The sequence below is a fragment of the Pseudomonas petrae genome, assembly GCF_021728295.1.
Lineage (GTDB): Bacteria > Pseudomonadota > Gammaproteobacteria > Pseudomonadales > Pseudomonadaceae > Aquipseudomonas > Aquipseudomonas petrae.
This window is the reverse complement of record NZ_JAKJXE010000005.1, coordinates 57,672-173,014: the sequence shown is the minus strand read 5'-3', so window position 1 is coordinate 173,014 and position 115,343 is coordinate 57,672. Positions and strand designations below refer to the sequence as shown.

Genomic DNA, 115,343 nt, shown 5'->3' with positions numbered 1-115,343 from the left:
AAAGTCCGGCAGACGATACAAGTGTTGGGCATCACTTGTGTAGTCCAACGGCAATTTTCGCAGGGCATTGCGCGTGCCTTCGCTCATCAGCCAGGCGGGAGCGACGAATCCGTGAAGCGGCCACTCGTTGCGCCGGAACACCTCCATGCCGGCTTCGAGTCGCTGCATCGCCTGCTGCTCGTTGAGGGTGTAGAACTCGCCTTCCCAGGTGTAAATCCGCCGCATGAAAAAATCCTGTGGCGTGCGCGGGGCAGGGCTGTCGTCGCAGTGGTAATAACCGTGCAGCGCCAGCTCATCGCCCCGTACGAGGCGGTCGTGCATCAACCGCTGGAAATCCGGGTTAGCGTCGATGGAGTCCTGCTTGTGAAAGTCCGGCACCACCAGCCAGGTAATGGGGACGTTTCCCAGCGCATCGACGGCTTCTACAAACGGACGATAATCCGGCCAGGTTTGTGGCGCTACGTCGTGAAGGACCAGCATGACGCTGCGTGACGGGTTCGCGAAGATATCAGCCATGGGCGTAGGCCGGCTGGTGGGCGCCGAGCACCGCCTGGTAATGGCCAAGCAAGCCGGCGACCACGGTGTCCCACGCGTAGTGCGCCTCGACATGACGCCGCGCATTTGCGCCTCGAAATGGCGCGTTCTCGGCAAATAGCTGACGCACCGTTGCTGCCATGGCCAGCGGGTGATTGGGTTTCCACAGCAGACCGCAGTGCTCGGGAATGATTTCGCGGAACGCGCCGGCATCCACTGCGACCACCGGAATCCCGCTGGCCATGGCTTCGATCACCACCAGCCCGAAGGTCTCCTGATCCCCTGCATGCACCAGCGCATCAGCGCTCGCCAGCAGACGCGCAACCTCGGCGGCGGGGCGGAATTTATCCACAACTGTGACGTTGACCGGCACGCCGGTCGGCATATGAGAGCCCACCAGCAAAAGGTGATAACCCGGGCCCAGCGCCTTCATGCAGTCGAGGAGAACGGTCAGGTTTTTCTCTTTCGAACCTCGGCCCGCGAAGATGAGCAGGTGTGTTTCTTCTGTCAGGCCCAGTTCGGCCTTGAGACCAGGATCCCGCCGAGAAGGATGGAACGTCTGCAGATCAACCCCCAACGGTTGCACATGAACATTCTTCACACCCAGGCGTATCAGCTTGTCCGCCATCGCGGCGCTCGGCGCCAGCACACGATCAAAGTTGCCGTAAAGCTTGCTCACGTAATTCTCGACGTTGGTGCCCAGCCAGGTGCCAATCCGGTTGCTCACCAGCAGCGGCAAATCGGAGTGATAGAAGCCGATCACCGGCACGTCCAGTTGACGTCGGGCATCCAGTGCCGCCCAGGCCGTCAGATAAGGGTCGCCGACCTCAATGAGGTCGGGCCGCAGACTTCGCAGGGCATCTCGCCAGGGACCAACGCGCAGCGGAAAACGATAGCCGTTGCCAAATGGCACGGGCGGCGCCGGTACCCGGTACACGCCGTCCTCATGACTGCTTTGCGGCCCGGGAATCAACAGGCTGTGTCGCACGCCCGGGTAAAGTGCGAGGCGACGGTGTTTGGCGTCCAGATACGTGCGCACGCCACCACTGGCAGGGGCGTAGAACATGGTCATGTCAGCGATATGCACAGGATGCCTCCGTCCATTGATCGGTCCTTCCGGTTGACCATCCACAGATACAGATGTTCGGTTGCAGATCGTCGCGCTCATGCCTATGGACGAGCGTTGCGCCGCTTGCGCTAGAGTAGGGAGGTGGCCTGAGGCTGATCAGTGGTGCCGGTCCATTCGGACTGTCGCCGCAGTCCCCCTCGGGAATATCAAATGCGACGCTTGGGTGAACGGATGCCTGACTCACAACAGATTCTTATTGGCGCTGACCTAAAGGGCCAGCCGATCGGGCAGGCGATGCGTCTGGCCAACCGTCACGGGCTGGTGGCCGGCGCGACCGGCACCGGGAAAACCGTCACGTTGCAGCGTCTGGCGGAGGCGTTCAGCGATGCTGGCGTGGCGGTGTTCGCGGCGGACATCAAGGGTGATCTCTGCGGGCTCGGCGCCCCGGGCGACCCTCAAGGCAAAATCGCCGAGCGGATCGCCCGCATGCCCTGGCTGCACCATAAACCTCAGGGCTATCCGGTGACATTGTGGGATGTGCACGGTGAAACGGGCCATCCGTTGCGCACCACCCTGTCGGAAATGGGGCCGCTGCTGCTGGGAAGTTTGCTGGAATTGACGGACAGCCAGCAGTCGGCGCTGTACGCGGCGTTCAAGGTGGCGGATCGGGAAGGGTTGTTGTTGCTGGATATCAAGGACCTGAAGGCGCTGCTCAATCATCTGCGCGACAACCCCGAAGTGCTCGGCGATGACAGCGCGTTGATGACCACGGGTTCGAGTCAGGCGCTGTTACGTCGGCTGGCGGTCCTTGAGCAGCAGGGCGCCGAGGCCTTGTTCGGCGAGCCGGCGCTGCAACTGGAGGATATTTTGCAACCTGCGAGCGACGGCCGCGGGCAAATTCATCTGCTCGATGCGAGCCGGCTGGTGCACGAGTCGCCGAAGGTCTATGCCACCTTCCTGCTGTGGCTGCTGGCAGAGCTGTTCGAGCAATTGCCTGAACGCGGCGATGCCGATAAACCCTTGCTGGCGCTGTTCTTCGACGAAGCCCATTTGCTCTTCACTGATACACCGAAAGCGCTGCAGGAGCGTCTTGAGCAAGTAGTACGGCTGATTCGCTCGAAAGGCGTCGGCGTGTATTTTGTCACCCAGTCGCCGGGGGATCTGCCGGACAGCATTCTGGCGCAGCTCGGGTTACGGATTCAGCATGGCCTGCGCGCGTTCACCAGCAAGGAGCAAAGATCGCTGAAGGCCGTTGCGGACGGTTTTCGCCCCAATCCCGATTTCGATGCGCTCTCGGTGCTGACCGAGTTGGGCATCGGTGAGGCGCTGGTGGGCACGCTGCAGGACAAGGGCACGCCTGAGATCGTCCAGCGCGTACTGGTCGCGCCCCCGCAATCGCGCATCGGGCCGTTGACCCAGGCTGAACGCACCGCGCTTATCGCCCGGTCGCCACTGGCCGGTCGCTACGACAAACCCGTGGATCGCGAATCGGCTTATGAAATGCTGCTGGCGCGTAAAGGCGCATCCGTGCACCCGGCGCAGAAACCTTCCGTTGAGGAGAAGTCAGAAGGCGGATTTGCCGACATGGCCGGTGGTTTTCTGGGCGGGCTGGCGGGGCAGGCGGTCAAGAGTGCGATGCGCCAGGCCGCCACCCAGATCGGTCGCGAACTGGTGCGCGGGTTGATGGGTTCGTTGCTGGGCGGTAGCAAGAAACGCCGGTAGGGGATTCAACCGATCTCTAATCCGCAGGAGCGCGCTTGCCCGCGAACGCATCCTGGCAGGTGACATCTCCATCACAGGCACACCGCAATCGCAGGCAAGCGCGCTCCTGCAGTGGACCGCGTCGGGCAATAAAAAGCCCATTCAATGAATGGGCTTTTTCAGATCAGGCGGTGCAGTCAGGTCAGGCCAGCGCTTTGGACGCCAACCAGAATAACCCTGCCGACAGCGCGACCGTGGCGGGCAGGGTGAGCACCCATGCCAGCAGAATGTTGCGCACGGTGCCGCCCTGCAGGCCACTCTTGTTAGCCACCATGGTCCCGGCCACGCCGGACGACAGGATGTGAGTCGTTGAAACCGGCAGGCTGAACACGTTGGCCAGCGCAATGGCGCTCGCGGTGGTGATCTGAGCGGACATGCCCTGAGCGTAGGTCATGCCTTGCTTCCCGATTTTCTCACCGATGGTCAGCACTACGCGTTTCCAGCCGACCATGGTGCCAATACCCAGCGCCAATGCAACGGCGAAGATGACCCAGAACGGCGCGTATTCAGTGGTCGCGGTCAGGTCCTTGCGCAGCTTCTCCAGATCCGATTTTTCACGGGCATCAAGGGCTGGCAGCTTGCCGACTTTGCGTGCCGTATCGTCCAGGCACAGCAAGTAGCGACGCACTTCGATGCGACGCTCCGGTGCGAGGCTGTGGTAGTCGTTGACGCCCTTGAGGTTGTTCAACAGAGCATCAATGGTCGGCTCGGTCTGCTCGGGGTTGCAGCTGAAACGCTCGGGCAAGTCGCCCGCCGCCGATTTGCCCAGTGCCAGGTACTCGCCCAGCGTCGCGTTGTTGCGCTGGTAAAACTGGCTCAAGTGCTGGGTCGCGTCGCGGGTGCGTTCGATCTGGTAGGTCGTGGTGCTCAGGTCGAGCACGAACTGCGCCGGGACGATACCGATCAGCACCAGCATGATCAGGCCGATGCCTTTCTGACCATCATTGGAGCCGTGCACAAAACTCACCGCCATTGCGGAAATCACCAGAACCAGGCGATTCCAGAAAGGAGGGTGTTTTTTGTCATCGAGCTTGCGGCGCTGCTCCGGGGTCTTGTGCATCTTGGACAGGGGACGCCAGGCTTTGAGCCCCAGCAGTACCAGACCTGCCACGATGAAACCGGCCAGTGGCGAGAACACCAGCGAAGCGCCGATATCGATCGCTTTCTGCCAGTTGACGCCTTCGCCCAACGGAATGTTATTGATCAGCGCGTTCGCCAGGCCTACACCCAGAATCGATCCGATCAACGTGTGGGAGCTGGACGCCGGGATGCCGAAATACCAGGTGCCGAGGTTCCAGGTGATGGCCGCAGCCAACAGCGAGAACACCATGGCCAGACCATGACCGGTGTTGACATTGATCAACAACTCGACCGGCAGCAGATGGACGATGGCATACGCCACGCCGACGCCACCCAGGAGCACCCCGAGAAAATTGAACACACCCGAGAAAAATACCGCCAGATGGGGCGGCATGGCCTTGGTGTAAATGACTGTCGCCACCGCATTGGCGGTGTCATGAAAGCCGTTGATGAACTCGAAGGTGAGGACAAACGCCAGGGCGAGCAACAAGCTCACAATCACCCAAGCATCCAGTCCGCTGAATAGATCGATCATGGAAGGTTTTCTGACCCGGTCTTAAGGGGGCGGGATTATGACAGAAAAAAAACTGCGCGATAGGCGCGCTGCACATTGGTAGCAGCCTGCAATGAAATTTCTGTCCCGCCTGCCCGTTGACTTCCTGTCGTCAGGAGAGTGCGAAGCACCCCTGAACCCTGGACGAGTCTGTAAAACCTGGCATTTAAAGCACTTAAAACGCTTGCCGTCGGCTGTTTGAGTCAGCGACAGGCAAGCGAGCGGCTCAAGGCTCTTCCTTGAGTTCTTCTTCCATCTTTTGCAGCTCTTGCTTGAAAGCCTGGTCGAGCAGGCTGGCCCGTTTCCGCCAAGGCTTGCGCTCCGGCTCGGGCTGGGCAGCGTATGTTGTCACTTCGCCGCCGTAAACTTCCTTGTAACGTTGTTCCTGGCGCTCTAATTCTGCGCGCAGTTCATCTTTGGTCACGTTAATACCTGATCGGGTCGAGTTTAATCCCGGTGATGACGCCGGGTCTGAAAGTGTCGGACCTGACGATCGCAATGTATCGGATCAGGAATAATCATCGGGCAGGAGCACTGCGCAGGATGATTCACACTTCAACCACGGGCGGCTACGTGCACCAGAATGACAAAACTGTCGTAGCAACATTCTTTATTGACTGCCTGCAAGATGGCGATGACCACGGTATTGGCCTGCCGTCGCTGAGCATTGCAATCGAGTCGAGCAATGCTTGCGTGAGTTTGGATCCATGCCAGATGGGGCGGGGGATTAAACCACGCGATAGCGTTATTGGGCTTCAATGACGGCCACTATCGCGAAGATGGGCAGGCGAGTCAACTGTCGACACTGTCGCAGTCGGACAACTGAGGATTTGTACCTTTTTTATGTACGAATGTTCCTAAGTTGCACAGTCCGATTTATGACGGAACTTGGCGAGTCAAATGTTTAACGCTACAGGCAGTTTTCTGACGACGTAAATTCACGGGTTATGAAGGCACGAACAGTCGATGTGTATTTATACGCTCACAAATAAATGCGGGGGGCAGAGACAAAAACGGCCTTGGGTTAGCAAGGCCGTGCCTGGGACTTCTCAGTGGGTACCTGACCAGTAGTGCCAAGAAGCCTCATATGGCATGTGAAAGGTATAAGCAACCGGGCGGCCGGTCAATTGCGATTATCGCCCACTCGTTCGATAATCGCCCAAAGCCGCCTTGCCGTACGTTCAAAAACAGGCGAGAGTGGCGTTCTACAAGGCTTTCGCGGCCACGACGAACGGTGCCAGCATGAACGATCAACTGCGTAATTCTTTCACGTCACTCGCGCCGCCGATTGTTGCGTCTCCTGCTAAAAGGATTCAGGCGCTCACCGGTGATCCTGACTTCATGACCTCTCTGGCGCGAGGCTTGGCCGTCATTCACGCGTTTCAAGAGCGCAAGCGGCACCTGACCATTGCGCAAATCAGCCACCGTACGGAAATTCCCAGGGCAGCGGTTCGTCGTTGCCTGCACACACTGATCAAGCTGGGTTACGCCACCACTGACGGCCGCACGTACTCACTGCTGCCGAAAGTGCTGACGCTCGGCCATGCCTATTTGTCGTCCACACCCTTGGCGGTCTCGTCGCAGCCATATCTGGACCGCATGAGTGATCGGCTGCACGAGGCCTGCAACATGGCCACGCTGGAAGGCGATGACATTCTTTATATAGCGCGCTCCGCCACGACTCAGCGATTGATCTCCGTGGATCTGGCAGTGGGTGGGCGTTTGCCGGCGTACTGCACGTCCATGGGGCGAATTCTCCTGGCGGCGCTGGACGATGTGTCGTTGCAGGAATACCTCGACCATGTCGATCTGCAACCCAAAACCAGCCGCACCTTGCGCACCCCCGAAGCCTTGCTCGAATGCTTGCAGCAAGTGCGGCAACAGGGCTGGTGCATTGTCGATCAGGAACTGGAGCAGGGTTTGCGTTCCATCGCTGTGCCGGTTTATGACGCATCGGGTCAGGTGCTTGCGGCGCTGAATGTCAGCACCAGCGCGGGTCGGGTGACGCGCAACGAGCTGGAGCAGAAATTTCTGCCAATCATGCTGGATGCCAGCCGTGACCTCAGCACGCAGCTGTTTACCTGATGGCTGAAGGGCCGGAAAACCACAGCCGGCTCATAATCACCACTCTCTGTTCGGTGATCGAACACTTAGTCGGTTATCGGATTGTTCCGTCCCGTCCCCAGGCATAACCTCATTTGCAACGCCGCCTCTATGGAGGCACGGCAATCGATTGTGAACCTGGAGCACCCCATGGCTGCAATTCTTTCCCTCCACGAGGCCGTGAAGCAGTTCGTCAACGATGGCGACACCGTTGCACTTGAAGGCTTTACTCACCTGATTCCTACAGCAGCTGGACACGAGCTCATTCGTCAGAAGAAGAAAGATCTGACGCTGGTGCGCATGACCCCTGACTTGATCTATGACCAGCTAATCGGCGCAGGCTGTGCGAAACGGCTGATTTTCTCGTGGGGCGGTAATCCCGGGGTTGGCTCGTTGCACCGCCTTCGCGATGCGGTCGAACGGCAGTGGCCGCAGCCCCTGGAGATTGAAGAACACAGCCACGCTGACCTTGCCAATGCCTATGTGGCGGGCGCGTCCGGCCTGCCGTTCGCGGTGCTGCGCGCTTACGCCGGTTCCGACCTGCCGAAGGTCAACCCGCTGATTAAATCGGTGACGTGCCCGTTCACCGGAGAAGTGCTGGCCGCGGTGCCGGCGGTGCGCCCCGACGTTACGGTCATTCATGCGCAGAAGGCTGACCGCAAAGGCAACGTGCTGCTGTGGGGCATTCTCGGGGTTCAGAAAGAGGCGGCGTTGGCGGCCAGGCGCTGCATCGTCACGGTCGAGGAAATTGTCGATGACCTCAAAGCACCGATGAACGCCTGCGTGCTGCCAACCTGGGCGCTCAGTGCAGTTTGCGTTGTGCCAGGCGGCGCTCATCCTTCCTACGCCCACGGCTATTACGAACGCGACAACCGTTTCTATCAGGCGTGGGACGCCATCGCCCGCGACCGTGAGGCGTTTACCGCCTGGATTGACGAATACATCCATGGCACCCGGGATTTCAGCGAGTTCAAGAACAAGCTGGCCCACGTTGCGGAGACTGACCAGTGAACTATTCCACGAGCGAAATGATGACAGTCGCTGCCGCACGTCGATTGAAAGATGGCGCCGTGTGCTTCGTCGGCATTGGCTTACCCTCCAAAGCGGCCAATCTGGCACGACTGACTTCATCGCCTGACGTAGTGCTGATTTACGAATCAGGGCCAATCGGCGCCAAGCCTGACGTGCTGCCGCTGTCCATCGGTGACGGTGAGCTGGCGGAAACCGCTGACACGGTGGTGTCCACCAGCGAGATCTTCCGCTACTGGTTGCAGGGCGGTCGGGTCGATGTCGGGTTCCTCGGCGCGGCTCAGGTCGACCGGTTTGGCAACATCAACACGACAGTGGTCGGCGATTATCACAACCCGAAAGTGCGCCTGCCGGGTGCGGGGGGCGCGCCGGAAATCGCAGGCTCCGCCAAAGAAGTGCTGATCATCCTCAAGCAGTCGCCGCGCACCTTCGTCAACAAGCTGGACTTCCTGACCTCGGTTGGCCACGGCGAAGGCGGCGACTCCCGAAAGCGTCTCGGCCTGCCAGGCGCCGGGCCGGTCGGCATCATCACTGACCTGTGCATCATGGAACCGGAAGCGGGCACCCACGAATTCGTCGTGACCACGCTGCACCCCGGCGTGACCCGCGAGCAGGTGATCGCCGCCACCGGTTGGGACGTACGTTTTGCCGACACCGTGGTGAGTTCCGACGCACCGAGCGATGACGAACTGACCGCGCTGCGTGATCTCGAAGCGCGGACCGCTGCGGCCCATGGTCAGGCGCCAGGAGAAGCATGATGCGTGACGTCTTTATCTGCGACGCGATACGCACCCCCATCGGCCGTTTTGGCGGCGCCCTGGCGACCGTTCGGGCGGATGATCTGGCAGCGTTGCCCATAAAAGCCCTGATGGAGCGCAACCCGTCAGTCAACTGGAATGAGCTGGACGAAGTGTTCCTCGGCTGTGCCAATCAGGCCGGTGAAGACAACCGCAACGTCGCCCGTATGGCCGCGCTGTTGGCGGGTTTACCTGCCAGTGTGCCGGGTGTGACCCTCAACCGCTTGTGTGCTTCTGGCCTGGACGCAGTGGGTTCTGCGTTCCGCGCCATTGCCTGTGGTGAGATGGAACTGGCCATCGCGGGCGGCGTCGAGTCCATGTCCCGCGCGCCGTTCGTGATGGGCAAGGCCGACACGGCATTCGGCCGCGGCCAGAAGCTGGAAGACACCACCCTGGGCTGGCGTTTCGTCAATCCGCAGATGAAAGACCGGTACGGCGTTGAGACCATGCCGCAGACCGGCGACAACGTCGCTGAGGATTTCGCCATTTCTCGGGAGGACCAGAACGCGTTTGCCCTGCGCAGCCAGCAGCGCACCGCGGCGGCTCAGGCCTCGGGCTTCTTCGCCGAGGAGATCGTGCCCGTGCGCGTCGCCCACAAAAAAGGCGAGACCGTCGTCGACACCGACGAGCACCCCCGTGCCGACACCAGCCTTGAGGCGCTCGGCAAGCTCAAGCCGGTCAACGGACCTGGCAAAACGGTCACGGCCGGCAACGCCGCGGGCCTGAACGACGGCGCGGCGGCGATGATTCTGGCGTCCGCCGAAGCAGTCAAGAAACACGGCCTGACCCCGCGTGCCCGCGTGTTGGGCATGGCCAGTGCCGGCGTGGAGCCGCGCGTCATGGGCATCGGCCCGGTCCCGGCGGTGCGCAAGCTGGTTGCACGGCTGGGGCTGGCGGTCAGTGATTTCGACGTCATCGAGCTGAACGAAGCGTTCGCCAGCCAGGGGCTGGCGGTCTTGCGTGAACTGGGCGTCGCTGACGACTCACCCAAGGTCAATCCCAACGGCGGGTCGATTTCCCTGGGGCATCCGCTGGGCATGAGCGGCGCGCGGCTGGTGCTGACCGCTTTGCATCAACTGGAGAAAACCGGAGGCAGCAAAGCGCTGGCAACAATGTGCGTCGGCGTGGGGCAGGGGCTGGCCCTTGCGATAGAGCGCTAAACGACATTCACGCAGAGCAGCCACCCGAGTCATCGATTGCCTCCACGAAAGGGGCAACTTGCTGACTCGGGTGGTTGTCCTTGTGATGTCGAAACGTTACTGCTTAAGTCTAAATGTTGCAGGTTATGTCTTAGACTGACTGACCTTACTAACACCTGGGGAGATAATAATGACAACGACTCACTACACCGGAGAAGAGCGGCGCAAGCGGATTTTCGCAATTGTGGGCGCCTCGTCGGGCAACCTCGTCGAATGGTTCGACTTCTACGTCTACGCCTTCTGCGCCATCTATTTCGCGCCTGCGTTCTTTCCTTCCGATGACCCGACTGTTCAGTTGCTCAACACTGCGGGCGTCTTCGCCGCGGGCTTTCTGATGCGGCCGATCGGCGGCTGGTTGTTCGGTCGCGTGGCCGACAAGCACGGCCGCAAGAACTCGATGATGATTTCCGTGCTGATGATGTGCGCGGGCTCGCTGGTCATCGCCTGCCTGCCCACGTATGCGTCCATCGGTGCCTGGGCGCCGCTTCTGCTGCTGATGGCGCGCCTGTTCCAGGGCCTGTCGGTGGGTGGCGAGTACGGCACCACCGCCACCTACATGAGCGAAGTCGCGTTGCGGGGGCAGCGCGGGTTTTTCGCTTCGTTTCAGTACGTGACGCTGATTGGCGGCCAGTTGCTGGCCGTGTTGACCGTGGTCATCCTGCAGCAATTTCTCAGTGCCGACGAGCTGAAAGCCTACGGCTGGCGGATTCCGTTTGTGGTCGGTGCGGTTGCTGCGGTGATCTCGCTGGTGCTGCGCCGGTCGCTGAAAGAGACCACCACGGCTGAAGTCCGTCAGAACAAAGATGCGGGCAGCATGTCTGCGCTGTTTCGCGATCACAAAGCGGCGTTCATCACCGTGCTGGGCTACACCGCCGGCGGCTCGCTGATTTTCTACACGTTCACCACTTACATGCAGAAATACCTGGTCAACACCGTGCACATGGATGCCAAGGTCGCGAGCTACATCATGACCGGCGCGCTGTTCCTGTACATGTGCATGCAGCCGGTGTTCGGCATGCTCGCGGACAAGATCGGCCGCCGCGCTTCGATGCTGTGGTTCGGCGGGCTGGGCACCCTGTGCACCGTGCCGCTGCTGCTGACGTTGAAAACCACCACCAGCCCGATCATGGCTTTCGTGCTGATCACCCTGGCCCTGGCCATCGTCAGTTTCTACACCTCCATCAGCGGCTTGGTGAAGGCCGAGATGTTTCCTGTTCAGGTTCGTGCGCTGGGCGTCGGCCTGGCCTATGCCGTGGCCAACGCGATCTTCGGCGGCTCGGCTGAATACGTGGCACTGGGCCTGAAGAACATGGGCATGGAAAACACTTTTTACTGGTACGTCACCGCGATGATGGCGATTGCTTTCCTGTTCAGCCTGCGGTTGCCGAAGAAGCCGGCTTACCTGCACGAAGATCACTGATCCCGGATCTTGAGGCGCGCGTCCTTGCAGGGCGCGTGCTGTCCATCTTCATCACACTTATTCCACGTGTTTAACGGAGCGACTGCCATGGCGTTCGTACAACTCGAAGACGGTGAGCTGCATTATCAAATCGATGGCCCGGCGGATGCACCGGTGCTGGTGCTGTCCAACTCGCTGGGCACCGACATGCAGATGTGGGACGCGCAGATTCCGGCGCTGAGCAAGTCATTCCGCGTCGTGCGTTACGACACGCGCGGCCACGGGAAGTCCCTCGTCACTCAAGGGCCTTACACCATCGAACAACTGGGACGAGACGTGCTGGCGCTGCTCGATGCATTGAAAATCCACCGTGCGCATTTCTGCGGATTGTCCATGGGCGGCCTGATCGGTCAGTGGCTGGGCATCCATGCCAACGACCGGCTGCACAAGCTGGTTCTGTGCAACACCGCCGCGAAGATCGGCGACACGGAAACGTGGGCGCCGCGCATCGCGCAAGTGGAAAAAGGCGGCGAACGGGCAATGAAAGAGATGGCCGCCGGCGCTATAGGTCGCTGGTTTACCCCCGGCTTTGCCAGCCAGCACCCCGACAAGGTTACGCCCACCACCGACGTGCTGGCGGCAACTTCTCCGCTGGGTTACGCCGCGTGCTGCGCTGCTGTCCGGGATGCCGATCTGCGCAAGGAAGTCAGTTCGATCACCGTACCCACGCTGATCATCTGCGGCAGCCATGACGCCGTCACCACGGTGGCGGACGGGCACTTTCTGCAGAACCACATTTACGGCAGCGAGCTTTCCGACTATTACGCCGCGCACCTGTCCAGCGTCGAGCTGGGCGACGTCTTTGCCTTGCGCGTGACGGAGTTTTTGTTGGCGTGATCGCTGCGCAATATTCGCGTACTGATTGAACCTGCCAATGCAACAAGCAAAAAAAAACCCACCAATCGGTGGGTTTTTTCATGGGCGCTGGATCAGAACAAGCGGGTAGACGGCACATCGCCCGCGGTCGGCTGACGCTCGCCGGTCGGGGTCTGTTCGTACCAGCCGCCGCCCAGTGCGCGGTACAGATTGACCTCGCTGTTTAGCTGCGACAGACGATCTGTGATCAACGACTGTTGCGCGCTGAACAACTGACGCTGGGCGTCGAGGAAGGTCAGATTGCTGTCGATCCCGATGCGATAGCGACGCTCGGCCAGACGGTAGTAGTCCTGGTTGGCGTTGACGAAATCGGTCTGCGCCTTGAGCTGATCGGTGTAGGTCTTGCGCGCGGCCAGACCGTCGGAGACTTCCTGGAACGCAGTCTGAATCGCCTTCTCGTAGTTGGCGACGCCGATGTCTTTCTGGATCTTCGAGTAGTCGAGGCTTGCGCGCAGACTGCCCGCGTTGAAGATCGGCAGATTGATCGTCGGCTCGAACAACCACGTCCCCGAACCGCCTTTGAACAGGCCGCTTAGATCGCCGCTCGCCGTACCGGCACTGGCCGTTAGGCTGATGCTCGGGAAGAACGCCGCACGTGCGGCGCCGATATTGGCGTTGGCGGCTTTCAGGTTGTACTCGGCCTGCAAGATGTCCGGACGACGCTGCAGCAGCTCGGACGGCAGGCCCGGCGGCATTTCGTTGAGCATGTCAGCACTCAACGGCTTCGACGCGGGCAGGTTGGCCGGCAGACTGGTGCCCAACAGCAGCACCAGATTGTTCTCGTCCTGGGCGACCAGCCGCTGATACTGAGCCAGCTTGACGCGGGCGCTCTCGACGGAGGTGCGCGACTGCGCCAGATCCAGCGCCGAGGCCACACCGACTTCGCTGCTGCGGGAGGTCAGACGCAAGCTTTCTTCAAAAGCGCCCAGAGTGTCCTGGGTCAGTTTCAACAGCTCTTTATCCGCTTCCCACGTCAGGTAGGCGTTGGCAACGTTGGCCACCAGACTGATCTGCGTGCTGCGACGGCCTTCTTCACCGGCGAAGTAGGTTTGCAGCGCCTGCTCACTCAGGCTGCGTACGCGGCCGAACAGGTCCAGCTCATAGGAACTGATGCCCAGACCCACCGAGTACTGGCTGGTGATATTGGCTTCGCCCGTCTGCGACAGGTCGCCGGGAACGCGCTGACGCGTGCCGCTACCCGAGGCTGCCACGGCCGGGAACAGGTCCGCACGTTGAATGCGGTACTGGGCGCGGTAGGCGTCGATGTTCAGCGCGGCAACGCGCAGGTCACGGTTGTTCTGCAGTGACGTCTGAATCAGTTGCTGCAGCGCCGGGTCATGGAAAAACTGACGCCAGCCTTGCTCGGCGGCAGCCTGGTTTGCCGCCTGGGCCGGCGAGTACGCCGGACCTTGCGGAAACTGAGCGGGCACCGGTGCGGCGGGCTGATTGTAATCGGGGATCAACGAGCAGCCGCCGAGAATGAACGCGGTGACCGCCAGCGAGATCAGGGACTTGCTCATTGGCCAGCCTCATCGTGTGGAGTGTGTTTCTGTTTGCCTTTGAACATCGAGGATATCGAAACGAAGAACAACGGTACCCAGAAGATCGCCAGAATAACCGCGGTGATCATACCGCCGATCACGCCTGTACCGATCGAATGCTGGCTACCGGCACCGGCGCCCGAGGAAATCGCCAGCGGGACCACACCGAGGATGAACGCCATGGACGTCATTACGATGGGCCGCAGACGCATCCGACAGGCTTCGATGGTTGCATCGACGATGCCCTTGCCCTGCTCATGCAGCTCCTTGGCGAACTCGACGATCAGAATGGCATTTTTCGCCGCCAGACCTACTGTCACCAGGAGACCTACCTGGAAGAACACGTCGTTGGACAGGCCGCGCAGGCTCGTCGCGATCAGCGCACCGATAACCCCAAGCGGGATGACCAGCAACACCGCGATCGGAATCGACCAGCTTTCATACAACGCCGCCAGACACAGGAACACGATCAAAATGGACAGTGCGTACAGCGCTGGCGCCTGAGAACCGGACAGACGCTCCTCATAGGACAGACCCGTCCAGGAAAGACCAACGCCGGCCGGCAACTTCTTCGCCAACTGCTCGACCTCGGCCATCGCCTCACCGGTGCTGTAACCCGGCGCCGGAGTACCCAGCACTTCCTCGGCCGGCACACCGTTGTAACGGGACAGCTTCGGCGAACCGAACGCCCACTCGCCGGTGGCGAACGAGGCAAACGGCACCATTTCGCCGGCAGTGTTGCGCACGTACCACTTCTTCAAGTCTTCCGGCTTCATCCGCGCACTGGCATCGCCCTGCACGTACACCTTCTTGACCCGACCGCGGTCGATGAAGTCGTTAACGTAGTTGCCACCCATCGCGATGGACAGCGTGGTGTTAATGTCCGACAGGCTCAGACCCAAGGCCTGCGCACGCTCGTCATCGATGACCAGTTGATACTGGGGCTCATCGTTCAGACCGTTCGGACGCACGCCCGCCAGGATCTTGCTCTGTGCCGCCATGCCCAGCAGTTGATTACGCGCTTCCATCAGCTTGGCGTGACCCACGCCGCCCTGATCCTGCAAGTACACATCGAAACCGGTGGCGTTACCCAGTTCCAGTACCGCAGGCGGTACGACCGCAAAGGTCATTGCGTCGCGGAAGCCGAAGAAGTGCTGCTGCGCCCGTTTGGCCAGCTCGAACACGCTGTTGGAGGCATCACGATCACCCCACGGTTTCAGCATGATGAACGCCAGACCGGAGCTCTGACCGCGACCGGCAAAGTTGAAGCCGTTAACGGTGAACACCGAGTTGACCGCGCCCGATTCTTCTTCAAGCAGGTACTTACGCATGTTGTCGATGACGGTTTGCGTACGTTCTGCCGATGAGCCCGGCGGTGTCTGCACCTGGGCGAAAATAACACCCTGGTCTTCTTCCGGCAGGAACGCGCTCGGAATGCGGGTGAACATCCAGATGGTGCCGCAGACGATCAGCGCGTAAACGATAAAGGCCGGAATCTTGTGCTTGAGCATGTTGCCGACGCCGCGCTCGTAGCTCACTACGCTGCGGTCGAAGGTACGGTTGAACCAGCCAAAGAATCCACGTTTCGGCTGCCCGTGCTTCTCGTGATCGATTGGCTTGAGCAGGGTAGAGCACAACGCCGGGGTGAAGATCAGCGCGACCAGTACCGAAAGCGCCATCGCCGAAACGATGGTGATCGAGAACTGCCGGTAGATCACACCCGTGGAGCCGCCGAAGAACGCCATTGGCAACAGAACCGCACACAGGACGAGTGCGATACCGACCAGTGCGCCCTGGATCTGCTCCATGGATTTGATCGTGGCGTCCCGCGGCGAAAGTTTTTCCTCCGCCATGACCCGCTCGACGTTTTCCACCACAACGATGGCATCGTCCACCAGCAAGCCGATGGCAAGGATCACCCCGAACATGGTCAGCGTGTTGATAGTGAAGCCGGCGGCGGCGAGGATCCCGAACGTCCCCAGCAATACCACCGGCACGGTCATCGTGGTGATGATGGTGGCGCGGAAGTTCTGCAGGAACAGGTACATCACCAGGAACACCAGGATGATCGCTTCACCCAGGGTGTGAACCACCCCGGTGATGGATTCCTCAACGACCGGCGTGGTGTCGTACGGGTAGACCACCTTCATGCCAGGCGGGAAGAACGGCTCCAGCTGGGAGATCGTGGCGCGGATCGCCTTGGCGGTGTCCAGCGCGTTGGCACCGGTCGCCAGCTTGATCGCCAAACCGGAAGCCGCCTTGCCGTTGAACTGCGCGTCGACGCTGTAGTTCTCGCCGCCCAGACCCACTTTGGCGACGTCTTTGAGGCGTACCTGAGAACCGTCCTGATTGACCTTCAACAGAATGTTGCCGAACTGCTCGGCCGTCTGCAGACGGGTTTTACCGATGATCGTGGCGTTCAGCTGCTGACCCTTGAGCGCAGGCAGACCGCCGATCTGGCCGGAAGACACCTGAACGTTCTGGGCGGTGATGGCCGTTTTGACGTCAACCGGGGTCAGCTGGAAGTTGTTCAGCTTGGCCGGGTCGAGCCAGATACGCATGGCGTACTGGGCACCGAAGACCTGGAAGTCACCCACACCGGAGGTACGGGAGATCGGGTCCTGCATGTTCGACACGATGTAGTTGGACAAGTCTTCCTTGCCCATGCTGCCGTCTTCGGACACCAGACCGACGACCATCAGGAAGTTCTTCACCGCCTTGGTCACGCGGATACCCTGTTGCTGCACTTCTTGCGGCAGCAGCGGGGTGGCGAGGTTGAGCTTGTTCTGCACCTGAACCTGCGCGATGTCCGGGTTGGTACCCTGGTTGAACGTCGCGGTGATGGTCATGCTGCCGTCGGAGTTACTTTCCGATGACACATAACGCAGGTTGTCGATGCCGTTGAGCTGCTGCTCGATCACCTGAACCACGGTGTCCTGCACGGTTTGCGCGTTGGCGCCCGGGTAGGTCACGGCGATCGCGATGGCCGGCGGCGCAATGGCCGGGTATTGGTTGATCGGTAGCTTGAGGATCGAAAGCGTCCCCACCAGCATGATCACGAGGGCAATTACCCACGCGAAAATCGGCCGGTCGATAAAAAATTTCGACATGAGTTACTCCCCTTTGCTGCCTGCGGCTTTATCAGTTGCCGGGGCAGGGGCCGGGTTAGCTGCATTGACGTTGGTGGCTTCGGCCACTTTCACTTGAGCGCCTGGCTTTACGTATTGCAGCCCTTCGGTAATCACGCGATCACCTGCGTTCAGGCCTTTCTCCACCAGCCAGTCGCTGCCGATGGTGCGATTGGCGACCAGGGTGCGGGATTCGACCTTGTTGTCGGCGTTCACCACCAGTGCGGTCGGTGTGCCTTTCAGGTCGCGGGTAATGCCCTGCTGTGGAACCAGGATCGCGTTCTCGGCCACGCCCGATTGCAGTCGTGCATGCACGAACATGCCTGGCAGCAGCGTGTGATCCGGGTTAGGGAACACGGCGCGCAGGGTCACGGAACCGGTGGTCTGATCGACCGACACTTCGGAGAACTCAAGCTTGCCTTCAGTCGGATAGAGACTGCCGTCTTCCAGCACGAGTTTGACCTTGGCGGCGTTGTCCCCGGCTTTCTGCAGCTTGCCGCTTTCCAGGTCGCGACGCAGCTTGAGCATTTCGGCCGAAGACTGAATCACGTCGACGTATATGGGGTCGAGTTGCTGAATGGTGGCCATGGCATCGGCCTGACCATTGCTGACCAGCGCACCTTCTGTCACGAGCGAGCGGCCAATGCGGCCGGAAATCGGCGCGTAGACCTTGGTGTAGCGCAGGTTGATTTCTGCTGTCTGTACCGCCGCCTTCGCTTCGCGAGCCGAACCCACTGCCGTGTCGTATTCCTGACGGCTGACGGCTTGCTCGTTGATCAGCTGCTTGTAGCGGCCGGCGAGGGAGTTGGAGGATTCGTAGGTCGCTTTGGCGCTGTCCAGGGTGGCCTGGTAAATCGCCGGATCGATCTGGTAGAGCTGCTGACCGGCTTTGACGTCTGCACCTTCAGTGAACAGGCGCTTGAGGATAATGCCGTTCACTTGCGGACGCACTTCGGCGATCCGGAACGCGGTGGTCCGGCCCGGAAGCTCAGACGTCAGGGTATAGGCCTGGGTTTTGAGAGTAACGACGCCGACCTGAGGAGGCGGTGGTGCTGGGGCCGCTTCTTCCTTCTTGCTGCATCCGGAGAGCAGCGATGCCAGGGCGACGGCAGTGACCAGTACGGTAACAGCTGGCTTGAATTGCATGAAGATCCTCGGGTCAGGAGCCTGAACTCATGGAAAGTGGAAAGGGGGCAGGAACGTATTCCTGCTAGATAAGTAGGATGCTAATGAATATACTTACATTCACGGTTGTTTGTAAACACCCGCGAGTGCGACACTCCAACGCACCGAGGGCATCGATTGTAGGTCCGGGACAAGGCATTACAAAGGCCGCCCGACGTGCTGTGCAGGCCACTCGAACAGAGCGCCTGGGGCATTTTCATTGAGGTTTTTACTGCCATGGTTCGACGCACGAAAGAAGAAGCTCAGGAAACGCGCAAGCAGATCCTCGAAGCTGCCGAGCAGGCTTTCTACGATCGAGGGGTTTCCCGTACGACGCTCGCAGACATTGCGGCCTTGGCCGGCGTGACCCGCGGCGCGATCTATTGGCATTTCAGCAACAAGGCCGACCTGGTCCAGGCCATGCTCGACAGCCTGCATGAGCCTCTTGAAGAAATGGCGAGGGCGAGCGAAAGCGAAGATGAAGTAGACCCGCTGGGATGGACGCGCAAGCTTCTCACTCATTTGTTTCAACAAGTTGCCAGCGACCCCAAAACCCGCCGCATCAATGAAATTCTGTTTCATAAATTCGAATTTACCGACGAAATGTGTGACATGCGGCAACAGCGGCAATTTGTCTGGCTCGACGCCAACGAGCGAATTGCACTGGCGCTCGGCAATGCTTCCCGGCAAGGCCAACTCCCCGCTGACCTGAATCCCCAACGCGCTGCGATCTGCCTGCACGCTTATGTGCACGGCATTCTTGGCCAGTGGCTGCTGGTGCCGGAAAGCTTCTCGCTGCAAGACGACGCGGAGCGACTGGTCGACGGCATTCTCGACATGCTCCGCTTCAGCCCGGCGTTACGCGACCCGGTGTCTCCCGCTTCCTCAATCCACTGATCTGCCAGCGCCGGGTAAAAGTGCGCTGTGTGGCGGTTGGCCTGTATCTATACCGCGCCTGACCTTCGCTGAACAGGCGGTTTACCTTCGCTTTACTCAGCAAGCCCGGTGATTCAGCGCTCATTCAGGCACTGGTAGCCATTGAAATGCCGAATGCTGCCCTATTGCAATCTTGCGTCTACGCTCCCCGCATAACCAATAAGAGTGGGGGCGAAGCGATGGCAGTCGTGTCAAAAAACGCATGCAGACAACTTCTGGTTGGTGCGCTCGTCGCCCTGTGCATCGGGCATGCCTGGGCAGCGGGCGACGAAGCGCAGGAAGCGGCAGCGGCCAAGGCGCTGCTGGAAAAAGCCGTGGCCCGTTACCGCGTCCAGGGAGACAAAGCGCTGGCCGAGTTCAGCCGTCAGGGCGAGTTTGTCGATGGCGAGCGTTATGTCTTCGTCACTGATACCAAGGGGATCATGCTTGCAAGTGGCGGCCCATCGGTCGCGTTGATCGGTCGTGACGTATCGTCGGTGCTCGATCCCGAGCTGCAGAAAAACTTCCGGCAGGTGCTGCAAACACCAGAAAGCGCCGGCGTTCAGCAGGCCGAATATCGCTGGCAGAACTGGCGCGATGGCGAAGTCGAGCGCAAGCGTGTGTATTTTCAGCGCATCGGCGATCGGGTTCTGGCCGTCGGCTACTACGTTCCCCGCGCTTCGCCGGAGCAGGCGAGGGCGTTGCTCGACACGGCGTCCAAGGCGCTGGAATAGGATAAAGACGGCACCCTTCGCGCGATCAATGACCTCAAGGGCGGATTTCTCCAAGACGATCTCTACGTCTTCGTGGTGGACGTGGACACCAAACGTTATGTGGCCCACGGCACCAACCTGCGGCTGGTGAATACCGACTTCAGCAAGGTGAAGGACCCGGAAGGCAAGCCGGTCGGCATTCCGATGCTCGACCTGGTCAAGAAACAGCCCGAAGGCGAGTACGAATACCGCTGGCGCAACCCGGTCACCAGCAAGATCGAACACAAGCACGCCTACGTGCGCAAGGTCGGTGAGTTCCTGGTGGCGGTAGGTTACTACAGCGGCTGACTGTCCCGAGAGGTGCTGGCAGACACCGTCACCGGTCCTTGTCGTCTCGTCCGCGCAGCAGGTGGTTGGGCATCGCCAGCGCGGCCGACAGTCCCAGCAGCGACACCGCCGCGCTGGCCATCAACAGGTGCTGAAAGGTCATCGACAGTTGCCCGCGCAGCAATTCAAGGGCGGGGCCGCTGGCGGCGTGCAGGCTGTCCATCAGTAGATTGCCCGAACCTTCGCCCGGAATTGAACTGCCTCCGACCTGGGCAATGCCGGACCCGGCGAGCATCGCCAACAGTAATGCCGACATTGTTGCCACCCCGACGGCGCCGCCCAGGGAGCGGAACAGGTTGGTCGTGCTGGTCGCCACGCCCATGTCTTTGACCTCCACCGAGTTTTGCGTGCCCACCAGCGAGGTTGGAAATTGCATGCCGCTGGCGATGCCGGTGAGGACCATGAACAGGCTCGTCAGAATGGCCGACTGCGGCGGCGTGAAGGCAATGCCGAGGATTGCCAGCGGCATCAAGGCTGCGCCGGTGAGGATGATTGGCTTGTAGCGCCCCGTTAGCGAAGTGCGTCGACCGCCGAAGTACGCGCCCAGGGGCATGCCGATGGCCAGCGGCATCAGATGCAACGCCGCGCTGTCGGCCCCTGCGCCGGTGACGGTCTGGAAGCGCAACGGCAGCAGCACGATCAGCGAGATAGCCTGAAAGCTGGTGAAGAAAATCGTGCACCAGCAGAGCACCGCGCTGCGATTGGCGAACAGGTGCATGGGCAGCAGAGGCTCGCGAGTGCGCCGTTCATACAGCACAAAAATCACCAGCGCGAGCAGCGCCACCGCCAGTTGCATGACCACCGACTCGTCGCGCCAGCTGTGACCCTGCCCGATTTCGGTAACGCCCAGCAGCAAGGCGGTCAGGCCGATGATCATCAACACCGTGCCCAGGTAGTCGATCACCGGTTTGCGTTGGGGGATCGGCAGGCCGACCAGCGTTTTGCGCGCCACCCACCATGCCGCCAGTCCCAGTGGCAGATTGATAATGAAAACCCAGCGCCACGACAGGTACTCGGTCATAAAGCCGCCGAGCACTGGCCCGGCCACGCTCGCCGCAGCGTACATCCCGCTGAAGTAACCCTGATAGCGACCGCGCTCCCGGGGCGGGACGATGTCGCCGATGATCGCCTGGCTCACGGAAACCATGCCGCCGGCGCCGATGCCTTGCAGTACACGCGCCAGCACCAGTTGTTCCATGCTCTGAGCAATGGCGCAGAACAGCGAGGCGAGGGTAAAGGTCGCCAGACCGAACAGCATCAAGCGGCGCCGGCCGTACAAATCCCCCAGCTTGCCGTAAATCGGCACCGCCACGGTGAGCGCGACCATGTAGGCGGAGATCACCCAGGCAAGCAGGTCGAAATCCTGGAATTGGGCGGAGATGGCCGGCATCGAGACCGCAACGATGGTCTGATCCAGCGCGCTGAGGAAGACGGCCATCATCAGCGCAAACAGAACGCTGCGGATGTCTGGACGGGGTTGGTTGAGGCTCGTCACAGGAGGGACTCGACTGGCAGATTGTCCCGCTGAGCAGGCAGGAATTTGTGCCAAGTCTAGTCCGTTAGCTTGCTAATCGATAGCAGGCTGTGGGGATTTTCGCAGTACGTTGACCCGCGTTACGTTGACCGGCATTTGCCGTCAACGAAGGGCGCTGAACGTCGCATCAGTGGGCACGCAATGCCCCATCGTGCAGACCACCGCCATGCGTGGCGTCTGCCGCATTTGTTCGATTCGGTAGGCACCTGCGGCATACAGGCTCAACACGGCAGCAACGGCGACGACATAAACACACTGTCTTTTTATTGTGGTTCTCATGACATTTGCCTCGATCCGGTAGGACATCTGTTTCAGAGCGGACATTGTCAGTGTAGGTCGCTATTGGCGGGTGGGCCGGGCGATGGGGATTGAATGTTTGTATCAGGCGGGCCATTGGTGAAGAGCCGGCATTGCGCCGCTCAGCCGATGCGCCGCTCAGCCGCCTGCAGCGACAGCCAGTCCAGCAAATCCTGCAGCGACGATGGCACGCCGGCGCCCTTGGGATGGACGAAGTAATACGCCGCGCCGGTCCGCACTTTCAGCTCGAAAGGCATGACCAGACGCCCCGCGCTCAGGTCCTCACCGATCAGCGACCAGTCGCCAATGGCAAGGCCCGACCCTTGTGATGCGACGGTCATCGCCAGGTCCATCGTGTCGAAGTGCTGGCCCTGCTCGACATTGCTCAGCTTCGCCCCGGCGGCCTTCAGCCACAGCGTCCAGTCCCGCTCGTCAAGGGTGGGGTGCAGCAGCATGTGCCGTTCCAGATCGGCGAGGCCGGAGAGGGGATTGCTCGCCAGCAGCGACGGTGAACACACGGGCGTCAGCTGTTCATCGAACAGGCGCTGCACGTGGGTAGCCTCACCCGGGTGTGCGCCGAACACGACGGCGGCGTCGAAATCCTCACGTCGAAAATCCACCACGTGCGCGCTTGTCGTGGTCAGTTGCACCGGCACATCAGGCCGTTCTTTCTGCCACTGCATCAGGCGCGGCAACAACCAGCGGCTGATGCAAGTCGGCGCCTTGATCTGCAGCGCCCTCGGTCTGGCATTCACCTGATCCACCGCTTCTTCGATCAGGCTGAACACCTGTTCGATGCGCGGCAGCAGCTCGCGGCCCTGGGCGGTCAGGCTCAACCCCCGGGCCTGACGATTGAACAGGCGATAGCCCAAATGAGCTTCGAGTCCGGAGATCTGCCGGCTGACCGCGCCCTGGGTAATGTGCAGCGCCTCGGCGGCCCGGGTGAAATTGCAGCACTTCGCCGTGATCAGGAACGTGTGCAGGGCGGGCAGGGGAGGAAGGCGTTTCATCGGCAGGTGAGCCATGCGCTGAGAACATGGCTAAGCATGACATTTTTTGCGTTGTGGTCGATACGGCCGCGCGGTTTCAATCTCCATCTATAAGCCGGGCCGAGCGTAAGGGTCGTCGGGCAAGACGTCACAAAGGGGCGGACACATGGCGACGTGCGGGGAAGTGCTGGTCAGGTTGCTGGAAGGTTACGGGGTCGAGCGGGTGTTCGGGATTCCGGGCGTGCACACGGTCGAGCTTTACCGAGGGCTTGCGGGGTCGTCGATCAAGCACATCACCCCGCGCCATGAACAGGGCGCAGGGTTTATGGCCGACGGTTATGCGCGCACGCGAGGCAAGCCCGGCGTGTGCTTCATCATCACCGGCCCTGGCATGACCAACATCACCACTGCGATGGGCCAGGCCTACGCGGACTCGATCCCGATGCTGGTGATTTCCAGCGTGCAGTCGCGCAGCCAATTGGGCGGCGGTCGCGGCAAGCTACATGAGCTGCCGTCGCAGAGTGCGCTGGTCGCGGGCGTCGCGGCGTTCTCCCACACGCTGATGTCAGCGGCTGAGTTGCCTTCGGTGCTGGCCCGGGCGTTTGCGGTGTTTCAAGCGGCGCGACCGCGCCCCGTGCATATCGAGATCCCGCTGGATGTGCTGGTGGAAAATGCCGACGCCCTGATGCACAGCCAACCGGTATCGGTAACGCGCGCGGGGCCGGCACCTGCTGCGATCCGGCAAATGGCGAATCTGCTCGCCACTGCGCAACGGCCGTTGATTCTCGCGGGAGGCGGCGCCATAGACGCCGGCCCGGCGTTGACGCGTCTGGCCGAAAGGCTCGGCGCGCCGGTCGCGCTGACCATCAACGCCAAAGGCATGCTGCCGGGCGCTCACCCGCTGCTGATAGGCTCGACGCAGTCCCTCGATGCCACGCGTGAGGTCATTGAAAGCGCCGACGTGGTGCTGGCCATCGGCACTGAACTGGCGGAGACCGATTACGACATCACCTTTCAGGGCCACTTCAAGGTTCCGGGCGCGTTGCTGCGCATCGACATCGACCCCGATCAGACCGTGCGCAACTTCGCGCCGACGGTTGCGCTGGTCTCCGACGCTCAATGCGCCGCCGAGGCCTTGGTGGATGCATTGGCAGGCGAAGTGCTGGCGCCGCGCAGCGAAAACTGGGGCGCTGCGCGGGTTGCGGCGCTGAAGACGAGTCTTGAGGCGGGGTGGGACGACGCCACCCGTGCGCAGACGCTGTTTTTACAGACGGTGCTCGACGTGCTGCCGGAGGCCGTGATCGTGGGCGACTCCACCCAGCCGGTCTACACCGGCAACCTGACCCTGGACCTCGACAAGCCCCGCCGCTGGTTCAACTCATCAACCGGTTACGGAACCCTCGGCTATGCATTGCCTGCTGCCGTGGGCGCATGGCTCGGCAGTCGCGACGCCGGAGAATCCAATCCAGTGGTGTGCCTGATTGGCGACGGCGGCCTGCAGTTCACCTTGTCCGAGCTGGCGAGTGCGGTGGAAGCGCGAACGCCCATCGTCGTGCTGCTGTGGAATAACCATGGTTACGAAGAGATCAAGAAGTACATGGTCAACCGCGCCATTGAGCCAATCGGCGTTGACATTTACACGCCTGATTTCATTGGTGTGGCCAAAGCACTCGGATGCGCCGCGCAGGCGGTCGGCAGCGTTGAGCAACTGAGGGCAGCCCTTGACTCAGCCAGTCAGCGCGACGGCCCGACGTTGATCGAGATCGACCAGAATCGCTGGATGAGCGCCTGCGTCTGACGTCCAGTTCTGGCTGACCGTGACGGAGGGTTTGCCATCACGGTCACCGCATTATCAAACCGTGCTACGCAGCCGCGCCAGGTCGCGCAACGGTGGCGCGCCGAACAAGCGGCTGTATTCGCGGCTGAATTGCGAAGCGCTTTCGTAGCCGACCCGGTAACCGGCGGCCGACGCTTCCAGGCCGTCCGCCAGCATCAACCGCCGGGCTTCCTGCAAGCGCAGTTGCTTCTGGTATTGCAGCGGGCTCATGGCCGTGACGGATTTGAAACGGTGGTGCAGCGTCGAGACGCTCAGGTTCACCTCCTTGGCGAGATCTTCAATGCGCAGCGGCTCCTGGAAATGGTCGTTAAGCCACTTGATCGCCTGGGTGACGCGATGGGTCTGGCAATTGGAGATGGCGATTTCATACAGCCGATGCCCTTCGCTCCCACGCAGGAGTCGATAAAGGATTTCCCGGTTGATCAGCGGCGCGAGCATGGGAATGTCTTTCGGCGTGTCCAGCAGGCGGATCAGGCGGATGACGGCGTCGAGCAGCTGTGAGTCGATCCGCTCGACGTACATGCCGCGCCCGCTGTGACGCGTCGGCACGCTCATCGGACCGGCTTCGGCGATCAATGCGTTGATTTCCACCGGATCGATTTCCAGGCGCAAGGCCAGGTGCGGCTCTTCCGGGGTCGCGTAAATCACCTTGCCGCTGATGGGCAGGGCCACCGACAGCACCAGGTAATTGAGCGGGTCGTAGGTGTACAGCTCGCCGCCCAGCGTCACGTCCTTGCGGCCCTGAGCCATGATGCACAGCGCCGGTTGCACCAGCCCCGGCACCGATTGCGACGGACGATCGTGGCGAACCATGAACAACGGCTTGATCACCGTCTGGAAACTGCCATCGACGGGGGCATGCCGGCGGATCAGTTCTGCCAGCTCGGCGCGCTGTTGCGTCATCTGCGCGCTCAGCTCGGCAACAGGTCGAGCATCCGGGGCGGACGGCGCAAGAGCGGATAGCGACATGAGAAATTCCTCTGAAGGGGTGTTGATGCAGCACAGCTTATTTTTGGGCAAGCGCAAGCGTTAGGCGAATCCTGCCGGATGCTTGCCTGATTCTGTTGCCGATGTGTTGCGTTGCCATGAACGGGCCCTGTTCGCTTGGGATCGTTGCTCGAAAGTCCATGGGCATCACGGGGCGTAGCGGCGAGGCCGGCCGTCACTATGAACCTGTCAACGCAGAATCAGGCAATAACGGGGCAGTAATTGGCTACCGCAAGGTGCGCGCCTGCCCCTAACCTTCACTTCCCGCCGCAGCCTGTTTCACGGATATCCGAACCCGGAGCGCGGCATGCACGCAAAAGACAAGCACGTAAAGAGAAGGAGCGCAGAGCATGCTAAATACTTCAGTCGTGAGCCATTGGGTCTCCGTCCGCGCCCGCCCCGGACACAGTGCGCAACTGGGTGCCCGCTTGAGCAGCCTGATCAGCCCGTCGGCCGGCGCGCCGGGTTGTCTGCACTTCGCCCTGCAGAAGTCCCTGACCGACGAAGATCTCTGGGTCATCACCGGCACTTGGGCCGATCCCTCCGCAATGAACGACTGGTTCGCCGCGCCTGAGCTCAACCTGTTTTCCGAACTGGTGACCGAGTTGCTGGTGGCGAGCCTGGACTTCCAGACCTTCGCCACGGTGACGATGGCTCAGGCACCGACGGCTCCTGTCGCTGTGGAGGCTCGCCTGGCGGGGTAACAGGGTTCGGTGCTTTTGTTCGGCGGCAGCCGATAAGGCCTGCGAAGAAAACCTTTCAAGTGTTCGAACGCCTGCGTTTAAAATCCTGCCTTCATTTTTCCAGGCAGGGCGTCGGACCATGGCACGCAAAGAATTCCAGCATCACGAAGCCGTTTCGGCTGCCGTCCCCGGTGACGACGGCTACAGCGCCGCGATCGCCGTCAAGGCACGGGTCATGGGCGGTGCGCCGACCTTTCACCGGGTGCTCGCCGAGCAGAAATTCGCTACCGCGCTCGCCGCTGACGACGCCGCCGTAAAAGAGCTGGAGCGGCTCGCTGACATCACGCAAGAGGGCGAACTGGTATTCGCCCAGGATTGATCAGACTTTTGGCCGGTACATCTTGAACAGCGACTCTGCGCTCAGCTGAAAATAGTCAGCCGGGCCACCGCCGCGCAGGATGGGTTCGCCGGCTGCGGTGTCATACACACCTTCCTTCAGCAGCCGCTTGGCGATATGCACCGCCACCACTTCCCCCAGAATCAGCCAGCTCGGCACGACTTCCTTGTCGGCGCGTTGCAGCTGGATGATCTGCGTCACTTTGCATTCAAACGAAACCGGCGTCTCCTTGACCCTCGGCACGGAAACGATGCGCGACGGTTCTGCCGTCAGGCCGGCCAGCTCGAACTCGCTCACGTCCGCCGGCACTGCCGCGCAACTCATGTTCATCTGCTCGGCCAGGCTGCGCGTGGCGAGGTTCCACACGAACTCGCCGGTCTGTTCAATGTTGTTCAGGCTGTCTTTGCGACCGATGCTGCAGAATCCGATGATTGGCGGCACATAGTTGAACGCGTTGAAGAAGCTGTAGGGCGCCAGGTTCAGCTTGCCCTCTGCGTCTTGGGACGAGATCCAGCCGATCGGGCGTGGTCCCACGATGGCGTTGAACGGGTCGTGGGGCAATCCATGACCCTTGGACGGTTCGTAGAAATGAATATCGTCTGACATGGTGTGTTCCTGAATGGGGGTGTGCCGGCGTGGCGGCCACGGTGTGCGTGTGCACGGGATGCAGGCCGACATAGTGCAAGGCATTGGATGAGGATTCCAGCGACCTCCGAACCCTGGGCAAAAAAAAGCCCGACAAGTGTCGGGCTACAAAGGGAGTTCAGGAGGTGGAACATGAAGCGGTAAACATGAATCGGTCGGTATGACGCGGGAAACGCTTAGCTGGCGCGGTTGGCACCGACGCGATCAGCGCCGTCAGCGGCCAGGCGGTTTGCACCGATGTGGTCAGCGCCGTCAGCAGCCTGGCGGTTATTACCTACGCGGTCAGCGCCGTCGGCGGCGAGACGATTGGCGCCGACGTGGTCAGAGCCGTCGGAAGCCTGACGATAAGAACCGGTGTGTGACGCGTTGGTGTGAGAAGAACCGCCTTCTGCTACAACAGTGCCTTTAAATGCAGAGTGCTGTTCGGAAACAGGCAGAGCGAATGCGCTCGATGCCAGGATGGACAGACTAAGGCCAAAAATAATATTCGAAGTTTTCATGAGTGTTGCTCCAGTAAGTTCAATAATTTTTTCAACTTGGGAATGGAGCCAATATTACGCGCGTGCAGATTAAGCTGAAGTTAACGCTGTTGCTATCGACCATCGCTAAAAATGATAGTCGGCTGGAATGCCCGGTTTTAAAGCGCTGCGGAGAGATTTGCGCTGGATTGGGGCAATTTTCACCAGCGAAGGCGAATTTGCCTGTTGACTCGGGTTTTGTTCTTTGCTAGCGGGCTGCGCGAAAGAAGGGGGTGTGGGGCATCATGGTTAACCGGATCGGGATGGGTACATGAGTCGGTCCTGACGGATATCCGCCGTGAGCTCAGTCAAACCAAGGGTTTCAGGTTTTGTAACGCAGAAAAATTAAGCCCGGCATAAAGCCGGGCTGAGAGAACGTCATGGGTGTATCAGCTCAGGTGATTTGCACCAACATGGTCCGAGCCATCAGCAGCAAGACGATTTGCGCCTACGTGGTCCGAGCCGTCAGCCGCTTGGCGATTGGCACCAACACGGTCAGCGCCGTCAGCAGCAAGGCGGTTGGCACCTACGTGGTCCGAGCCATCAGCGGCTTGGCGGTTAGCACCGACGCGGTCAGCACCATCAGCAGCAAGGCGGTTTGCGCCTACGTGGTCCGAGCCATCAGCGGCCTGACGGTTGGCACCTACACGGTCGGCACCATCAGCAGCAAGGCGGTTGGCACCCACGTGATCAGAACCGTCAGCAGCGACACGACCGATGTTAGTGTGGGACGAGCCATTTTCTGCAACGACCGCAGCATTAACTGCGTGGTGGGCATCAACAGCGGGAAGTGCAAAGGCGCTGCTTGCAAGAATGGAGAAAGCGAGGCCGAAGATCAGTTTGTTAGTTTTCATGTTAGTTGCTCCAGATCGATTTAATTTATGGGTAACTCGGTATGGAGTGAACTTTACTCGCCTCAGAATTATTAAGAAGTCAATCGCATTAGTAGCGATCATCGTTGAAATTGATACTGAGAAAAGCGATCGGTATTCATGCACTTAGCGGCGCTTGCGAATGAAAAAGGGCAGCTCATGTGCGTGAGCTGCCCTTGATTCTCTGCCTTGGAGCGCTGGTCGAAGCTGCTTGCCAGCCCCGTTTCAGGTCAGTCGGTCTCGATCCGCGAGTGCTTGCGGGTGTCTTTCATGAACACATACACCAGCAGCGACACCGCGATGCAGGCGGTGACGTACCAGTAGTAACCCGTCTCCATGCCAACGCTCTTGAACCACAGCGCGATGTATTCGGCCGTGCCGCCAAAGATTGACACCGTCAGTGCATACGGCAGACCGACGCCTAGCGCGCGGATCTCGGTCGGGAACAGCTCGGCTTTCACAACGGCGTTGATCGATGTGTAGCCGCTGACAATGATCAGCGCTGCCATGATCAGGAAGAAAGCGCCCCACCAGCTTTGGATGGTGTGCAAGGTGGTGAGGATCGGCACGGTACACAAGGTGCCCAGCACACCGAAGGCGATCAGGATCGGGCGGCGGCCAATCTTGTCAGACAGCGCGCCGATCACCGGTTGCAACAGCATGAACAGGAACAGCGTGGCGGCAGAAATTGTCGTCGAATCGGTGATGCTCATGCCCACCGTGTTCACCAGGTACTTCTGCATGTAAGTGGTGTAGGTATAGAAGGCCAGCGTGCCACCCATGGTCAGGCCGACGACGGTCATCAGCTCCTTCGGATGGCGCATCAGTGTGCGCATCAGGCTTTCTTTGGGTTTGTCCTTCTTGCGGGTGAACGACTCGGTTTCTTCCATCCCGCGACGCAGGAACAGGGCCACCACCGCACACAACGCACCAATGGCAAACGGAATGCGCCAGCCCCACGTTTGCAGCTGTTCAGTGGTCAGCGTTTGCTGCAGGACAATCAGCACCGCCAGCGCGATGAGCTGGCCAGAGATCAGCGTCACGTACTGGAAGCTTGAAAAGAAACCCCGGCGCTCCTTGGTCGCCATCTCGCTGAGATAGGTCGCCGAGGTGCCGTACTCGCCACCCACCGACAGGCCCTGCAGCAGGCGGGCGAACACCAGCATGATCGGCGCGCCGACGCCAATGGTTTCATAACCGGGGGTAAGGGCGATGATCAGCGAACCGAAACACATCAGCAGCACCGACGCCATCAGCGCGGCCTTGCGACCTTTGCGGTCTGCGTAGAGGCCCATGAGCCAGCCGCCGATGGGGCGCATCAAGAAGCCCACAGCAAAGATCGCGGCGGTGTTGAGCAATTGGGCAGTGGTGTCGCCCTTGGGGAAGAAGACTTTGGCGAAGTAGAGGGAGAAGGCGGCGTAGACGTACCAGTCGTACCACTCGACCATGTTGCCGACCGAACCGCTGAAAATGGATTTCAGGCGACTTCCGGTGGTTTTCTCGGCGGCTGGCGTGGCAGCCGTTCCGTGGGAGACAGAATTGGGAATGGCCATTGGATTTCCTGCAAGTCATTGTTGTTAGAAGGAACGCATCGAGGCGTTCTGACGACAGTAATAGCAGGAGCTGTGCCAAGGGCTGAAAGCCCCGAAATAGCAGGGTTGGCGTGGGGCGGGTGAGCGGGAATCCGCTTGTTGTCTGAAATCCCTGAGCGAAAATCCGCTCATTGCCAGAATTCCTTTCACGGCTAAAGCCGGTCCAGTGACACCCCGCGTGGTTTTCGTAGGACTGGCTTTAGCCGGGAAGGCGTCGGGTGTCACGCCGCAGAATCGAGGTTGTTCGAACTGGCCTCCTCCCGGCTGAAGCCGGTCCTACTGACGCACTGCGATCATTCTGTAGGACTGGCTTTAGCCGGGAATGCGTCGGGCGTCACGCCGCAGAGCAATTGACCTGCCGCAGATCGGAATGTAGGAGCGCGCTTGCCCGCGAAATCGTATGCACGACGTACCCGTATGCGTTGGATGGGCCGGCCTCTTCGCGGGCAAGCGCGCTCCTACACCGATCAGCAGCGGACAATGAGCTCTGGTTGCACACGCTGGCGTCTTCCCGGCTGAAGCCGGTCCTACTGACGCACTGCGATCATTCTGTAGGACTGGCTTTAGCCGGGAATGCGTCGGGCGTCACGCCGCAGAGCAATTGACCTGCCGCAGATCGGAATGTAGGAGCGCGCTTGCCCGCGAAATCGTATGCACGGAGTACCCGTATGCGTTGGATGGGCCGGCCTCTTCGCGGGCAAGCGCGCTCCTACACCGATCAGCGGCGGACAATGAGCTCTGGTTGCACACGCTGGCCTCTTCCCAGCTGAAGCCGGTCCTACTGACACACTGCGATCATTCTGTAGGACTGGCTTTAGCCAGGAATGCGTCGGGTGTCACGCCGCAGAGCAAATGACCTGCCGCAGATCGGAATGTAGGAGCGCGCTTGCCCGCGAAATCGTATGCACGACGTACCCGTATGCGTTGGATGGGCCGGCCTCTTCACGGGCAAGCGCGCTCCTACACCGATCAGCGGCGGACACTGAGCGCTCGTGGCACACACCGTCCTCTTCCCGGCTGAAGCCGGTCCTGCTCAGATCAGATCTGCGCATTACCTTCGATCAGGAAGTCCTCGCGCACCAACCCATGTCGCTGCATCTTTTCATTCAGCGTGCGGCGGGGCAGTTGCAGTTCGTGCATGACCGCTTTGATGTCGCCCCGGTGCCGTCTCAGCGCCGAGCGAATGCAATGCGCTTCGAACGTTTCTTGCTGCGCCACCAGCGACTGCCCCACCGGGATGCCTTCAGCAGCCGGACCGTCCAGCCCCAGTACCTGGCGCTCGGCCGCATTCGCCAGCTCGCGCACGTTCCCCGGCCAGTCGTGGCTGAGCAGCTGACTCAGTTGTTCACCGCTCAACACCGGCGCGCTACGGCCGAGGCGATCAGCCGCATTCCGCGAGAAATGGCTGAACAGCATCGGGATGTCTTCTCGCCGTTCACGCAGCGGTGGCAGGCGCAGTTCGGCGATGTTCAGCCGATACGCCAGGTCTTCGCGAAAACGCCCGGCCCTGGCTTCGTCCAGCAGATCGGGCTTGGTCGCGGCAATGATGCGCAAATCAATATCGATGCTCTGGTTTGAGCCCAGTCGTTCGATCCGCCGTTCCTGAATCACCCGCAGTAATTTGACCTGCTGCGCCAGCGGCATGCTCTCGATCTCGTCGAGAAACACCGTGCCGCCGTGGGCATACTCCAGTTTGCCGATTCGCTTGCCCTGGGCGCCGGTGAACGCGCCGCTTTCGTGGCCAAACAGCTCGGCTTCGAACAGCTGCTCCGGGATCGCCGCGCAGTTGACCGCCACGAAGGGTTTGTTGGCTCGCGGACCAAAGTCATGCAGGCAACGCGCGACCATTTCCTTGCCGCTGCCGGTCTCGCCGCGAATCAGCACGTTGACCGGCAGTTGTGAGAGGTCCAGGACCTGCCGCCGCAATGTCTGCATCGTCGGCGACATACCCAGCAGCGTTGTATCAAGGCGTGAGCGGTTGTCCGCCTGCTCATGCAGGGCGCGGTTTTCCAGCACCAGCGCGCGCTTTTCCAATGCCCGCCGCAAACTGCCGAGCAGCGTCTCCGGGGTGAACGGCTTCTCGAGAAAGTCATAGGCGCCGTCGCGCATGGCGTCCACGGCCATCGGCACGTCGCCGTGGCCGGTCAGCAAGATCACCGGCAAATCACGGTCCCGCTGCTGCAACTCGGCCAACAACTGCAAACCATCCATGCCGGGCATGCGTACATCGCTGAGGATCACGCCGGGAAAGTGCTCAGGCACCTGCGCCAGGCATTCCTCGGCACGGCTGAACAGGCGCACCTCGAACCCGGACAGCGTCAGCCATTGCTCCACCGCTTCCCGAATGGGCGCCTCGTCATCCACCACAATTACCGAGTTCAGCATGGGGCTTCGGCCTCCGGGGCCTTGGTCAGACAGAAGAAAAACCGCGCGCCGTTATTGACGTTTTCGGCGCTGAGCCGGCCGCCCAGTTCATGCACGATGGCAAACGAAACCGCGAGCCCCAGGCCCAGGCCATCGCCCACCGGTTTGGTGGTGAAAAACGGATCGAAGACGTTGACCAGATGTTCTTCGGCAATTCCGCCGCCACTGTCGATGACGGAAATGCACCAGTGCTCGCCGGTTGCGTCGATGCGGATTTCCAGACGCTTGAGCGGTTTGTCGCCCATCGCGTCCAAGGCGTTGCGCATCAGGTTGATCAGCACCTGTTCCAGCCGAATCGCGTCGCCGCGCACCCAGGCCGGACGCGTCAGGTCGAGCACACAGTTGACGCGCTCTTCCCGAATCCGTGCGTCCAGCAACAGCAGCGCCTGGTCGACCACGGTGGCCAGATCGAGGCGCTCGCGCAGGCCGCTGGGGCTTTTGCGGGCGAAGGTTTTCAGGTGGCCAGTGAGCGCGGCCATCCGCGTCAATTGCTGATCGAGCAGGCTCAACGCCTTGTACGCATCGTCAACACGGCCATGCTCCAGCAATAGACGCAGGGTGGCGAGTTGCATGCGCTGCGCCGTCAGTGGCTGGTTGATTTCGTGGGCGAGGGCGGCGGACATCTGCCCGAGAGCCGCGAGCTTGGTCGACTGCACCAGACCGTCCTGCGCGGTTTGCAGGTCTCGCGTGCGTTCTTCGACCAAGCGCTCAAGCTCTTCGCGACTGCGCTGGCGCATGCGGCCAAGTCGCCAGCGCTGATACAGAAACAGCCCGAGGAACACCAGCGTCAGCCAGATACCTGCCGCCGCCAGACCGGCATTGCGCACGTCTTCACTGGCAGGCTGGGGTTTACGCAGCAGGTGCAAGGTCCAGTCCTCGGTCGGCAAGGGCATCGACTGCCACAAAAAATCGGCTTGCTCGTTGGGGGCGTCGACGCGGCTGAGCTGGCTATTCTCGCCGAACGTACGCAGCGGCGTCTGATGCAAGGGCGTCAGCGGCTGCTTGTCGTACTGACGCGTGCTGGCCAGTTCGGCGCGGTCTTGCTCGGTTAGAAGGCGCAGGGCCCGATAGCGCCAGCCCGGCTGATTGGCGATGAAGACGATGCCCTTGGCGTCGCTGACCAGCAGCAGATCATCGCTTTGCGCCCAGGTGTGTTCCAGGTCCGGAAACTCGAGCTTGACCACCATCGCACCGATGAACTGCCCGGCCTCGTCGCGCACCGCGTTCGACAGGAAATAACCCGGGATGCCGCTGGTCACGCCGACGGCATAAAAGCGCCCGACACCGGTGGCGCGGGTTTGTGTGAAGTAGGGACGGAAGCCGTAGTTGTGGCCTACATAGCTGCTCGGCAGACGCCAGTTGCTGGCGCCGACGGCAAGGCCGTTGCGGTCGAGCAGTTCGAGGGTGGAGGACTGGGCAGCGCCGTTGATCTGCTCCAGTTTGAGATTGAGCGCCTGGGTGGTGCCGGCGCTGACCGGTCCGCTCAGCGCCGCCCGCAGTTGCGGATCAAGGGCCAGAACAGCCGGCAGTGCCCGGTAGCGCTCGATCAGGGTTTGCAACGTGTTGGCGTAGAGTGCCAGCCGATCCCTGGAACGTTCAGCGTCGTCTTCAAGGGCATGCCGCTGAGCCTGATGCATCGCCAGCGTCGCCACGATGACGGCACCGGCGAGGATCAGCAACACGTAGAGCGCAAGGCGGACGGAACGGGGCATGGGCATGACCTCCTTTCAGTGGCTGGCGCGTGGCCCCGGATGCCTGCCTTACAACAAATTGAACGTGGTCTCTTTTAGGTTCTCCGAATCCAGGCCGATCATCAGCTTGAACTCGCCGGCCTCCGCCGCGTACTTCAGCGACGGGTTGAAGAACTTCAGGTCTTCTTCGGTCAGGGTGAAGCTCACGGATTTTTCTTCGCCGGGGTTCAGCATGACCTTCTGGAAGTTCTTCAGCTCTTTGACCGGACGGCTGATCGATGCGGCGACGTCGCGCAGGTACAGCTGGACCACGGTTTCACCCGCGACCTTGCCGGTGTTCTTGACCATGACGCTGGCGGTCAGCTTGTCCTTGCGGGTCATCTTGTTGATCGACAGGGTGATGTCCGAAACGCTGAACTGCGTGTAGCTCAGGCCATAACCGAACGGGAACAGCGGGCTGGTCGGCTCTTCGAAGTAGTTCGAGGTGTAGTTCGAATCGTTCGGGCGATACGGGCGACCGGTGTTCAGGTGGTTGTAGTAGGCCGGCACCTGGCCCACGGAACGCGGGAAGGTCATCGGCAGTTTGCCGGACGGGTTGTAGTCGCCGAACAGCACGTCAGCCAGGGCATTGCCGCCCTCGGTGCCCAGGAACCAGCTTTCCACCATGGCGTCGGCCAGCTGGTTTTCTTCGCCCAGTGCCAGCGGCCGGCCGTTCATCAGCACCAGCACCAACGGTTTGCCCGTGGCTTTGAGCGCGCGGATCAGGTCCCGTTGACGGCCCGGGATCACCAGGTCGACACGGCTCGCCGCTTCGTGGGACATGTTGCGCGACTCACCGACCACTGCCACCACCACGTCTGCCTGCTGCGCGGCCTTGACGGCTTCGTCGATCATCTCCTGCTCGGGACGCGGGTCGATGGCGATCTGGTCGTCCATCTTGTTCAGGTAAGTGATGGCGTGCTGATTGTCGGTGACGTTGGAGCCCAGCGCATAAACCAGCTTGGCCTTGTCGCCGACCGCCGCCGCAATGCCGTCGTAGGCGTTGACGGTCTGACGCGCCAGACCGGCCGCCGACCAACTGCCCATCATGTCCAGCGAGCTTTTGGCCAACGGACCGATCACGGCGATGGTGCCTTGCTTCTTCAGCGGCAGGGTGTCGTTCTGGTTCTTCAGCAGCACGATGCTCTTGCGCGCAACATCGCGGGCTTCGGCACGGTGCAAACGGTTTTCCGCGTTACGGTCGGCCGGGTCATCCACTGCCGCGCCGATGCGCAGGTTCGGGTTGGCGAACAGGCCCATTTCCCACTTGGCGCCGAGCACTTCACGCACGGCATTGTCGACTTCTTTCTCCGACACTTCGCCGCTCTTTACCAGCCCTGGCAGTTCTTCGCCGTAGGCTTTGTCGTTCATGCTCAGGTCGACACCGGCCTTGATCGCCAGCTTGGCGGCTTCGCGGAAGTCCTTGGCCACGCCGTGGTCGATCAGCTCCTTGATCGCGCCGTGGTCGCTCACGGTCACGCCCTTGAAACCCCAATCCCTGCGCAAGACATCCTGCAGCAGCCAGGCGTTGGCCGTGGAAGGCACGCCGTTGATCGAGTTGAGCGCGATCATCACGCCGCCTGCGCCGGCATCAATGGAGGCGCGATAAGGCGGCAGGTAGTCCTGCTGCATGCGCACCGGGCTCATGTCGACGGTGTTGTAATCGCGACCGCCTTCGACCGCGCCATACAGCGCGAAGTGTTTGACCACCGCCATGATGCTGTTGGGCGCCTGCATGCTGGTGCCCTGAAATGCGCGGGTCATGGTGGCGGAGATACGCGACACCAGATACGTGTCCTCGCCGAAGCCTTCGGAGCTGCGGCCCCAGCGTGCGTCGCGGGTGATGTCGACCATGGGGGCGAAGGTCATGTCCACGCCGTCGGCCGCTGCTTCGATCGCCGACACGCGACCGGTGCGGGTGATGGCGTTCATGTCCCAGGTCGAAGCAAGACCCAGGCTGATCGGGAATACGGTGCGCTGGCCGTGGACGACGTCGTAGGCGAAGAACATCGGGATCTTGTTGCGGCTGTGCCCGGCGGCGTCCTGCATGGCGCGGTTGTCCGGCAGCACCACGGAGTTGAACGTGCCACCAATGCGGCCTGCGGTGATTTCCTTGAGAATTTCCGGCTTGGGCATCTCCGGACCGATGCTGATCAGGCGCAGTTGACCGATCTTCTCGTCGAGGGTCATTTGCTTCATCAGGTTGGCGATGAATGCATTCTTGGCTTGCAGCGTGGAAGCGCTGCCGACGCCAGAGGTGGCGTTTTCAGCCCAGGCGGACTGACTGACCAGGCCGATGACGAGACTCAGTAAACACAGCTTATTCATGAATGGTTTTCTCAAGGCGTTGCCGGCAACTCGCGCGTAATACCGGTCAGCCATTGTTATAGGTGTCGAACCTTTGGTTTTTATTGTCGTCAGGACGGCAACGTCGCTGAACTCCTGCCTCATATGAGCATCAGTAGCGCAACGAGTTTTATCTGATTGTGCCCCGGCAATCCAGAGCCCTGACAACTCGATGGGGCGGGATTATGCCGGGGATCGTCCGGTTTGGCTAAAGTCATGACTGACAGGACTAACTATTGATGAGCACAGGGAGCACGCACGCCATGCAAACAGCGCATTACGACCACAGCCGGGGCAGTCGTTACAAATTGTCACTGGCGTTGATGATGCTACTGACGACCCTGTTGTCCGGCTGCGGGATCAACAACATTCCGACCTACGACGAGCAGGTCAAGGCCGCCTGGGCCCAGGTGCAGAACCAGTATCAGCGCCGCGCCGACCTGATCCCCAACCTCGTGGAAACGGTGAAGGGCTACGCCAGGCAAGAGCAGGACACCCTGACCGCCGTTATCGAAGCGCGGGCCAAGGCGACGTCCATTCAGGTGGATGCCAGCACCCTGAACGATCCGGCCAAACTCAAGCAATTCCAGGATGCACAAGGTCAGCTGACCGGCGCACTGAGCCGTTTGATGGTGGTCTCGGAGCGCTATCCGGACCTGAAATCCAACCAGAACTTCCTCGCGCTGCAATCCCAGCTTGAAGGCACGGAAAACCGCATTGCGGTGGCGCGTCGCGACTTCATCACGGCGGTCGAGCGTTACAACACCGAGATCCGCACCTTCCCGGGCCGTCTGTGGCATTCAGTGATGTACAGCGATCTGCCGGTGCGTCCGAACTTCGAAGCCACTGCCGCTGACGCTGACAAAGCGCCCCAAGTGAAGTTCTGATGGGACGCGCGCGGCGGGGAGTGCTGGTCGCGTTTCTGGCGATGTCGGTGGGTGTGTTTGCCCAGTGGGCGCAAGCCGACCTCACGTTTGCGCCGCTGACCGGGCGTGTCGTCGACACCGCCGGGATGATCGATGGCCCGAGCAAAGAGCATCTTGAACAGATGCTGCGCGCCCACGAAGAGCTGACCACCGAGCAAGTGGTAGTGGTCACCTTGCCGGACCTGCAGGGCTCGACCATTGAGGACTACGGCTATCAGTTGGGTCGTCACTGGGGCATCGGCCAGAAGGGCAAGGACAACGGCGCCCTGTTGGTGGTCGCCCGGGACGAGCGCAAGGTGCGCATCGAAGTGGGTTACGGCCTTGAAGATCGTCTGACCGATGCGCAGTCATCGGTGATCATCAACCAGATCATCACCCCGGCCTTCCGGCAGGGCGATTTTGTCGGCGGTATTACCAAAGGTGCCGAGGCGATGGTCCAGGTGCTCGGCGGCGATCCTCTTGCCGAGCCCGCGGTCGGCGCCACCGGCAGCACTGCGGCGAGCGAGGACGAAGGCGTCGACTGGAGAGTGACACTGCTGTTTCTGGTGTTGTTCGTGGTCATCAGTTACATCAGCGCACGTTCCGGGCGAGGCAGGTCCATCGGCTCCGGGAGCGGCGGAGGCTTCGGCGGTTTCGGTTCCGGCGGCTTGGGCGGCTCAGGCGGCTCAGGTGGTTCGGGCTCGGGCGGTATGCGCGGTGGCGGTGGTGGATTTGGCGGGGGCGGTGCCTCCGGTGGCTGGTAGTCGTTCGCTCAGGAAGGGTTTGCTTGCATGACATTGCTCAATAAAGACGAACAGCAACAGGTGGCCCACGCCATCGAGAGCGTCGAGCGTCAGACCGACGCGGAGCTGGTGACGGTGCTGGCGACCAGTGCCGACGACTACACCTACGTGCCGCTGATCTGGGCCGGGGTCATCGCGCTGCTCGTGCCGGGGCTGATCAACCTGCTGACCGGCTGGCTCAGTGCCAATCATCTGCTGCTGGTGCAGGTCGTCACGTTCATCATGGTGGCGCTGGTGTGCCGGTTGCCCGGCATCACCACGCGGCTGGTGCCTGTTCGCGTGCGCCACTGGAGGGCGGGCAATCTCGCTCGTCGGCAGTTTCTCGAACAGAATCTCCATGCCACCGCCAATGGCACCGGCGTGCTGATTTTTGTCAGCGAGGCCGAGCGTTACGTCGAGATCATCGTCGACGACGGCATCGCCCGGCGTGTGGACAACGAAGTCTGGCGCGGGATGGTCGAGACCTTCACCCGTCAGGTGAAGGACGGCCGGATTCTGGAAGGGTTTGTAGGGTGTGTCCGTTCGTGCGGCGACGTGCTGAGCGAGCACGTCCCTGTGACCGAGGCGCGCAATGAGTTACCGAATCGGTTGGTGGTGCTGGGGTAGGGCGGCCTCACGCCTGCCGATATGATCGTTCCCGCGCTCCGCGTAGGAATGCCTCTTCCGACGCTCCGCGTCATTTAATTGCACCTACTGCTTACGACCCGCCTAAAATAGCGCCTCGCATTTCCGCTCCCGAGGCGCTTTCCGATGTCCGTTACCGCACCCGCCACCGTTCCTGCGCAGGACCACCGCGCTCAGTTCCTGAGTTTGCTGGACACCTGCCTGACGCAAAATTCGCTGATCAAACTGGTGCTGGCCAAGTACGTCGGAAGTGAAGCGGAGTTGCAGCGGGTCATCATCAAGCCCGTCACGGTCAAGGATCAGCCGTGTCTGTCCTTCGTGTATCGCTACAAGACCCGCGACATCACCAAAAATCACCCCCTCGCCGAGGCGCAGGCGCTGATTGCCAGCCTGCTGCCTGAGTCCTTCAAGAACGCTCATCTGCTTTCGCTCACCGATGAAGTGCAGCTGGAGTTCAGCAAGAAGGGCAAGAGCACGCTGTTCCGCAACAAGGCCCAGCAGGAACGCGAAGCCCCGACCGCCGAGCATGACCGCGAGAAGAAGCGTTATCTGGAACTGAGCCGGCCATTCCTGACCGATTTGGGCGTGACCAACAAGCAACACGAGCTGATCCCGGCGATGTCGCGCAAGTGGAAGCAGATCAACAAGTTCATCGAGGTGTTTTCCCACGCGCTGGCGACCTCACCGATCAGGCTGGACGCGCCGGTCACGGTTGCGGATTTCGGTTCGGGTAAGGGCTATTTGACTTTCGCCATTCACGATTACCTGCGCAACACCTTGCAGACCGAAGGCAATGTGACCGGCGTCGAGTTGCGCGAGGACATGGTCACGCTCTGCAACAACGCCGCCGCGCGGCTGGAGCATCCGGGTCTGGTGTTCAAGTGCGGTGACGTGCGTTCGGTGGCGCCCAGCGAACTGGACGTGATGATCGCCTTGCACGCCTGCGACATCGCCACCGACTACGCGATTCACACCGGCATCCGCTCGGGCGCCTCGATCATCATGTGCTCGCCGTGCTGCCACAAACAGATCCGCCTGCAGATCCAGAGCCCGACGCTGCTCAAGCCCATGCTGCAATACGGTTTGCACATGGGCCAGCAGGCCGAAATGGTCACCGATGCCTTGCGCGCATTGCTGCTGGAGGCCTGCGGTTATGAAACCAAGGTCTTCGAGTTCATCTCGCTGGAGCACACCAACAAGAACAAGATGATTCTGGCGGTCAAGCGCGCCGTCCCGGCGAATCCCGCTGAACTGCTGGCGAAGATCCAGGAGCTGAAAGTGTTCTACGGCATTCATGAGCAGTGCCTGGAGGGCTTGCTGCAGGCGGACGGCCTGCTGGGCTAGACGCGAGCGGCAGCCACCGGCTTGGGTGCAATCACAGCGGTTTTGCGTCCGATGGCCAGCGTGACCACGACCCCGGCGGCGAAGATCCAGGTCGTCGGGTCAATGTGCTCGCCGAAAAACAGCGCCGAGAAGGCCATGGTGAAGAACAGCTGCACCAGCTGAATCTGGCTGACCCGCGCGATGCCGCCCATGGCCAGCCCGGCGTACCAGGCGAAGAAGCCGATGAATTGCGAAAACAGTGACACGTACCCGAAGGCCCACCAGGTGCCGGGGGATATCGGGCCCTGATGCTGCCACGCCAGATAGCTGACGGGCACGATCAACACCGGGATTGAAATCACCAGCGCCCAGCAGATCACCTGCCAGCCACCCATCTCCTTTGCCAGACGCCCACCTTCGGCATAACCCAGCCCGCCAATCGCCACCGCGGCGACCATCAGCAAATCACCGGCCTGAAGAGTGCCGGCGCCGCTGATCAGCGCGTAGCCCAGCACCAGAACGCTGCCCATCGCCGCGCAAGCCCAGAAGGCTTTCGACGGACGCTCGTGTGACAGCCAGGCGGCGTAGATGGCGACCAATAGAGGTTGCAGACCATTAACCAGTGCGCCGTGGGAGGCGGGCAGGGTTTTCATGGCCCAGGCCGACAGCACCGGGAACCCGACGATCACCCCCAGCGCGACCACCATCAGCGCCTTGAACTGCGCGCGGGTCGGCCATTTTTCTCTGCGCCACAGCAGTAACGCCACCGCCGGCACCGCCGCACACAGGGCGCGGCCCAGGCCGTTGAGCAAGGGATGGATTTCCTGCACCACGATGCGGGTCATGGGCAACGTCAGGCTGAAGATCACCACGCCGATCAGTCCGAGGGCCATTCCGGTGTTTTCACGAGAGGACATATTGGGTCGTGCCTTGTTCTTGTTGGTGCAAAACGCACGCTCATTCAGCCATAGAACCGGAGTGGCGGCCCTTTACAGATGCGTGCGGAATCGTCCGTACACTTCAAAAGCTTCCCGGCTGAAGCCGGTCCTACTAATCGAACGCGGTTTAGTAGGACAGGCTTTAGCCGTGACAGGTGCATATTGAGTGGGACCGGCTTTAGTCGGGAATCATAGAAAGGGTCGAGGGGGGAAATGCCGTTTTCGAGGATTTTCCGATCGCTCACTGAATCAGCCCAAATGTTGGTGCAAAAGTTGAATGCAACGTTGCTGCAACAGTTTGAAGGTCAAATTGATGCCGTCGAATTCAGCCAGGAGAACCATCGTGTCGGTTATCGAAAAATGGGCGTTGCAGGGTGTCGTGTTATTCCTTTTCGCATGGATGGCAACGGTGGCGGCTCAATGGTCAGGCAGCGTCGTGCACACGACGAGCAGCGACCGACTCGCCGCCCTCAGCAGCATGCGCCTGACCACCGAATCGGTCGCCACCAGCGTCAATAAACACGCGCAGGGTGGGGCAGTGGTGGTGGGGTCATTGTCGGAAGGTAACGAGTAAAGGGCAGGGGCTGGGAAGATTGGAAGCGATAATCCCTCAGCTCTTCTTCAACTCCAATGCTTCCTTCAACCGCGCCACCGGCACCGCAAGCGTTGGATCGCCCAGCGGGTGGGTCGTGGCGTTGAAGAATGTCAGCTCGATGTTCTGCCCTTCAAACAGCTCGCTGTAGCGGCGTTTCTGGTGCTGGATGAAGGCGTCGCTGCGCGGCAACACCGAGATGGCGATGCGCTTGGGACGGGCCTGGAGAATGGCGTTCAGGATGTGTCGATCCTGCTTGCCCAGCGAGTGGCCGAAGACGCACAGCGCGCCCTCATGCTGCGCCAGCTGGGCGTGGCAAAACGACAGATAGTCCGAGCCGCGGATGATCTTCATCTTGTCGTCGCTGCGCCCTTCGCAGACAAACAGCGGCACATCCTCCAGCGCGTTGATCGCGAAGCTACCCAGCAGCGTGCTCTCCGAGGACATCAGCTTGCGCGCCGTGCCATCGAAGTTCTTCACCAGATGCATTCCGCCGTGCAGGTACAAAATGCGCGTTGCGTGGCTGTCGGTGCGGTGCAGGTTGAACATCGCATCGTCGTCGAACAGATCATCGAATGGCTGTGCGCCATGCATCGCCCCCCAGTAAGCGAGCAGGTCGTAATTGGTGGAGTACACCGTCTGGTACTGGCTCAGGGCTTCGCTGATCCTGGCGATGGTCGCCGCTTCCATTAGCCGCCACGGAATATGCGCCGAGCGGATGCCGTGAATCAGGGCTTCCTTGATCGCGAAATAGCGGTTGCGTGGTGATGACGAACCAATCGTCAGCGCCGCATTGACCCGCATGGCAACTTTCAAGCCGCTGAGCACGGGTTCGAAATTCTCCGTTTCCATGGATTTGAACAGCGCCAGCTCGGTGGCGCTCAAGGGTTTGTTGCGCGTGGTCTGCGCCAACTCGAACAGCGAGTCGTAGGCGAAGTTCTTCCACACGGCAAGACTGGCGCCGTTGCCCAACAGCAGTCCCGAGCAGGGATCGGCGGCTTGCAGGGTGTTCCAGTCAGCCAGTTCGGCATCAAAATCCGTGAATTCCATCATCTCGCTTCGCTTTCAGGTGAGCAGGTACTGACCGGACGCCAGAACGGAGGGGACTTATAGAAACCCAGGTCGGCGTTGTCAACGCGGCATGCCGGCCTTGAACGTTTTGAGGAGGGCGCCGCTGGTCTCGGTAACGTCTATAGAGTGAACGGCGGGTGTAAGGTTTTATCCGACAACCCATAACACTCTCTTGAATGAGGGGGAGATCACCATGCATACCGCGATGCTCAGCAAAACGCACTTCAACGGCTACGATGTGATTAACGTAAACAACGGGCCCTGGCGGGTCTGCACCCATCACGACCGATTAGGGTCGTTTTCCACCCGCGAAGAGGCCATGGCATTTGCGGCCTCGCTGCCTGCTTATCAGGAGCGGACGGCGTTAGGGGCGGCCACCAAAGCGCATTAATGATCCGGTTTATCGTTATTTGGGCTCCGGTTTTGCCGGAGCTCAATAAGGCGGATAGGAACTCGTGAACTGCACTATCCGTTTGCGAAGTTTCATGCAGCCTGCACGATTTCGTATTTCCCGTATTTTTATAACTCATTGATTAGTTGGGATTTCTGATACCCCGCTATTACGGCACGCTCGATGCAACGCTAATCACGAACCTGCAGGGTCGGCACTTAGATCGATCCGCTTACCGTGATCCAGAGGAAAAAACATGAACGCCATCGAACTTCTGAAAGCCGACCATGAACGCGTCAAAGCCATTCTGACCCAACTGAGCGAGTCCACGGAGCGCGGTGTGAAAAAGCGCACCGACCTGCTCGCCAAGCTGGAAATGGAAATCACCATCCATACCAGGATCGAAGAAGAAATTCTCTATCCGGCGTTCAAAGAGGCCGGTGGCAAAGAGCAGGACATCATGTACTACGAAGCCAAGGAAGAGCATCGCACTGTCGATGCCCTCGTGCTGCCGGACCTCAAGCAAACCGACCCTGCAACCCCGGAGTTTTCCGGTCGTGTGAAAGTCGTCAAGGAGCTGCTGGAGCACCACATCGAGGAAGAAGAGGAAGAGATGTTCCCGCAAGCTGAGAAGTTGCTGGGCAAGAAGATGCTGGAAGAGCTTGGCGCGCAGATGGAAGCGATGAAGGCTGAATACAAGAAGTCCATGTCGTCGAGCATTGCGGCGTAAGCGCTGATGGAATGATAAAGCCCGGATATTTCCGGGCTTTTTTCTAGGTGATGGTTTATGTGTCTGACAGTCGCCCGGCGCACTTGCTGACATCTTCCCGGCTAAAGCCGGTCCTACATTTAAATCGCATGCATTCAGTTGGACTGGAGGTGGACTCGATTGTAGGACCGGCTTTAGCCGGGAAAGCGTCAGCCGTCACGCTGCAAAACCGATGGCGAACACACTTGCCTCTTCCCGGCTAAAGCCGGTTCCACATTTGAATTGCATGCATTCAGCTGGACTGGCGGTGGCCTCCATTGTGGGACCGGCTTTAGCCGGGAAAGCGTCGGCCGTCACGCTGCAAACCAATGGCGAGCACACTTGCCTCTTCCCGGCTGAAGCCGGTCCTACATTTGAATTGCATGCATTCAGTGGGGCTGGCGGCGCGCTTCATTGTAGGACCGGCTTTAGCCGGGAAGGGGCCAGGCAGCACACTGCAAGACTTTGTATACCCGTGTATCTAGACCCTCTGGCGATACGCGCTGATTTAAAGCTCACCCTCAACGACACATTGCAGATACGTGCAGCGCATTCAATGGTTCGTAGCCAAAGGCCGGGCCAGGCTTTGGCTATCCCGCTCAAGCCCCCGACCACGACTGCACACTGAGGAAGCACCCCATGAACAGAGTCAACGCGTCATTGCTGCTCAGCGTTTTTACGGCGGGCGCCCTGGCACTGGGCGTTGCCAGTGGGGCTCAGGCTGCGCCGGTGAAGAACATCGTGTTGGTGCATGGCGCCTTTGTGAACGGGTCGGGCTGGAAGCCGGTTTACCAGATCCTGCGCAAGGACGGGTACAACGTCTCGATCGCTGAACACCCACTGACGTCGTTCACCGATGACGTGACGGCGGTGAAACGCATCGTTGATCAGCAGGATGGCCCGACGATTCTGGTCGGCCACAGTTATGGCGGCGCAATCATCACGGATGTTGGCAATGACGCCCATGTCGTGGGGTTGGTGTACATCGCCGCCCACGCGCTGGACCAGGGTGAAACCGAAGCGCAGAACGGCAAGCTGTACCCCAATGCCACCAAGGCGGTAAAGAAAACCGTAGACGGGTTCCTGTCCCTCGACCCTGCGTTCTACCCGGCAGACTTCGCGGCTGACCTGCCCAAGGCTCAGGCTGAATTCGAAGCCATTTCCCAGGAGCCGACCGCTGCGTCGGTATTCACCACGCCCGCTGGCGTGCCCGCGTGGAAAACCAAGCCTAGCTGGTACGCAGTGGCCGGGGCAGACCGGATCATCAACCCGGACCTTGAGCGCATGTACGCCAAGCGGGCCAACAGCCACACCATCGAGATCAAAGGCGCCAGCCACTCGGTGTACCAGTCCCGTCCGCAGGAAGTGGCAGCGTTGATCGAACAGGCAGCAGCGCACGCTGCAGATTGAACTAGCCGGTCTACGGCTGAACCTGCGATCGGTGCCAAGCGTTAGTGGTCACCGCGATCCAGCCACGCGCACTGAATCTCACCGGCAAATGAGATCCAGCGGCATCGATTGCAATTGCCCAACAATGGGTCTGGCAAACAGATAGCCCTGCATCAGCTCGACGCCCAGATCCAACAGGGCGTCGCGCTCCTCGTGGGTTTCGATGCCCTCGGCGACAACGGTGATGCCAATACGCTTGGAAACCAACACGATCCCTTCAACAATTGCCCGACGCACGGCGTCCTGGTCGATGCTTCGGGTCAGTGCCATGTCGATTTTCAAGACGTGTGGCTGAAACATCGCCAGCATATTGAGGCCGGAATAACCTGATCCGAAATCATCGATGGCGGTGGTGAAGCCTTGCCGCGCGTACTCTTCAAAAATGGATTTGAGATGATTCGGGTCTTCGACGCGCTCACCTTCGGTGACTTCGAACATGAGCCGATCCACCGGAAAATCGAAGGTCCTGGACGCTTCAAGCGTTGCACGAATGCAGGTCTCGGCGCGATACACCGCGTTAGGCAGAAAATTGATACTGAGCTTGCAGTCTGGAATCGCGGGCAGTCCCAGCTGGGTCGCGAGCTCAATGGCCCGGACCCGGCACGCCTGGTCGAACCGATAACGGTTGCCGTCGTTGACCTGGCCCAGGATGAAAGCAGCAGACTCACCGTTGACACCCCGTACCAGCGCCTCGTAGGCGAACGGCGCTCCGGTGGTGACGTTGAAAATAGGTTGGAACGCCATGGTGAAGTCGAAACCCAGCGCTTCCAGATTTCGACATTCAGCGCAGCCAATGGATTCGAAGGTTGCCAGGGGTATGCGTTGCATGATCGTCAGTGCCTTGAGAGTTCGTCGGTCGATGTGTGGATTTTGAGCGACTGGTTTCTCTGTATCGGCAGCGTGGGTGAAAACTGTGCTGCGGAATTTCAGCAGGGGATCAGCGGTAACGAAATCGATGCATGAGAGGGGGAGGTCTGACTCGGTCTTTTAGAAGTCAAGGGCAAGAACCGAGGTTGATTCAGAGAGAGGGGGGGCGGCTGAAAGGCCCGGAAACACTGGGGAAGATGGAGCGGGTAGAGGGAATCGAACCCTCAACTAAAGCTTGGGAAGCTTTCGTTTTACCACTAAACTATACCCGCTTTTAACTCGACGCCTTTGGAGCGGCTGACTTTGTACCAGATGCGGCGGGTTAATTGAAGCGTTAAATGCCGCACCGACCAAATGCCGTGTGGCCGACGCCTGATTCGCCTTCCGATGGCACTCATCAGGGTCTGCAGCAAACCAGTGCTTCCCCGTCTTCTGCCCTTTCTTCTCCCATTCCTGTTACACCGCAAACGCCTGTTGCGACTGCCCCGTTCTGTAATGAACGCGCCGGGGTTCGGGTGCGGGCTTCAGAAACCCATGCAGCGCATTTTTTGATGCCAGGCACGCCGCCTTGTTCTCCATGTCCAGAAAGTGCCCGGCATTCTGCAGTGTGGTGAAGTGGCAGTCGCGGATGTAGTGGGCGAAGTGGCGGGCGTCGGCAGCCGAGGTGTACTCGTCCCACGCGCCGTTCATGAACAGCACCGGCACGTTGATGCGCTTGGCCGCTTTCATCTGAGGATGATTGCTCGCGTCCAACACATGATCAATGTGGTGGTGCATCTGCGCGTACTCGTGCAAATCCAGGGAGCTGACGTGCTTGTGGTTGTAGCGCTTGAACAGCGAGGGCAGGTGTTTGCCCAACGTGCTGTTGAGCAACTCCCCGACGCCGTGACGATTGTAAGTGCCGAAGTGTTGCCGGCCGCGCTCGAGATAGTCGCGCAGCGGGTCGCTGATGACGGGGGAGAACGAGCTGATCACGGCCTTTTCGATACGCTTGGGCCGGTGGGCCAAGGCGACCAGCGCCGCCGCGCCACCCCATGAGAACGACATCAGGAGTTCGGCGTTGAAATGGTCGATGAGCTCCAGAAGCAGCTGGCCTTCAAGCTCTTTGGTCAGCGGGCGTTCATGGGCGTTGTGGGGTTTTGATTTGCCGGCGTAAGGCGGGTCGTACAGCACGACGTTGAATTGCGGATGAAGGTTGCGCACGGTCTGAGCGAAGGAGGTGGTCGTGGCGAGTGAGCCGTTGACCAGAATGATGGTCTTCTCGGCGGCGTCTGCCCGATAGAGCTCCGTGTAAACCCGGAACTGGCCCTGTATATCCAGCACAGCGATTTCTGGTCTCATCTCCATGTCTCCTGACGAAAAAACGGGGTGCGCATAGACACGTTGCACGCGTTTCGTGACAGGTAGGCAATTCGACACAGGTTTCAGACCAACGCGATTTCATCGGCACTCAGGGCTCTGTACTGCCCCGGCTCCAGCGCGGAGTCGAGCATCAGTGGCCCCATGCTCTCGCGGTGCAGCCGGGTCACCTTGTTATCGAAGTGACCGAACATGCGCTTGACCTGATGGTAACGCCCTTCGACGATGCTCAACCGGGCGCGATGACTGCCGAGAATCGTCAGCTCGGCGGGTTGTGTCGTCAGGTTCTCGAACGCGAAATAAAAACCTTCTGTGAATTTCTCGATGTAATGCGCGCCGATTTCGTCTTCGGTTTCAACGTAGTAAACCTTCGCCAGCTTGGTGGTCGGTTGCGTCAGGCGGCGCGACCACTGGCCATCGTTGGTGATCAGCGTCAGCCCGGAGGTGTTGAAATCCAGACGGCCAGCGATGTGCAGATCGTCTTTGTCGGGTTCATCAAGCAGGTCGAGCACGGTGGGGTGCTGCGGATCGACGGTCGCGCTGACGCAGCCCTGGGGCTTGTGCAGCATGAAATACCGAGCGGGTTTGCCGAGCTGAAGGACTTCGTCGTCGATCCGCACCTGACTGAATTCGCGGACCTCATGCAGCGGGTCTTTTACCGGCAACCCGTCGACCTGCACGCGGCCTGCGATCAGCACCAGGCGCACGTCTTTGCGGCTGAAACGCGGCAGGTTGCTGAGGAAACGGTCAAGACGCATCGCGACGCTTCGCCTCAACGCCTGCGCATTGCGGGCAAAGACACGCTTGTCCACGCACCGCTTCGGGCAACGCTGCCAATACCTCAGGATCGATGGCGACGGTAAAACACCAGCAGGCTTGATCCACTGTGCGCGGATCAGCCAGGGTGCAGCGGTTACTGGCGCCGCACACGGGGCAAGTGCTCGTGTCGATGATGTGAGTGTCCATGTAAGGCACGGCCTCTGGGTGTCTCTGATGATCGACGCAGTGGCAGGCGCCGAACAGCGCCTTCGTTGCGCGTGCGATCAGGGTTTACGCGGGTGTGTAACGCCGCCAATGCTAGCGCGCGGCCTTGTCTCGCGCCATGAGCATGTGATCTCCGGCAACGCGCCTACGGGGTAATCGGCGACTGGCCCTGGGGTGCTACAAAAGAAGGGGAGCGCCCCAGCATTGATCCCACGGCAGGGCAGCGGCAATGCACCAGCAGGATGTTGTCGTAATGAATCCCTTGCCGATGCAACTCCCCGAACAGGTCCTGCAGGGTCGGGTTGGTCATGCCAAACCGGTTGCGCACGGTCAGCACATCCATGGGCGTCGCAGGGAGCGGGCTCGGTAACGGAGGTTGGTGACTGTTGCGCACGATCTGGCTGATGTCGCGATAACTTTCGTAGTGTTCGCTCTGGAATTTCGCGAGGGTGTAGTTTTTTATGCGCCCCGGCAAAGTCGTACCCGCCATCAGCGTGTCCCGCACCAGAAAGCCCGGAAAGGGCCCGACATCCGGGCCGGGCAACGTCTGAGCGCTGTTCAGCATCGCGTAGGGACGCACCGACTGGCTGGCGATCCGGTGCAGCATCGGGTCAACCAGTTCATGGCCGTGGGGCGCGAAGGTTCGCAGTTCAGTACCGTTGGGAATCGCTGTCGTCCGCGTCCATGGCAAGTAGTAACCATGGCTGCTGACGACCAGCGTGCGTGCCTGGGTGCGGTCCGATGTCCACAGCAGAAATTTGCGTCCCAGCTTCCACACCTGAACCGCTGAAGTACCGAATTCGGCGTTGCCCGCCACGCGCCATGTCTTCATCAGTCCAGCCCCATTGAAAAACGCCTTGAGCAGCGTTTTGCGCGGCTGGGTCGAACGTCGCAGCCAGTCCCCGAAACGACGGGCAGGCAGAGCGGACTGGCCTCGCGTAAGCCCCTGTCGAAGTCCCCGCCCAAGCCCTCGGCTCAGGGCAGCAGTCGGCGCTGCGAGCTTGCTGAACGCCTGGAAAAGTCGTGGCGTGGCCGGCGCCATGTGCAACAGCCCCAGGGACAGAATGGCGAACATCACCTGGCGCCGTTCTTCCTGACGGTCGCCGGGGAGATTGGCGGCCTGAATATTCAATGCAACGCTGGCCGCGCTGGCCGTCAGCGCCGCAATCGAGGTCGCCGGCAGTAGGAGGGCCATCGGCGCCAGCAGCAATTGCAGGCGATTGAGGTGTTGAATCCAGGCGCCGAGTGCCTGCTCGCGGTCGGTCACGATGCTGTCCTCGGCGTCGTACTGGCTGTTAAGACGCAGGCTTTCACAGATAAATCCCATGGGCGAGCCGGACACTTCCTGCTCGCACAATTGACGCTGCCGGGCCGCATGGCTATCCGGGTTATACAGCGGCTCGGTCCAGGGGCGCAGGGTCGAAACCGGTTCTGCTGGCGCACGAACCCCGCCCCACAGTTCGAGGATATAGCTGAGCCTGGCGTGAAAACGGCGCGGCATGTAGTTGAGCACTGTCTCGCGCCATGCTGGGTTTGCAGCGGCGGCGGTCAGATGGTCGACGAGCTGCTGACGATCGCTGAATGGCACGAAGGGCGTGGACTGCCCGGCCTGATAAAGCACCCCGCCTTCTCTGTGTGTAGCGCTCATCACCAGCAAGCCGACGCAGGGAGGGCAATCAGAACTCAGTGGCAGGCCATTGCTGACGTAAAAGCCCACAGCGCTCCAGCGGATGCGGGCCGTCACGGAAAGCGGCGCCTGCGGCACATGCACCTGTTGAGCCTGCTCTACGGCATCGATGACCATCTGGAAACTGTCCATGGAAAGATCGCCGCTTTTGAGGGCCACCAGCGCCTGGCCGACGAACGTCGACCAGAGCGAGCGCTCGACGTCGGCGTGTTGCTGCTGCCAGAACTGGTCGAGTCGGCGCCGCATGAGTCCGAGAAAGTCGATGCCTTGAATGTACGCCTCGACGCTGGCCGCGCTGATATTCAACTCCGCCTCGGTCGACCACGTCCCTTGGCCGCTCGTGTCTGCATACACGACCCAGCGACCGCCTTCGTCATCGTACCCCTGAGGCTGACGCGCCCTGAACCGGCTGATCAGTGCCTGACCCAGCGTGACGGGCGTTTCATCCGGCGTGACGATCACGTTCGCCGCCGCAATCCGCGGGTGACCCCAAGGCGTCCTCGACGTGCCGGGCAGGTAACGGATGAACACCCGCTGCGGGTCTGTGATCAGCGTGTGCGTTTTCCTCAACGGCACCCGATTGGGCCGGGGAGACATCTGCCTCAGCCACTGGCCCATGAGCCGGTTTGCAACCCCGAGGGGCGTAGGGATTCGCGCCAGCAATGGCTCATGGTGCTGCCAGTAATCGAGGGCGCTGACCACTGCCAGCGCTGGCTCGATGGGCATGAGCGCCGCGTGGTCGTCGTCGATGAGTGCGTCGGGCGATTCAACTGCGTCGCTGCCGGTCAGTCGTGCTGCCCAGAACCGTTGCTGGGCGACACGCAGTTGAGTGAACGCGTCGTCCGAGGGAGCGGTCAGCGTGAGGAGGGTCTGCGCGCTCTCGAGGGAGAGATTCAGCCGATGCCAGGCCGATGCGTTGATCGCCTGCAGCACCTCATCCGCCTTCCAGGGCGCGTCATCGCTGATGTACTCATGGCAGTGAGGCGCGCTGCCCAGCACATGGACATAGCAATGCCCCGTGGTGTTGGATCGTACGTGGAAGATACCGGGGATGATCTCGCCGTTCAGCGCCAGTCCGCGCACGACCGAGCGTGCCGGCGGCCTTATCGGCTGCAGCTCCCGAATGTGTTGCGGGAAACGTGTGAGCCCCAGCGCATCGAGCGCCAGCAGATGGCCCTCGTTATCGATGCGCTTGCGCGAATGCAAACGGGTCAGGCCATCGAGAAACGCCAGCTTGGCGAGCATCTCCCATGCAGTACCGTGCCGCTCCCAGAACCGACGCTGCATCTGCGCATGTTCCAGCGTCCATCGGGCTTTCAAGAGCAACTCGAAAAACACCGAGACGGTCAGGGACGGCGTTGAGGCCGACAGCGGGCGATCAGGCTCGGCGCAGCGCCGAAGTGCGAGCAACCCGGGCGGGTTCAGCACTTCCCGGCCCAGCTCGCGCAACGTCAGGCGCAACTCGAAACGCTCCCGGCCGTCTGCCTCCACGGCTGGCTCCAGCGCGGTGCTAAAACTGACCTCCAGCTCATCAAGGTCAATGGGCGCGCCAAATCTGGCCTGCAGCGTTTCCTTCAGCCTCTGGTCCAGATGGCGGACGACCGAGGGCGGAAACTCCAGATCGAGGTGCCAGGCCTTCAGCACCCAGACCGATCCGTAGAACAACTCAGCGACCGGGCTGACGGCCTGGCGCATCAATCTTTTGTGGTTGAGCGTGTGAGGTTGGGCGGGCGCGACGGCGCTGGGCTCCAGGGATTGTGCCGGGCGCACGCGCTCCGCGAACGGTGAAACGCTGAAAGCGCTGCCATGGGGCAGGCTGTCGTTGGAGCTCAGATCAAGGCTGCTCGCGGGATGGGAGCTGCTGCTGTCGTTCATGGAAAATCGCGCCACGTGGAAAGGTGCCCACTATGGCGCGATGTCGGATTGCAATGGCGGTATCTATGTATTGCGTATGCGACCGTGTTTTATGCCTTTAGGAAGCTACGAGCGGTAAGCCCCAAGCGGCAACCGCGCTAATCAGCCGGCGTCCAGTACGACGACGCGTTGCCCGGCGCGGACGGCTGAGCCGGGTTGCACGCGTACGTCGCTAACCACACCGGCGTGGGGCGCCAGCAGCGGGATCTCCATCTTCATCGACTCCAGAATCACCAGCGTTTCCCCCGCCTCAACGCGCTGGCCGACGCTGACCTGCACCTGCCAGAGATTGCCGGCAATGTGGCTGTCGATGCTGGTCTGCCCATCTTGCAGCGAGGCTTCTTGCGTGGATTCGGCCACCGCTTCGTCGCTTTCGAACGAGGCCTGACCGTTGGCAATCCAGCGCTCGCGCTCGGCGTTGAACGCGCTCTGCTGCTGGTTGCGGAATGCCGCGATGCTCTGCGCCTCGTCCGCCAGAAAGGCCTGATAGTCCGTGAGATTGAGCGTGCTGTGCTCGATCTGCAGCGGGTATCGACCGAGGGGGAAATCGCGGCGGATGGTCAGCAGCTCGTCGGCGCTGACAGGATAGAAGCGGATCTGGTCGAAAAACCGCAGCAGCCACGGTTTGCCATCGAACGCGGCCACCGCGCGGTAGCGGTTCCACATCTGCAACGTGCGGCCCACGAACTGATAGCCGCCGGGGCCTTCCATGCCGTAGACGCACATGTACGCGCCGCCGATGCCGACGGAGTTTTCAGCGGTCCAGGTCCGCGCCGGGTTGTATTTGGTGGTGACCAGACGATGTCGGGGATCCAGCGGCGTGGCGACCGGCGCGCCGAGGTAGACGTCGCCCAGCCCCATCACCAGATAGCTGGCGTCGAAGACGGTGCGGTGCACTTCCTCCAGATTTGGCAGGTCATTGATGCGGCGAATGAATTCCAGGTTGCTCGGGCACCAGGGCGCGTCCTTGCGCACGGTGGTCATGTACTTTTCGATGGCCAACTGACAGGCCGGATCGTCCCAGGACAGCGGCAGATGAACGATGCGCGACGGCACTTCCAGATTCTTGCTGGCGCAGACGCCGCCCCACTCGCCGGCGACCACATCGAGCAGCGTGTTCAACGGCAGTTGCTCGGGCTGGTAATGCACCTGCAGTGAACGAATGCCCGGTGTCAGGTCGATCACCCCGGTGAGCTGCTTGCTTTCCAGCGCCTGCATCAGCGCATGGCCGCGGAAGCGCAGCACCAGGTCGAGTTCCGGCGCGCCGATTTCAAGCAGCAGGTGCGTGTCGCCGGACAGGCGGGCGACTAGGCGGGTGTCGTCTTTGCCGATGTCCAGCACAACCGGCGAGATCAACGCTACACCCTGTAGGAGCGCGCTTGCCCGCGAATGCAATGGCTCGGGCGCCAGACATTCATCGGATGTACCGGCTTCTTCGCGGGCAAGCGCGCTCCTGCCGAAAATCGTGCGGGCCGCTTCGACGCTGACCGGATAAAACCGCACCTTGTCCCCGGCCTTGAGCTGCCCCAGCTGCCACAGATCCGCCTCGATGATCGTCACCGGGCAGACAAATCCGCCCAGGCTCGGCCCGTCCGGGCCGAGGATCACCGGCATGTCCCCGGTGAAATCCACCGCGCCGATGGCGTACGGATTGTCATGAATGTTCGACGGGTGCAGACCCGCTTCGCCGCCGTCTGCGCGTACCCATTCAGGCTTCGGCCCGATCAGGCGCACGCCGGTGCGGCTGGAGTTGAAATGCACTTCCCAGTGGGTGGCAAAGAAAGTCTCGATATAGCGCTCGGTGAAGTATTCCGGCGCGCCGTGGGGGCCATAGATCACCCGGATATCGCGCACTTGCTGCAGCTCGGCGATTTCCGTTAGCGCCAACTGTTCGCCTGCGCTGCGGTCCACCAGCGGCGCGACATGCAGCACGTCCCCCGCACGTAACGCCCGTCCGCCGTGCCCGCCAAACTGGCCGAGCGTGAACGTGCTTTTGCTGCCCAGATAATCCGGCACGTCCAGCCCGCCCCGCACGCACAGATAACTGCGGGCGCCGGCGCCAGCGATGGTGCCGAGCACCAACGTCGATCCAGCAGAAACAAGCAACGACTGATTCATCGGCTGCGCGTCCCCATCCAGCGTCAGCGGAATGACCGCGCCCGTCACGGCAATCACAGCATCGGTGTTAAAGCGCAGCGTCGGCCCGGTCATGGTGATTTCCAGCGCGGCGCATCCTTCAGCGTTACCCACCAGAACATTACCCAGACGCAACGATCGACTGTCCATCGGACCGGACGGCGGCACGCCCACCGCCCAGTAGCCCAGACGCCCCGGATAATCCTGAACGCTGGTCTGGGTGCCGCCGCTCAGGACCTCAAGCGTGTCGGCGCGATAGGTCAGCCCCTCAAGACACCGGGTCCACGGCTGACCGCTGGCGAACGGCACATCCGCGATGATCTGCCGCACGTAGTCGCGATTGGTCTCGATGCCGTAAAGCCGCGTTTCACTCAGGGCCTGGGCCAGACCGTCGCTGGCGGACGCTCTGTCCGCCGCCCAGCTGATGACTTTGGCGATCATCGGATCGAAGAACGGCGGAATCTCGCACCCGGCCTCGATCCACGTGTCGATGCGCAGGTGTTTGCCGTCGGCGGCGGGGAAGTGCACCGAGGTCAGCAAGCCCGGACAGGGCTGAAAATCCCGCCCCGGGTCTTCGGCGTACAAACGCGCCTGAATCGCATGGCCGACGGGCTGTAAACCCGCGCGCAGTTCAACGAGCGGCGGCAGATCGCCGGCCGCAAGCTGAATCATCCAGCTCACCAGGTCCACACCCCAGACCTGCTCGGTCACACCGTGCTCGACCTGCAAGCGGGTATTCACTTCCAGAAAGTAGAACCGCTGGTCGTCGCTGTCGAAGACGAACTCCACGGTGCCGGCGCTGCGGTAGTTGACCGCTTTCGCCAGCTTTATCGCGGAGGCACACAGCTCATCGGCCATGCCGCTGGGCAGGTTCGGCGCGGGGGTTTCTTCGAGGACTTTCTGATTGCGGCGCTGCACCGAGCAATCGCGCACGCCGAGGGCGATCACGTCGCCACAACCGTCGCCGAACACCTGCACCTCAAGATGACGGGCGCGCTGGATGTACTTCTCGATGAACACGCCGGCGTCGCTGAAGTTGTTCTGGCCCAGTCGCTTGACGGCCTCGAACGACTCGCTCAGCTCGCTGGCGCTGCTGCACACGCGCATGCCAATGCCGCCGCCGCCCGCCGTGCTTTTCAGCATCACCGGGTAGCCAATGGATTCTGCGGCGGTCAAGGCGTCTTCAAGGCTGTCCAGCAGTTCGGTGCCTTCGAGCATCGGCACGCCGTGCTGTTTCGCGAGGGCGCGGGCGGTGTGCTTGAGGCCGAAGACCCGCAGTTGCTCAGGTGTCGGGCCGACGAAGGCGATGCCGGCGTCTTCACAGGCCTGGGCGAAGGCCGCGTTTTCGGACAAAAAGCCGTAACCCGGATGGATCGCTTTGGCGCCCGTGGATTGAGCGATGGCGAGAATCTTGTCCACCGCCAGGTAGGTGCCCCCGGCGCCGCCTTCACCCAGGCTGTGGGCTTCATCGGCTTGCAGGATGTGCAGACTGGCAGCGTCCGCTTCGGCGTACACCGCGACGCCGCCGACCTGCAGGTCGCGAAGGGTACGCAGGATGCGGCAGGCGATGGCGCCGCGGTTGGCAATCAGCAGTTTGTCGAACATGGCATAGACCCCGGGGACCGATAGCGATCAACCCCACACTGGGTAGCGGGCCGTCCCGCTGTTGTACGCGTTGCACGAAGGCCGTCCCTCGCGCCGAAGCCTTGAACCCTTGAAACTGTGGTCAGCGGTCAGTCCCAGACGAGCAGTTCAGCCGGCGTCGGGTTGTAGCCGTTGCACGGGTTGTTCAGTTGCGGGCAGTTGGAGATCAGCACGATCACGTCCATCTCGGCGCGCAGTTCGACGTACTTGCCGGCGCCGGAAATGCCGTCTTCGAAGGTCAGCCCGCCGTCTGCCGTGACCGGCACGTTCATGAAGAAGTTGATGTTCGGGCTGATGTCGCGCTTGCCCAGCCGACCGTCATGGATGCAGGCGCGCAGGTAGCTGTCGCGGCAGCTGTGCATGTGCTTCTTTTCCAGCGCATAACGCACGGTGTTGCTCTCCTGGGCGCAGGCGCCGCCGAGGGTGTCGTGGCGTCCGCAGGTGTCTTCGACGATGGTCAGCATCGGCTTGCCCAGGTTCGAATAAAGGACACTGCCCTTGCTCAGGTAGACGTTGTTCTGCCGGCGCAACGTGCGTTGCACGTCATAGCGTTCGCGAGGGTTGGCGAGGCTGTAAAACAGCGTGTCGACCGCCTGATTGCCTTCGAGGTCGAGCAGGCGCAGGGTTTGCCCGGCCTTGAGTTCGGTCAGGGAGGGCTCGCCTGCCGGGATGTGGGTGATGGAAACGGGGGCAGAGGTCATGGTGTTAGTCATACTGGCCTCCTCAGGCGAACAGGCGATCGGTGTTGATGAAGCCGCGCAGGTTTTCTTCGCGTGACGTGCGGCAGTGTTCGGCGACGCTGGGGTCGGCCTTCATCCAGCTCAGCGTGACCGGCTGCGGCGCGTACTCGGGGTTGGGGTTCATCGGGTGTTGCAGGGCGGTCATGACGACCAGCGTGTCCATCGGCGCGTACAACTCGATGCTGTCGCCCGCTCTGGAGTTGCCGGGAACGAAGGTCAGCGCGCCGTGATCGTCGACGTTGACCCGGCTGAACAGGTTCAGCGTCATCAACAGATCCGACAGGCCCAGACCCCACTTGCCCATCTCCACCAGCAAGTTGTCGGCGCCGTTGCGGAAGAAGCCGTTGCGCAGTTCCTGATAGCGGCCCTGGCCGTATTTCTCGGTGACCTCTTTGGCGCACAGCACGCCACCGATGCTGTCGCTCCAGCCGCAGGTGTCTGCGGTGATCGCGGCCAGTACGCGACCCATGTCTGAATACAGGCAGTGGCCGCTGGTGAGTTTGGCAGTGTGCTGGCACTTGAGGCTGTCGGGCAGGTTCAGGCGCTCGGTTTTTTCGTGGGCGTTGAACATCGTCAGGCTGACGTTGGCGTTGCCGTTCAGATCGGTCAGGCGCAACAGCTCGCCTCGTTTGAGCACGAACGACAGGTGGCCGCCGCCGGGCAGGAGTTCTTCGGCGAACACGGGAAACAGCGGGGTTGATTCAGTCATGGGGCAATGTCCTTCAAGCCGTTTTCAGCGAATCGAGCGCCACGCGGGCGGCGCGACGATCGCTGTTCAGGGGAATGTCGTAAGTGATGCGCGCGCCATAAGCGCCGGGGGCGTGGGGGTCGATGCGGACCTTGTCGAACACCAGCAGTCGGGTGCCGAGGTTGAAGCCTTCGGAGAGGTCGTGGGTGACCATGAACACCGTCAGCTTTGTCTCGCGCCACAGCTCTAGGAGCAGCGCGTGCATGTCCTTGCGGATTCCGGGATCGAGCGCGCCGAAAGGCTCGTCGAGCAGCAGAACCCGAGGCTTCATGATCAGCGCCTGGGCAATGGCCAGACGCTGCTGCATGCCGCCAGACAATTGCGTCGGGTACTTGTCCAGCGCGTGATCGAGGCCGACCTTGTGCAACAGCGCCGCCGCCTGTTCCCGGGCGTCACGCTTGGCGGCGCCGAACAGCCGCCCGAGCAACGCCGAGCGCGGCAACTCCAGGCCCAGGGCAACGTTGTCCAGCACCGACAAATGGGGGAACACCGAATAACGCTGAAAAACCACGCCCCGGGTCGAGTCAGGTTCTTTCGCCAGCGCCTTGCCGTCCAGCAGAATGGTGCCTTTGCTGGCGACTTCCTGGCCCAGCAGCAAGCGCAGGAACGTCGATTTGCCGCAGCCCGACGCGCCCACCAGCGTGCAGAACTCGCCTTCGGCAATGCTCAGGTTCAAGCCTTCGAGCACGACTTGATCGCCATATTGCTGCCAGACGTTTTTGACCGAAATGAAGCTCATGGGCGCGCGCCCTCGTACCACGGGAACGCCTTGCGCGTGAGGGCTTTCAGGCCCCAGTCCATCAGCCAGGCGAGGAGGGTGATCCACACCACGTAGGGCAGAATCATGTCCATCGCCAGATAGCGCCGCACCAGAAAGATCCGGTAACCCAGCCCGTCGGTGGAAGCGATGGCTTCGGCCGCGATCAGAAACAGCCACGCCGACCCCAGCACCAGCCGCAGCGAGATCAACAGGCGCGGCAGCAATTGCGGCAGCACCACCCGCAGGATCAGCGTCCAGGTCGAGGCGCCCAGGGTTTGCGCCTTGATCAGCAGTTCGACCGGAATCTCTCGGGCGCGCTGCTCCAGGTCACGGGCCAGCACCGGCGTGATGCCGATGACGATGAGCATCACCTTCGACAGCTCGCCCAGACCGAAGACGATGAACAGGATCGGCAGAATCGCCAGCGGCGGCACCATCGACAGCACCGTCAGCAACGGCGACAGCGGCGCGCTGAACAACGGCAGTACCCCCGACGCAATGCCCAGGCATAAGCCGACTACCGCGCTGATCGTCAGGCCGATCGCGAGTCGTTGCAGGCTGGCGCCGGTGTCCTGCCAGAGGATGTATTCGCCGGTGCGTTGGTCAGGCACGAACGCCACGCGTTTGATCGCCTCGGTCATCTGCACGGCGCTGGGCAGCAGCTTGTCGTTGGGGTTTTCCGTCAGCCGCGTCGCCGAGCCCGTGAAATAGGCGAACAGCAACAGGGCGAACGGCAGGAGCACCAGAATCAGGCGACTGGCGCGATCCGGGCGGCGGTTTATCAGGCGCATGGCAAAGACCTTTGGTTTTTACAGCTTGCCGTCGGCAGCCATCTGCACATAGCTCGGGTCGAAGTGCAGCTTGAGGTTGGCCTTGTCGCCTTCGGTCACGCTGTTGGCGAAGGTCATGCCGACCGCGCTGGCGTCTTTGGCGCCTTCGCCGAGCAGGCCGTGGTCGAAGGAGAAGTCAGCGACCTTGCGCATGGTCGCCGGCAGTTGCTTGCTGGTGGCGAAGTCCAGCGCTTCCTTGGGCGTGGCGAACAGCTTGGTGGTGTCCAGTTGCGACTGGAATCCGGCCAGATCGGTGCCCGACGCCTGGGCCATGTGCTCCAGCGCGGCTTTGGATTCGGCGGATTTTGCGTTCATCAGCGTCACCACTTCAAACCACGCGCCGGTCAGGGCTTTGCCCAGTGCCGGGTTGTCTTTCAGGGTCTGGGTGTTGACCACCATCATGTCCATGATCTCGCCAGGGATCTTGCTGGAGTCGAACACTTCGGTGACGCCGGGCTTGGCCTTGATCTCCGAGAGCATCGGGTTCCAGGTGGTGACGGCCTTGACCTCGCTGGTGTTGAAAGCGGCGGCGATGTCGGCGTCGGAGGTGTTGACGACTTTCAGGTCTTTTTCGGTCAGGTCCACCGAGTCCAGCGCGCGGGCGAGCAGGTAGTGGGACACCGACAGCTCGACCAGGTTGACGTCCATGCCCTTCAGGTCGGTGACTTTCTTGCCGTCGCCCTTGATGACGATGCCGTCGTTGCCGTTGGAGAAATCGCTGACCACCAGCGCTGTGCTTTCAACGCCGCCGGCTGCGGGGATGGTGAGGGCGTCCATGTTGGTCATGGTGCAACCGTCGAACTGGCCGGCGGTGTACTGATTGATGGATTCGACGTAATCGTTGAGCTGGGTGACTTTGATGTGGATGCCGTACTTCTTGGCCCACTTGTCGACGATGCCTTGGGTCCCTGCGTATTCCCATGGCATCCAGCCGGCATAGATGGTCCAGCAGACGTCGAAATCTTTTTTTGGAGCGGCGGTGGCCGAGAGGCTCAATGCTGCGAAGACGCCTGCGGTGAGCAAGCTGAACAGACGGGACTTTTGCATGGGGTGTCTCCAGTAGCGAAAAGGGACGGTCAGGAGCACGGCGACACCACTGGTGTCCTGTCTCCCGGGCTTTTATCCCGCCGTGTAACCTCTACTGGAGGTCGCCAACTCTCGGACCAGCCACTCGCTAAACGCGAGCCGGAACCCTAGTCGGCTATTGCAAATTGTGGTGCCGCGAACCTGAGGTGACTCCTGCACAGGATCCCTCAAGCGAGAGTTGTGCCAAGTTGCTCAAACCCTTGTGGCGCCTGAGCCGGACGGGCGCAGGTCGTTTGACGACGGGCCAGCCGTGCACTGATGCAGGGCGCCGTCTGGCGGCTGGGGCCTGCGGTGGGGCACTCGCTCTGGATTCAAGAGTCTGAGTTAATGTTCTCGGCAGTTTCGGGAACGCCGACCAGCGCCGCTGGTTCGAGCTCTACCGCGGTCCGGGAGGCCGCCATGTATCGACGATTGCTTACCGCTTTGATGACATTGTCCCTGGCAGGTTGTTATGGAGGTTATTACGAATCAGAAAGCTACACGCAGCCGATCTATAGCGGTGGCTACAGCAGCGGTTACGTGTACGACAGTTATCGCCCGGTCGCCCCGGCGTATTACGGATCGGGGGTGTATTACTCCTCGCCGCGTTACTACTCGGCACCTCGCTACTACGCGCCGCCACCGCGTTATTACGCTCCTGGATACGGCGGGGGTCGTCCCGGCTACGGTGGTCGTCCGGGTTATGGCGGCGGCAACTGGTACGGTGGGGGAGGCGGGTACCATGGCGGCGGGGGCTATAACGGCGGCGGCTACCACGGCGGCGGTTCCGGCTATCGCCCACCGCCCTCAGGCCCACGACCCGGAGGCGGTAATGGCCCCGGTAGCGGTTGGCATGGCAATCCCGGCGGAGGAGGCGGAGGCCCAGGCCCAGGCCCAGGTCCACGGCCCGGCGGATCGGGAGGCAACCACCGTCAAGATGGCGGTTTTGGTCGCGGCGGACACGGCGGACCGGGTGGCGGCAATCGCTGAGTGATACAAGAACGGCGCTCCGAGGAGCGCCGTTTTTTATGGGTTGAATTTATAACTCTGGGAAGCAGGGTGCACGGATTCCAATTGTAGGACCGGCTTCAGCCGGGAAGAGGCCCGTCCTTCCACCCTCATATTTGCGGTGTAACACCTGACGCCTTCCCGGCTAAAGCCAGTCCTACGGGGTGTACGCATTTTAATGGTAGGACCGGCTTCAGCCGGGAAGAGGCCCGTCCTTCCACCCTCATATTTGCGGTGTAACACCTGACGCCTTCCCGGCTAAAGCCAGTCCTACAGGGTGTACGCATTTTAATGGTAGGACCGGCTTCAACCGGGAAGAGGCCCGTCCTTCCACCCTCATATTTGCGGTGTAACACCTGACGCCTTCCCGGCTAAAGCCAGTCCTACAGGGTGTACGCATTTTAATGTAGGACCGGCTTTAGCCGGGAAGAGGGCGGTATACGCACCCTCATTTCCTCAGTGTGACGTCCGACGCCTTCCCGGCTAAAGCTGGTCCTACTGAGAAACCGCTTTCTATCGCTGGCCTGTATGTTGCTCCCCCCTCAATACTCCGACAAATCCGCCAGTGGGTGTCGGCCTTCCCAGGCTTTTTCGAAGTGCGCGTCCACCACCGCCAGCGGGATGGTTGAAATGTCTTGCCAGTGCCAGTGGGGCTTTTGATCCTTGTCGATCAGCCGTGCACGCACGCCCTCGGCGAGCTCGGGATGCCGACAGCAATTAAGGGCCATGGCGTATTCCATCTGAAACACTTCAGCCAGCGACAGATGCCGCGCCCGCTCAATCTGCTCCCACACCAGATGCGCGGTCATCGGGCAGCCGTCGCTCAGGGTCTTCGCGGCCTTCGCCAATAACAGGTCATCTGAATTCAGATGGTGTTTCAACGCATTCCAGGCACTCGGCGCGTCGGCGACATCCAGCAGCTCATCAATCGTCTCGCGACGAGGCAGCCATTGCGCGGCGGGCAACTGATCCACCGCCTCCAGTTGCAGCGCCCTGAACAGGCTGGTCAGTTGCACCTTCGTCTGCTCCTGCCAATTGAGCTGCAGCAGCCGGTCGATCATCTCCTCCTGCTGATCGTCCAGCAGAAAGCGATCGGCGAGCCCGAGATCCAGCGCGTCACGGCCGTTGATGTGCGCGCCGGTCAATCCATGAAACAGCCCCAACTTGCCCGGCAGTCGCGACAGGAACCAACTGGCGCCGACGTCAGGAAAAAGACCAATGCTGATCTCCGGCATCGCCAGCCGGCTGCTTGGCGTGACGACACGGATGTTCGCCCCTTGCAGCAAGCCCATGCCGCCGCCCAACACATAGCCGTGGCCCCAGCAGATCAGCGGTTTGGGATAGGTGTGCAGCGTGTAATCCAGCCGGTATTCCGCCGCGAAAAACTGCGCAGCCGGCGGCGCAACCGTGCCAGGCTGACCGCTCCCGGCCTCGACCAGCGCACGCACGTCGCCCCCCGCGCAAAAGGCTTTTTCGCCGTTGCCGCGCACCAACACGCAGACGATTTGCGGGTCGCTGGCCCAGTCGTTCAGTCGGTCCTGCAACGCCAGAATCATCGGCAGCGACAGGGCGTTGAGGGATTTTTCCGCATCCAGCGTGGCGATGCCCAGGCGGGCGCCGTCCGTGGCGGTGAGCTCTTCAAATTGCAGATTCATCGTGACCTCTTGTCAGTGGTACGGGGATCTATCGAGAATTGTGAGTCCTCTCGACGCCCGGAAGTTGCAAACCGGCGGCTGAGAACGAGTGTAGAAAGATCCGACGGCGCTGCGCTGGAAATAATCAGCCACAGTCCCTAAAGTTGCGCATTGTTTCTGCCGGATCACACCATGACAAACCACGACCGCATCAAACTGGAGGCCAGCTGGAAGCAGGCCCTGCGCGACGAGTTCGAGAAGCCTTACATGGGCGAGCTGCGCGAATTTCTGCGTCAGGAGCATGCGGCGGGCAAGGAAATCTATCCGCCGGGGCCGCTGATCTTCAACGCCCTGAATTCGACGCCGCTGGATAACGTGAAAGTGGTCATCCTCGGTCAGGATCCCTACCACGGCCCCAATCAGGCCCACGGCCTGTGCTTCTCGGTGCAGCCCGGCGTCCCGGCGCCGCCTTCGCTGGTCAACATCTACAAAGAGCTCAAGCGTGACCTGAATATCGACATCCCCAACCACGGCTATCTGCAGTCGTGGGCAGATCAGGGCGTCTTGATGCTCAACACCACGCTCACCGTCGAGCGCGCCAACGCCGCATCCCATGCCGGCAAGGGCTGGCAGCACTTCACCGACAAGATCATCGAAACCGTCAGCGCCCATCAGCCGCACCTGGTGTTTCTGCTGTGGGGCGCACACGCGCAGAGCAAGAAAAAACTGATCGATGCGTCCAAGCACCTGGTCCTGACCGCCGTGCACCCGTCGCCGCTGTCAGCGTACAAAGGGTTTCTGGGTTGCGGGCACTTTGGTCTGGCGAACAAGTTTCTGGAGCAGAACGACCTGGCGCCGATCGAGTGGCGATTGCCGGCTGTTGTCTGACACGGCACTCACCCTGTAGGAGCGTGGCTTGTCCCGCGATCGGCCGGGAACCGGTCGTGGAATCGGTGCATGCGGTGGATCAGGAAAAAATCGCTGGCAGGTGTGCTGCCGCTACGCGCCAGATCGCGGGACAAGTCACGCTCCTACCGTTTTGGGCCTGCGCAGGCTTTGCGATCCCAATACCGAAACAACGGCTCGGCCAGAAACAACACAAACAACAGCCTCATCACCTGCATCGCCGTCACCAGTGGCACCGACAGTTGCAGCACCTCCGCCGTCAGGCTCATTTCTGCAATCCCGCCCGGCATCATCCCCAGCGTCAATGAGCGCAAGTCCAACTGAGTCAGCGCGCTCAGCCCCAGTGCGCACAACGCCGCAATGCTCATTGTCAGCGCCGTCCCCAGCAGCGTGCGGCCGATGAACGAGGGTGCGCGGCGAAAGAACGCGCGGTTGAAGTGGCAGCCCAGACCGCTGCCGATCAGCCACTGCCCCAGCTGACTGCCACCCTGAGGCAGGCTGATGTGCAAATCGAAACTGACGCTGATCATCGCGCTGATCAGCAACGGCCCGAATAACCACGGATTGGGCTGTTTCAGCCGCTCCCAGCCCCAGGCCACCAGCGCGCCCAGCGGAAACAACAGCATCAGCCATCGCCAATCCACCACCGTCGCATGGGAAGGCGGGCCGCCGTCGCCCATCAGGTATTTGAAGATCGCCGGTACGCACAGCACCACCGCCAGCACCCGTAGGCTCTGCCCGGCGGCGACGTTGCTGAGAATGGCGCCGTTGCGTGCGCCGAGGTTGACCATTTCGCCCGAGCCGCCGGGCATGCTGGAGAAGAACGCCGTGGCGCGGTCCTCGCCGGTGCGCAGCATCAGCCACACGCCGACCACGCTGGAGACGCTGGTCACCAGCGCGCCGATGAAGATCAGGCCGAAGTGGGAAAGGACTTGTTCGATGACGACGGGGGTGAAGTGCAGGCCGATGCCGATGCCGACCACCCATTGGCCGCATTTGCGGCCGCCGGGAATTTCAGCCAGCTGCCAGGGCGTGAGGCAGCGGACCAGGATGATCGCCAGTAACGAGCCGACCATCCAGGGCAGTGGCCAGCCAACCTGACTGGCGAGGACTCCCCCCAGCAGGCCGACCAGCGGTGTTCCCCACCACGTGCTGAATGGCCGGTCAGACATCGGCCAGCGCGCGACGCTGCCTGGAGCGCTTGCGCCAGATGCGGATCAGCGGGAACACCAGCATGAACGCCGTCCCGACCCACATACCCAGGGTGATTGGACTGGACCACAGAATTTCCAGTCCGCCGTTGGAGATCGACAAAGCGCGGCGCAGGTTCTGTTCCATCAGACCACCGAGGATGAAGCCGAGCAGAATCGGCGACAGCGGGAAGTCCAGCTTGCGCAGGATATAGCCGAAGATGCCGATGCCGACCATCAGGAACAGGTCGAAGGTGGTGGCATGAACCGCGTAGACGCCGATCCCGGTAATGATCGCGATCACCGGCACCAGTGCCCAGTTCGGCACCGACAGGATGCGTGTGAAGATGCGGATCATCGGAATGTTGAGGATCACCAGCATGACGTTGGCGACGAACAGCGACGCGATCAGGCCCCAGACGATGTCCGGTTGTTGCTGAAACAGCAGGGGTCCCGGCGTGATGTTGTACAGCGACAAGGCGCCGATCATCACCGCCGTGGTGCCCGAACCCGGCACGCCCAGCGTCAGCATCGGCACCAGTGCGCCACAGGCCGCCGCACCAATCGCAGTTTCTGGCGCTGCCAGACCGCGCATGTCGCCCTGTCCGAATTTGCCGCTCGCACCGGCGATGCGTTTCTCGGCCATGTAAGTTACGGCGCTGGCCAGCGTTGCGCCCGCTCCCGGCAGCACGCCCATGATGAAACCCATCAGACCGCAACGGATGTTCACGAAAAAGACCGAGCTTGCTTCTTTGACGTTGAACATCATGCGGCCGGTGGCTTTTACTGCTTCCTGGCCACGATGGGTTTTCTCGAGCAACAACAGGATTTCACTGATCGAGAACAGACCCAGCACCAGCACGACGAACTGAATGCCGTCAGCCAGATGGATGTTGTCGCCGGTAAAACGGTACACGCCGCTGTTGGCGTCGATACCGATGCTCGACAGAAACAGCCCGATAAGCGCTGCGACAAATGTCTTCAGCGGTCGATCACCGGCCATGCCGCCCAGACAGACGATGGCGAACACCATCAGTACGAAGTATTCCGCCGGGCCAAAGGCAATTGCCCACCTCGCCAGCAGCGGCGCGAACATGACCATGCCGCAGGTGGCAATCAGCGCACCGATGAACGAACTCCACGCCGACAGCGACAATGCCACGCCTGCCATGCCCTGGCGCGCCATCGGGTAGCCGTCCAGCGCGGTCATCACGGTTGATGCTTCGCCCGGGATGTTGAGCAGGATGGAGCTGATGCGGCCGCCGTATTCGCAGCCCAGATACACCGCTGCCAGCAGAATCAACGCCGACTCAGGCGGCAGGCCTAACGCGAATGCGATGGGGATCAACAGCGCCACGCCATTGATCGGGCCCAGGCCGGGCAGCAGGCCGACGACGGTGCCGATCAGCGTGCCGGAAAGGGCAGTGATCAAGTTGTAAGGGGTCAGCGCGACGCCGAAGCCCTGGCCGAGATAGCCGAGAGTGTCCATATCAGTTCTCCAGAACGTCGAGCAGGCCGAGGGGCAGGGGCACATCCATCACTTTGTCGAACAGCACGTACAGCGCGATGCTCATGAAGGTGATGATCACGACGCTTGGCAGCCAGCGGCCACCGTACAAGCGCGCCATGGGAATGCCGACGAGAATGCTGCTCAACACGAAGCCCAGCGGCTCGAACAGCCCGGCGAACACCAGCAACAGCACGGTGCAGATGCCGATCTTGATCAGTGTCGGACGGTCCAGCGCCGGCTCTTCCTCGGAATGCACGATCGGTGTCGGACGGATCGCCATGTACAGCAGCGAAATACCCATCAGCGCCAGCATCAGCAGCGGGAAGGCACGGGGGCCAACGGGTTCGTAGGAAAAGGGCGCCTGATAAGGCCAGGCCATCATTGCCAGGCCGATGCAGACCAGCAGCAGCACGACAGCGAAAAGTCGTTGTATCACCATGGAAAACTCCCGGATCACGCCACCGCGCAGGCGGCGCAACCCTCAGTCAATCGAAGACCGGTCAATGCAGTTCAATCACTGAATCAGGCCGAATTCCTTGGCCAGCGTTTTGTACTCGGCGACGCGGGTTTTTACGTACTTGTCGAGCTCCTCACCGGTCATGGCGAACGGGAACAGCTCACGCTGATCGCGCAGCTTGGCGAAGTCTTCCGACGCCAGCAGCTTGTCGAAGGCCGCTTTCCACCAGTTGTAGTCCTCGTCCGACACCTTTGGCCCCAGATAGAAGCCGCGCACCACCGGCCAGACGATGTCGTAGCCCTGTTCTTTGGCGGTCGGAATGTTCTTCATTTCCGGCTCGTCCAGACGCTCTTCGGAGAACACCGCCAGCAGGCGCATGTCGCCGCTGAGGATGTGCGGCATGGAGTCGGAGATGTCGGTGGAGCCCACCTGGATGTGGCCGCCGAGCAGGGCAGTGGCGATTTCACCGCCGCCTTCCAGGGCGACGTAACGCAGTTCGCGGGGGTTGATACCGGCAGCCTTGGCAATCAGCGCGGTCTGCATCCAGTCCTGGCTGCCCACGGTGCCGCCGGAGCCGATGACCACTTTGCCCGGGTCGGCTTTCAGCGCTTTGACCAGATCGTCGAGGTTCTTGTAGGGCGAATCGGCCTTGACCGCGATTGCGCCGTAGCTGGTTCCGACGGCAGCGAGCCAGCGAACCGCGTTCTCGTCGAAACGGCCGAACTTGCCCTGTGCCAGGTTCAGCAGCGAGCCACTGGACCAGGCCACCAATGTGCCGGCGTCGGCCGGGCGCTGAGCGACCACCGCGTTGTACGCTACGGCGCCGACGCCGCCCGGCATGTAAGTGACGCGCATCGGTTTGGAGAGGATCTTTTCGTTGATCAGCGCGCTTTGCGCCAGTTTGCAGGTCAGGTCGAAGCCGCCACCGGGCGAGGCCGGCGCAATGCATTCAGGACGGTTGGGCTCGGCGGCCCACAATTGGGTGGCCATCAGCATGCAGCTGACGGCAACGCTGATATGGCGCAACGATAGGTTCATGGTCCGTCTCCAGAGGAGTTGTTGTTTTAATGGGGGCAGGGCAGTCGTAGGTTCGTCAGGCAGTCGCGCCGCCACGTTGCAAGCGCGGTCGCACGTGCGTCGGTCGACAAGATGCGGACGTGACGAAACACCACGCAACAGGGCTGCGAGGTGAACAGTAGACACAACGGGGTTCAGGCGGCACGACGGCCGAGGGTTGCAGTGAGGGCATCACTGATGACTCCGATATTGTTTTTATTGTTGAAAACGCATCAAGGCGTTTTTCGTCACGACCCTGGCATCAGCAGCGTCACGCGGGACGCGGGACGCAATCGTGACAAGTCGTAACGGGATCCTAATCAGCGAAGCTTTCATCAACCTTTCAACTACCTTTCATGAAGCTTTCAGGCAGCTTCCAGCAGAACCGTTGCGGAGAAGTTGCTCATCAGCGCCACGGTCTTTCCCGCGCGCCGGGCCTTCACAGACGACCGCGCGCCTGTAAACTCCGCCCATAAAATGCTCACTGGGGAGAAATCGATGCGTGTCCTGCTCGTCGAAGATCATCTGCAACTGGCTGAAAGTGTCGCGCTGGCCCTCAAGAGCAGCGGCCTGACCGTTGACGCTCTGCACGACGGCGTTGCAGCTGATCTGGCCCTGAGCAGCGAAGAATATGCCGTGGTGGTGCTCGATGTCGGCCTGCCGCGCATGGACGGCTTCGAAGTGCTGGCGCGTCTGCGGGCACGGGGCAAGAACACCCCGGTGCTGATGCTGACCGCCCGCAGCGACGTCAAGGACAGGGTCCACGGCCTGAACCTCGGCGCCGACGATTACCTGGCCAAACCCTTCGAACTGTCCGAGCTGGAAGCGCGGGTCAAGGCGTTGCTGCGCCGCAGCGTGCTTGGCGGCGAACGCCAGCAACGCTGCGGCGAACTGGTCTACGACCTCGACACCCGCCGCTTCACCCTCGGTGAAGAACTCCTCACGCTGACCTCCCGCGAGCAATCGGTGCTTGAATCGCTGATCGCCCGGCCCGGTCGGGTGATGAGCAAGGAGCAACTGGCGGCGCAGGTGTTTGGGCTGGACGAAGAGGCCAGCGCCGACGCCATCGAAATCTACGTGCACCGCTTGCGCAAAAAGCTCGATGGCCACCCGATTGCGATCGTCACGTTTCGGGGTCTGGGTTACCTGTTGGAAAGCCGGGATGCTTAATCCGTTTCCTTCAGCGGAAAACAGCCTGCGCTGGCGCTTGCTGTGGAACCTGGGTTTGCTGCTGGTGGTGCTGATGATCGCCAGCGGCATGAGCGCCTACTGGAACGGACGCGAGGCGGCAGACACCGCTTACGATCGCACCTTGCTGGCCTCGGCGCGAACCATCGCTGCCGGGTTGTCTGAACACGACGGCAGCCTCAGCGCCGACGTGCCGTACGTGGCCCTGGACACCTTCGCCTACGACAGTGCGGGGCGTATTTACTACCAGGTCAACGACATCAACCAGAAGCTCATTTCGGGCTACGAAAACATCCCCGCGCCGCCCCCGGGCACGCCGCGCACCGACGCTTATCCGGCCCTCGCCAAGTTCTACAGCGGCCGTTATCAGGGCCAGGATGTGCGGGTGGTCAGCCTGCTCAAGGCCGTGAGCGAGCCGAACATGAACGGCATGGCCGAGATTCGCGTGGCGGAAACCGAAGAAGCGCGGGTGGACATGGCCCAGGCACTGATGGCCGATACGTTGCTGCGTCTGGGCATGCTGGGCTGCGGCGCGTTGTTGCTGGTCTGGTTCACGGTCAGCGCCGCGTTGCGACCACTGGACCGCCTGCGCACGGCGGTGGAAGAACGTCAGCCTGACGATTTGCGCTCGTTGCCGCTGGTCGAAGTGCAGCACGAGCTGCGCCCGCTGGTCAGCTCGCTCAACCACTTCACCGAGCGGCTGCGCATGCAGTTTGAGCGCCAGGCGCAATTCATCGCCGACGCGGCGCATGAATTACGCACGCCGCTGGCTGCCTTAAAGGCGCGGCTGGAGCTGGGCTTGCGTGACCAGGAGCCTGCGGCGTGGCGCAATACGCTCGAAAGCGCCGCCTCCGGCACCGATAAACTGACCCATCTGGCTAACCAGTTGCTGTCGCTGGCACGCATCGAAAACGGCGCGCGGGCCATTGCCGAAGGCGGCGCGCAATTGCTCGACCTCAGCCAACTGGCGCGTGAGCTGGGCATGGCCATGGCGCCGCTGGCCCACGCCCGGGGTGTGGCCCTGGCGCTGGAAGCTGACGAGCCAGTGTGGATGCGCGGCGAGCCCACGTTGCTCAACGAACTGCTGAGCAATCTGGTGGACAATGCCCTTGCCCATACCCCCGCAGGCGGCAACGTGATCTTGCGTGTTCACGCGCCGTGCGTGCTCGAAGTCGAGGACGACGGCCCAGGCATCCCGGCCCACGAACGCGAGCGAGTGTTCGAGCGCTTCTACCGGCGCAATCAGCAAAGCAAGGGTTCCGGACTGGGATTGGCGATTGTGGGAGAGATCTGCAGGGCACATCTGGCGCGCATCACCTTGCATGACGGCGAACAGCGGGGCTTGAAAGTGAGGGTGAGCTTTGTGGTGCCAGAGTCCGGGCTGGTGGGACTGGCTGAGCGCGCAAGCAACAGTGATCAGTAGAGCAGCGTCATCGCCTCATTCATCTCGTTGATCAGCCCACCATCGGCCATGTTCAGGCCCAACTGCGCCACGGCCGGCACTGACTGAAAATGCAGATTCGAGTACGGCGTGCCGTTCATTTCATGAATATGAATCGTCGCGACCTGCACCAGATCCACGTAGTCAGCCTGATCCGAGACACGGCTGAAATTCTGGAATTGCCGAGGGACGATCGCCAGGCCTTCCGGGAAATCCCACGAGCGCAGCAGCCGCTCGCCGATGATCGGATGGATGCGTTCGATAACGTGATTGAGGCTGATCGGGTCGGAGAGCAACTCGTAGTTGTCCTCGGCGTAGGTCAGGATCGGCAGCACACCAATGAGATGAATGAGCCCGGCCAGCGTGGCCTTGTCAGCCTTGAGGCGCGCACTGCGGTAACTGAGGACATTACTGACCCCCGCCACCTGCATGCTGAGTTTCCAGATGTCGCGCATCTTGGTTTCGATGACGTCGGATTTTGCGTGAAACATCTGCTCCACCACCAGCCCGATGGCCAGGTTACAGCTGTAGTTCACGCCCAGACGTCGAACCGCCGTCAGCACGTCGCTGACTTCAAAATTCGGCCGCAGCAGTGGGCTGTTGACGACTTTGATCAGCCGTGCGGAAAGCGCGGTGTCGCTGCCGATGACCTTGCTCAGCGCAGCAATGGAGATTTCCGAGTCTTCCGCCGCGAGGCGGATCCTCAGTGCAACTTCGGGGAGAGTTGGCAGAAACAGAGCATCCTTGTCGATCGCCTTGATCAGATCCCTCTGCACCTCGTCAGCCATGCTACTCATATTGGATCTCTGGACATTGCATTCCGGCCAACGGCCGTCTACTCGAGGGGACGGCGCTGGCAACTACACTGACGTCTTGCGCATGCTTCAACCGGGTTCAACGCTGTGTTTCGAGCTTCGCGTCGAGGGTGTATGGCAATTCGCTTAATTGCAGGGCCTCGCCATCAGCCGTACCAAGATGGATCCGGCCATCTTCCCCCGCATCCGCCTGCAAGACCGCCAGCACCTCGATCCCTACATCAGACCGGGCCGCGATCACAACGTTGCCTACCGCGCTTGAATGGACCGGCGAAAATAGCGTAGCGCCCGGTTCAGGCAGTTCGCTGCCGCCCATGGTCAGGCGATACAGCCGGCGTTTCAGCTTGCCGAGGTATTGCATCCGCGCCACGATCTCCTGGCCGGTGTAGCAGCCTTTCTTGAAGCTCACTCCGCCCACGGCTTGCAGGTTGATCATCTGCGGGATGAATTCTTCACGGGTTTGCCCAAACACCTGGCCGATGCCGGCGCGGATCTGCCCCAGCAGCCAGTCGTTGAGCGGCGCTTCCGGCACGTGGGCGACCAGACGGCTGCGCACGTCATTGGCCTGCTCGGCACGTACCCACAATTCGGCGCGGGCAGGGGAAACACGAATGGCGATGAGGTCATTGGCGCGGGCGACCGAGTCGGTGTCGTGCGCAAGGTCGAGGCCGAGGCTGACCAGCGCGCCGTCACCGTCTTGCAGGCCGAATCGAGCCCAGGACGCGCTTTCGTCGGTCAGTTTGGATTTGGAGAAGACGGCGTATTTCTTCAGGTCCAGCAATTGCGCTTCGATCAGCTCGCTGGCCATTGCCAGCAGCACGCCGTCACCTTCAAGCAGGATGCGAAAGCTGGACTGCATGCGGCCCTTTTGCGTGCAGCGCGCGCCGAGGGTCGCCCTGGCTTCGCTGAGGTAATCAATGTTGCAAGTCAGTTGGCCTTGCAGGAACTTGCCGGCATCCACGCCGCGAACGGCGAGCACACCTTCATGGGACAGGGGGCAGAAAAATGCTGGAACGGCCATGAGTCATCGCAGGGTAGAAGTCTGGGGCACCATCATAGTGCCGCGTGTCGTTAATGGGTATACGCAAAAAGCTGCGACCAACTGCAAGTACGCCCCGGGACGATGCGCCTGTATACTCGCCGGCAAATTCGAGGAGCCCTCCATGGTCGAAGATGTTGAACTCAATCGCCTTTTTTGGCACAGCCGTCGCGGCATGCTTGAGCTGGACGTATTGCTGGTGCCGTTCGTCAAAGAAGTCTACCCGACGCTCAACCAGGTAGATCGCGACCTCTATGTCCGCCTGCTGACCTGTGAAGATCAGGACATGTTCGGCTGGTTCATGCAGCGCGCGGAGTCGGAAGATCCGGAGCTGCAGCGCATGGTTCGGATGATCCTGGACCGTGTCCAGCCGAAGTGATCGTTTCGAATGCCGTTGGCAACCCTCCCGGGCGCTGCTGACGGCGTACCTCGTCACGCAAATCCTTGCGCTGGCGTCGACGGTTCTTCTTTCAATTCCCCTGTGGGCAAAAGCTGTCTGCGTCCTGCTGTGCGCCTTACACGCATCACGCAGCTTTCGCCGATTCATTCTGCTCGATCGGCCGCAGTCGCCTATCGGGCTGCGGTGTGACAGCAGCGGTTGGGCGTTGTGGAGCGAGGAGGGCGGCTGGCAACCGGTGCAGCTGCGCCCCGACAGCCTGGCGCTGCCGCACATGGTCGTGCTGCGTTTCAGAGTGGCGACAGGCCATTGGCTGCGCCGTTTGTGGGTGCGAAGCCTGTGCATCCCGGCAGACGCCATGGCGCCGGATAGCCACCGACGCCTGCGTTTACGCCTGAAGTTCAGCCGGCGAAGGTGGGCGGCACCAGAATAGTGTCCAGCGCTTCGGGCAGCATGTCCGGGTAATCCAGCGTGTAGTGCAGCCCGCGGCTTTCTTTGCGCGCCATCGCCGAAGCAATCATCAGCTCTGCCACCTGGGCCAGATTGCGCAGCTCGATCAGATCGCGGCTGACCTTGTAGTTGCTGTAGAACTCGTCGATCTCGTCCTGCAATAGTCGCACCCGATGCTGGGCGCGCTGCAGACGCTTGTTGGTGCGCACTATGCCCACGTAGTCCCACATGAACCGACGCAGCTCGTCCCAGTTGTGGGCAATGATCACGTCTTCGTCGGAATCGGTCACCTGACTCGAATCCCATGCCGGCAGGTTTTGCGGCTGCGGGACGTGGTCAAGCTGAGTAACGATGTCTGCCGCGGCGGAGCGGGCGTACACGAAGCATTCCAGCAGCGAGTTGCTGGCCATGCGGTTGGCGCCGTGCAGGCCGGTGAAACTGGTCTCGCCGATTGCATACAGGCCGGGCACATCGGTGCGGCCCTGTTGGTCAACCAGAACGCCGCCACAGGTGTAGTGCGCGGCCGGGACCACGGGAATGGGCTGACGCGTGATATCAATACCGAACGTGAGGCAGCGCTCGTACACCGTCGGGAAATGGCTCTTGATGAAGTCTTCGGACTGGTGACTGATGTCCAGAAACACGCAGTCGGCGCCCAGGCGTTTCATCTCGTGGTCAATCGCGCGGGCAACGATGTCACGGGGCGCCAGTTCGGCCCTTGGGTCAAAACGCTGCATGAAGCGCTCGCCATTGGGCAGCTTCAGGTACGCCCCTTCACCGCGCAAGGCTTCGGTAACAAGAAAGCTCTTGGCTTGCGGATGGTACAGGCAGGTAGGGTGGAACTGGTTGAACTCCAGGTTGCCCACGCGGCAGCCCGAGCGCCAGGCCATCGCGATACCGTCGCCGCAAGCGCCGTCGGGATTGCTGGTGTACAGATAGACCTTCGCCGCGCCGCCCGACGCCAGAATGGTGAAACGTGCGCTGTGGGTGTCGACCTCACCCGTCGAACGATCCAGCACATAGGCGCCCAGGCAACGCTGCCCTTCGAGGCCCAGCCGCGACTCGGTGATGAGATCGACCGCCACGCGCTGTTCCAGCAATTCGATGTTGGGACGTGCCTTGGCCTGCGCCAGCAATGTGCGGAAGATCGCCGCGCCAGTGGCGTCGGCGGCGTGAATGATCCTGCGGTGGCTGTGCCCGCCCTCGCGGGTGAGGTGAAATTCGAACCCGCCGTCCACGACGGTCGACGGATCATCCCGGGTAAAGGGCACGCCAAGGTCTATCAGCCATTGAATGGCCTCGCGGCTGTGCTCGACGGTGAACCGGACTGCGTCCTCGTTGCACAGGCCGCCGCCCGCGTTGAGGGTGTCTTCGACGTGAGACTGAACGGTGTCGGCGTCATCCAGAACCGCCGCAACGCCACCCTGGGCCCAGAAAGTCGAACCGTTCGCCAGATCGCCTTTGCTGAGGACCGCCACGTCTAGATGTCCGGGCAATGTCAGCGCAAGGCTCAAACCGGCTGCGCCGGAGCCTATTACCAATACGTCGTGCTGGAAATGCTGACTCATCTCGGGTCTCGGCGTCTAAATGGCCACTAGTATAAGCAAGGGTGGAACGGCACAATGGCCGCGCTTTATGGCAACGGTGAATCACGGTGGGAGCGGAGTGTGCGCCACCCCACGACGTCCTGCACCCCGTTTGATGGGCGAGATCTTTCCTACAGCTTCATACGGATTGAGTCCTACAACCGACGGGACGTGTGTCTTACACCCAATATTGGACGATGGGAACTTTTCATGAGCCTGTACGTTCAATAGTGGGTTGCCCATAAAGGAACAGCGTCGACGTTACGCAATGGCAGTTTTCAGCCAGTACGAACGCTTCTGACGACAAGATTATTTACGCAGCCGACCTGGTTCGAGCGGCGTTTTCCGTGCGGGCAGCAGACGCTCGCCGGAGACTTGCTTGAAGGGGGGAGAACTTTTGCTTAAAGCCCGAGTCTATGTTTGCAAGCCTGCGAAAGAGCCGATGCGATGCTCCTTTAAGCTTTATGAGGAGTGTTCATGCTAACCCAGGAAGAAGATCAGCAGCTGGTTGAACGCGTACAGCGCGGCGACAAGCGAGCGTTTGATCTGTTAGTGGTGAAATATCAGCACAAGATTCTTGGGTTGATCGTGAGATTCGTTCACGACACCCATGAAGCCCAGGATGTTGCGCAAGAGGCGTTTATCAAAGCCTATCGCGCACTTGGTAACTTCCGCGGTGACAGTGCGTTTTATACGTGGCTGTACCGTATCGCCATCAACACGGCGAAGAACTATCTGGTGTCGCGAGGTCGGCGGCCGCCGGATAGCGATGTCAGATCGGAAGACGCGGAGTTCTATGATGGCGATCACGGCCTCAAGGACATCGAGTCGCCAGAGCGGGCATTGCTGCGGGATGAGATCGAGGGCACCGTCCATCGAACCATCCAGCTACTGCCAGAAGATTTGCGTACAGCTTTAACTTTGCGTGAGTTCGACGGTCTGAGTTATGAAGACATTGCCAGTGTCATGCAATGTCCGGTTGGTACCGTGCGCTCTCGCATTTTTCGCGCTCGGGAAGCCATCGACAAAGCCTTGCAACCTCTGTTGCAGGAAACCTGAGACAGCGGCGATAGCCACAAGAGAGGAACCGCCATGAGTCGTGAAGCCCTGCAGGAATCGCTGTCCGCGGTGATGGATAACGAAGCGGACGAATTGGAACTGCGTCGCGTGCTTAGCGCCATTGAAGATGCGGACACACGAGCCACTTGGTCCCGTTATCAGATTGCCCGTGCAGCCATGCATAAAGAACTGCTGATACCTCACTTAGACATTTCGGCCGCCGTTGCTGCCGGAATCGCTGATGAAGTCAGCCCGCTCAAGGCCGGTCGTGGTCCCTGGCGCACGCTAGGTCGTCTGGCCGTAGCTGCTTCGGTAACGGTTGCCGTTCTGGCTGGCGTACGTTTGTACAATCAGGACGAAATTGCAGGGGCGCAACTGGCCCAGCAATCCCAGCCGAGCAATGTCGCAATGCCACAGGCCAAAGGCCCTGCAGTGTTGGCAGGCTACACCGAGGGCGAACAGTCCCCGGGTCCGATGGCAAGCGGTGTACTGCAGAACCAGGCCGGCTGGCATGACCAGCGTCTGCCAGGATACCTGCGTCAGCATGCACAACAAGCTGCGATGAAAGGTGCTGAAGGCGCTCTTCCATACGCCCGTGCTGCAAGCCTGGAAAACCGTTAAGGAGGATCATGCGCGCCATCCCTCTACTGCCGCTTCTGCTTGGTGGATGGCTGGTCCTTCCAGCTCATGCCGATGATGCGCAAGACCAGCTGAAACGTCTTGCGCAGGCTGAGCAGCAGCAAAGCTACACGGGTACATTCGTTTACGAGCGTAACGGCAGCTTCTCCACTCACCGAATCTGGCAACGCGTCGCCGACGGCAAGGTTCGGGAGCATCTTCTTCAACTGGATGGCTCTCCTCAGGAAGTGCTACGCGTCAATGGGGTAACCCAATGCGTCAGCGGTACCCTCGAAGAGGGCGTGACCAGCGTTCCCGATTCTCCGGCTCGAGCCTTCGATGCTGCCAGGTTGTCATCCTGGTATGACATCAAGTCGGCAGGCACTTCCCGTGTCGCCGGACGCTTGGCCAATGTCGTGACACTGACCCCTCGTGATCAGCACCGTTACGGCATCGAACTGCACCTCGACAGTGAAACCGGCTTGCCGCTGAAGTCTTTGTTGCTCAGCGACAAGGGCCAATTGCTGGAGCGTTTTCAGTTCACTGATCTCAATACGTCGCAGTCACTCACCGATCAGATGGTTTCGCCAGGGGCTGAATGCAAGCCGGTCGAAGTAGTCAAATCCAAGGCTGACGTGCCCAAGCAGACGGTTGCGTGGCGCTCCGACTGGCTGCCCCCGGGATTTGACCTGAGCAGCGCCGCCGCCCGCAAGGACCCGGACTCGAAGAGTCTGGTGACGAGCCTGATGTATGACGATGGCCTCGCCCGCTTCTCGGTGTTCGTTGAACCCGTCAGCGGTGCAGCGGTGACGGACATTCGCACCCAGTTGGGCCCAACGGTTGCTGTCTCTCGTCGCGTAACAACGCCCAAGGGTGATGCCATGGTGACGGTAGTGGGCGAGATACCGATCGGGACGGCCGAGCGCATCGCGCTTTCCATGCGGGACGACGCCGCGGCCACGAGCAAAAACTGATTCTGCACACCGGTGATGCCCACTATGAAAAAGGTTTCATTTGGTCGTCTCATGTTCACAAGCCTTTAAATATGGGCTTCACTGGTACTGCTGAAATGTTTAGTGCGCTTTGTCGGTTGCAATCGGATGTATTTTTTTCTATAGGTCACAGCTTCGCAGCTGTGGCCTTTGTTGTTTCAGGGTCCAGGAAACTGGAGCAGATACAGGTGTCGCGGGAAACCACGGCGCACAGATGCTTCGCGAGCCTGCGGGCTCGTACCGCTTAACCATGCTCGTTGTAAACGGGAGCCATATGTCGATACCACGCTTGAAACCTTACCTGGCCTGGATGGCCGCTGTGCTGATGCTTGGACAGGTCTTCACCGCTCAGGCCGAAGCCTTGCCGGACTTCACCTCTCTGGTGGAGCAGGCTTCCCCTGCAGTCGTCAATATCAGCACGCGTCAGAAGTTGCCGGAACGCTCGGTTGCCCAGGGTCAGATGCCTGATCTGGAAGGGCTGCCACCGATGCTTCGCGAATTTCTCGAGCGCAGCACGCCGCCAGGCTCCCGTGCGCCAGGAGGCGGCAAGGGTGATCGTCAGCGTGAGGCGCAGTCACTCGGCTCGGGCTTCATCATTTCTGCTGACGGTTTCATCCTGACCAACAATCACGTGATCGATGGCGCCGACGAGATTCTAGTGCGTCTGTCCGATCGCAGTGAGATGAAGGCCAAATTGATCGGCACTGATCCACGTACCGACGTCGCGGTGCTAAAGATCGATGGCAAGGACCTTCCCACCGTCAAGCTGGGGAACTCCGACAAGCTGAAAGTGGGTGAGTGGGTGCTGGCGATCGGCTCGCCGTTCGGCTTCGATCACTCCGTGACCAAAGGCATCGTCAGCGCCAAGGGTCGCAGCCTGCCGAATGACACGTATGTCCCGTTCATTCAGACCGACGTAGCGATCAACCCGGGTAACTCGGGCGGTCCGCTGTTCAACATGGCAGGCGAAGTAGTGGGTATCAACTCGCAGATCTTCACCCGTTCCGGTGGCTTCATGGGCCTGTCGTTCGCGATCCCGATCGACGTGGCCATGGACGTAGCCAACCAGCTCAAGGCCAGCGGCAAGGTCAACCGTGGCTGGCTGGGTGTCGTGATTCAGGAAGTGAACAAAGACCTTGCCGAGTCCTTTGGTCTGGACAAGCCGGCCGGTGCGCTGGTGGCTCAAGTGCTTGAAGACGGTCCGGCCGCCAAAGGTGGTTTGCAGGTCGGCGACGTGATCCTGAGCGCCAACGGCACGCCGATCGTCATGTCCGCAGATTTGCCACACCTGGTCGGCAATCTGAAGGATGGCAGCAAGGCCGAGCTCGAAGTGATTCGTGACGGCAAGCGTCAGAAGCTGACCGTGACCGTGGGTGCCTTGCCGGCCGAAGGCGAAGAGATGGGCGCGGCCGACACCGGCGTCGAGCGCAGCAGCAACCGTCTGGGCGTTTCGGTGGTCGATCTGACCGCTGAGCAGATGAAGTCGCTGGACCTCAAGGGCGGCGTGGTTATCAAGGATGTCCAGGATGGTCCGGCTTCGCTGATCGGTCTGCAGGCGGGTGACGTCATCACACACCTGAACAACCAGGCGATCACTTCGTCGAAGCAGTTCACCGAGGTGGCCAAAGACCTGCCGAAGAATCGCTCTGTCTCCATGCGCGTTCTGCGTCAGGGCCGTGCGACGTTCATCACGTTCAAGCTGGCGGAATAACCCGTCAGGAACAGCAAGAAGGAGCGGTCAGACCGCTCCTTTTTTTGTGTCCCTGCGGTGCATGACGCGCAGGCTCTGCGCGTGAACGTGACGCCTGATCGTTCCTTCAGGTACAATTCCCGGCTATTTTTGGCGGGCAGTCTGCCTGCGACCTTTTTCGAGTGTTGATCCGTGAGTGATTTGAGTCATATCCGCAATTTCTCCATCATCGCCCACATTGACCATGGCAAGTCGACGCTGGCTGACCGTTTCATCCAGATGTGCGGCGGCCTGACCGAGCGCGAGATGGAGGCTCAGGTGCTTGATTCCATGGACCTGGAGCGTGAGCGCGGGATCACGATCAAAGCCCACAGCGTCACGCTTTATTACAAGGCGAAGGACGGGATCACCTACCAGCTCAACTTCATTGACACCCCGGGTCACGTTGACTTCACCTACGAAGTCAGCCGGTCGCTGGCGGCGTGTGAAGGCGCGTTGCTGGTGGTCGATGCCGGCCAGGGCGTAGAAGCCCAGTCCGTTGCCAACTGCTACACCGCCATCGAACAGGGCCTGGAAGTCATGCCGGTCCTGAACAAGATTGACCTGCCGCAGGCTGATCCAGACCGCGTTAAGGAAGAAATCGAGAAGATCATCGGCATCGATGCCACCGACGCCGTGGCCTGTAGCGCCAAGACCGGCCTGGGCGTCGACGAAGTGCTCGAGCGTCTGGTCCAGACCATCCCGGCGCCGACGGGTAACATCGAAGACCCGCTGCAAGCGCTGATCATCGATTCGTGGTTCGACAACTACCTGGGCGTTGTTTCCCTGGTGCGGGTGCGTCACGGCCGCGTCAAGAAAGGCGACAAGATTCTGGTCAAGTCGACCGGCAAGATGCACCTGGTCGACAGCGTGGGCGTTTTCAACCCCAAGCACAGCGCCACCGCTGACCTGAAAGCCGGCGAAGTGGGCTTCATCATCGCCGGCATCAAGGACATTCACGGTGCGCCAGTGGGCGACACCCTGACCCTGAGCACTACCCCTGACGTCCCTGTGCTGCCCGGCTTCAAGCGTATCCAGCCGCAGGTCTACGCCGGTCTGTTCCCGGTCAGCTCCGATGACTTCGAGGACTTCCGCGACGCGCTGCAGAAGCTGACGCTGAACGACTCATCGTTGCAGTACTCGCCGGAAAGCTCCGACGCGCTGGGCTTCGGCTTCCGCTGCGGCTTCCTCGGCATGCTGCACATGGAGATCATCCAGGAGCGCCTTGAGCGCGAGTACGACCTGGACCTGATCACCACTGCGCCGACGGTAATCTTCGAGCTGCTGCTGAAGACCGGTGAAACCATTCACGTCGACAACCCGTCGAAATTGCCAGACCTGTCTACCATCGAGGACATGCGCGAGCCGATCGTGCGAGCGAATATCCTTGTGCCTCAAGAGCACCTGGGCAACGTCATTACGCTGTGCATCGAGAAGCGGGGCATTCAGCACGACATGCTGTTCCTCGGCACGCAGGTGCAAGTGACCTACGATTTGCCGATGAACGAAGTGGTCCTGGATTTCTTCGACCGTCTCAAGTCGACCAGCCGTGGTTATGCATCGCTGGACTACCATTTCGATCGTTATCAGTCGGCCAATCTGGTTCGCCTGGACGTGATGATCAACGGCGACAAGGTCGACGCTCTGGCGCTGATCGTGCACCGTGACAACGCCGCCTACAAAGGCCGCGCGTTGACCGAAAAGATGAAAGAACTGATTCCTCGTCAGATGTTCGACGTGGCAATCCAGGCCGCCATTGGCGGCCAGATTATCGCGCGCACAACCGTCAAGGCGCTCAGAAAGAACGTACTGGCCAAATGTTACGGTGGCGACGTCAGCCGTAAGCGCAAGCTGCTCGAGAAGCAGAAGGCCGGTAAGAAACGCATGAAGCAGGTTGGCAACGTGGAAATTCCACAAGAAGCCTTCCTTGCAGTGCTCAGGTTGGAATAGTCAGGCCCTATGTCACTAAATTTCCCGCTGTTGCTGGTCGTCGCCGTTTTTGTCTGCGGTTTGCTGGCCTTGTTCGATCTGATCATATTGGCGCCGCGTCGCCGTAACGCGATAGCGAACTATCAGGGTAGCGTGAGCCAGCCTGATGTCGCCGTCGTGGAGCGGTTGAACAAGGAGCCGTTTCTCGTCGAATACGGCAAGTCGTTCTTTCCGGTGTTGTTCATCGTTCTGGTACTGCGCTCGTTCCTGGTTGAGCCGTTCCAGATCCCGTCGGGCTCGATGAAGCCGACGCTGGACGTGGGCGATTTCATCCTGGTGAACAAGTTCTCGTACGGCATCCGCCTGCCGGTGATCGACCTCAAGGTCATCCCGGTCGGAGACCCGCAACGTGGGGACGTGATGGTGTTTCGCTACCCAAGCGACCCCAACGTCAACTACATCAAGCGCGTCGTCGGCCTGCCAGGGGATGTGATTCGCTACACCAACGACAAGCAGTTGTTCATCAACGGTCAGTTGGTGGCCAAAAAGCTGATCGGTTCTGAGCCGGGTACGCTGGGCAGCGCAGAGCTCTACAACGAGAAGCTGGGCGAGGTGGAACACCAGATCCGCCAGGAAATGAGCCGCTACCGCGCGCCGCCTGATCATGAATGGACCGTTCCGGCCGCGCACTACTTCATGATGGGTGACAACCGCGACAACTCGAACGACAGCCGTTACTGGGATGACCCCAATATTCCCAAGGACGAGCTGGGCATGGTCCCCGACAAGAATATCGTCGGCAAGGCCTTCGCGGTCTGGATGAGCTGGCCTGAACCCAAGCTCAGCCACTTTCCGAACTTCTCGCGAGTCGGTCTGATCAAGTAATCGATGCGGCGCTGCCACTGGCAGCGCCGTATGTCATTCAGGGCCATGTTGCGTGGCCGATCTCGCAGGTGACAGGGAAGGGCTACTCTTGAAAGCAACCATGACGTCTGCCGGTCCGCAAAAAGGCCTGTCTTTCATCGGCTGGCTGATGCTGCTGGCGATTCTGGCCTTCGCCGCAAGCGCTGCCGCCAAGATCGTGCCGCATTACATGGACTACCTGACGATGAAGAAAATCATCGAAAGTGCCGGCACTGACCGCTCGGCAGACATCACCAACGCCGGTGACCTTTACGCCTATGTGGCCAAAGGCATGCAGGTTAACAACATTCGGGATTTGGATTTGAACAAGGCGTTAACTGTGACGACGGAGAACAACAGGTTCCTCGCCCATTTGAACTACGAAAAACGTGAGCCACTGATCCAGAATATCGATCTGGTGGTCAAGTTCGACCACGAATTCAGCGTGGGTAAACCGTGAGCGTTTCATTGAGTCGCCTGGAGCGTCAGCTCGGCTATACCTTCAAGGACCAGGAACTGATGATCCTGGCCCTGACCCACCGCAGCTTTGCCGGACGCAACAACGAGCGTCTGGAATTCCTCGGTGATGCCATTCTCAACTTCGTCGCCGGCGAAGCGCTGTTCGAGCGTTTCCCCCAGGCGCGTGAAGGTCAGTTGTCCCGCCTGCGTGCCCGTCTGGTGAAAGGCGAGACCCTTGCGCTGCTGGCCCGTGGTTTCGATCTGGGCGAGTACCTGCGCCTGGGCTCGGGTGAGCTGAAGAGCGGCGGCTTTCGCCGTGAGTCGATTCTGGCCGACGCGCTGGAGGCCCTGATCGGTGCGATCTACCTCGACGCCGGCATGGACATGGCAAGGGATCGCGTGCTCGCCTGGCTGGCCAGCGAGTTCGAAACCCTGACGCTGGTCGATACCAACAAAGACCCGAAAACACGGCTGCAGGAATTCCTGCAGTCACGCGCCTGTGATCTGCCGCGCTATGAAGTGGTGGATATTCAGGGCGAACCGCATTGCCGAATCTTTTTCGTCGAATGCGAGATCTCTTTATTGAATGAAAAAAGCCGGGGACAAGGCGTGAGCCGTCGCATTGCCGAACAGGTAGCAGCGGCCGCAGCCCTTATCGCCCTGGGTGTGGAGAATGGCAATGACTGATTCACCTGCAACACGCTGTGGCTATGTTGCCATCGTTGGCCGGCCAAACGTGGGCAAGTCGACGCTGCTGAACCACATCCTCGGCCAGAAACTGGCGATCACCTCGCGCAAGCCGCAGACGACCCGGCACAACATGCTCGGCATCAAGACTGAAGGCGCCGTGCAGGCCGTCTACGTCGATACGCCCGGCATGCACAAAAACAGCGATAAAGCCCTTAACCGCTACATGAACAAGACCGCTTCGGCAGCGTTGAAAGACGTCGACGTGGTGATCTTTGTGGTCGACCGCACCAAGTGGACCGAAGAAGACCAGATGGTTCTCGAGCGCGTGCAGTACGTGACCGGCCCGTTGATCGTGGCGCTGAACAAGACCGACCGCATCGAAGACAAAAGCGCGCTGATGCCGCATTTGTCCTGGCTGCAGGAGCAACTGCCGAACGCACAGATCATCCCGATCTCGGCGCAGCAGGGGCATAACCTGGAAGCGTTGGAAAAGGTCATCGCCGACCATCTGCCGGAGAATGAGCACTTCTTCCCGGAAGATCAGATCACCGACCGCAGCAGCCGTTTTCTCGCGGCAGAGCTGGTGCGCGAGAAGATCATGCGTCAGCTCGGTGCCGAGTTGCCGTATCAGATCACCGTCGAGATCGAGCAATTCAAGCAGCAGGGCAAGACGCTGCATATCCACGCGCTGATTCTGGTCGAGCGCGACGGGCAGAAGAAAATCATCATTGGCGACAAGGGCGAGCGCATCAAGCGCATCGGCTCGGATGCGCGCCGTGACATGGAGGTGCTGTTCGACTCCAAGGTCATGCTCAATCTGTGGGTCAAGGTTAAAGGCGGCTGGTCCGATGACGAGCGCGCGTTGCGTTCGCTGGGTTACGGCGACTTGTAACACCGCAGCACCGTTATTCTGTGGGAGCGAGGTTGCTCGCGAAGGGTCTGCAACACTCAGCATTGATGTGGGTTGTTGCAGCGACTTCGCGGGCAGGCTCGCTCCCACAGTCGTTTCAGATTGCCCGTTCGGCCGCGTTCTTTCATCGAGATAGCCATGTCACAGACCCCTCCCGTCGGTCAGCTCGCGTATGTGTTGCACAGCCGTGCGTACCGCGAAAACAGCGCGCTGGTCGATTTCATCACCCCGCAGGGTCGCCTGCGCGCGGTGTTGCGCAGCGCTCGGGGGAAGGCGGGCACGATGGCGCGGCCGTTCGTGCCGCTGGAAGTCGAGTTTCGCGGGCGGGGCGAGTTGAAGAACGTGGGGCGGATGGAAGGCGCCGGCGTCGCCACGTGGCTGGAAGGCGAAGCGCTGTTCAGCGGTCTTTATCTCAATGAGCTGCTGATTCGCCTGCTGCCTGCCGAAGACCCGCACCCGGGGGTGTTCGAACATTACGCCGCGACGCTTGTGGCGTTGGCCGAAGGGCGCGCGCTGGAACCGTTGTTGCGCTCGTTCGAGTGGCGGCTGCTGGACGATCTCGGTTACGGCTTTGCGCTGGATGCGGACGTTAACGGTGATCCATTGGCCAGCGACGGCATGTACCGGCTTCAGGTGGATGCCGGCCTTGAGCGGGTTTATCTGTTTCAGCCGGGATTGTTTCAGGGCGCCGAATTGCAGGCGGTGTCTGAAGCGGACTGGAGTTCGCCGGGCGCGTTGTCGGCGGCCAAGCGTCTGATGCGCCAGGCCCTGGCGGTGCATCTGGGGGGGCGGCCGCTGGTCAGCCGTGAATTGTTTCGCAAACTCTAGCGTCCTGCGGCGCAAACCTAGAAAATCTTCCCTCGCGTGCTTAATCAGCCGCCACTGGCTGGCACCGCTTCAGTAATCAGGAGAACCCCGTGACCCACAGCACCCGCATTCTGCTCGGCGTGAACATCGACCACGTTGCTACCCTGCGCCAGGCTCGGGGGACGCGCTATCCCGATCCGGTCAAGGCAGCGCTGGATGCTGAAGAAGCAGGCGCCGACGGCATCACCGTGCATTTGCGTGAGGACCGTCGGCACATTCAGGAGCGCGATGTGTTGCTGCTGAAAGACGTGCTGCAAACGCGCATGAATTTCGAGATGGGCGTCACTGAAGAAATGATGGCGTTCGCCGAGCGCATTCGGCCGGCGCATATCTGCCTGGTGCCGGAGACCCGGCAGGAACTGACCACCGAAGGCGGGCTGGATGTTGCCGGTCAGGAAGCGCGCATCAAGGCGGCCGTAGAGCGATTGTCTGCCATCGGCAGCGAAGTATCGTTGTTCATCGATGCCGATGAGCGCCAGATTGCAGCATCGGCCCGGGTTGGCGCGCCGGCCATCGAACTGCACACGGGCCGTTATGCCGATGCCGAAACCCCGGCGGCCGTTGCCGAAGAGCTCAAGCGCATTGCCGACGGCGTCGCCTTCGGTGTGGCCCAAGGCCTGATCGTCAACGCCGGCCATGGCTTGCACTATCACAACGTTGAAGCCGTCGCGGCGATCAAGGGCATCAACGAGCTGAACATCGGCCACGCGCTGGTGGCCCATGCCCTGTTTGTCGGCTTCAAATCCGCGGTGTCGGAGATGAAAGCGTTGATTCTGGCGGCGGCAGCCAAGGCCTGACGCAATACCTGTAGGAGCGCGCTTGCCCGCGATTGCATGCTGTCAGTGAGTGAAAACTAACCTGATACACCGCAGTCGCGGACAAGCGCGCTCCTACAGGTGATTTGCCGTCAGTTACATCTGCGCTGCCATCATGTTTGGTGAGCACGCGGTGGCGACTTTTTCGGTTTACGGCTTGCGCCCGACAATCACCGCCCGTCTTGGCGCCGGTAATCCTTCCACGGTTTTGCTTTGGTCTGCCGGATCCAGAAAGTCACTCAACGACTGAAAGCGCATCCAGTCGGTGCCGCGTTGTTCTTCAACCGTGGTGGTGCTGACGTCGACGCAGCGCACGTCGACGAAGCCCGCGCGGCGCAGCCACAGTTCCAGCGCCGGTACCGACGGCAGAAACCACACGTTGCGCATCTGCGAGTAGCGGTCTTCCGGCACCAGCACCTGGTTCGCGTCGCCTTCCACCACCATGGTTTCCAGCACCAGCTCGCCGCCTTTGACCAGGCAATCCTTGAGCGCCAGGAGATGATCGATAGGCGATTTGCGGTGATAAAGCACGCCCATGGAAAACACCGTGTCGAATCCTTCGAGCCGAGCCGGCAGATCTTCCAGGGTGAACGGCAGGTGCCACGCCGGCAGGTCAGGCAAGTAGCGCTGCATGGCCTGGAACTGGCAGAAAAAAAGCCAGTTGGGATCGACGCCAATCACGCTGTCGGCGCCGGCCCCCAGCATGCGCCACTGGTAATAGCCGTTGCCGCAGCCGACATCCAGAACGCGCTTGCCTTTCAGGTTCAGGTGCGGCGACACCCGCGACCATTTCCAGTCCGAGCGCCATTCGGTGTCGACGTGTACGCCGAATACCTCAAACGGCCCCTTGCGCCACGGCGACAGGCCCATCAGCGCGGCGCGGGTCTGCTCGCGGGTGGCGTCGTCGCAGTCGGCGTCGAGGATGAAATCGTCCTTGAGCTCGACGCGGCTCGGCATCAGGTCTGGCAAGGCATTCAGCGCGCCTTGCCAGCGTTCGAGGTCGCCGTGACCCTTTTCCATCTTCGCGTCGAGTTGCGCCTGCAGGCCTTGGGCCCAGGCATACAGTGGTGTGCCCGCCATACGGCGGACCAGAGGAGCGAGATCAATCATGGCAGGGCAATCAACGAGGCGAAATTGAGGCACTGGAACCAGGGCACGACCTTGCTGAAGCCAGCAGCAAGCAGGCGTTCGCGGTGCTGCTCAAGGCTGTCGGGCTTCATCACATTTTCGATCGCGCTCCGCTTCTGCGCGATCTCCAGTTCGCTGTAACCGTTTGCGCGCTTGAAGGCAACGTGCAGATCGGTAAGCAGCGCGTGCTCTTCGGTGTCATCAAAGCGCAGCTTCTCCGACACGATCAGCGCACCGCCGGGCAGCAGCGACTGGCGAATGCGAGTCAACAGGGCGAGGCGTTGTTCCGGCGCGATAAATTGCAGGGTGAAGTTCAGCGCAACCACCGAGGCGGGCTGAAACTCGAGATTCAAGATATCCCCGTCGATGACCTCCACCGGCAGCAACTCCTGGTACATCGAGTCCTGTGCGTTGAGGTATTCCCGGCAGCGCTCGACCATGGCCGACGAGTTGTCGATGGCGATCACCCGGCAATCTTCAGTGCGCACATGCCGGCGCAACGCTTGAGTGACGGCGCCCAGTGAACTGCCCAGGTCATAGAGCACGCTGTGGGGCTGGGCGAACTGCGCCGCGAGCACGCCGAGGTTTTCGACGATGGTCGGGTAGCCCGGCACCGAGCGCTTGATCATGTCCGGGAACACCCGCACGACGTCTTCGTTGAAGGCGAAGTCGGGCACCTGGGGCAGCGGCTGGGCGAATAGGCGGTCGGGTTCTGGGCTCACGGCGATTCCGGGGGACAAGGCGAAAAGTGAGGCATTTTAGCCAATTCCGCCCCTTGGCTGGAACCTCATCTTCAAAGTAGCCCTTAGCCCCGCGACAGATACCCGCAACGCTGCCGATCTTTTTGAATATCGCTGCAACGCCCGGCCATCATCGGGCATCCTTCACACCGCACATTAAAGCTTTCCCTCCAGCAGTCGAAAAACCTTAATTCGCAACCCATTTCATTATTTGGCACAGGGAACCGTGGCATGCATGCGTTCAAGGCGTTGTACGAGTCCATCGAAAGGCAGTTTTTCGATTCTTTGACCAAGAAGTTGTCGAGCCTGTTTCTGATGGTGGTGGTGAGCGCCGTGGTGTACTGGGTGGCCGTGAGCATCCGCGCGGACATCCTGCTGCAGTTGCGCACCGCGCAGTTGCCGGCGGGGACGCTGAGCATGATCGAGGGCAAACTCGATGTGCTGAGCAATGCCATTCTCGGCAGCACGCTGTTTACCCTGGGTCTGGTCAGCTTCATGGTCTGGTATTTCCGGCACTTGATCGTGCGGCCGGTCACCCAGATGACGCTGGCGCTGGAAGGCATTGCCAATGGCGAGGGCGACCTGTCCAAGGACTTGCCGCTGTTGACCCACGATGAAATTCGCGTGCTGGCGAGCACCTGCAACCGGTTTCTTGGCAAGCAGCGGGAGATCATCAGCAGCGTTCAGGCGCTGACCGTGCACATTGCCGTGGAGTCCGCGCGCTCGCTGAAAAACATCAGCGATTCCAGCGACAGCGCGACCCACCAAGCGCGCTTCGCCAAGGAAGTCATGGAGCAGAGCAACGACGCAGTGGGGCGTATTGCCGAGGTGTCCCGGCAGACCCAGGGCATTTCCGGGACCACCGCGCAGAACCTCAGCATGGCCCGCGATTCCTACACCGAACTGCTGGAAGTGACCGGCAACATCAGTGAGATTTCCAGCAGCCTGAGTGAGTTCGGCACCCTGGTGTCGGCGTTGAATCAACGCTCATCGAGCATCAAGTCCATCGTCGGATTGATTCAGCAGATTTCCTCCCAGACCAACCTTCTGGCGCTCAACGCGGCGATCGAGGCGGCGCGTGCGGGGGAGAGCGGGCGTGGTTTCGCGGTGGTGGCCGACGAAGTACGGACCTTGGCCCAGAACGTCAGCCGCGCCACCGAGGACATCTCCCAAAACATCGATGCCATGTTGCTGGAAGTCAGCTCGACCCACGAGCAGACCACCCAGATCAGCCACAGCGCCCGTGAGACCCAGAAAGTGGTCGAGCGCGCGTCAGGGCATTTCGAGAGCATGATCGGCGACTTCGAATCCACCCACACCAAGCTGGAGGACATCGCCTCGCACATCCAGCAGTTCGCCGACAGCAACACCGGCATCAACGACCGCGTCACGCAGATTCATGCGGACAGCCAGTCCATCGACCAGCGCATGCAGCATTCGGCCACCGCCACCCGCGACCTGTCGGGCGTGGCGGAAAAGGTCCAGGCGCTGCTGGGCCGGTTTGTCCTCGGGCATGGCGCGCTGGACGCTGGCATTACCCGCGCCAGTCATTGCCGCGACCGGCTCCAGGTGCGTCTGGCCGCGCTGCAACGTGAAGGGGTCAACTTGTTCGATCAGAACTACAAGCTGATCCCCGGCACCGATCCCAAGCAATACACGACCAGCTACACCGAGCGCTTCGCGCAGATCTGTCAGGAGGAGTGCGACGCGCTCACCAAAGGCACGCTGGGGGGCAAGGTCACCTTCATCGTCGACACCAAGGGTTACTGCCCGGTAAACAACAGCTGGGTGTCGAAAAAACCTACGGGCGATCGGGCCATAGACCTGCCAGTGTGCCGGAACAAGCGCATGTTTGCTGACCCCATCGGCCTGCGCGCAGCCGCTAACAAACAGCGCTTCCTGCTGCAGACCTACCTGCGCGACACCGGGGAAATCATGACCGAGATCGACGTGCCGTTCTTCTTCGAAGGCCGTCATTGGGGCAACTTGCGCATGGGCTTCGATGCTGCGCAATTACTGGCCGAATGACGGAGGCTCACGCCCGTGCCTGGGACGCGGTTGATCAGCCCTTCGCGGGCAAGCGCGCTTCTGCAACGGCGGTCGGTGAAGCCAGCAGGCCGATCAGTTCACCGTGATGACGCAATCGAAGGTGCGTTCCGGCGCCACCTCCGGCGCCCAGGGTTGTTGATAGACCATCATCAGATGGCCCGTGCCCGGGTTGGCGGCTCGGTAGCGCCAGACCGACTGACCGCCTTCACCGACCAGACCGACGTCTTTGGAGGCATTGAATACCTCGGGCCCCAGGCTGCCGAGTATCGACGGCGCGGGGTTTTGCATCAGCCAGCGGTACCCGGTGGTGGGATTGCTGGGCAGCATCAGCATGAGGGTCTGGCCGGTTTTGAGGGTGAGGGGGCAGTCTTGCTGATCGTCCAGGGAGACGATTTGTTTAGGGGTCTGGGCGCAGGCGGCAAGCAGGGTGAGGCTAAGCGGGACGAGCAAGCGGGCAGGGGTCATGAAGGCTCCGGTCGTAGGCGACATGGGGCGAGCATAACCGAAGATTTAGAAACCTGGCAGACGGTCGCCTGGTGTTCATGCGGAGCTGGCGGGTGACGCTGTACAAATTGTAGGAGCGCGCTTGGTCTGGGCCGCATCCGGACGAAGGCGTAGGCACGAACGACGAATATGCGTCGGATCAGCTGGCCTCTTCGTCCGGATGCGGCCCAGACCAAGCGCGCTCCTACAGGTTCTGCGCAGCGCTGACGTTCGGCGTTGGCCGGTCGTTGCCACTACGCAGTCGCGGAAGCGCGCAGGAAGTGCTTAAAACAATATCTTCGCCACATCCGCAAAACGTTTGGCAAAGTGCGCGGTGATGCCTTCTTTCAGGTAATCGGGCAGTTCTTCGAAGTTGCCACGGTTGGCTTCCGGCAGGATCAGCTCGTAGATCTTCTGCCGACGCGCCGCAATGACTTTCTCCCGCACGCCGCCAATCGGCAGTACATGACCGGTCAGGGTCAGTTCGCCGGTCATGGCCACGCCTTTCTTCGGCGCCTGGTTACGCGCCAGCGACAGCAGCGCGCTGGCCATGGTGACGCCCGCACTTGGCCCGTCTTTCGGCGTGGCACCTTCAGGCACGTGCAAGTGAACAAAGGCTTCGTCGAAAAAGCTCTTGTCGCCGCCAAACTTCGCCAGATTGGAGCTGACGTAGCTGTAGGCGATTTCGGCAGACTCCTTCATCACGTCGCCTAATTGGCCGGTGAGCTTGAAGCCGCGGTTGAGCGTGTGAATGCGCGTGGCTTCGATCGGCAGCGTCGCGCCACCCATGCTGGTCCAGGCCAGGCCGGTGATCACGCCGGTGCCCGACAACACTTGCTCATTGCGGAACACCGCCATGCCCAGCGAAGCTTCCAGCTCTTTCGGGCCGATCTTGACCACTGTGTCCGGGTTGTCCAGCAGCTTGACCACCGCCTTGCGCACCAGTTTGCCCAGCTGTTTCTCCAGCTGTCGCACCCCGGCTTCCCGCGCATACCCTTCAATGACCGCGCGCAATGCACTGTCGCTGATCATCAGGCTGTTTTTCGAGACACCGGCCTTGGCCAATTGCTTGGGCCACAGATGGCGCTTGGCGATGGCGAGCTTTTCTTCGGTGATATAGCCCGACAGGCGAATCACTTCCATCCGGTCCAGCAGCGGGCCGGGGATCGAGTCCAGGGTGTTCGCGGTGCAGATGAACAGCACCTTCGAAAGGTCCAGACGCAGGTCGAGGTAGTGGTCGAGGAATTCGACATTCTGTTCCGGGTCCAGGGTTTCGAGCAGCGCCGAGGCCGGGTCGCCCTGGAAGCTCTGGCCCATCTTGTCGATCTCGTCGAGCATGATGACCGGGTTCATCACTTCCACGTCTTTCAGCGCTTGCACCAGCTTGCCCGGTTGGGCGCCGATGTAAGTGCGACGGTGGCCCTTGATCTCGGCCTCGTCGCGCATGCCGCCGACGCTGAAACGGTAGAAAGGCCGGCCCAGGGATTCCGCAATCGACTTGCCGACGCTGGTTTTACCGACGCCCGGCGGGCCCACCAGCAGCACGATGGAGCCGGAGATTTCACCCTTGTAGGCGCCGACGGCGAGGAATTCGAGAATGCGGCTCTTGATGTCATCAAGGCCGGCGTGATGCTGATCGAGCACCTTGCGCGCGTGTTTGAGGTCGAGCTTGTCGTCGCCAAACACGCCCCACGGCACCGAGCTTGCCCAGTCCAGGTAGTTGCGGGTGACGGCGTATTCCGGCGAACCGGTTTCCAGCACCGACAATTTGTTGATCTCTTCGTCGATGCGCTTGCGCGCCTGCGGCGGCAGGGTCTTGCCCACCAGACGCTCTTCGAACTGTTCGATGTCAGCGCTGCGGTCGTCCTTGGTCAGCCCCAGTTCCTGCTGGATGACCTTGAGCTGTTCCTTGAGGAAGAACTCACGCTGATGCTCGCCGATCTTGCGGTTCACCTCGGCGGAAATTTCTTTCTGCAGGCGCGCGACTTCGACTTCCTTGCGCAGCATAGGCAGGACTTTTTCCATGCGCTTGAGCACGGGCACGCAATCGAGCACCTGCTGCAGCTCGACGCCCGTGGCGGAGGTCAGGGCGGCGGCGAAGTCGGTGAGCGGGGAAGGGTCGTTGGGGCTGAAGCGATTGAGGTAGTTCTTCAACTCTTCGCTGTACAGCGGGTTGAGCGGCAGCAGCTCCTTGATCGCATTGATCAGCGCCATGCCGTAGGCCTTGACCTCGTCGGTCGGCTCGTTGGGCTGGTGCGGGTATTCGACCTCCACCAGGAACGGCGGGCGATGGTGCTTGAGCCAGGTCTTGATGCGCACGCGGCTCAGGCCCTGGGCGACGAACTGCAGCTTGCCGTTTTCACGGCTGGCGTGGTGCACCTTGACCAGCGTGCCGTACTCCGGCAACGCCTTGGTGTCGAAATGACGGGGGTCGTCAGGCGGGGTGTCCATGAAAAACAGCGCCAGCGAGTGGTGATCAGACTTGCTAACCAGCTCCAGCGTTTCGGCCCAGGGCTCTTCATTGACGATGACCGGCAGCACTTGCGCGGGGAAGAAAGGACGGTTGTGGATCGGGATGATGTACACCTGATCCGGCAGGTTCTGGCCGGGCAGTGCGAGGCGCTTGCTGTCGGAGCCGAGGATTTCGTGTTCGTGATCGTCGTCCGGGTGCGGCTGGTTGGCGTCGGATTGCTGGTCGCTCATGGGGCACCTGCATAAATGGATATGAGCCTTAGATGGGGCGGATGGGCTCAGGTTTCAATAGCGGCGGTCGATAGCACTGACTAAGGGAGACGATATAGAAATACGTATGGTGTTGCGCAGTGTCGTACCTTCCAATAGGTAGTGGCTATGTGCTTTTATTGGGTGTCCGTTTGATATCGCTGACGGCCGATCCGTGCGCTACGCTAAAATTTTCGCCAAGGCAGGCTCTCTGCCGGCCTCGCCGTTCTGGAACACCCGCTATGCGCAACGTTTTAATTGCATTGTTGCTCGTTTTAACCGCGCTGCACGGCACTCTCGCCAGTGCGGCGACTTTGACCGCCGAATTCGTCGATGCCCAAGGCAAGCCGCTCCCCGACGCGGTGCTCACCCTGCGCGGCGCAACTCCGCCTCCTGCCGGGTCGCTGAAAGCCGACATGGACCAACGCGATGTGCAATTTGCCCCCCATGTGCTGGCGGTGCGCAGCGGTACGGAAATCAGCTTCCCCAACAGCGATCAAATCCGTCATCAGGTGTACTCGTTCTCGACGCCCAAACGTTTTGAACTGCGGTTGTATGGCGGTACCCCGTCGGCCCCCGTGCTGTTCGACAAGCCGGGCGTGGTCGTGCTCGGCTGCAACGTGCACGACAACATGATTGGTTACGTGTACGTCACCGACGATGGGTGGTTCGGCGTAAGCAACGACAAGGGCACGCTGACGCTGGATCAACTGCCTGTCGGTCACTACACGGTCACCCTCTGGCACCCGCAAGCCGCCGACATGCTGCCGGTGTCCGGGGGGGACATCGACATTCCGGCCGGCGGCCTCAAGCAGCGGTTCAGCGTCGCCGTGCAGCCCAGCGCCGATAACACCCCCGCCGCGCCGCCGTCCAGCGCGTTCGGCGATGCCTTTCATAAAGCAGCCCACGAATGAAGGTGCGCATCAGCTTTCAGGCGCGGATTGCCGGCGTGTTGATCATGCTGCTGCTGATCGTGGTCTTCGCTGTGTTTATTGCGGTGAGAGCGGCGACCCAGGACGCCGTGCGTAAACAAGCCCAGGCGCAGCTCGAAGTCGGCACCCGGGTGTTTGAAGGCTTGCTGGAAATGCGCGGCAAGCGGCTGCGCGACGCGGTGCAATTGTTGTCTACCGATTTCGGCTTCCGTGACGCCGTGGCGTCTGCGGACTCGGCGACCATTCGTTCGGTATTGCTAAATCACGGCGCCAGAATCAACGCCAATGACATGTTTCTGCTGGGCATGGACGGCACGGTCATGGCCAGCACCGTCGCGCAGATTCCCGAGGGCTCGCCGTTCCCCTACATTCAGGCGTTGCGTGAGCTCAAGGGCAAGAATCAGTCGATGCTGATCGTGCCGCTGCAGGGCCAGCCCCACTTGCTGGTGGAAAGCACCGTGCTCGCCCCGCTGCCGATCGCCCGCGTGGTCATGGGTTTCAGCATGGACGGTGATCTGGCCCGGGAACTGCGCTCGTTGAGCGGTTTGCAGGTGTCGTTTCTGTCGATCGTGCAAAAGCAGCCGGGTCAGATGATCAGCACCTAGCCGGCGCCGCTGTTTGACAGCCTGCGCGGGGTGATGATGAGTCCGCCCAGCGACGAGATGCAGATGACCGAGCATCAGAGCCAGAGTTTTCTGAGCAAAACCCTGCGGCTGGGGAGCAACAGCGACAGCGAGGTCGTGGCCCTGCTGCAGAGCCCGCTGGATCAGGCCATGCAGGCATTCGCGCCGCTGGACCGGACGCTGTTCTGGATCACTGTCGTGGCGTTGGCTAGTTCGCTGGTCGGCGCGTTGTTACTGGCGCGCACCCTGTCGCGGCCGGTGAGTGCGCTGGCTCAGGCGGCCCGGCGTATTGGCGAAGGTGATTACGCCACGCCGGTGGTGCTGGATCGCAGGGACGAACTGGGCCTGCTCGCCAGCGCCATCAATTCGATGCAGAGCGGGATCGCCGAGCGTGAGCTGCAACTGGCGCACAACGCCTTGCATGACCCGCTCACCGGGCTGCCCAATCGCGCGTTGGTTATGGAGCGCCTTGGCAGCGCGGTGGTTGCACAACGGCCAGTGGCGCTGCTTTACCTGGGCATCGATAACTTCCGCGCGATCAGCGCCAACGTCGGTCTCGAGGGGGTCGAGCAACTGCTGCGGATCATCAGCGAGCAACTGCAATTGCCGCTGCGTCCCGGCGATACGGTGGCGCGGCTGTCCGATAACGAATTTCTGCTGCTGGTGCAAAACGCTGAAACCGACAGCGCCGTCGCGGTGGCTGACCGGTTGCAGGGTTTGCTGATCAAGCCGCAACGCATCGGCGAGCAGGATATCGCGATGGATGCCTGCATCGGCATCGCGGCCTATCCGGCCAATGGCGATTCCGCGACCGAGTTGCTCAGGCGTGCGTCCATTGCCCGGCAAGACGCGGCGCAGTTGCCGGGGCGTCTGCAGGTCTATGTGGACGGTCGGGATGTGGCTCATCTGCGCCAGATCAGTCTGATCCGCGACTTGCGGCAGGCAGCGCGTAACGGCGAACTTTCACTGCATTACCAACCGAAACTGGACATTCGCAACGGCCGGGTCACTCAGGCCGAGGCCTTGCTGCGCTGGCAGCACCCGCAATTCGGCTCGGTATCGCCTGCCGAGTTCATCGTGCTGGCAGAGCGCACCGGCAGCATCCAGATCCTCACCAACTGGGTGATCGAAGAAGCGCTGCGCCAGCTCGCCGAGTGGGCGCAGCGCGGTCTGGTTCTGCAGGTGTCGGTGAATATCTCGGCGGACGACCTGCTGGGCAACGATCTGGCTGATCGCGTTTCTGCGCTGCTCAAGCTGTACCGCGTGCCCGCTGAACGGTTGATTTTCGAGATCACCGAAAGCGCGATCATGCGCGAGCCCGAGCAGTCGCTGAAAGTGCTCAATCGCCTGCGCGAATTCGGCATCAGCCTGTCGGTGGACGATTTCGGCACCGGTTATTCCTCGCTGGCGCACCTCAAGCGGCTGCCGGTGCAGGAATTGAAGATCGATCAGTCTTTCGTGCGCGACCTGGATGAAACCAGCGAAGACGCCGTCATCGTGCGCTCGACCATCGAGATGAGCCACAACCTGGGCCTGAAGGTGGTCGCCGAAGGCGTCGAGTACGAACACAGCCTGCGTTTGCTGGAGCGCTGGCACTGCGACACCGCGCAGGGTTACCTGATCAGCCGGCCGCTGAATGCGATCGCATTCGAAGCCTGGATTGCCCGATCCCAGCTCCCTCCCGGCATGACGGTGCACTGATGGCACATGTATTTATGGCACGACGCCTTTCGACGTATTTGAACCCGGTGGTACTGGCCAGTGTGGTTGGCGCCTGCGCGGCGTGGGTTGCGCCAGCGGCTGAGGCCGAACAGGGACGACTCATTGCCACCGGCGGCGCCAGCAGCATCGAAGGCGGCGCAGGCGGCGGGATCATTCCCTGGGCCCTGCTGGCCGGGTATGACGAGCAGGACGAGTGGGGCGGCAACGCGTTCGCGACCCACGTCGACTTGCCGGACTACACCCTTGATGTGGTCGGCGCAGCGGCGTCCTATGGCAATCGCGTGGAGGTTTCCTACGCCCATCAACGCTTCGATCTCGGGTCTCTGGTCAGCAAGCTCAACCTTCCGGAAGACAACCTTACCCAGGACATCTTTGGCGTGAAGGTCCGTCTGTTTGGCGACCTGATCTATGACCAGTTGCCGCAGGTGTCGGCGGGGCTGGAATACAAACACCAGAACGATTTCCTCATCCCCAGCCTGGTGGGCGCCAAGCGCGATTCGGACGTCGAGGGTTACGTCACGGCGAGCCGCCTGTTCATGGGCGCGGCCTTTGGCTACAACGTGGTGGTCAACGCCGGCTTGCGTTACAGCCGCGCCAACGAAACCGGTTTGATGGGCTTTGGCGGCGACCGGCGCGATACCCGCAGCGTGCTGAAAGAGGGCGGCGCAGCCATCCTGTTCAACCCGCACTGGGCGGTGGGCATGGACTATCGAGAGAAGCCCGACAACCTGTCGTTCGCCGGCGAAAGCGACTGGGCCGATTTCTTTGTCGGCTGGTTTCCCAACAAGCATGTTTCCGTGGTGCTGGCCTACGCGCACCTCGGTGAAATCGCCACGCTGGACAACCAGAACGGCACGTACCTTTCCGTGCAGGGGAGTTTTTGATGCCGCGGTCTTTGTGGCTGATCGTCGGGCTCAGTTTGTCGCTGCTGGTGGGGTGCGCCCAACAGCCGGCCAAGGACGACAGCCTTTATCAAGACCTGGGCCAACGCGCCGGGATCCAGAAAATCGTCGAAGGCATGCTGCTGCACATCGCCCAGGATGACCGCATCTATAAATACTTCGCCAAGGTCGACATCGTCCGGGTGCGCGACAAGCTGGTCGAGAGGTTCTGCGTCGAGGCAGGCGGGCCGTGCACGTACACGGGTGACTCCCTGGAAGAAGTGCACAAGGGCATGAAACTCAGCCGCAGCGATTTCAACGCGCTGGTCGAGGACCTTATCGCTGCGATGAACGAGCAGCACATTCCGGTCACGACGCAGAACCGCTTCATTGCCCGGCTCGCCCCTCAGCGCGGGGAAGTGATCGAGAAATAGCCTCTCGTGCTTCACGCCGGGGGTCCGTTCAACGCGCACAAAAAAAGGCGGTCACCTTTCGGGACCCCCTTTTCTGTTACTGCACGAAGCTAATCAGTGAGCTGATCAATCCGGCAGTTTGTAGGCGATAACGTAGTCGCCCTGTTTGGTGCCCAGCGAACCGTGACCGCCTGCAACGACCAGCACGTATTGCTTGCCGTCCTTGCCGGTGTACGTCATCGGCGTGGTTTGAGCGCCTGCTGGCAGACGACCTTCCCACAACTGCTTGCCGTTACGAACGTCGTAGGCGCGCAGGTACTGGTCGAGCGTTGCGCTGAGGAACGACACACCGCTGGCGGTGATGAACGTGCCGCCCAGGCTTGGAACGCCCATGGTCAGCGGGATCGGAACCGGCGAACTGTCACGCACGGTGCCGTTCTTGTGCTTCCAGAGGGTCTGGTGGTTGGTCAGATCGACCGCCGCCACGTAACCCCACGCGGGTGCCTGGCAAGGCAGACCCATTGGCGACAACAGCGCTTCGAGGATCACACCGTAAGGCGCGCCCTTGTTCGGCTGCACGCCTTCGGTTTCGCTTTTGCGACCCGGGCCGCCTTCGACTTCTGCTGCCGGTACCAGTTTGGAACGGAACGCCATGTAGCTCGGGTTCACGAAAGCAATCTGACGCACAGGGTCGACCGAAATGCCGCCCCAGTCGAACACGCCAAAGTTACCCGGATACACCAACGAGCCTTGCAGCGACGGCGGGGTGAACGGGCCGTCATAGCGCAGCGATTTGAAATCGATCCGGCAGAGCATTTGATCAAACGGCGTCACGCCCCACATGTCGCGCTCTTGCAGCGGCGGCGGCATGAAGTTCAGGTCGGACTTCGGCTGTGTAGGCGACGTGTGATCGCCGGCAACAGCGCCCTGGGGTACAGGGATTTCGTTGATCGGCACGATGGGCTGACCGTTGCTGCGGTCCAGCACATAGATGCTGCCTTGCTTGGTCGAGGCCAGAACAGCAGGCTTCACGCCGTCAGCGGTTTTCATGTCCATGAGCGTTGGCTGACCGCCGACATCCATGTCCCACAGGTCGTGGTGGGTGAACTGGAAATTCCATTTCACGTGACCGGTGGCGATGTCCAGCGCGACCAGGCCGGCGCTGAATTTCTCCGAAGCCTCGGTGCGGTTGCCGCCCCACTGGTCAGGCATCTGGTTGCCCATGGGCAGGTAAAGCATGCCCAGCTTTTCGTCGACGCTGAACATCGACCACATGTTGGGCGAGTTGCGGGTGTAGGTCTTGCCCTCGGCAAGCGGCGTGGTGTCGTCCGGATTGCCGCTGTCCCAGTTCCAGACCAGACGGCCGGTGTGCACGTCGAACGCACGGATCACGCCCGACGGCTCGTCGGTGGAAACGTTGTCGGTGACGTGACCGCCAATGACCACGAGGTCTTTGGTCACTGCCGGTGGCGATGTCGAGTAGTAACCGCCCGGTGCGTAAGCGCCGATGTTGGCGCTCAGGTCGATCGAACCGTGGGTGCCGAAGTCTTCACACATTTTGCCGGTGTCGGCGTTCAGTGCGATCAGACGCGTGTCGGCGGTCGGCAGGAAGATGCGACGCGGGCAGCTATTGGCTACGCCAGTAACCGCCGGAGCGGCCGGGCTTTGCGCAGGGGCGGCAGCCTCGGTCGGAGCGGTAGCAGCGTAGGCGGCGTCATCGTGATACGACACGCCACGGCAGGTCATGTGCGCCCAACCCTTGAAGTTGGCCGCCTTGCCGCTGCTGATCTTCGGATCGAAACGCCAGATTTCCTTGCCGGTTTCCGGGTCCAGTGCGATGACCTGGCTGTGCGGCGTGCAGACGTAGAGCATGCCGTTGACTTTCAGCGGGGTGTTTTCGGCCGTGGTCTCACCCGGATCGTTCGGACCCGGAATGTCGCCCGTGCGATAGGTCCACGCCGGCACCAGCTTGCTGACGTTGTCCGGGGTGATCTGCGACAGCGGCGAGTAGCGATCGCCGAAGGCCGTGCGCCCGTAGGACTGCCAGTCGCCGTCAGGCATGGCCGGCGCGGCGCTGGTGGTGCCGGCGGTTTCGCGGTCCAGCTGGCCTTTGATTTCACCGGGGTGGGTGAACTGGCTGGCCAACGCAGCGATGCCCGCCACGATCACGGCGGCGCCCAATGCGCGAGCACCGCCACCGCCGACCTGGCCACGCAGGACCGGACGACGGAACCATGGCAGCAGCATCACGATGCCCAGGGCAAACCAGAGTGCCAGACGCGGCACCAGTTGCCACCAATCCAGCCCCACTTCCCACAGCGCCCACACGGTACTGGCGAACAACACCAGTGCGTACAGGCCGAATGCGGCGCTGCGACCCATCATCAGCAGGACGCCGGTGATGGCGAAGCCGATGCCGGCCAGCAGGTAGTAAAGCGACCCGCCCAGCGTCAGCAGTTTGATGCCGCCGACCAGCAAGGCCAGACCCATTATCAGAATCACCAGCCCGAGCAAGCTCGGAAGCAGGCGACCCTTACCAAAAGCACCCTCAGTGCTCATAAGTGTTGTACTCCGTAACGATGTGGTGGTTAACGCGTGTTGGCGTGAAGGCGCGACGGGTAAGTCATGCCTTCAATGCCGATGCCTGGATGCAGACGGACGAGTGGCTGATCAGAACGAGGACTGGATTTTCAATCCCGCGACCAGTGCGTCATCGACCTGATTCACGCCGCCCGGATGACGGATGAATTGCAGGTTCGGGCGCACGGTCAGCCAGTTGGCGACGTGCACGCCGTAGTAGATTTCGGCGTTGTATTCGGTGTCCTGCACGGGCAGGAACGCCGGGTCGTTGTAGTCCGAGACGCCTTCGGCCTGATTGCGCAGGTTGATGTTCTTGCGGTACGCCGGGTTGACGTGGATGCGGCTGATGCCCACGCCAATGTCATCCTCGGGGCGCGCGTCGAACGGGCCTTTGTACGTCGCGCCGAGGGCAACGAAGTTATCGATCATGTTGGTTTTCTTGTCGTGCAGCGTGCCGTTGGCGAACAGGCTCAGGCCACGGCTGTTGTCGCTGGCCTCGCTGGTGACTTGCTGGCGCAAGGTCAGCCACATGCCATGTTTGCTGGACGAAGAGGCGTAGTCATCGCCGCTCTGGGCGGCGTATCGACCGTTGCTGTCCTTGTAAACGTCGCTGCTGTCGGCGGTGCTGTAGTAGTAACCGGCGCGGTATTCGCCCGGCAAGCCGTTGACCTTCGGCGACCACACCACCTCGACGGGCAGGACTGCGCCCTTGGTGCCGCTGCCGCTGAGTTTGAAGGCGTTGTCGTTTTCGAGGTTCGACGGATTCTGTTCGAACGCGCCGACCTGCATGAACAGTTCTGGGTTCAACTGGTATTTGACGCGCATCGCCCACTGGCTGATCGGCCAGTTGTACCAGATGCCGCCGCCCCAGTTGCCGACCTGCGAGCCGCACAGCGCCAGGTTCTGGAAGTCGCACGGGAAGGTGTTGAAATCTTCGCCTTCGTTGAACCGGCCGACCTTGACGCTGAGCCTCTGGTCGAGAAATTTCTGCTGATACCAGAGGTCGGTCAGGCGCGTGACGTTGCCTCGGCCCCAGACTTCCTGGGACGACGAAATCGTGCCGGTGCGCGGGTCGCCCACGCGGTCATTGCTGATGTTGTCGCCGTTGCGATTGGTCAGGGTCAGCTGAAATTCGGCGTCGTGCCAGCCGAGGATCTTCTGTAGGTCCATGTGCGCGCCGAGGGCGAACTGGTCGCTGTAACGGGTGGCCTTGTCATGGTTGTAGCCGCCGTGCAGGTTGGAGCCTACTTCGACGACTGAATCGAGTTTGAAGTCATAGCCCTGTTCGGAAAGCTCGCTGCGCTTGCCGCCCCAGTCACCCAGCATCCACGGCGACGTGCTGTCGAACGCAGGCGCGGCGTGGGCGCAGCTCGCAAAACCCAGCGCCGCAAGGCTCAGGGCGCTGGCATGACGAAGGGCTCGGGGCGATTTGCAGGTCGGGGTGCAGGTCGAGCGTTTCAGATGACTGGGCATAGGGCGTGAGGTCTTTTTGAGTTATTCGAGAGCAAAAGGCGATGCCGCTCGCAACGCTTCGGAGGCGCATTGCAAGGTCTTAACAAATGACGAATTAACCGTTTCAGCGTTTAGGGCGGCGATGATAGGACGCTAACGATTTTTTAAAAAGTCGAAATTGCGACATGGATCGTTGCGGTTGGCGTAACAGTGGCGGGAGCGCAGGGTAGCGCTGTCCTGCGTTCAGTCCGGCTGTTTAGGTTGCAGCGGGGAAGGGCGATATGCCGCCGACCCTTGCAGGTGGTGCATAGATGAGCGTTTAGCAGGTGTGTTCAGTTGTAGGATTCTGCGGCGTGGCGGCTGGCGTGATCCAAATGTAGGACCGGCTTCAGCCGGGAAAGGGCCAGTGTGGGCACCCTCAAATTTGCGGCGTGGCGAATGACGCTTTCCCGGCTAAAGCCGGTCCCACTAGGATCCTGCGTCGCGCCAGCGAGAATGGGCTGGGTGCATGCGATTCAATGGTAGGACCGGCTTTAGCCGGGAAAGGGCCGGTTGGGTCACCTGCAGATTTGCGGCGTGGCGCATGACGCTTTCCCGGCTGAAGCTGGTCCCACCATCACCCAACCCTTCACACCCAGCGGTGCGTCCGCTAAGGTGCGCAGCTCGCGAAACTGTCCTGTCCAATCAGCGTCCATAGGCCCGCCATGACCACACCCAACAACAACCCGCTGCACGGCGTGACGCTGGAGCAGATTCTCATTGCGCTGGTTGAGCATTACGAGTGGTCGGGTCTGGCCGAGCGGATCGACATTCGCTGCTTCAAGAGCGACCCGAGCATCAAGTCCAGCCTGACGTTTTTGCGCAAGACACCCTGGGCGCGAGAGAAGGTCGAAGGGTTGTACATCAAGCTGGCGCGCACCAAGCGCCCGTGAGCTGACTCGCCGATTGCCAAGGATCTGATCGACATGCAAAGCCCCACGCTGCACCTGTCCCCAGGCCGGCGCCGTTTCGTCATCACGGCCGCCATGCTCGGCTGGTTCGGGCTCGCGGTGCAGCTGTACCTGATTCTCTGGGGGCGATGGATCGACCACGCCAGCCTCGTCGGCGGACTGGTGCGCTTCTGCAGTTTCTTCACCGTGGTCACCAACACGCTGGTGGCGGTGGCGCTGAGCTGTGCGCTCATTGACCGGCATTCGGCGGGGTATCGGTTCTTCCGTTCCCCCGTTGTCTGCGCCGGCATCACCACCAGCATCATTCTGGTGAGCCTCGCCTACAACCTGCTGCTGCGCCATCTGTGGACGCCCCAGGGCTGGCAGTGGATCGCCGACGAATTGCTGCACGACGTCATGCCGCTGCTGTTCCTTGGCTATTGGTTATTTCTCGTACCCAAAGGCCTGCTGAAACCCCGACATGTGCTGATGTGGATGCTCTATCCCGTCGTCTACTTCGGCTATTTGCTGTTACGCGGAAATGCCTTCGGAGACTACCTCTATCCGTTTCTCGATATCGGCACGCTGGGAGTGGCCAAGGCGCTGACGAATGCGTTGGGCGTGCTGGCCGGGTTTTTAGGGATCGGGCTGGTTGTGTTGATGATCGACAGAGTATTAGGGCGCAAAGCGCAAGGGTAACCCCCAAGGCTGACGCCCATCCTGTAGGAGCGCGCTTGCCCGCGATTGCAGTATTCCAGTCGATGCTGCATGAACTGACCCAACGCATTCGCGGGCAAGCGCGCTCCTGCAAGGGGGCATCAGATGCATTCCATTATCCCCTCGTAGCGCGTATGCCTCATTCTTCTTCCGAACCGTCCGCGCGCCAGTATCCGGCAGCTTTGACAGTTGCTTCGTCCAGCTTGAACTCATCCAACAGCACGCGCCGCAGCTTGCGTGACCGGGACGATTCGGTCGCTACCCAGGCATACAAGCTGCCTTGCGGCAGGGTCAGTTGGCGCGTGACTTCAAGCAGATCCTGCTCGCCACGCACCACCCAGATGACCTCGATCTGCGCATCGCTCGTCAGCGCCTGGCGCTCCGCTGCGTTATCGATTTCGACCACCACCAGCGCACGCCGACCGGCCGGCAATGTTTCCAGCCGACGACCGATAGCGGGAAGGGCGGTCTCGTCGCCGATCAGCAGATAGCTGTCGAACATGTCCGGCACGATCATTGAACCCCGAGGCCCGGCGATATTCAGCGTTTGCCCGGCTTCTGCCTGAGCCGCCCAGGTCGCCGCCGGACCGTCGCCATGCAGCACGAAATCGATGTCCAGCTCGCCGGTCTGCGGGTCGTAGCGACGCGGGGTGTAATCGCGCATCGCCGGGCGCGGGCCTTCAGCGTTTTGCAACGGCGCATCACTGTCCAGCGCCGCCTGCTCTTCGGGCGTGGTGGCGAACAACAGTTTGACGTGGTCATCCGTGCCCAGGCTGATGAACCCCTCAAGCTCCGGCCCGTGCAAGGTGATGCGGCGCATGCGCGGGGTGATGTCGGTCACCCTCAGCACCTCCAACTTGCGACGTTTGATTTCGTGGCTGACGCGATGAATTCCTTGGGGTGCATTCATTGCGATTTCTCCGAAGCAGGTTGTTGGCCGTCGACGATGGCTTTCGCGGTGTCGTTCAGCAGGTCGCGAACGCGCAGGATTTCCTCAGGGTTCCAGCGGCCGTGGTGCATCTGCAACGCATGCCGCAGGTTGTGCACGGCCTCGTGGATTTCCGGCGGACGATCATGGCCGCGCAACGAGCGCTTGCTGACTTCGATGCGCATTTTCACGCCATCCAGCGCGACGGCCTGTTCGGTGAGGAACTGCTGACCGGCCTCAGTGATGCGATAGCGCTTCTTGCCGCCATCGGCATCGCCCTGGATCAGCTCGCTTTCTTCCAGAAAGGTCAGCGTCGGATAAATCACGCCGGGGCTTGGGCTGTAGGCGCCGTCGAACAGCGCTTCGATCTGGCGAATCAAGTCATACCCGTGGCATGGCTGATCGGCGATCAGCGCCAGCAGCATCAATTTCAGGTCGCCCGGGGCAAACACCCGAGGCCCACGGCCGCCGCGCTCACGGCCGGTACGTTTCTCGAAACCATCGCGGCCATCGCCGTGTTCGCCGAAGTGGGGGCGATGGTGGTGAGGGTGATCGTGTGAGTGGTCTTTCATCTTTTTCATCTCTTGGTACAAGTTAGATATACCTTAAGATATATCTTATTGTTTCCGCAAGACGCTTTAAGACGAACGGTTGTCGTCCGGTTTCAGAGGCATGAACTCGGTGACTGCTCGCTACAGACGCGTTGCCACCTGCGTGGGGACGGGTGCCTTGCACCGGGTGAAAGTGCCCGGCTCCAGGTAGGGATTGAGAATCGGCGCCATGCCTTTGAGCACTTGCACCGGAAGGGCGGAGGTGAATTTGAAGCTCTCGGCGGCGCGTCCCGGGACGTACGCCGTCAGCGTACCGTAATGGTTGTCGCCGATGAAAAACACGAAGGTCGCGGTGCGATTGATGGCCTTGGACGCCAGGATTCCCCCGCCTGCGCCGATGCTCTCGATGCGGTTGTCGCCGGTGCCGGTCTTGCCGCCCATGGCCAGCACGCTGCCATCCTGCGTTTTGAAACTGCCGGACACCCGCCTTGCCGTGCCGGCATCGACCACCTGCGAAAGCGCCTCGCGTATGGCCGCAGCGACCTCCGATGGCAGCACCCGCTTACCCAGTCCGGGGTTGTTGACCAATTGCGTTTCATAGGGCGTCTGCGCAGCGAAGTGCAGGCTGTCGATGCGCAACACCGGCAGGCGAATGCCATCGTTCTGGAGGATGCCGATGAGTTCGGCGAGTGCTGCAGGTCGGTCACCGGAACTGCCAATCGCGGTCGCCAGCGACGGCACCAGATGATCGAACGGGTAGCCCAGCCGCTGCCAGCGCTGATGGATGTCGAGAAACGCTTCGATTTCCAGCATCGTGCGAATGCGGCTGTCGCGAGCGCTCTTGTGCTGGCTCTTGAACAGCCAGCTGTACACTTCCTGACGCTCGAAACGGCTGGCCGCGACGGCGTCCTTGAACGTGGCGTCCGGGTTCTGCAACAAATAACCCACCAGCCACAGATCCAGCGGGTGAACGCGGGCGACGTACCCTTGATCCGGCAGGTCGAACTTGCCGGGCCCGTAGGCAAAATAGAGCTCGTCCAGGCGCTTTTCGGTCAGCGCCGTTTTGCCCGTTTCCCCGGCCATGTGTGCCCGCACGAACGCATTGAACGCGCTTTGCGAAGCGTCCGGCAACAGGTAGCGATGCACGGCGGCGAGTCGACTCGCGGCGGGATGTACCCCGTCGAGAAAGGTGTCGAGCCGTTGCTGCGTGGATTTGTTTTTATAGCGTTTCCAGAACCGCAGCAGGAATGACTTGCCCTCGCGGTCAGCGAACTCGGCCAGGTATTCCTGACGTCTCGGATCGCTGTCGTCCTTGAGCAACACCGCGCTGTTGTTGGGCCCTTGGTAGGTGGTGTAGCGCACCAGATCACGCATCAGGCGAATGAACGGCAGGTTGATCGACTCGCGCAATGCCTCCCGAAGGGTGGGGTTGCGGGCGTTATCCTCCCGACGAAAATTGTTGAAATGGTGCAGGCCGCCGCCGGTGAAAAAGCTCTCGCCGGGGCTGGCCGAATACTGACGATCGAGGGCTCCAGCGAGCATCTTCGAGAGGTCGCGATCGTTGTTCTGAATCAGGTAATCCACTGCCCAGCGGCTAAGGCGGTCGGACTCCTCGACCGGGACTTTTTTCAGGGCGCTGTTGGGCAGATCGGCGTACTTGTCGTGCAGCTCGGCGATGATCTGCAAGTACGTCGTCAGCACGCGCATCTTGGCCGTCGAACCCAGCTCCAGCTTGCTGCCCTCGTTGATGTCGAACGGCTGATCCGTGCTGTCAGTCTGCACCCGCACCCGTGAGCCATCGGGGTCGCGCTCGAACAGGGTGAAGCTGTAACGCACCGCCTGGGTGCTGGTGGGTGTCAGCAGGTGTTCGCCGATCAAGCCCATCTGACTGGCGAACTCGGGCTTGGCGAGGTCACGCAGGTACTGACCGACGCTGACCTGCAGGTCGTTTTGCAGCGTGCTGGTGGCCGACAGATCCAGGCGATCGAGGTCGTACAGCGAACGGTTAAGCATGTTCGACAGCCGGGTGCGGGCGACGGTGATGCCTTTGTTGCTCTCAATCGGCTGCACGGTCGGCTGCTGCACCCAGTCGCGATAGGTTACGCTGGCCGCCAGAGCAGCGTCGGCCAGCGGTTGATCGATGACATTATTCTGTGCGAGCACGCGCAGATGGCTGTCAGTCAGATCCGCGAGTTCCTTGCGGCCCTTCGCCAGAAAGTGCGAGGGCCTGCGCTGGGCGATCACCAACGACAGGACTTCGCGCAGCGCCAAACCCTGTGCCGCCAAAGTTTTATCGTCCTTTGCCGTCGAAGCCAGCAACTGGTTGGTGCGGTCGAAGTCCGCGCCGTACCAGACCCGCAAACCTTCCGCCATGCCGTGGACTTCGCCATGACCGGGGACCGCCGACAGCGGCACGCTGTTGAGATAGTCACGCACCACCCGCTGCCGCGCCTCCAGGGTCTGCTGCCCCGGCTGGTAGGCGCGAACGCTGGCGGACACCATCTGCCGAATCTTCTCGCTGCCCGACAGCGTCAGGCCATCCGGCGAGTGCCGGTATTTCTCCAATTGAGTCGCCAGCGTGCTGCCACCGGCCGATTGCCCCGGCAACCCCACCATTTTGGCCATCTGGGAAAGCGCCGCCTTGAAGAACCTCGGCCAGTCCACCGCCGGGTTGGCCAGCGGGCGCTGCTCATTCAGCAAGTTGCGGTTCTCGATGAACAGCAGGCTGTTGACTAACTCGGGCGGGATGGCGGCGAAGGTCGGATACAACTGCTGGGGGTAGGTGTACTGATACAGCGGCTCGGCGCGACAGTCTGAAATGGTCAGGCCGGACTGAATCTTTTCCTGATACGGCACGAAGAAACCACGCTTGGCGTAGGACAGAAGATCAGGGGAGAAACGCGCCTGGGCGCTGATCAGGTAGTCACGCTTGAGCAAGCGCGGCAGAAATTCGCCGAGGTCGGAGTAGCCCAGACGCTTGTCGAAAGGCCCGGCACCGGGATACACAATCCCGTCGCTGGGACCGGCTTCGACGGTGTAGCTCAGGCCTTGGGCCAGATGGCTGAACTCCTGGGCCTGCAAACGGGAGCTGCGGACTTCGGTCGAGACCACAAATCCCAGGATCACCGCTGCCATCAGCACCGCCACCAGCAGAAACCGCCACACGTAACGCCGTGGGCGAGCATGGGCTGGCATTGATCCGTTCCCCTGACTGTCAGCCTTGACCGCAGCCTTCTTCGTATCGGAATGCCAAAAAGCGCCCATATCGTTGGCCCGGTCAAACCTGCACATCGCACTTGATACAAGCGTAGACGCTGGGTGGCGCGGCGGGGATTTTGTGCGCTGGGGCTTAGGATCTTTCCGATGTGCAACCTCAGTCCCGGATCGCGATGGACCCCATCAAACCTTCACCACCCGCGCCGCCTTCGGGCTCCCCAACCGCTTGTTCAACTCCAGCCAGTTCGACAGCAGCAGCATCAACCCCAGGCCGAGCAACGCGGTGATCACTCGCATTTGCCAGGCATCGTCCGCCACCGCGTTCGCCATGTCGGCCAGCGGGGCGAGGAGGACGCCGAGGCAGAAGATCTCAAGTGAGTAGCGACCCATACGGCAGGTCTGCTGGACGCGCCAGTTGTCGAGCCAGGTCACCGATGTCGGCAGCATCTTCGCGACGACATAGGTCAGTGCAACGAAGTGCAACAGGCGCAGCGGCAACAGGTCGGTCTTGCTGATCGGGTAGATCAGGTCGGTAAATGCTGTGAGCAGGAGCGCGTCATGCACGCCGGGGAATTTCACAGCACGGTGATGACGCCATCAGCACGTAAGCCGCCGCTGGGTTGGCCGGCACGTGATCCCAGAAAATGAAAATCGGCGCCAGACCCCGAAAGAAGTCGATCCGATGGTCGCGTCCGTTCGTCATCACGGTGGGCCTTGCACAAGTGTTCAAAGAAATGGGGCCAGTGGCGGCCATGGTTCCTTGCTGTCAGCAGGGTCTGATCGGCGGCGCGCAGGGTGGTCGGTTTGCGGGGTAAAAGCAAAGGGTGGATGTTGCAGGGTGTCTCGCTCGCGTGCCTTTATTGCTGGGAGTATTTCATCCTGCGGTGCAGGCTGCCAGTCAGTGATACGGGCAGCACCGATGAGGCTGCGACATTCTCTTTCGCGGCCTCAATGGTCCCACTGACTAAACGCGTGCCCGGTTGGAGAGTGGATACCTCTGGGCGTGCAACTCATCAATCAATCTCATTCGGCTCAAAGCTGTCCGCCCGCGCCATGCGCCACATGCGCGAGTAGAAGCTGTTATCGATCACGCCGTTGAGCAACTGCCCCGGTTTGAGGAAAACGTGGGATTCCGAAAACAGCTTGACCTCGGTCACCGCAGTGCGTCGAACAAGGTGTTTGGCTTCGAGCTGGGACGGGGCGTCGAGGCCGGCGGCGGCGAGCATTTCGGCGAGGGCGTGGAGGGTGGTGCGATGGAAATTGAACACGCGCTGGGCCTTGTCTTCCACAACGAGTGCTCGCTGGCGCAACGGGTCTTGCGTGGCGACGCCAGTTGGGCATTTGTTGGTGTGGCAGCTTTGCGACTGGATACAGCCGATGGCGAACATGAAGCCGCGCGCCGAGTTGGCCCAATCGGCGCCGATGGCCAGGACGCTGGCAATGTCGAACGCGCTAACGATCTTGCCGCTGGCGCCCAGCTTGATCTTGTCGCGCAGGTTCAGGCCCACCAGGGTGTTGTGCACGAATAACAGGCCTTCGCGCATCGGTACGCCCATATGATCGGTGAATTCCACGGGTGCCGCGCCGGTCCCGCCTTCGGTGCCGTCGACCACGATGAAGTCCGGGAGGATGCCGGTTTCCAGCATGGCTTTGGCGATGCCCATGAACTCCCACGGATGGCCGAGGCAAAACTTGAAGCCCACCGGCTTGCCGCCCGACAGCTCACGCAACTGCGCGATGAATTGCATCATTTCGGTTGGCGTTGAAAACGCGCTGTGACGGGACGGCGAGATGCAGTCCTCGCCCATCGGGATGCCTCGCGTATCGGCGATTTCCTGGGTGACTTTGTGTTTCGGCAGGATGCCGCCATGGCCCGGTTTGGCACCCTGGCTCATCTTGATCTCAATCATCCGCACCTGCGTGTCCTGCGCCTGGGCGGCGAAGCGCTGGGGATCGAAACGGCCGTCTGCGGTGCGGCAACCGAAATAACCGCTGCCCAGCTCCCACGTCAGGTCGCCGCTGTGTTCACGGTGATACGGGCTGATGCTGCCTTCACCGGTGTCGTGAATGAAGTTGCCCAGCTTCGCGCCCTTGTTCAGCGCGCGGATCGCGTTGGCGCTGAGGGAGCCAAAGCTCATCGCGGAGATGTTGAAGATCGACGCCGAATAAGGCTGTGTGCACTGCGGCCCACCCACCGTGACGCGGAACTGATTCGGATCGGCCAGCGGCGCGGGGCGCATGGAATGGCTGATGAACTCGAAGCCGGTCTGGTAGACGTCGATAAGCGTGCCGAACGGTTTGTCCGCCGTTTCGTTCTTGGCCCGCGCGTACACCAGCGAGCGCTGGGCCCGGGAAAAGGGTAGGGCGTCGCTGTCGGACTCCAGCAGATACTGGCGGATTTCCGGACGAATCTTTTCCACCGCGTAGCGAATGTTGCCCAGTATCGGATAGTTGCGGCGCACGGAATGCGGCACCTGGATCAGGTCGAACATCCCGATCAGGCTGAGCACGGCGGTCGTCAGTGTGAACGGCCAAAGCCACTCGTGGGACAGAAACGGGAGGCTTAACAGGGTAAACAACACGCAGCCGACGAATACGGCGTAGCGACTGAGAAGAGACACGCTCATAAGTGATCCTGGGTTTTACACGGTTGATGGGAGAAGCGCTGTGCCGCGCTTTTGATCGGGCAAGACGGTCCGGTAACTCAAGCGTTTTGCGCTTGCAGGAAGATCGAAAACAGCTCGGATTGCGATTTGATGCCGAGCTTGCTGTACATGTGCTTTTTATGGACGCGCACGGTCTCCGCAGAAATAGCGAGCTTGCGGGCGATTTCCTTGCTCGAACAGCCGCTGAGCATCAGTCGGCCCACGTCCAGCTCCCGCGCGGTCAATTGCGCGCCACGGCTGTGCTGAGCCGATGCTTCCAGCTGTTTGCGCCAGTTGCTCATTGGCAACGGCGTGTCGAGTTGGTCCGCATCGCTCGCCGCCGCTTCCAGTTCAAACGGCAGACGCTGGCGTAACAATGCGATGACCCACGGCTGAATCATCGACAGCAGGGCAATCTGCTCGGCGCTGAATCGTTGGGTTGAGCCCAGGGACAGGCACAGGGTGCGGTCCTGATCGATCTGGCAATTGAACTGGATTTCATCGGCGACGACGTTCAGCCGAAAGTAGCGCTGGTAATACTCCGTGAGTTCGAAGTGCTCGGGTGCGACTTCGGCAAGGCGGAACAGGCCGCTTTGCGAGCGCTCGCGGCTGGCGACATAGAAGGGGTCGAGCAGGTACAGGCCTTTGAGGTAATCCTGAAACAGTTGGTCGGGGCTTCCGTCTTCAGCCGGGCTCTCGGCGAACACCTGCGGGCGCTGCCCGGAGCTGAATTGCAACGCGACCCAGCTATCGAAACTGACGTACTGATCAAGCAGCCGCACCAGTTGGGCCCAGAAATTGGGGCGGTCCAGCGCTTCAATCAACTGTCCGACCGAGCGATGCCAGGCCATGTCCTGAAGTGCGATTGTCATTCTCTACCCCTATTGGGTTACTACAGCTGCGTAATTCCCCGTAACACGTGCTGATGCGCATACTGCCCGCAGAGCCAATCATCAGGCCAGCATTTTGTGCCCGACCGGCCCGCGACCTTATAAGGAGAACCCATGAAGGTGGAACTCGCCCAATTGACGGGCCAGGACAACGACATCGTCCACAATCTCAAGCGCGCGCTGAATGCCATTGCGGGATGCGCTGACGACACTGCGCTGATCGTGTTCCCGGAAACGCACCTGATGGGCTTCCCCTCCAGCGAGACCGTCGCCCGGGTTTCCGAAGCGCTGGACGGCCCCAGTGTCAGCGCCATTCGTGAAGCGGCGCGGGCGCGCGGTGTCTCTGTCGTGATCGGCATGGCCGAAAATGACAACGGCGCGTTCTTCAACACCACGTTGCTCATTACCCCCGAAGGCATCGCCCTGCGTTACCGCAAAACGCATTTGTGGGCTTCCGATCGCGGCGTGTTCAGCGCGGGCGATCGATACGCCACCTGCCAGTGGAACGGGCTGCGGGTCGGCCTGTTGATCTGCTACGACATCGAGTTCCCGGAGTCGGCCCGCGCGCTGGCCCAACTCGGCGTTGATCTGATCATCGTCACCAACGGCAACATGGACCCCTACGGTCCGACCCACCGCACCGCGATCATGGCCCGGGCTCAGGAAAATCAGGCGTTCGCGCTCATGGTCAATCGGGTTGGCGAAGGCGAGGGCGGGCTGGTATTCGCCGGCGGCAGCGCACTGGTTGACCCGTTCGGGACTTTGTTGCACGAGGCTGGTCGGGAAGACACGCAACTCACCGTCGAACTCGATCTTCGGCAGCTACAGGCTGCGCGTCGCGATTACCGCTACCTGGATGACCAGCGCCTGCGGCTGCCGGGCGAGGTCATTGAACATGCCGACGGCGTGCGCGAGCTGATGATTCCCTGAAGCGTCAGAAGAGACATCCATAACAAGCCTCATAAGAAGAATGAACCCTCACTGTCGCGTTGAGCGCGGCAGTGGATGCACACCCTCCAACTAAAAATACGCCTTTGTTCTGCCGCACTTTTCTCTGCCATAAAACCTATAAATTTCGGAGTAGTCGCTCATGGCTCGTTTGCAACGCACCCTTTCATTAGGGTCGGTGGTGCTGTTCGGCATCGCCTACATGACCCCCATCATTGTGCTCGGCACCTTTGGCATCCTCGCGCAAACCACCGGCGGGATGGTCCCCGCGTCCTATCTTGCGGCACTGGTTGCCATGTTTTTCACGGCCATGAGTTACGGCCGCATGGCGGCTGCGTTTCCGGTGGCCGGTTCTGCCTACAGTTACGTGCGCAAAGCCATCAGCCCCAAGCTGGGGTTTATTGCCGGCTGGGCGGTGCTGCTGGATTACCTGTTCTTGCCCATGGCGATCTGGCTGATCGGTGCCGCGTATCTGGGCTCTGCGTTCCCGTCTGTGCCACAGCCGGTGTGGGTGCTGACGTTCATCGTCGTGACCAGCCTGATCAACATCGTCGGCCTCAAGCTCGCCAATACCATCAACGCCCTGCTGATGATCGTGCAGTTCCTGGTGCTCGCCGCCTTCGTGGCGCTGTGCATTCATTACATCGGCGGCGACGCCAGCAAACCGTTGTGGACACTGTCGCCCTTCCTGAACGGTGACATGCAGATGCCGTTGATCATGAGCGGAGCGGCGATTGCCTGTTATTCCTTTCTGGGCTTCGACGCCGTCAGCACCCTGACTGAAGAAACCCGTGATCCGCGCCGCACCATCCCTCGGGCGATCATGCTGATTACGCTGATCGGCGGATTGATCTTTGTCGGCGTGTCGTACTTCGTGCAGCTTGCCCATCCCTCCGCGCAGTTCGAGAACGTTGACTCGGCCGCTTATGAAATTGCGCGCAACATCGGCGGCGACGTGTTCGTGACGATCTTCCTCATTGGCCTCATCGTCGGGCAGTTCGCATCAGGGCTTTCTGCCCAGGCCAGCGGCTCGCGCCTGCTCTATGCAATGGGCCGCGACGGCGTGTTGCCCAAGTCGTTCTTTGCCAGCCTGAGCGAACGGTTCGGTACGCCGGTCAACAGCATTCTGCTGTGCGCGGTGGTGGCGTTGCTGGCGCTGAAACTGGACGTCACCACGTCCACCTCGTTCATCAACTTTGGTGCGTTTCTGGCGTTCAGTCTGGTCAACCTGTCGGTCATTTTTCACTACTGGATTGCAGGCGAGAAACGCGGGCTCCGCGAGCTGATGCTGTTTCTGATCTGCCCATTGATTGGTCTGATTGCCGATTTGTGGCTGATGATCAGCCTGGACAAGCTGGCAATCATGCTGGGTCTGGCCTGGTTGGCCGTCGGCTGCGTGTACCTGGCGTGGCTGACTGGCGGGTTCCGTCGTCAGCCGCCGGAAATGGATTTTCAAGAAGCGGCATAGCGACTGGACGAGCCATGCAGGAGGGGCGCTATTCACAGGCGCCCCTTTTTTTGCGCGCAGATCCTGAACGCAACCGTGGATTATTGAGGTTCTGGCATCGGCATCGGCTTGAGGTCCAGTGTCTCGCTGATCATGCGATAGATGTCTTCTTTGCCATCGTTGTTGCAGCAGCGGATTTCGTGAAGGACTTCGCGCTCTCTGGGAGACAGCGCGATGTAGTTCCACTCGCACGCCTGGCGCATGAACACGTCGTGGTCATTGACAGGCATGACGTCGTCGGCGGCCTCGTGCAGGGCCTCCACAACCGTGGTGAGCAGGTCGATGAGCTGCTCGGATTCAGGCTTGCCGTCGGTTGCCTGGACCAGACGCTGCAGATGATTCAACGCGCTGCGGGCGTCAATCAGCTTCATGTGTCCCGGGACGCTCATTTCGTATCGATCGATCAAGTGCATGGCACTACCTCCTGGTGTTGTTGTTCATTCCGTTCCCGTTGAGGACCGGGCTGGGGTCGTCAGAGGCGCGAACGTTAGCGGCAGGGGAGGCGGCGGAAAAGGCGAAAGTTGTAACCGTTACAAAATTGGTTCCGATTGAACTTCGTTGAATTGATACTGTATAACGTATTACATGATTGCTTACATTCTGGAGAAAGACGATGAAAGCCGACATCCATCCCGACTACCGTCAGGTGCTGTTCCACGACACCGCTGCCGATGTGTTTTTCCTGATCGGCTCTACGGTTGATACCGACCGCACGCATGCTCACACCGATGGCAACACCTATCCTTATGTTGCCCTCGACGTGTCCAGCGCGTCGCATCCCATGTACACCGGCCAACAGCGCAAGACCACCACCGAAGGCCGAATCGCGGGCTTCAACAAGCGCTTCGCGACCTTCGGTTCCGGCGCCAAGAAAGAGGAATGACAGCGGCACCTCCCGCGCTC

The 115,343-nt window shown here is 61.1% G+C and carries 97 protein-coding genes, 1 tRNA gene, 4 pseudogenes and 1 riboswitch (1 of these 103 only partly in view); of the genes and pseudogenes, 49 read left to right on the top strand and 53 right to left on the bottom strand.

What is annotated here, in order from left to right; translation table 11 throughout:
• Positions 1-516 carry the 5' portion of an N-acetylglucosaminyl phosphatidylglycerol deacetylase gene (locus L4G42_RS10420; protein WP_237250440.1) on the bottom strand. Its footprint begins 264 nt before the window's first position, so 516 of the gene's 780 nt are visible here — the first part of the coding sequence; its start codon is at positions 514-516; its stop codon lies beyond the left edge, outside the window.
• A complete protein-coding gene (locus L4G42_RS10415; RefSeq protein WP_237250566.1) occupies positions 509-1,606 on the bottom strand; it encodes an N-acetylglucosaminyl phosphatidylglycerol synthase in 1,098 nt (365 codons plus the stop codon). Before L4G42_RS10415 ends, L4G42_RS10420 begins: the two co-directional genes overlap by 8 nt.
• A 228-nt stretch (positions 1,607-1,834) precedes the next feature.
• On the opposite strand from L4G42_RS10415, the gene L4G42_RS10410 reads away from it, so the two are divergent.
• A complete protein-coding gene (locus tag L4G42_RS10410; RefSeq protein ID WP_237250439.1) occupies positions 1,835-3,325 on the top strand; it encodes a helicase HerA-like domain-containing protein in 1,491 nt (496 codons plus the stop codon).
• A 181-nt stretch (positions 3,326-3,506) separates the two neighbouring features.
• Here L4G42_RS10410 and L4G42_RS10405 read toward each other — a convergent pair whose 3' ends face one another.
• Together L4G42_RS10405 and L4G42_RS10400 are read right to left on the bottom strand one after the other, a co-directional pair.
• A complete protein-coding gene (locus L4G42_RS10405) occupies positions 3,507-4,979 on the bottom strand; it encodes an inorganic phosphate transporter (protein ID WP_122536001.1) in 1,473 nt (490 codons plus the stop codon).
• 244 nt (positions 4,980-5,223) lie between these two features.
• Entirely contained in the window at positions 5,224-5,421 is a 198-nt protein-coding gene (locus tag L4G42_RS10400) for a hypothetical protein (protein ID WP_037014498.1), read from the bottom strand.
• Positions 5,422-5,540: 119 nt separating this feature from the next.
• Here L4G42_RS10400 and L4G42_RS10395 point away from each other — a divergent pair, with 119 nt between their 5' ends.
• The 7 genes from L4G42_RS10395 (at position 5,541) to pcaD (ending at position 12,421) form a co-directional block, all read left to right on the top strand.
• Positions 5,541-5,759 carry a hypothetical protein gene (locus L4G42_RS10395; RefSeq protein WP_237250438.1) on the top strand — a complete coding sequence of 73 codons (219 nt, stop codon included), beginning with the start codon at positions 5,541-5,543 and terminating at the stop codon, positions 5,757-5,759.
• Positions 5,760-6,239: 480 nt separating this feature from the next.
• Positions 6,240-7,082 (top strand): pca regulon transcriptional regulator PcaR, encoded by an 843-nt coding sequence (gene pcaR, locus L4G42_RS10390; RefSeq protein WP_074884784.1) that lies wholly within the window; start codon positions 6,240-6,242, stop codon positions 7,080-7,082.
• Positions 7,083-7,250: 168 nt separating this feature from the next.
• The gene (locus L4G42_RS10385) at positions 7,251-8,111 is read left to right on the top strand and encodes a CoA transferase subunit A (RefSeq protein WP_237250437.1); all 861 of its coding nucleotides are present in this window, start codon (positions 7,251-7,253) and stop codon (positions 8,109-8,111) included.
• Between the two features lie 17 nt (positions 8,112-8,128).
• Entirely contained in the window at positions 8,129-8,887 is a 759-nt protein-coding gene (locus L4G42_RS10380) for a CoA-transferase subunit beta (protein WP_237250565.1), read from the top strand.
• Positions 8,884-10,086: a 3-oxoadipyl-CoA thiolase gene (pcaF, locus tag L4G42_RS10375; protein ID WP_237260799.1), complete on the top strand. Its 1,203-nt coding sequence runs from the start codon at positions 8,884-8,886 to the stop codon at positions 10,084-10,086. Before L4G42_RS10380 ends, pcaF begins: the two co-directional genes overlap by 4 nt.
• Before the next feature lie 169 nt (positions 10,087-10,255).
• Positions 10,256-11,545: an MFS family transporter gene (locus tag L4G42_RS10370; RefSeq protein WP_237250435.1), complete on the top strand. Its 1,290-nt coding sequence runs from the start codon at positions 10,256-10,258 to the stop codon at positions 11,543-11,545.
• Between the two features lie 87 nt (positions 11,546-11,632).
• Positions 11,633-12,421, top strand: a complete 789-nt coding sequence (gene pcaD, locus L4G42_RS10365; protein WP_237250434.1) for a 3-oxoadipate enol-lactonase — start codon at positions 11,633-11,635, stop codon at positions 12,419-12,421.
• A gap of 92 nt (positions 12,422-12,513) precedes the next feature.
• On the opposite strand, the gene L4G42_RS10360 is transcribed toward pcaD, so the two are convergent.
• The 3 genes from L4G42_RS10360 to L4G42_RS10350 are packed head-to-tail and all read right to left on the bottom strand — an operon-like array spanning position 12,514 to position 18,275.
• A complete protein-coding gene (locus tag L4G42_RS10360; protein ID WP_237250433.1) occupies positions 12,514-13,980 on the bottom strand; it encodes an AdeC/AdeK/OprM family multidrug efflux complex outer membrane factor in 1,467 nt (488 codons plus the stop codon).
• The gene (locus L4G42_RS10355; protein ID WP_237250432.1) at positions 13,977-17,111 is read right to left on the bottom strand and encodes an efflux RND transporter permease subunit; all 3,135 of its coding nucleotides are present in this window, start codon (positions 17,109-17,111) and stop codon (positions 13,977-13,979) included. Before L4G42_RS10355 ends, L4G42_RS10360 begins: the two co-directional genes overlap by 4 nt.
• A gap of 3 nt (positions 17,112-17,114) precedes the next feature.
• The gene (locus tag L4G42_RS10350; protein ID WP_237250431.1) at positions 17,115-18,275 is read right to left on the bottom strand and encodes an efflux RND transporter periplasmic adaptor subunit; all 1,161 of its coding nucleotides are present in this window, start codon (positions 18,273-18,275) and stop codon (positions 17,115-17,117) included.
• Between the two features lie 255 nt (positions 18,276-18,530).
• On the opposite strand from L4G42_RS10350, the gene L4G42_RS10345 reads away from it, so the two are divergent.
• Together L4G42_RS10345 and L4G42_RS10340 are read left to right on the top strand one after the other, a co-directional pair.
• Positions 18,531-19,190, top strand: a complete 660-nt coding sequence (locus tag L4G42_RS10345; RefSeq protein WP_237250430.1) for a TetR family transcriptional regulator — start codon at positions 18,531-18,533, stop codon at positions 19,188-19,190.
• A 218-nt stretch (positions 19,191-19,408) separates the two neighbouring features.
• Positions 19,409-20,269: pseudogene (locus L4G42_RS10340) on the top strand (cache domain-containing protein).
• A 28-nt stretch (positions 20,270-20,297) separates the two neighbouring features.
• Here the strand turns inward: L4G42_RS10340 and L4G42_RS10335 are convergent.
• Both L4G42_RS10335 and L4G42_RS10330 read right to left on the bottom strand, forming a co-directional pair.
• Positions 20,298-21,803: an MDR family MFS transporter gene (locus tag L4G42_RS10335; protein WP_237250429.1), complete on the bottom strand. Its 1,506-nt coding sequence runs from the start codon at positions 21,801-21,803 to the stop codon at positions 20,298-20,300.
• A 458-nt stretch (positions 21,804-22,261) separates the two neighbouring features.
• On the bottom strand, positions 22,262-23,149 hold the full coding sequence (locus L4G42_RS10330) for a LysR substrate-binding domain-containing protein (RefSeq protein WP_237259575.1): 888 nt from the start codon (positions 23,147-23,149) through the stop codon (positions 22,262-22,264).
• A gap of 145 nt (positions 23,150-23,294) precedes the next feature.
• Here L4G42_RS10330 and L4G42_RS10325 point away from each other — a divergent pair, with 145 nt between their 5' ends.
• A complete protein-coding gene (locus tag L4G42_RS10325; RefSeq protein WP_237250427.1) occupies positions 23,295-24,926 on the top strand; it encodes a 5-guanidino-2-oxopentanoate decarboxylase in 1,632 nt (543 codons plus the stop codon).
• A gap of 54 nt (positions 24,927-24,980) precedes the next feature.
• Here L4G42_RS10325 and L4G42_RS10320 read toward each other — a convergent pair whose 3' ends face one another.
• Positions 24,981-25,934 carry an AraC family transcriptional regulator gene (locus L4G42_RS10320; protein ID WP_419789362.1) on the bottom strand — a complete coding sequence of 318 codons (954 nt, stop codon included), beginning with the start codon at positions 25,932-25,934 and terminating at the stop codon, positions 24,981-24,983.
• Between the two features lie 368 nt (positions 25,935-26,302).
• Here L4G42_RS10320 and L4G42_RS10315 point away from each other — a divergent pair, with 368 nt between their 5' ends.
• Positions 26,303-26,656, top strand: a complete 354-nt coding sequence (locus L4G42_RS10315) for an antibiotic biosynthesis monooxygenase family protein (protein WP_237250426.1) — start codon at positions 26,303-26,305, stop codon at positions 26,654-26,656.
• 118 nt (positions 26,657-26,774) lie between these two features.
• A complete protein-coding gene (locus L4G42_RS10310; protein WP_237250425.1) occupies positions 26,775-27,014 on the top strand; it encodes a hypothetical protein in 240 nt (79 codons plus the stop codon).
• On the opposite strand, the gene L4G42_RS10305 is transcribed toward L4G42_RS10310, so the two are convergent.
• The 7 genes from L4G42_RS10305 to bglX all read right to left on the bottom strand — a co-directional run bounded on the left by L4G42_RS10305 (position 27,015) and on the right by bglX (position 37,141).
• Positions 27,015-27,638 (bottom strand): flavin reductase family protein, encoded by a 624-nt coding sequence (locus tag L4G42_RS10305; protein WP_122536018.1) that lies wholly within the window; start codon positions 27,636-27,638, stop codon positions 27,015-27,017.
• A 215-nt stretch (positions 27,639-27,853) separates the two neighbouring features.
• Complete coding sequence (locus tag L4G42_RS10300) at positions 27,854-28,177, bottom strand: hypothetical protein (protein WP_237250424.1); 324 nt, start codon at positions 28,175-28,177, stop codon at positions 27,854-27,856.
• Between the two features lie 407 nt (positions 28,178-28,584).
• Complete coding sequence (locus L4G42_RS10295; protein ID WP_237259574.1) at positions 28,585-29,049, bottom strand: hypothetical protein; 465 nt, start codon at positions 29,047-29,049, stop codon at positions 28,585-28,587.
• Positions 29,050-29,297: 248 nt separating this feature from the next.
• The gene (locus tag L4G42_RS10290; protein ID WP_237250422.1) at positions 29,298-30,620 is read right to left on the bottom strand and encodes an MFS transporter; all 1,323 of its coding nucleotides are present in this window, start codon (positions 30,618-30,620) and stop codon (positions 29,298-29,300) included.
• 1,077 nt (positions 30,621-31,697) lie between these two features.
• Complete coding sequence (locus tag L4G42_RS10285; protein WP_237250420.1) at positions 31,698-33,044, bottom strand: sigma-54-dependent transcriptional regulator; 1,347 nt, start codon at positions 33,042-33,044, stop codon at positions 31,698-31,700.
• Positions 33,038-34,801 carry a sensor histidine kinase gene (locus L4G42_RS10280; protein WP_237250419.1) on the bottom strand — a complete coding sequence of 588 codons (1,764 nt, stop codon included), beginning with the start codon at positions 34,799-34,801 and terminating at the stop codon, positions 33,038-33,040. Before L4G42_RS10280 ends, L4G42_RS10285 begins: the two co-directional genes overlap by 7 nt.
• Before the next feature lie 42 nt (positions 34,802-34,843).
• Complete coding sequence (gene bglX, locus L4G42_RS10275; RefSeq protein ID WP_237250418.1) at positions 34,844-37,141, bottom strand: beta-glucosidase BglX; 2,298 nt, start codon at positions 37,139-37,141, stop codon at positions 34,844-34,846.
• A gap of 281 nt (positions 37,142-37,422) precedes the next feature.
• Here bglX and L4G42_RS10270 point away from each other — a divergent pair, with 281 nt between their 5' ends.
• The 4 genes from L4G42_RS10270 (at position 37,423) to L4G42_RS10255 (ending at position 40,835) form a co-directional block, all read left to right on the top strand.
• A complete protein-coding gene (locus tag L4G42_RS10270; protein ID WP_237250417.1) occupies positions 37,423-38,046 on the top strand; it encodes a LemA family protein in 624 nt (207 codons plus the stop codon).
• Positions 38,046-38,828 carry a TPM domain-containing protein gene (locus tag L4G42_RS10265; protein ID WP_237250416.1) on the top strand — a complete coding sequence of 261 codons (783 nt, stop codon included), beginning with the start codon at positions 38,046-38,048 and terminating at the stop codon, positions 38,826-38,828. The genes L4G42_RS10270 and L4G42_RS10265 overlap by 1 nt, the downstream gene beginning before the upstream one ends.
• Positions 38,829-38,855: 27 nt before the next feature.
• Positions 38,856-39,473, top strand: coding sequence for a TPM domain-containing protein (locus L4G42_RS10260; RefSeq protein WP_237250415.1), 618 nt, complete (start codon positions 38,856-38,858; stop codon positions 39,471-39,473).
• Positions 39,474-39,617: 144 nt separating this feature from the next.
• Complete coding sequence (locus L4G42_RS10255; protein WP_237250414.1) at positions 39,618-40,835, top strand: class I SAM-dependent methyltransferase; 1,218 nt, start codon at positions 39,618-39,620, stop codon at positions 40,833-40,835.
• Here the strand turns inward: L4G42_RS10255 and L4G42_RS10250 are convergent.
• Complete coding sequence (locus L4G42_RS10250; protein WP_237250413.1) at positions 40,832-41,731, bottom strand: DMT family transporter; 900 nt, start codon at positions 41,729-41,731, stop codon at positions 40,832-40,834. The genes L4G42_RS10255 and L4G42_RS10250 overlap by 4 nt on opposite strands.
• A gap of 364 nt (positions 41,732-42,095) precedes the next feature.
• Between L4G42_RS10250 and L4G42_RS10245 the strand changes: the two genes are divergently transcribed.
• Positions 42,096-42,326: a hypothetical protein gene (locus L4G42_RS10245; RefSeq protein ID WP_237250412.1), complete on the top strand. Its 231-nt coding sequence runs from the start codon at positions 42,096-42,098 to the stop codon at positions 42,324-42,326.
• 36 nt (positions 42,327-42,362) lie between these two features.
• Here the strand turns inward: L4G42_RS10245 and L4G42_RS10240 are convergent, their stop codons facing one another.
• On the bottom strand, positions 42,363-43,397 hold the full coding sequence (locus L4G42_RS10240; RefSeq protein WP_237250411.1) for a DUF4917 family protein: 1,035 nt from the start codon (positions 43,395-43,397) through the stop codon (positions 42,363-42,365).
• 211 nt (positions 43,398-43,608) lie between these two features.
• Here L4G42_RS10240 and L4G42_RS10235 point away from each other — a divergent pair, with 211 nt between their 5' ends.
• The 3 genes from L4G42_RS10235 to L4G42_RS10225 all read left to right on the top strand — a co-directional run bounded on the left by L4G42_RS10235 (position 43,609) and on the right by L4G42_RS10225 (position 45,964).
• Complete coding sequence (locus L4G42_RS10235; protein WP_237250410.1) at positions 43,609-43,806, top strand: SPOR domain-containing protein; 198 nt, start codon at positions 43,609-43,611, stop codon at positions 43,804-43,806.
• Positions 43,807-44,062: 256 nt separating this feature from the next.
• Complete coding sequence (locus tag L4G42_RS10230) at positions 44,063-44,536, top strand: hemerythrin domain-containing protein (RefSeq protein ID WP_237250409.1); 474 nt, start codon at positions 44,063-44,065, stop codon at positions 44,534-44,536.
• Positions 44,537-45,193: 657 nt separating this feature from the next.
• On the top strand, positions 45,194-45,964 hold the full coding sequence (locus L4G42_RS10225) for an alpha/beta hydrolase (RefSeq protein ID WP_237250408.1): 771 nt from the start codon (positions 45,194-45,196) through the stop codon (positions 45,962-45,964).
• A gap of 78 nt (positions 45,965-46,042) precedes the next feature.
• On the opposite strand, the gene L4G42_RS10220 is transcribed toward L4G42_RS10225, so the two are convergent.
• From L4G42_RS10220 to L4G42_RS10165, 12 genes are all read right to left on the bottom strand, one after another.
• Complete coding sequence (locus L4G42_RS10220) at positions 46,043-46,831, bottom strand: EAL domain-containing protein (protein ID WP_237250407.1); 789 nt, start codon at positions 46,829-46,831, stop codon at positions 46,043-46,045.
• Positions 46,832-47,068: 237 nt separating this feature from the next.
• Positions 47,069-47,142: transfer RNA gene (locus L4G42_RS10215), tRNA-Gly, on the bottom strand.
• A gap of 184 nt (positions 47,143-47,326) precedes the next feature.
• Positions 47,327-48,211: an alpha/beta fold hydrolase gene (locus tag L4G42_RS10210; RefSeq protein ID WP_237250406.1), complete on the bottom strand. Its 885-nt coding sequence runs from the start codon at positions 48,209-48,211 to the stop codon at positions 47,327-47,329.
• Between the two features lie 83 nt (positions 48,212-48,294).
• Positions 48,295-48,987, bottom strand: coding sequence for a pseudouridine synthase (locus L4G42_RS10205; protein WP_237250405.1), 693 nt, complete (start codon positions 48,985-48,987; stop codon positions 48,295-48,297).
• Positions 48,977-49,195, bottom strand: coding sequence for a cysteine-rich CWC family protein (locus L4G42_RS10200; RefSeq protein WP_237250404.1), 219 nt, complete (start codon positions 49,193-49,195; stop codon positions 48,977-48,979). The genes L4G42_RS10205 and L4G42_RS10200 overlap by 11 nt, the downstream gene beginning before the upstream one ends.
• Positions 49,196-49,358: 163 nt before the next feature.
• Positions 49,359-52,775 carry a dermonecrotic toxin domain-containing protein gene (locus tag L4G42_RS10195; RefSeq protein WP_237250403.1) on the bottom strand — a complete coding sequence of 1,139 codons (3,417 nt, stop codon included), beginning with the start codon at positions 52,773-52,775 and terminating at the stop codon, positions 49,359-49,361.
• 141 nt (positions 52,776-52,916) lie between these two features.
• Positions 52,917-56,555, bottom strand: a complete 3,639-nt coding sequence (uca, locus tag L4G42_RS10190) for an urea carboxylase (RefSeq protein ID WP_237260797.1) — start codon at positions 56,553-56,555, stop codon at positions 52,917-52,919.
• A gap of 128 nt (positions 56,556-56,683) precedes the next feature.
• Positions 56,684-57,307, bottom strand: a complete 624-nt coding sequence (locus L4G42_RS10185) for an urea amidolyase associated protein UAAP2 (RefSeq protein ID WP_237250401.1) — start codon at positions 57,305-57,307, stop codon at positions 56,684-56,686.
• 10 nt (positions 57,308-57,317) lie between these two features.
• On the bottom strand, positions 57,318-58,043 hold the full coding sequence (locus L4G42_RS10180; protein WP_237260795.1) for an urea amidolyase associated protein UAAP1: 726 nt from the start codon (positions 58,041-58,043) through the stop codon (positions 57,318-57,320).
• A gap of 13 nt (positions 58,044-58,056) precedes the next feature.
• Positions 58,057-58,821 carry an ABC transporter ATP-binding protein gene (locus tag L4G42_RS10175; RefSeq protein WP_237250399.1) on the bottom strand — a complete coding sequence of 255 codons (765 nt, stop codon included), beginning with the start codon at positions 58,819-58,821 and terminating at the stop codon, positions 58,057-58,059.
• Entirely contained in the window at positions 58,818-59,633 is an 816-nt protein-coding gene (locus L4G42_RS10170; RefSeq protein WP_237250398.1) for an ABC transporter permease, read from the bottom strand. The genes L4G42_RS10175 and L4G42_RS10170 overlap by 4 nt, the downstream gene beginning before the upstream one ends.
• Before the next feature lie 18 nt (positions 59,634-59,651).
• On the bottom strand, positions 59,652-60,719 hold the full coding sequence (locus L4G42_RS10165) for a putative urea ABC transporter substrate-binding protein (protein ID WP_237250397.1): 1,068 nt from the start codon (positions 60,717-60,719) through the stop codon (positions 59,652-59,654).
• Between the two features lie 59 nt (positions 60,720-60,778).
• Positions 60,779-60,880: riboswitch (guanidine-I (ykkC/yxkD leader) on the bottom strand.
• A gap of 277 nt (positions 60,881-61,157) precedes the next feature.
• On the opposite strand from L4G42_RS10165, the gene L4G42_RS10160 reads away from it, so the two are divergent.
• The gene (locus L4G42_RS10160) at positions 61,158-61,727 is read left to right on the top strand and encodes a hypothetical protein (protein WP_237250396.1); all 570 of its coding nucleotides are present in this window, start codon (positions 61,158-61,160) and stop codon (positions 61,725-61,727) included.
• A 560-nt stretch (positions 61,728-62,287) separates the two neighbouring features.
• Here L4G42_RS10160 and L4G42_RS10155 read toward each other — a convergent pair.
• On the bottom strand, positions 62,288-63,400 hold the full coding sequence (locus L4G42_RS10155) for an enoyl-CoA hydratase/isomerase family protein (RefSeq protein WP_237260793.1): 1,113 nt from the start codon (positions 63,398-63,400) through the stop codon (positions 62,288-62,290).
• Positions 63,401-63,571: 171 nt separating this feature from the next.
• Between L4G42_RS10155 and ung the strand changes: the two genes are divergently transcribed.
• Positions 63,572-64,267, top strand: a complete 696-nt coding sequence (gene ung, locus L4G42_RS10150; protein ID WP_237250394.1) for a uracil-DNA glycosylase — start codon at positions 63,572-63,574, stop codon at positions 64,265-64,267.
• Positions 64,268-64,410: 143 nt separating this feature from the next.
• Here the strand turns inward: ung and L4G42_RS10145 are convergent, their stop codons facing one another.
• The 4 genes from L4G42_RS10145 to L4G42_RS10130 all read right to left on the bottom strand — a co-directional run bounded on the left by L4G42_RS10145 (position 64,411) and on the right by L4G42_RS10130 (position 68,480).
• Positions 64,411-65,457, bottom strand: a complete 1,047-nt coding sequence (locus L4G42_RS10145; RefSeq protein WP_237259796.1) for an AbrB family transcriptional regulator — start codon at positions 65,455-65,457, stop codon at positions 64,411-64,413.
• Positions 65,450-66,964 (bottom strand): tripartite tricarboxylate transporter permease, encoded by a 1,515-nt coding sequence (locus L4G42_RS10140; RefSeq protein WP_237250392.1) that lies wholly within the window; start codon positions 66,962-66,964, stop codon positions 65,450-65,452. The genes L4G42_RS10145 and L4G42_RS10140 overlap by 8 nt, the downstream gene beginning before the upstream one ends.
• 1 nt (position 66,965) lies before the next feature.
• Positions 66,966-67,424 carry a tripartite tricarboxylate transporter TctB family protein gene (locus L4G42_RS10135; RefSeq protein WP_237250391.1) on the bottom strand — a complete coding sequence of 153 codons (459 nt, stop codon included), beginning with the start codon at positions 67,422-67,424 and terminating at the stop codon, positions 66,966-66,968.
• 75 nt (positions 67,425-67,499) lie between these two features.
• Positions 67,500-68,480 carry a Bug family tripartite tricarboxylate transporter substrate binding protein gene (locus L4G42_RS10130; RefSeq protein WP_237250390.1) on the bottom strand — a complete coding sequence of 327 codons (981 nt, stop codon included), beginning with the start codon at positions 68,478-68,480 and terminating at the stop codon, positions 67,500-67,502.
• 516 nt (positions 68,481-68,996) lie between these two features.
• Here L4G42_RS10130 and L4G42_RS10125 point away from each other — a divergent pair.
• Positions 68,997-69,668, top strand: a complete 672-nt coding sequence (locus L4G42_RS10125; protein ID WP_237250389.1) for a response regulator — start codon at positions 68,997-68,999, stop codon at positions 69,666-69,668.
• On the top strand, positions 69,661-71,109 hold the full coding sequence (locus tag L4G42_RS10120) for a sensor histidine kinase (protein WP_237250388.1): 1,449 nt from the start codon (positions 69,661-69,663) through the stop codon (positions 71,107-71,109). The genes L4G42_RS10125 and L4G42_RS10120 overlap by 8 nt, the downstream gene beginning before the upstream one ends.
• Here the strand turns inward: L4G42_RS10120 and L4G42_RS10115 are convergent.
• Both L4G42_RS10115 and ygfZ read right to left on the bottom strand, forming a co-directional pair.
• Positions 71,103-71,924: an HDOD domain-containing protein gene (locus L4G42_RS10115; RefSeq protein WP_237259795.1), complete on the bottom strand. Its 822-nt coding sequence runs from the start codon at positions 71,922-71,924 to the stop codon at positions 71,103-71,105. The two genes, L4G42_RS10120 and L4G42_RS10115, sit on opposite strands and share 7 nt — an antisense overlap.
• Before the next feature lie 97 nt (positions 71,925-72,021).
• Positions 72,022-72,963, bottom strand: coding sequence for a CAF17-like 4Fe-4S cluster assembly/insertion protein YgfZ (gene ygfZ / locus L4G42_RS10110; RefSeq protein ID WP_237250386.1), 942 nt, complete (start codon positions 72,961-72,963; stop codon positions 72,022-72,024).
• Between the two features lie 142 nt (positions 72,964-73,105).
• Between ygfZ and L4G42_RS10105 the strand changes: the two genes are divergently transcribed.
• Positions 73,106-73,360, top strand: a complete 255-nt coding sequence (locus L4G42_RS10105; RefSeq protein ID WP_065992433.1) for an FAD assembly factor SdhE — start codon at positions 73,106-73,108, stop codon at positions 73,358-73,360.
• Positions 73,344-73,811 (top strand): protein YgfX, encoded by a 468-nt coding sequence (locus tag L4G42_RS10100; protein ID WP_237250385.1) that lies wholly within the window; start codon positions 73,344-73,346, stop codon positions 73,809-73,811. The genes L4G42_RS10105 and L4G42_RS10100 overlap by 17 nt, the downstream gene beginning before the upstream one ends.
• Here L4G42_RS10100 and nadB read toward each other — a convergent pair.
• Complete coding sequence (gene nadB, locus L4G42_RS10095) at positions 73,780-75,396, bottom strand: L-aspartate oxidase (protein ID WP_237259794.1); 1,617 nt, start codon at positions 75,394-75,396, stop codon at positions 73,780-73,782. The genes L4G42_RS10100 and nadB overlap by 32 nt on opposite strands.
• Before the next feature lie 495 nt (positions 75,397-75,891).
• Between nadB and rpoE the strand changes: the two genes are divergently transcribed.
• From rpoE to pdxJ, 11 genes are all read left to right on the top strand, one after another.
• Entirely contained in the window at positions 75,892-76,473 is a 582-nt protein-coding gene (rpoE, locus tag L4G42_RS10090; RefSeq protein WP_037014368.1) for an RNA polymerase sigma factor RpoE/AlgU, read from the top strand.
• A gap of 33 nt (positions 76,474-76,506) precedes the next feature.
• The gene (locus L4G42_RS10085) at positions 76,507-77,094 is read left to right on the top strand and encodes a sigma-E factor negative regulatory protein (protein ID WP_237250383.1); all 588 of its coding nucleotides are present in this window, start codon (positions 76,507-76,509) and stop codon (positions 77,092-77,094) included.
• 8 nt (positions 77,095-77,102) lie between these two features.
• On the top strand, positions 77,103-78,065 hold the full coding sequence (locus L4G42_RS10080; protein ID WP_237250382.1) for a MucB/RseB C-terminal domain-containing protein: 963 nt from the start codon (positions 77,103-77,105) through the stop codon (positions 78,063-78,065).
• A 292-nt stretch (positions 78,066-78,357) separates the two neighbouring features.
• Entirely contained in the window at positions 78,358-79,794 is a 1,437-nt protein-coding gene (locus L4G42_RS10075) for a DegQ family serine endoprotease (protein WP_272905108.1), read from the top strand.
• Positions 79,795-79,965: 171 nt separating this feature from the next.
• On the top strand, positions 79,966-81,762 hold the full coding sequence (gene lepA, locus L4G42_RS10070; RefSeq protein ID WP_237250381.1) for a translation elongation factor 4: 1,797 nt from the start codon (positions 79,966-79,968) through the stop codon (positions 81,760-81,762).
• Positions 81,763-81,771: 9 nt separating this feature from the next.
• Positions 81,772-82,626, top strand: a complete 855-nt coding sequence (lepB, locus tag L4G42_RS10065) for a signal peptidase I (RefSeq protein WP_237250380.1) — start codon at positions 81,772-81,774, stop codon at positions 82,624-82,626.
• A 100-nt stretch (positions 82,627-82,726) separates the two neighbouring features.
• The gene (locus L4G42_RS10060) at positions 82,727-83,104 is read left to right on the top strand and encodes a DUF4845 domain-containing protein (protein ID WP_237250561.1); all 378 of its coding nucleotides are present in this window, start codon (positions 82,727-82,729) and stop codon (positions 83,102-83,104) included.
• Complete coding sequence (gene rnc, locus L4G42_RS10055; protein WP_037014347.1) at positions 83,101-83,790, top strand: ribonuclease III; 690 nt, start codon at positions 83,101-83,103, stop codon at positions 83,788-83,790. The genes L4G42_RS10060 and rnc overlap by 4 nt, the downstream gene beginning before the upstream one ends.
• Positions 83,783-84,685 carry a GTPase Era gene (era, locus tag L4G42_RS10050; protein ID WP_074888856.1) on the top strand — a complete coding sequence of 301 codons (903 nt, stop codon included), beginning with the start codon at positions 83,783-83,785 and terminating at the stop codon, positions 84,683-84,685. Before rnc ends, era begins: the two co-directional genes overlap by 8 nt.
• Positions 84,686-84,841: 156 nt before the next feature.
• Positions 84,842-85,531: a DNA repair protein RecO gene (gene recO / locus L4G42_RS10045; RefSeq protein ID WP_237250379.1), complete on the top strand. Its 690-nt coding sequence runs from the start codon at positions 84,842-84,844 to the stop codon at positions 85,529-85,531.
• 89 nt (positions 85,532-85,620) lie between these two features.
• Complete coding sequence (gene pdxJ / locus L4G42_RS10040) at positions 85,621-86,367, top strand: pyridoxine 5'-phosphate synthase (protein WP_237250378.1); 747 nt, start codon at positions 85,621-85,623, stop codon at positions 86,365-86,367.
• A 168-nt stretch (positions 86,368-86,535) separates the two neighbouring features.
• Here the strand turns inward: pdxJ and cmoB are convergent, their stop codons facing one another.
• Positions 86,536-87,495 carry a tRNA 5-methoxyuridine(34)/uridine 5-oxyacetic acid(34) synthase CmoB gene (gene cmoB / locus L4G42_RS10035; protein ID WP_237250377.1) on the bottom strand — a complete coding sequence of 320 codons (960 nt, stop codon included), beginning with the start codon at positions 87,493-87,495 and terminating at the stop codon, positions 86,536-86,538.
• Positions 87,492-88,235, bottom strand: coding sequence for a carboxy-S-adenosyl-L-methionine synthase CmoA (gene cmoA, locus L4G42_RS10030; protein WP_133772470.1), 744 nt, complete (start codon positions 88,233-88,235; stop codon positions 87,492-87,494). The genes cmoB and cmoA overlap by 4 nt, the downstream gene beginning before the upstream one ends.
• A gap of 249 nt (positions 88,236-88,484) precedes the next feature.
• Here cmoA and L4G42_RS10025 point away from each other — a divergent pair, with 249 nt between their 5' ends.
• Positions 88,485-90,281 (top strand): methyl-accepting chemotaxis protein, encoded by a 1,797-nt coding sequence (locus L4G42_RS10025; RefSeq protein ID WP_237250376.1) that lies wholly within the window; start codon positions 88,485-88,487, stop codon positions 90,279-90,281.
• A gap of 93 nt (positions 90,282-90,374) precedes the next feature.
• On the opposite strand, the gene L4G42_RS10020 is transcribed toward L4G42_RS10025, so the two are convergent.
• Positions 90,375-90,767, bottom strand: coding sequence for a protease inhibitor I42 family protein (locus tag L4G42_RS10020; protein WP_133772474.1), 393 nt, complete (start codon positions 90,765-90,767; stop codon positions 90,375-90,377).
• 303 nt (positions 90,768-91,070) lie between these two features.
• Complete coding sequence (lon, locus tag L4G42_RS10015) at positions 91,071-93,488, bottom strand: endopeptidase La (RefSeq protein WP_074888879.1); 2,418 nt, start codon at positions 93,486-93,488, stop codon at positions 91,071-91,073.
• A gap of 260 nt (positions 93,489-93,748) precedes the next feature.
• Between lon and L4G42_RS10010 the strand changes: the two genes are divergently transcribed.
• The 5 genes and pseudogenes from L4G42_RS10010 (at position 93,749) to L4G42_RS09995 (ending at position 98,098) form a co-directional block, all read left to right on the top strand.
• Entirely contained in the window at positions 93,749-94,420 is a 672-nt protein-coding gene (locus tag L4G42_RS10010) for a methylamine utilization protein (protein WP_237250375.1), read from the top strand.
• Positions 94,417-95,040, top strand: a pseudogene (locus L4G42_RS26305) (cache domain-containing protein); the annotation flags it as partial. The gene L4G42_RS10010 and the pseudogene L4G42_RS26305, both read left to right, overlap by 4 nt.
• Positions 95,041-95,127: 87 nt before the next feature.
• Positions 95,128-96,762, top strand: a pseudogene (locus L4G42_RS10005) (putative bifunctional diguanylate cyclase/phosphodiesterase); the annotation flags it as partial.
• Positions 96,762-97,667, top strand: a complete 906-nt coding sequence (locus tag L4G42_RS10000) for a DUF3034 family protein (protein WP_237260791.1) — start codon at positions 96,762-96,764, stop codon at positions 97,665-97,667. The pseudogene L4G42_RS10005 and the gene L4G42_RS10000, both read left to right, overlap by 1 nt.
• Complete coding sequence (locus tag L4G42_RS09995) at positions 97,667-98,098, top strand: group I truncated hemoglobin (RefSeq protein WP_237259791.1); 432 nt, start codon at positions 97,667-97,669, stop codon at positions 98,096-98,098. Before L4G42_RS10000 ends, L4G42_RS09995 begins: the two co-directional genes overlap by 1 nt.
• A gap of 105 nt (positions 98,099-98,203) precedes the next feature.
• Here the strand turns inward: L4G42_RS09995 and L4G42_RS09990 are convergent, their stop codons facing one another.
• Both L4G42_RS09990 and L4G42_RS09985 read right to left on the bottom strand, forming a co-directional pair.
• The gene (locus L4G42_RS09990; protein WP_237250371.1) at positions 98,204-100,636 is read right to left on the bottom strand and encodes a glucose/quinate/shikimate family membrane-bound PQQ-dependent dehydrogenase; all 2,433 of its coding nucleotides are present in this window, start codon (positions 100,634-100,636) and stop codon (positions 98,204-98,206) included.
• A 111-nt stretch (positions 100,637-100,747) separates the two neighbouring features.
• A complete protein-coding gene (locus tag L4G42_RS09985) occupies positions 100,748-102,130 on the bottom strand; it encodes a carbohydrate porin (protein WP_237250370.1) in 1,383 nt (460 codons plus the stop codon).
• Positions 102,131-102,813: 683 nt separating this feature from the next.
• Here L4G42_RS09985 and L4G42_RS09980 point away from each other — a divergent pair.
• Together L4G42_RS09980 and L4G42_RS09975 are read left to right on the top strand one after the other, a co-directional pair.
• Positions 102,814-103,041, top strand: coding sequence for a VF530 family protein (locus tag L4G42_RS09980; RefSeq protein WP_074888901.1), 228 nt, complete (start codon positions 102,814-102,816; stop codon positions 103,039-103,041).
• Positions 103,042-103,074: 33 nt separating this feature from the next.
• The gene (locus L4G42_RS09975) at positions 103,075-103,737 is read left to right on the top strand and encodes a Pr6Pr family membrane protein (RefSeq protein WP_237259789.1); all 663 of its coding nucleotides are present in this window, start codon (positions 103,075-103,077) and stop codon (positions 103,735-103,737) included.
• Between the two features lie 157 nt (positions 103,738-103,894).
• Here the strand turns inward: L4G42_RS09975 and L4G42_RS09970 are convergent, their stop codons facing one another.
• The 7 genes and pseudogenes from L4G42_RS09970 to L4G42_RS09945 all read right to left on the bottom strand — a co-directional run bounded on the left by L4G42_RS09970 (position 103,895) and on the right by L4G42_RS09945 (position 111,967).
• The gene (locus L4G42_RS09970; RefSeq protein WP_237250368.1) at positions 103,895-104,665 is read right to left on the bottom strand and encodes a siderophore-interacting protein; all 771 of its coding nucleotides are present in this window, start codon (positions 104,663-104,665) and stop codon (positions 103,895-103,897) included.
• The gene (locus L4G42_RS09965; protein ID WP_237250367.1) at positions 104,662-105,255 is read right to left on the bottom strand and encodes a PadR family transcriptional regulator; all 594 of its coding nucleotides are present in this window, start codon (positions 105,253-105,255) and stop codon (positions 104,662-104,664) included. The genes L4G42_RS09970 and L4G42_RS09965 overlap by 4 nt, the downstream gene beginning before the upstream one ends.
• A 120-nt stretch (positions 105,256-105,375) precedes the next feature.
• Positions 105,376-108,498 (bottom strand): transglycosylase domain-containing protein, encoded by a 3,123-nt coding sequence (locus L4G42_RS09960; RefSeq protein ID WP_237250366.1) that lies wholly within the window; start codon positions 108,496-108,498, stop codon positions 105,376-105,378.
• A gap of 135 nt (positions 108,499-108,633) precedes the next feature.
• Positions 108,634-109,026 (bottom strand): annotated as a pseudogene (gene opgC, locus L4G42_RS09955) (OpgC domain-containing protein); the annotation flags it as partial.
• Positions 109,007-109,153, bottom strand: coding sequence for an OpgC domain-containing protein (gene opgC, locus L4G42_RS26300; RefSeq protein ID WP_419789361.1), 147 nt, complete (start codon positions 109,151-109,153; stop codon positions 109,007-109,009). The pseudogene opgC (L4G42_RS09955) and the gene opgC (L4G42_RS26300), both read right to left, overlap by 20 nt.
• Before the next feature lie 310 nt (positions 109,154-109,463).
• On the bottom strand, positions 109,464-111,077 hold the full coding sequence (locus L4G42_RS09950; protein WP_237260789.1) for an FMN-binding glutamate synthase family protein: 1,614 nt from the start codon (positions 111,075-111,077) through the stop codon (positions 109,464-109,466).
• Positions 111,078-111,154: 77 nt separating this feature from the next.
• On the bottom strand, positions 111,155-111,967 hold the full coding sequence (locus L4G42_RS09945) for a response regulator transcription factor (protein WP_237259787.1): 813 nt from the start codon (positions 111,965-111,967) through the stop codon (positions 111,155-111,157).
• 132 nt (positions 111,968-112,099) lie between these two features.
• On the opposite strand from L4G42_RS09945, the gene L4G42_RS09940 reads away from it, so the two are divergent.
• Positions 112,100-112,915, top strand: coding sequence for a carbon-nitrogen hydrolase family protein (locus tag L4G42_RS09940; protein ID WP_237250364.1), 816 nt, complete (start codon positions 112,100-112,102; stop codon positions 112,913-112,915).
• A gap of 160 nt (positions 112,916-113,075) precedes the next feature.
• Entirely contained in the window at positions 113,076-114,401 is a 1,326-nt protein-coding gene (locus L4G42_RS09935; RefSeq protein ID WP_237250363.1) for an APC family permease, read from the top strand.
• A gap of 80 nt (positions 114,402-114,481) precedes the next feature.
• Here L4G42_RS09935 and L4G42_RS09930 read toward each other — a convergent pair whose 3' ends face one another.
• A complete protein-coding gene (locus L4G42_RS09930) occupies positions 114,482-114,853 on the bottom strand; it encodes a hypothetical protein (RefSeq protein WP_237250362.1) in 372 nt (123 codons plus the stop codon).
• Between the two features lie 200 nt (positions 114,854-115,053).
• On the opposite strand from L4G42_RS09930, the gene L4G42_RS09925 reads away from it, so the two are divergent.
• A complete protein-coding gene (locus L4G42_RS09925) occupies positions 115,054-115,323 on the top strand; it encodes a type B 50S ribosomal protein L31 (RefSeq protein ID WP_237250361.1) in 270 nt (89 codons plus the stop codon).
• Positions 115,324-115,343: the final 20 nt, after the last annotated feature.

Coding starts and splice junctions, on each gene's coding strand:
- L4G42_RS10385 (WP_237250437.1), top strand. CDS start 7,251: ATGGCTGCAATTCTTTCCCTCCACGAGGCCGTGAAGCAGTTCGTCAAC.
- L4G42_RS10250 (WP_237250413.1), bottom strand. CDS start 41,731: ATGTCCTCTCGTGAAAACACCGGAATGGCCCTCGGACTGATCGGCGTG.
- pcaD (WP_237250434.1), top strand. CDS start 11,633: ATGGCGTTCGTACAACTCGAAGACGGTGAGCTGCATTATCAAATCGAT.
- L4G42_RS10350 (WP_237250431.1), bottom strand. CDS start 18,275: ATGCAATTCAAGCCAGCTGTTACCGTACTGGTCACTGCCGTCGCCCTG.
- lepB (WP_237250380.1), top strand. CDS start 81,772: ATGTCACTAAATTTCCCGCTGTTGCTGGTCGTCGCCGTTTTTGTCTGC.
- L4G42_RS09945 (WP_237259787.1), bottom strand. CDS start 111,967: ATGACAATCGCACTTCAGGACATGGCCTGGCATCGCTCGGTCGGACAG.
- L4G42_RS10395 (WP_237250438.1), top strand. CDS start 5,541: ATGATTCACACTTCAACCACGGGCGGCTACGTGCACCAGAATGACAAA.
- L4G42_RS10325 (WP_237250427.1), top strand. CDS start 23,295: ATGGCGACGTGCGGGGAAGTGCTGGTCAGGTTGCTGGAAGGTTACGGG.
- bglX (WP_237250418.1), bottom strand. CDS start 37,141: ATGAATAAGCTGTGTTTACTGAGTCTCGTCATCGGCCTGGTCAGTCAG.
- L4G42_RS10210 (WP_237250406.1), bottom strand. CDS start 48,211: ATGAGACCAGAAATCGCTGTGCTGGATATACAGGGCCAGTTCCGGGTT.
- L4G42_RS10415 (WP_237250566.1), bottom strand. CDS start 1,606: ATGACCATGTTCTACGCCCCTGCCAGTGGTGGCGTGCGCACGTATCTG.
- L4G42_RS10285 (WP_237250420.1), bottom strand. CDS start 33,044: ATGCTGAACTCGGTAATTGTGGTGGATGACGAGGCGCCCATTCGGGAA.
- L4G42_RS10265 (WP_237250416.1), top strand. CDS start 38,046: ATGGGACGCGCGCGGCGGGGAGTGCTGGTCGCGTTTCTGGCGATGTCG.
- L4G42_RS10170 (WP_237250398.1), bottom strand. CDS start 59,633: ATGCGCCTGATAAACCGCCGCCCGGATCGCGCCAGTCGCCTGATTCTG.
- L4G42_RS10175 (WP_237250399.1), bottom strand. CDS start 58,821: ATGAGCTTCATTTCGGTCAAAAACGTCTGGCAGCAATATGGCGATCAA.
- L4G42_RS10305 (WP_122536018.1), bottom strand. CDS start 27,638: ATGTCAGACGATATTCATTTCTACGAACCGTCCAAGGGTCATGGATTG.
- L4G42_RS10135 (WP_237250391.1), bottom strand. CDS start 67,424: ATGGTGATACAACGACTTTTCGCTGTCGTGCTGCTGCTGGTCTGCATC.
- ung (WP_237250394.1), top strand. CDS start 63,572: ATGACAAACCACGACCGCATCAAACTGGAGGCCAGCTGGAAGCAGGCC.
- L4G42_RS10295 (WP_237259574.1), bottom strand. CDS start 29,049: ATGAAAACTAACAAACTGATCTTCGGCCTCGCTTTCTCCATTCTTGCA.
- L4G42_RS10280 (WP_237250419.1), bottom strand. CDS start 34,801: ATGCCCATGCCCCGTTCCGTCCGCCTTGCGCTCTACGTGTTGCTGATC.
- L4G42_RS09990 (WP_237250371.1), bottom strand. CDS start 100,636: ATGAGCACTGAGGGTGCTTTTGGTAAGGGTCGCCTGCTTCCGAGCTTG.
- L4G42_RS10010 (WP_237250375.1), top strand. CDS start 93,749: ATGCGCAACGTTTTAATTGCATTGTTGCTCGTTTTAACCGCGCTGCAC.
- L4G42_RS10080 (WP_237250382.1), top strand. CDS start 77,103: ATGCGCGCCATCCCTCTACTGCCGCTTCTGCTTGGTGGATGGCTGGTC.
- L4G42_RS10255 (WP_237250414.1), top strand. CDS start 39,618: ATGTCCGTTACCGCACCCGCCACCGTTCCTGCGCAGGACCACCGCGCT.
- L4G42_RS09995 (WP_237259791.1), top strand. CDS start 97,667: ATGCCGCGGTCTTTGTGGCTGATCGTCGGGCTCAGTTTGTCGCTGCTG.
- L4G42_RS10195 (WP_237250403.1), bottom strand. CDS start 52,775: ATGAACGACAGCAGCAGCTCCCATCCCGCGAGCAGCCTTGATCTGAGC.
- L4G42_RS09985 (WP_237250370.1), bottom strand. CDS start 102,130: ATGCCCAGTCATCTGAAACGCTCGACCTGCACCCCGACCTGCAAATCG.
- L4G42_RS10230 (WP_237250409.1), top strand. CDS start 44,063: ATGAACGCCATCGAACTTCTGAAAGCCGACCATGAACGCGTCAAAGCC.
- L4G42_RS10320 (WP_419789362.1), bottom strand. CDS start 25,934: ATGTCGCTATCCGCTCTTGCGCCGTCCGCCCCGGATGCTCGACCTGTT.
- L4G42_RS10310 (WP_237250425.1), top strand. CDS start 26,775: ATGGCACGCAAAGAATTCCAGCATCACGAAGCCGTTTCGGCTGCCGTC.
- L4G42_RS10145 (WP_237259796.1), bottom strand. CDS start 65,457: ATGTCTGACCGGCCATTCAGCACGTGGTGGGGAACACCGCTGGTCGGC.
- L4G42_RS10155 (WP_237260793.1), bottom strand. CDS start 63,400: ATGAATCTGCAATTTGAAGAGCTCACCGCCACGGACGGCGCCCGCCTG.
- pcaF (WP_237260799.1), top strand. CDS start 8,884: ATGATGCGTGACGTCTTTATCTGCGACGCGATACGCACCCCCATCGGC.
- L4G42_RS10115 (WP_237259795.1), bottom strand. CDS start 71,924: ATGAGTAGCATGGCTGACGAGGTGCAGAGGGATCTGATCAAGGCGATC.
- L4G42_RS10165 (WP_237250397.1), bottom strand. CDS start 60,719: ATGCAAAAGTCCCGTCTGTTCAGCTTGCTCACCGCAGGCGTCTTCGCA.
- L4G42_RS10355 (WP_237250432.1), bottom strand. CDS start 17,111: ATGTCGAAATTTTTTATCGACCGGCCGATTTTCGCGTGGGTAATTGCC.
- L4G42_RS10300 (WP_237250424.1), bottom strand. CDS start 28,177: ATGAAAACTTCGAATATTATTTTTGGCCTTAGTCTGTCCATCCTGGCA.
- L4G42_RS09925 (WP_237250361.1), top strand. CDS start 115,054: ATGAAAGCCGACATCCATCCCGACTACCGTCAGGTGCTGTTCCACGAC.
- L4G42_RS10160 (WP_237250396.1), top strand. CDS start 61,158: ATGTATCGACGATTGCTTACCGCTTTGATGACATTGTCCCTGGCAGGT.
- L4G42_RS10140 (WP_237250392.1), bottom strand. CDS start 66,964: ATGGACACTCTCGGCTATCTCGGCCAGGGCTTCGGCGTCGCGCTGACC.
- L4G42_RS10235 (WP_237250410.1), top strand. CDS start 43,609: ATGCATACCGCGATGCTCAGCAAAACGCACTTCAACGGCTACGATGTG.
- L4G42_RS10000 (WP_237260791.1), top strand. CDS start 96,762: ATGGCACATGTATTTATGGCACGACGCCTTTCGACGTATTTGAACCCG.
- L4G42_RS10410 (WP_237250439.1), top strand. CDS start 1,835: ATGCCTGACTCACAACAGATTCTTATTGGCGCTGACCTAAAGGGCCAG.
- L4G42_RS10240 (WP_237250411.1), bottom strand. CDS start 43,397: ATGATGGAATTCACGGATTTTGATGCCGAACTGGCTGACTGGAACACC.
- L4G42_RS10260 (WP_237250415.1), top strand. CDS start 38,856: ATGACATTGCTCAATAAAGACGAACAGCAACAGGTGGCCCACGCCATC.
- L4G42_RS10075 (WP_272905108.1), top strand. CDS start 78,358: ATGTCGATACCACGCTTGAAACCTTACCTGGCCTGGATGGCCGCTGTG.
- pcaR (WP_074884784.1), top strand. CDS start 6,240: ATGAACGATCAACTGCGTAATTCTTTCACGTCACTCGCGCCGCCGATT.
- L4G42_RS09975 (WP_237259789.1), top strand. CDS start 103,075: ATGCAAAGCCCCACGCTGCACCTGTCCCCAGGCCGGCGCCGTTTCGTC.
- L4G42_RS10085 (WP_237250383.1), top strand. CDS start 76,507: ATGAGTCGTGAAGCCCTGCAGGAATCGCTGTCCGCGGTGATGGATAAC.
- L4G42_RS10345 (WP_237250430.1), top strand. CDS start 18,531: ATGGTTCGACGCACGAAAGAAGAAGCTCAGGAAACGCGCAAGCAGATC.
- L4G42_RS10220 (WP_237250407.1), bottom strand. CDS start 46,831: ATGCAACGCATACCCCTGGCAACCTTCGAATCCATTGGCTGCGCTGAA.
- uca (WP_237260797.1), bottom strand. CDS start 56,555: ATGTTCGACAAACTGCTGATTGCCAACCGCGGCGCCATCGCCTGCCGC.
- L4G42_RS10180 (WP_237260795.1), bottom strand. CDS start 58,043: ATGACTGAATCAACCCCGCTGTTTCCCGTGTTCGCCGAAGAACTCCTG.
- recO (WP_237250379.1), top strand. CDS start 84,842: ATGTCACAGACCCCTCCCGTCGGTCAGCTCGCGTATGTGTTGCACAGC.
- L4G42_RS10405 (WP_122536001.1), bottom strand. CDS start 4,979: ATGATCGATCTATTCAGCGGACTGGATGCTTGGGTGATTGTGAGCTTG.
- L4G42_RS10185 (WP_237250401.1), bottom strand. CDS start 57,307: ATGACTAACACCATGACCTCTGCCCCCGTTTCCATCACCCACATCCCG.
- L4G42_RS10315 (WP_237250426.1), top strand. CDS start 26,303: ATGCTAAATACTTCAGTCGTGAGCCATTGGGTCTCCGTCCGCGCCCGC.
- L4G42_RS10290 (WP_237250422.1), bottom strand. CDS start 30,620: ATGGCCATTCCCAATTCTGTCTCCCACGGAACGGCTGCCACGCCAGCC.
- L4G42_RS09965 (WP_237250367.1), bottom strand. CDS start 105,255: ATGAAAGACCACTCACACGATCACCCTCACCACCATCGCCCCCACTTC.
- L4G42_RS10125 (WP_237250389.1), top strand. CDS start 68,997: ATGCGTGTCCTGCTCGTCGAAGATCATCTGCAACTGGCTGAAAGTGTC.
- L4G42_RS09950 (WP_237260789.1), bottom strand. CDS start 111,077: ATGAGCGTGTCTCTTCTCAGTCGCTACGCCGTATTCGTCGGCTGCGTG.
- era (WP_074888856.1), top strand. CDS start 83,783: ATGACTGATTCACCTGCAACACGCTGTGGCTATGTTGCCATCGTTGGC.
- opgC (WP_419789361.1), bottom strand. CDS start 109,153: ATGACGAACGGACGCGACCATCGGATCGACTTCTTTCGGGGTCTGGCG.
- L4G42_RS10060 (WP_237250561.1), top strand. CDS start 82,727: ATGACGTCTGCCGGTCCGCAAAAAGGCCTGTCTTTCATCGGCTGGCTG.
- L4G42_RS09980 (WP_074888901.1), top strand. CDS start 102,814: ATGACCACACCCAACAACAACCCGCTGCACGGCGTGACGCTGGAGCAG.
- rpoE (WP_037014368.1), top strand. CDS start 75,892: ATGCTAACCCAGGAAGAAGATCAGCAGCTGGTTGAACGCGTACAGCGC.
- L4G42_RS09940 (WP_237250364.1), top strand. CDS start 112,100: ATGAAGGTGGAACTCGCCCAATTGACGGGCCAGGACAACGACATCGTC.
- L4G42_RS10270 (WP_237250417.1), top strand. CDS start 37,423: ATGCAAACAGCGCATTACGACCACAGCCGGGGCAGTCGTTACAAATTG.
- ygfZ (WP_237250386.1), bottom strand. CDS start 72,963: ATGGCCGTTCCAGCATTTTTCTGCCCCCTGTCCCATGAAGGTGTGCTC.
- L4G42_RS10025 (WP_237250376.1), top strand. CDS start 88,485: ATGCATGCGTTCAAGGCGTTGTACGAGTCCATCGAAAGGCAGTTTTTC.
- L4G42_RS10380 (WP_237250565.1), top strand. CDS start 8,129: ATGATGACAGTCGCTGCCGCACGTCGATTGAAAGATGGCGCCGTGTGC.
- L4G42_RS10360 (WP_237250433.1), bottom strand. CDS start 13,980: ATGAGCAAGTCCCTGATCTCGCTGGCGGTCACCGCGTTCATTCTCGGC.
- L4G42_RS10120 (WP_237250388.1), top strand. CDS start 69,661: ATGCTTAATCCGTTTCCTTCAGCGGAAAACAGCCTGCGCTGGCGCTTG.
- L4G42_RS09970 (WP_237250368.1), bottom strand. CDS start 104,665: ATGAATGCACCCCAAGGAATTCATCGCGTCAGCCACGAAATCAAACGT.
- cmoB (WP_237250377.1), bottom strand. CDS start 87,495: ATGATTGATCTCGCTCCTCTGGTCCGCCGTATGGCGGGCACACCACTG.
- L4G42_RS10225 (WP_237250408.1), top strand. CDS start 45,194: ATGAACAGAGTCAACGCGTCATTGCTGCTCAGCGTTTTTACGGCGGGC.
- L4G42_RS10200 (WP_237250404.1), bottom strand. CDS start 49,195: ATGGACACTCACATCATCGACACGAGCACTTGCCCCGTGTGCGGCGCC.
- L4G42_RS10205 (WP_237250405.1), bottom strand. CDS start 48,987: ATGCGTCTTGACCGTTTCCTCAGCAACCTGCCGCGTTTCAGCCGCAAA.
- lon (WP_074888879.1), bottom strand. CDS start 93,488: ATGAGCGACCAGCAATCCGACGCCAACCAGCCGCACCCGGACGACGAT.
- L4G42_RS10330 (WP_237259575.1), bottom strand. CDS start 23,149: ATGAAACGCCTTCCTCCCCTGCCCGCCCTGCACACGTTCCTGATCACG.
- L4G42_RS10130 (WP_237250390.1), bottom strand. CDS start 68,480: ATGAACCTATCGTTGCGCCATATCAGCGTTGCCGTCAGCTGCATGCTG.
- nadB (WP_237259794.1), bottom strand. CDS start 75,396: ATGAGTCAGCATTTCCAGCACGACGTATTGGTAATAGGCTCCGGCGCA.
- L4G42_RS09960 (WP_237250366.1), bottom strand. CDS start 108,498: ATGGGCGCTTTTTGGCATTCCGATACGAAGAAGGCTGCGGTCAAGGCT.
- L4G42_RS09935 (WP_237250363.1), top strand. CDS start 113,076: ATGGCTCGTTTGCAACGCACCCTTTCATTAGGGTCGGTGGTGCTGTTC.
- L4G42_RS09930 (WP_237250362.1), bottom strand. CDS start 114,853: ATGCACTTGATCGATCGATACGAAATGAGCGTCCCGGGACACATGAAG.
- L4G42_RS10105 (WP_065992433.1), top strand. CDS start 73,106: ATGGTCGAAGATGTTGAACTCAATCGCCTTTTTTGGCACAGCCGTCGC.
- L4G42_RS10370 (WP_237250435.1), top strand. CDS start 10,256: ATGACAACGACTCACTACACCGGAGAAGAGCGGCGCAAGCGGATTTTC.
- L4G42_RS10020 (WP_133772474.1), bottom strand. CDS start 90,767: ATGACCCCTGCCCGCTTGCTCGTCCCGCTTAGCCTCACCCTGCTTGCC.